General features: G+C 39.8%; 93 protein-coding genes (2 of these 93 running past the window's edge). 65 read left to right on the top strand and 28 right to left on the bottom strand.

Features of this window, described 5'->3' with window-relative positions; all coding sequences use genetic code 11:
* Positions 1–541, top strand: partial view of a glutathione-disulfide reductase gene (gene gor / locus IGI86_RS17010; protein WP_313263676.1) — the 3' portion only. The gene continues 806 nt to the left of window position 1, outside the view; 541 of the gene's 1,347 nt are visible here — the last part of the coding sequence; its start codon lies off the left edge, out of view; it ends in the stop codon at positions 539–541.
* Positions 542–705: 164 nt separating this feature from the next.
* Here gor and IGI86_RS17005 read toward each other — a convergent pair whose 3' ends face one another.
* The 4 genes from IGI86_RS17005 to IGI86_RS16990 all read right to left on the bottom strand — a co-directional run bounded on the left by IGI86_RS17005 (position 706) and on the right by IGI86_RS16990 (position 4,829).
* The gene (locus IGI86_RS17005; RefSeq protein WP_081119194.1) at positions 706–1,692 is read right to left on the bottom strand and encodes a polyprenyl synthetase family protein; all 987 of its coding nucleotides are present in this window, start codon (positions 1,690–1,692) and stop codon (positions 706–708) included.
* A gap of 11 nt (positions 1,693–1,703) precedes the next feature.
* Positions 1,704–2,264: a Gx transporter family protein gene (locus IGI86_RS17000; RefSeq protein ID WP_005232987.1), complete on the bottom strand. Its 561-nt coding sequence runs from the start codon at positions 2,262–2,264 to the stop codon at positions 1,704–1,706.
* 10 nt (positions 2,265–2,274) lie between these two features.
* Positions 2,275–2,682 (bottom strand): NusG domain II-containing protein, encoded by a 408-nt coding sequence (locus IGI86_RS16995; RefSeq protein ID WP_422708985.1) that lies wholly within the window; start codon positions 2,680–2,682, stop codon positions 2,275–2,277.
* A gap of 206 nt (positions 2,683–2,888) precedes the next feature.
* Positions 2,889–4,829 (bottom strand): NAD(P)/FAD-dependent oxidoreductase, encoded by a 1,941-nt coding sequence (locus IGI86_RS16990; RefSeq protein WP_005230327.1) that lies wholly within the window; start codon positions 4,827–4,829, stop codon positions 2,889–2,891.
* Between the two features lie 270 nt (positions 4,830–5,099).
* On the opposite strand from IGI86_RS16990, the gene pplA reads away from it, so the two are divergent.
* From pplA to menA, 3 genes are all read left to right on the top strand, one after another.
* On the top strand, positions 5,100–6,038 hold the full coding sequence (pplA, locus tag IGI86_RS16985) for an extracellular electron transfer flavoprotein PplA (RefSeq protein WP_430617617.1): 939 nt from the start codon (positions 5,100–5,102) through the stop codon (positions 6,036–6,038).
* A gap of 260 nt (positions 6,039–6,298) precedes the next feature.
* Entirely contained in the window at positions 6,299–7,375 is a 1,077-nt protein-coding gene (locus IGI86_RS16980; RefSeq protein ID WP_005232994.1) for an FAD:protein FMN transferase, read from the top strand.
* A gap of 12 nt (positions 7,376–7,387) precedes the next feature.
* Positions 7,388–8,341, top strand: a complete 954-nt coding sequence (gene menA / locus IGI86_RS16975) for a 1,4-dihydroxy-2-naphthoate polyprenyltransferase (protein WP_016612070.1) — start codon at positions 7,388–7,390, stop codon at positions 8,339–8,341.
* 278 nt (positions 8,342–8,619) lie between these two features.
* Here menA and IGI86_RS16970 read toward each other — a convergent pair whose 3' ends face one another.
* On the bottom strand, positions 8,620–9,582 hold the full coding sequence (locus tag IGI86_RS16970; protein ID WP_430617616.1) for a biotin--[acetyl-CoA-carboxylase] ligase: 963 nt from the start codon (positions 9,580–9,582) through the stop codon (positions 8,620–8,622).
* Between the two features lie 433 nt (positions 9,583–10,015).
* On the opposite strand from IGI86_RS16970, the gene rpoB reads away from it, so the two are divergent.
* From rpoB to IGI86_RS16930, 8 genes are all read left to right on the top strand, one after another.
* Positions 10,016–13,633, top strand: coding sequence for a DNA-directed RNA polymerase subunit beta (gene rpoB, locus IGI86_RS16965; protein WP_008381746.1), 3,618 nt, complete (start codon positions 10,016–10,018; stop codon positions 13,631–13,633).
* Positions 13,634–13,720: 87 nt separating this feature from the next.
* Entirely contained in the window at positions 13,721–17,371 is a 3,651-nt protein-coding gene (rpoC, locus tag IGI86_RS16960) for a DNA-directed RNA polymerase subunit beta' (RefSeq protein ID WP_034871965.1), read from the top strand.
* A 244-nt stretch (positions 17,372–17,615) separates the two neighbouring features.
* Positions 17,616–19,082 carry a BglG family transcription antiterminator gene (locus tag IGI86_RS16955; RefSeq protein WP_430617615.1) on the top strand — a complete coding sequence of 489 codons (1,467 nt, stop codon included), beginning with the start codon at positions 17,616–17,618 and terminating at the stop codon, positions 19,080–19,082.
* A 2-nt stretch (positions 19,083–19,084) separates the two neighbouring features.
* Positions 19,085–19,582, top strand: coding sequence for a PTS sugar transporter subunit IIA (locus IGI86_RS16950; protein WP_008381751.1), 498 nt, complete (start codon positions 19,085–19,087; stop codon positions 19,580–19,582).
* A gap of 16 nt (positions 19,583–19,598) precedes the next feature.
* The gene (locus tag IGI86_RS16945; RefSeq protein WP_005230357.1) at positions 19,599–19,913 is read left to right on the top strand and encodes a PTS fructose transporter subunit IIB; all 315 of its coding nucleotides are present in this window, start codon (positions 19,599–19,601) and stop codon (positions 19,911–19,913) included.
* A gap of 46 nt (positions 19,914–19,959) precedes the next feature.
* Positions 19,960–21,039: a PTS fructose transporter subunit IIC gene (locus tag IGI86_RS16940; protein WP_086332800.1), complete on the top strand. Its 1,080-nt coding sequence runs from the start codon at positions 19,960–19,962 to the stop codon at positions 21,037–21,039.
* A gap of 17 nt (positions 21,040–21,056) precedes the next feature.
* Positions 21,057–21,911 (top strand): class II fructose-bisphosphate aldolase, encoded by an 855-nt coding sequence (locus IGI86_RS16935; RefSeq protein WP_413127642.1) that lies wholly within the window; start codon positions 21,057–21,059, stop codon positions 21,909–21,911.
* Positions 21,912–21,932: 21 nt separating this feature from the next.
* Positions 21,933–22,832: a ketose-bisphosphate aldolase gene (locus tag IGI86_RS16930; protein ID WP_034878218.1), complete on the top strand. Its 900-nt coding sequence runs from the start codon at positions 21,933–21,935 to the stop codon at positions 22,830–22,832.
* A gap of 65 nt (positions 22,833–22,897) precedes the next feature.
* On the opposite strand, the gene IGI86_RS16925 is transcribed toward IGI86_RS16930, so the two are convergent.
* Entirely contained in the window at positions 22,898–24,313 is a 1,416-nt protein-coding gene (locus IGI86_RS16925; RefSeq protein ID WP_430617614.1) for a helix-turn-helix domain-containing protein, read from the bottom strand.
* Between the two features lie 292 nt (positions 24,314–24,605).
* Between IGI86_RS16925 and IGI86_RS16920 the strand changes: the two genes are divergently transcribed.
* Positions 24,606–30,797 (top strand): Spy0128 family protein, encoded by a 6,192-nt coding sequence (locus IGI86_RS16920; RefSeq protein WP_430617613.1) that lies wholly within the window; start codon positions 24,606–24,608, stop codon positions 30,795–30,797.
* A gap of 80 nt (positions 30,798–30,877) precedes the next feature.
* On the opposite strand, the gene IGI86_RS16915 is transcribed toward IGI86_RS16920, so the two are convergent.
* The gene (locus tag IGI86_RS16915; protein WP_430617612.1) at positions 30,878–31,549 is read right to left on the bottom strand and encodes a prepilin peptidase; all 672 of its coding nucleotides are present in this window, start codon (positions 31,547–31,549) and stop codon (positions 30,878–30,880) included.
* A 125-nt stretch (positions 31,550–31,674) separates the two neighbouring features.
* On the opposite strand from IGI86_RS16915, the gene IGI86_RS16910 reads away from it, so the two are divergent.
* On the top strand, positions 31,675–32,163 hold the full coding sequence (locus IGI86_RS16910; protein ID WP_005230382.1) for a Dps family protein: 489 nt from the start codon (positions 31,675–31,677) through the stop codon (positions 32,161–32,163).
* Between the two features lie 41 nt (positions 32,164–32,204).
* Here IGI86_RS16910 and argH read toward each other — a convergent pair whose 3' ends face one another.
* Together argH and IGI86_RS16900 are read right to left on the bottom strand one after the other, a co-directional pair.
* A complete protein-coding gene (gene argH / locus IGI86_RS16905; protein WP_430617611.1) occupies positions 32,205–33,584 on the bottom strand; it encodes an argininosuccinate lyase in 1,380 nt (459 codons plus the stop codon).
* 54 nt (positions 33,585–33,638) lie between these two features.
* The gene (locus IGI86_RS16900) at positions 33,639–34,853 is read right to left on the bottom strand and encodes an argininosuccinate synthase (protein WP_005230386.1); all 1,215 of its coding nucleotides are present in this window, start codon (positions 34,851–34,853) and stop codon (positions 33,639–33,641) included.
* A 406-nt stretch (positions 34,854–35,259) separates the two neighbouring features.
* On the opposite strand from IGI86_RS16900, the gene rplM reads away from it, so the two are divergent.
* Positions 35,260–35,706, top strand: a complete 447-nt coding sequence (rplM, locus tag IGI86_RS16895; protein WP_301280258.1) for a 50S ribosomal protein L13 — start codon at positions 35,260–35,262, stop codon at positions 35,704–35,706.
* Between the two features lie 15 nt (positions 35,707–35,721).
* Complete coding sequence (rpsI, locus tag IGI86_RS16890) at positions 35,722–36,114, top strand: 30S ribosomal protein S9 (RefSeq protein ID WP_003128901.1); 393 nt, start codon at positions 35,722–35,724, stop codon at positions 36,112–36,114.
* 298 nt (positions 36,115–36,412) lie between these two features.
* Here rpsI and IGI86_RS16885 read toward each other — a convergent pair whose 3' ends face one another.
* A complete protein-coding gene (locus IGI86_RS16885; RefSeq protein ID WP_430617610.1) occupies positions 36,413–37,060 on the bottom strand; it encodes a helix-turn-helix domain-containing protein in 648 nt (215 codons plus the stop codon).
* A 736-nt stretch (positions 37,061–37,796) separates the two neighbouring features.
* Here IGI86_RS16885 and IGI86_RS16880 point away from each other — a divergent pair.
* Together IGI86_RS16880 and IGI86_RS16875 are read left to right on the top strand one after the other, a co-directional pair.
* A complete protein-coding gene (locus IGI86_RS16880; protein ID WP_430617609.1) occupies positions 37,797–38,453 on the top strand; it encodes a hypothetical protein in 657 nt (218 codons plus the stop codon).
* 85 nt (positions 38,454–38,538) lie between these two features.
* Positions 38,539–39,582 carry a hypothetical protein gene (locus tag IGI86_RS16875; RefSeq protein ID WP_430617608.1) on the top strand — a complete coding sequence of 348 codons (1,044 nt, stop codon included), beginning with the start codon at positions 38,539–38,541 and terminating at the stop codon, positions 39,580–39,582.
* Between the two features lie 250 nt (positions 39,583–39,832).
* Here the strand turns inward: IGI86_RS16875 and IGI86_RS16870 are convergent, their stop codons facing one another.
* On the bottom strand, positions 39,833–40,708 hold the full coding sequence (locus IGI86_RS16870; RefSeq protein ID WP_430617607.1) for a DNA adenine methylase: 876 nt from the start codon (positions 40,706–40,708) through the stop codon (positions 39,833–39,835).
* 87 nt (positions 40,709–40,795) lie between these two features.
* Here IGI86_RS16870 and IGI86_RS16865 point away from each other — a divergent pair, with 87 nt between their 5' ends.
* The 7 genes from IGI86_RS16865 (at position 40,796) to IGI86_RS16835 (ending at position 51,604) form a co-directional block, all read left to right on the top strand.
* Positions 40,796–43,042 (top strand): DGQHR domain-containing protein, encoded by a 2,247-nt coding sequence (locus IGI86_RS16865; RefSeq protein WP_430617606.1) that lies wholly within the window; start codon positions 40,796–40,798, stop codon positions 43,040–43,042.
* 897 nt (positions 43,043–43,939) lie between these two features.
* Entirely contained in the window at positions 43,940–45,898 is a 1,959-nt protein-coding gene (locus IGI86_RS16860; RefSeq protein ID WP_422708969.1) for an alpha-glucuronidase, read from the top strand.
* A 140-nt stretch (positions 45,899–46,038) separates the two neighbouring features.
* Positions 46,039–47,364 (top strand): ABC transporter substrate-binding protein, encoded by a 1,326-nt coding sequence (locus IGI86_RS16855; RefSeq protein ID WP_422708968.1) that lies wholly within the window; start codon positions 46,039–46,041, stop codon positions 47,362–47,364.
* 91 nt (positions 47,365–47,455) lie between these two features.
* On the top strand, positions 47,456–48,340 hold the full coding sequence (locus tag IGI86_RS16850) for a carbohydrate ABC transporter permease (RefSeq protein WP_413127627.1): 885 nt from the start codon (positions 47,456–47,458) through the stop codon (positions 48,338–48,340).
* Positions 48,341–49,216, top strand: a complete 876-nt coding sequence (locus IGI86_RS16845; RefSeq protein ID WP_101699545.1) for a carbohydrate ABC transporter permease — start codon at positions 48,341–48,343, stop codon at positions 49,214–49,216.
* Between the two features lie 9 nt (positions 49,217–49,225).
* Positions 49,226–49,942 (top strand): hypothetical protein, encoded by a 717-nt coding sequence (locus IGI86_RS16840; RefSeq protein ID WP_422708967.1) that lies wholly within the window; start codon positions 49,226–49,228, stop codon positions 49,940–49,942.
* A gap of 27 nt (positions 49,943–49,969) precedes the next feature.
* Positions 49,970–51,604: a glycoside hydrolase family 43 protein gene (locus IGI86_RS16835; RefSeq protein WP_422708966.1), complete on the top strand. Its 1,635-nt coding sequence runs from the start codon at positions 49,970–49,972 to the stop codon at positions 51,602–51,604.
* Positions 51,605–51,774: 170 nt separating this feature from the next.
* Here the strand turns inward: IGI86_RS16835 and IGI86_RS16830 are convergent, their stop codons facing one another.
* Positions 51,775–52,629 (bottom strand): helix-turn-helix domain-containing protein, encoded by an 855-nt coding sequence (locus IGI86_RS16830; RefSeq protein WP_430617605.1) that lies wholly within the window; start codon positions 52,627–52,629, stop codon positions 51,775–51,777.
* Positions 52,630–52,889: 260 nt separating this feature from the next.
* On the opposite strand from IGI86_RS16830, the gene IGI86_RS16825 reads away from it, so the two are divergent.
* The 18 genes from IGI86_RS16825 to IGI86_RS16740 all read left to right on the top strand — a co-directional run bounded on the left by IGI86_RS16825 (position 52,890) and on the right by IGI86_RS16740 (position 80,318).
* Positions 52,890–53,036 (top strand): hypothetical protein, encoded by a 147-nt coding sequence (locus IGI86_RS16825; RefSeq protein WP_159161216.1) that lies wholly within the window; start codon positions 52,890–52,892, stop codon positions 53,034–53,036.
* A 66-nt stretch (positions 53,037–53,102) separates the two neighbouring features.
* Entirely contained in the window at positions 53,103–54,389 is a 1,287-nt protein-coding gene (locus IGI86_RS16820; protein ID WP_430617604.1) for a radical SAM/SPASM domain-containing protein, read from the top strand.
* Positions 54,373–55,191 (top strand): hypothetical protein, encoded by an 819-nt coding sequence (locus tag IGI86_RS16815; RefSeq protein WP_430617603.1) that lies wholly within the window; start codon positions 54,373–54,375, stop codon positions 55,189–55,191. The genes IGI86_RS16820 and IGI86_RS16815 overlap by 17 nt, the downstream gene beginning before the upstream one ends.
* A complete protein-coding gene (locus IGI86_RS16810) occupies positions 55,184–56,122 on the top strand; it encodes a radical SAM protein (protein WP_430617602.1) in 939 nt (312 codons plus the stop codon). Before IGI86_RS16815 ends, IGI86_RS16810 begins: the two co-directional genes overlap by 8 nt.
* Positions 56,115–57,689, top strand: a complete 1,575-nt coding sequence (locus IGI86_RS16805; protein WP_430617601.1) for an ATP-binding cassette domain-containing protein — start codon at positions 56,115–56,117, stop codon at positions 57,687–57,689. The genes IGI86_RS16810 and IGI86_RS16805 overlap by 8 nt, the downstream gene beginning before the upstream one ends.
* Positions 57,686–58,615, top strand: a complete 930-nt coding sequence (locus tag IGI86_RS16800) for a ThiF family adenylyltransferase (protein WP_430617600.1) — start codon at positions 57,686–57,688, stop codon at positions 58,613–58,615. The genes IGI86_RS16805 and IGI86_RS16800 overlap by 4 nt, the downstream gene beginning before the upstream one ends.
* 307 nt (positions 58,616–58,922) lie before the next feature.
* Positions 58,923–62,423, top strand: a complete 3,501-nt coding sequence (locus tag IGI86_RS16795; protein ID WP_430617599.1) for a hypothetical protein — start codon at positions 58,923–58,925, stop codon at positions 62,421–62,423.
* On the top strand, positions 62,416–64,566 hold the full coding sequence (locus IGI86_RS16790) for a hypothetical protein (RefSeq protein WP_430617598.1): 2,151 nt from the start codon (positions 62,416–62,418) through the stop codon (positions 64,564–64,566). The genes IGI86_RS16795 and IGI86_RS16790 overlap by 8 nt, the downstream gene beginning before the upstream one ends.
* A gap of 719 nt (positions 64,567–65,285) precedes the next feature.
* Entirely contained in the window at positions 65,286–66,155 is an 870-nt protein-coding gene (locus IGI86_RS16785) for an AraC family transcriptional regulator (protein ID WP_195266377.1), read from the top strand.
* Between the two features lie 2 nt (positions 66,156–66,157).
* Entirely contained in the window at positions 66,158–67,261 is a 1,104-nt protein-coding gene (locus IGI86_RS16780; protein ID WP_430617597.1) for a glycoside hydrolase family 88/105 protein, read from the top strand.
* Positions 67,258–68,112, top strand: coding sequence for a GRP family sugar transporter (locus IGI86_RS16775; protein WP_430617595.1), 855 nt, complete (start codon positions 67,258–67,260; stop codon positions 68,110–68,112). The genes IGI86_RS16780 and IGI86_RS16775 overlap by 4 nt, the downstream gene beginning before the upstream one ends.
* Positions 68,113–68,132: 20 nt before the next feature.
* Positions 68,133–69,386 (top strand): ABC transporter substrate-binding protein, encoded by a 1,254-nt coding sequence (locus IGI86_RS16770; RefSeq protein ID WP_429968195.1) that lies wholly within the window; start codon positions 68,133–68,135, stop codon positions 69,384–69,386.
* Between the two features lie 76 nt (positions 69,387–69,462).
* Complete coding sequence (locus tag IGI86_RS16765) at positions 69,463–71,904, top strand: hypothetical protein (RefSeq protein WP_430617593.1); 2,442 nt, start codon at positions 69,463–69,465, stop codon at positions 71,902–71,904.
* Positions 71,891–72,760 carry a carbohydrate ABC transporter permease gene (locus IGI86_RS16760; RefSeq protein WP_087664482.1) on the top strand — a complete coding sequence of 290 codons (870 nt, stop codon included), beginning with the start codon at positions 71,891–71,893 and terminating at the stop codon, positions 72,758–72,760. Before IGI86_RS16765 ends, IGI86_RS16760 begins: the two co-directional genes overlap by 14 nt.
* A gap of 166 nt (positions 72,761–72,926) precedes the next feature.
* Complete coding sequence (locus IGI86_RS16755) at positions 72,927–73,592, top strand: carbohydrate ABC transporter permease (RefSeq protein WP_244350710.1); 666 nt, start codon at positions 72,927–72,929, stop codon at positions 73,590–73,592.
* A gap of 25 nt (positions 73,593–73,617) precedes the next feature.
* Positions 73,618–76,599 carry a glycoside hydrolase family 2 TIM barrel-domain containing protein gene (locus IGI86_RS16750; RefSeq protein WP_430617592.1) on the top strand — a complete coding sequence of 994 codons (2,982 nt, stop codon included), beginning with the start codon at positions 73,618–73,620 and terminating at the stop codon, positions 76,597–76,599.
* Positions 76,600–76,603: 4 nt separating this feature from the next.
* Positions 76,604–78,103, top strand: coding sequence for an alpha-N-arabinofuranosidase (locus IGI86_RS16745; RefSeq protein WP_430617591.1), 1,500 nt, complete (start codon positions 76,604–76,606; stop codon positions 78,101–78,103).
* A gap of 94 nt (positions 78,104–78,197) precedes the next feature.
* Positions 78,198–80,318: a glycoside hydrolase family 95 protein gene (locus tag IGI86_RS16740; protein ID WP_430617589.1), complete on the top strand. Its 2,121-nt coding sequence runs from the start codon at positions 78,198–78,200 to the stop codon at positions 80,316–80,318.
* A gap of 670 nt (positions 80,319–80,988) precedes the next feature.
* On the opposite strand, the gene IGI86_RS16735 is transcribed toward IGI86_RS16740, so the two are convergent.
* Complete coding sequence (locus tag IGI86_RS16735) at positions 80,989–81,372, bottom strand: hypothetical protein (RefSeq protein ID WP_430617587.1); 384 nt, start codon at positions 81,370–81,372, stop codon at positions 80,989–80,991.
* Between the two features lie 143 nt (positions 81,373–81,515).
* On the opposite strand from IGI86_RS16735, the gene IGI86_RS16730 reads away from it, so the two are divergent.
* From IGI86_RS16730 to IGI86_RS16705, 6 genes are all read left to right on the top strand, one after another.
* Entirely contained in the window at positions 81,516–82,019 is a 504-nt protein-coding gene (locus IGI86_RS16730; protein ID WP_430617585.1) for a VanZ family protein, read from the top strand.
* Between the two features lie 580 nt (positions 82,020–82,599).
* Positions 82,600–83,073 carry a hypothetical protein gene (locus tag IGI86_RS16725; RefSeq protein ID WP_229045664.1) on the top strand — a complete coding sequence of 158 codons (474 nt, stop codon included), beginning with the start codon at positions 82,600–82,602 and terminating at the stop codon, positions 83,071–83,073.
* Between the two features lie 21 nt (positions 83,074–83,094).
* Entirely contained in the window at positions 83,095–83,544 is a 450-nt protein-coding gene (locus IGI86_RS16720) for a hypothetical protein (RefSeq protein WP_430617583.1), read from the top strand.
* A gap of 50 nt (positions 83,545–83,594) precedes the next feature.
* Positions 83,595–83,771 (top strand): hypothetical protein, encoded by a 177-nt coding sequence (locus IGI86_RS16715; RefSeq protein ID WP_195266351.1) that lies wholly within the window; start codon positions 83,595–83,597, stop codon positions 83,769–83,771.
* A 455-nt stretch (positions 83,772–84,226) separates the two neighbouring features.
* A complete protein-coding gene (locus IGI86_RS16710) occupies positions 84,227–84,448 on the top strand; it encodes a hypothetical protein (protein ID WP_430617581.1) in 222 nt (73 codons plus the stop codon).
* Entirely contained in the window at positions 84,445–84,618 is a 174-nt protein-coding gene (locus IGI86_RS16705) for a hypothetical protein (protein ID WP_429968189.1), read from the top strand. The genes IGI86_RS16710 and IGI86_RS16705 overlap by 4 nt, the downstream gene beginning before the upstream one ends.
* A 270-nt stretch (positions 84,619–84,888) precedes the next feature.
* Here the strand turns inward: IGI86_RS16705 and IGI86_RS16700 are convergent, their stop codons facing one another.
* From IGI86_RS16700 to IGI86_RS16690, 3 genes are read right to left on the bottom strand one after another with little or no spacing between them, the layout of a single operon-like run.
* Positions 84,889–85,818 (bottom strand): NAD-dependent epimerase/dehydratase family protein, encoded by a 930-nt coding sequence (locus IGI86_RS16700; protein WP_430617579.1) that lies wholly within the window; start codon positions 85,816–85,818, stop codon positions 84,889–84,891.
* Positions 85,803–86,495, bottom strand: a complete 693-nt coding sequence (locus tag IGI86_RS16695) for a type 1 glutamine amidotransferase domain-containing protein (RefSeq protein ID WP_016621151.1) — start codon at positions 86,493–86,495, stop codon at positions 85,803–85,805. Before IGI86_RS16695 ends, IGI86_RS16700 begins: the two co-directional genes overlap by 16 nt.
* Positions 86,492–86,827, bottom strand: coding sequence for an ArsR/SmtB family transcription factor (locus IGI86_RS16690; protein WP_142437256.1), 336 nt, complete (start codon positions 86,825–86,827; stop codon positions 86,492–86,494). The genes IGI86_RS16695 and IGI86_RS16690 overlap by 4 nt, the downstream gene beginning before the upstream one ends.
* Positions 86,828–87,123: 296 nt before the next feature.
* On the opposite strand from IGI86_RS16690, the gene IGI86_RS16685 reads away from it, so the two are divergent.
* The 12 genes from IGI86_RS16685 (at position 87,124) to IGI86_RS16630 (ending at position 100,917) form a co-directional block, all read left to right on the top strand.
* Entirely contained in the window at positions 87,124–88,599 is a 1,476-nt protein-coding gene (locus IGI86_RS16685; RefSeq protein WP_061053447.1) for a helix-turn-helix domain-containing protein, read from the top strand.
* Between the two features lie 773 nt (positions 88,600–89,372).
* Positions 89,373–92,489: a BspA family leucine-rich repeat surface protein gene (locus IGI86_RS16680; RefSeq protein ID WP_430617577.1), complete on the top strand. Its 3,117-nt coding sequence runs from the start codon at positions 89,373–89,375 to the stop codon at positions 92,487–92,489.
* Positions 92,490–92,528: 39 nt separating this feature from the next.
* Positions 92,529–93,047 (top strand): hypothetical protein, encoded by a 519-nt coding sequence (locus IGI86_RS16675; RefSeq protein WP_034871937.1) that lies wholly within the window; start codon positions 92,529–92,531, stop codon positions 93,045–93,047.
* 25 nt (positions 93,048–93,072) lie between these two features.
* Positions 93,073–93,636 (top strand): hypothetical protein, encoded by a 564-nt coding sequence (locus tag IGI86_RS16670; protein WP_086316682.1) that lies wholly within the window; start codon positions 93,073–93,075, stop codon positions 93,634–93,636.
* A 34-nt stretch (positions 93,637–93,670) separates the two neighbouring features.
* Positions 93,671–94,009, top strand: a complete 339-nt coding sequence (locus IGI86_RS16665) for an LPXTG cell wall anchor domain-containing protein (protein ID WP_185953779.1) — start codon at positions 93,671–93,673, stop codon at positions 94,007–94,009.
* 176 nt (positions 94,010–94,185) lie between these two features.
* Positions 94,186–94,533, top strand: a complete 348-nt coding sequence (locus tag IGI86_RS16660; RefSeq protein WP_016613710.1) for a DUF7006 family protein — start codon at positions 94,186–94,188, stop codon at positions 94,531–94,533.
* A 348-nt stretch (positions 94,534–94,881) separates the two neighbouring features.
* Positions 94,882–96,279: a polysaccharide deacetylase family protein gene (locus IGI86_RS16655; protein ID WP_016613712.1), complete on the top strand. Its 1,398-nt coding sequence runs from the start codon at positions 94,882–94,884 to the stop codon at positions 96,277–96,279.
* A 36-nt stretch (positions 96,280–96,315) separates the two neighbouring features.
* Positions 96,316–96,834 (top strand): RNA polymerase sigma factor, encoded by a 519-nt coding sequence (locus IGI86_RS16650; RefSeq protein WP_005233050.1) that lies wholly within the window; start codon positions 96,316–96,318, stop codon positions 96,832–96,834.
* Positions 96,835–96,867: 33 nt separating this feature from the next.
* Positions 96,868–97,707: an RsiV family protein gene (locus IGI86_RS16645; protein WP_229045661.1), complete on the top strand. Its 840-nt coding sequence runs from the start codon at positions 96,868–96,870 to the stop codon at positions 97,705–97,707.
* Between the two features lie 399 nt (positions 97,708–98,106).
* The gene (locus IGI86_RS16640) at positions 98,107–98,487 is read left to right on the top strand and encodes a MarR family winged helix-turn-helix transcriptional regulator (RefSeq protein ID WP_050790977.1); all 381 of its coding nucleotides are present in this window, start codon (positions 98,107–98,109) and stop codon (positions 98,485–98,487) included.
* An 80-nt stretch (positions 98,488–98,567) separates the two neighbouring features.
* Complete coding sequence (locus IGI86_RS16635; protein WP_034872420.1) at positions 98,568–99,950, top strand: MATE family efflux transporter; 1,383 nt, start codon at positions 98,568–98,570, stop codon at positions 99,948–99,950.
* 280 nt (positions 99,951–100,230) lie between these two features.
* A complete protein-coding gene (locus IGI86_RS16630; RefSeq protein ID WP_430617574.1) occupies positions 100,231–100,917 on the top strand; it encodes a YoaK family protein in 687 nt (228 codons plus the stop codon).
* A gap of 77 nt (positions 100,918–100,994) precedes the next feature.
* Here IGI86_RS16630 and IGI86_RS16625 read toward each other — a convergent pair whose 3' ends face one another.
* The 11 genes from IGI86_RS16625 to IGI86_RS16575 form a co-directional block, all read right to left on the bottom strand.
* Positions 100,995–101,534 carry a DUF1697 domain-containing protein gene (locus IGI86_RS16625; RefSeq protein ID WP_430617572.1) on the bottom strand — a complete coding sequence of 180 codons (540 nt, stop codon included), beginning with the start codon at positions 101,532–101,534 and terminating at the stop codon, positions 100,995–100,997.
* Positions 101,535–101,808: 274 nt separating this feature from the next.
* Positions 101,809–103,200, bottom strand: coding sequence for an oxaloacetate decarboxylase subunit alpha (locus IGI86_RS16620; RefSeq protein ID WP_087664498.1), 1,392 nt, complete (start codon positions 103,198–103,200; stop codon positions 101,809–101,811).
* Entirely contained in the window at positions 103,197–103,739 is a 543-nt protein-coding gene (citX, locus tag IGI86_RS16615) for a citrate lyase holo-[acyl-carrier protein] synthase (protein WP_237714968.1), read from the bottom strand. Before citX ends, IGI86_RS16620 begins: the two co-directional genes overlap by 4 nt.
* The gene (gene citF / locus IGI86_RS16610) at positions 103,732–105,264 is read right to left on the bottom strand and encodes a citrate lyase subunit alpha (protein WP_005233060.1); all 1,533 of its coding nucleotides are present in this window, start codon (positions 105,262–105,264) and stop codon (positions 103,732–103,734) included. The genes citX and citF overlap by 8 nt, the downstream gene beginning before the upstream one ends.
* A gap of 2 nt (positions 105,265–105,266) precedes the next feature.
* Positions 105,267–106,154 carry a citrate (pro-3S)-lyase subunit beta gene (gene citE, locus IGI86_RS16605; RefSeq protein ID WP_005233062.1) on the bottom strand — a complete coding sequence of 296 codons (888 nt, stop codon included), beginning with the start codon at positions 106,152–106,154 and terminating at the stop codon, positions 105,267–105,269.
* On the bottom strand, positions 106,142–106,450 hold the full coding sequence (gene citD, locus IGI86_RS16600; protein WP_194188583.1) for a citrate lyase acyl carrier protein: 309 nt from the start codon (positions 106,448–106,450) through the stop codon (positions 106,142–106,144). Before citD ends, citE begins: the two co-directional genes overlap by 13 nt.
* A 12-nt stretch (positions 106,451–106,462) precedes the next feature.
* Positions 106,463–107,458 (bottom strand): [citrate (pro-3S)-lyase] ligase, encoded by a 996-nt coding sequence (gene citC, locus IGI86_RS16595; RefSeq protein ID WP_430617570.1) that lies wholly within the window; start codon positions 107,456–107,458, stop codon positions 106,463–106,465.
* A gap of 12 nt (positions 107,459–107,470) precedes the next feature.
* The gene (locus tag IGI86_RS16590; protein WP_008381833.1) at positions 107,471–107,596 is read right to left on the bottom strand and encodes an OadG-related small transporter subunit; all 126 of its coding nucleotides are present in this window, start codon (positions 107,594–107,596) and stop codon (positions 107,471–107,473) included.
* A gap of 24 nt (positions 107,597–107,620) precedes the next feature.
* Complete coding sequence (locus IGI86_RS16585) at positions 107,621–108,736, bottom strand: sodium ion-translocating decarboxylase subunit beta (protein WP_081119350.1); 1,116 nt, start codon at positions 108,734–108,736, stop codon at positions 107,621–107,623.
* 23 nt (positions 108,737–108,759) lie between these two features.
* On the bottom strand, positions 108,760–109,173 hold the full coding sequence (locus IGI86_RS16580) for an acetyl-CoA carboxylase biotin carboxyl carrier protein subunit (protein WP_005233074.1): 414 nt from the start codon (positions 109,171–109,173) through the stop codon (positions 108,760–108,762).
* 9 nt (positions 109,174–109,182) lie between these two features.
* Complete coding sequence (locus IGI86_RS16575) at positions 109,183–109,530, bottom strand: hypothetical protein (RefSeq protein ID WP_430617569.1); 348 nt, start codon at positions 109,528–109,530, stop codon at positions 109,183–109,185.
* A 431-nt stretch (positions 109,531–109,961) separates the two neighbouring features.
* Between IGI86_RS16575 and IGI86_RS16570 the strand changes: the two genes are divergently transcribed.
* From IGI86_RS16570 to citG, 3 genes are all read left to right on the top strand, one after another.
* On the top strand, positions 109,962–111,308 hold the full coding sequence (locus IGI86_RS16570; RefSeq protein ID WP_008381841.1) for a CitMHS family transporter: 1,347 nt from the start codon (positions 109,962–109,964) through the stop codon (positions 111,306–111,308).
* Positions 111,309–111,424: 116 nt separating this feature from the next.
* Positions 111,425–112,120: a GntR family transcriptional regulator gene (locus tag IGI86_RS16565; protein WP_005233081.1), complete on the top strand. Its 696-nt coding sequence runs from the start codon at positions 111,425–111,427 to the stop codon at positions 112,118–112,120.
* Positions 112,113–112,976 carry a triphosphoribosyl-dephospho-CoA synthase CitG gene (citG, locus tag IGI86_RS16560; protein WP_430617567.1) on the top strand — a complete coding sequence of 288 codons (864 nt, stop codon included), beginning with the start codon at positions 112,113–112,115 and terminating at the stop codon, positions 112,974–112,976. The genes IGI86_RS16565 and citG overlap by 8 nt, the downstream gene beginning before the upstream one ends.
* Here citG and IGI86_RS16555 read toward each other — a convergent pair.
* Entirely contained in the window at positions 112,953–113,669 is a 717-nt protein-coding gene (locus tag IGI86_RS16555; protein WP_008381846.1) for a response regulator transcription factor, read from the bottom strand. The two genes, citG and IGI86_RS16555, sit on opposite strands and share 24 nt — an antisense overlap.
* Before the next feature lie 53 nt (positions 113,670–113,722).
* On the opposite strand from IGI86_RS16555, the gene IGI86_RS16550 reads away from it, so the two are divergent.
* Positions 113,723–115,343 carry the 5' portion of a sensor histidine kinase gene (locus IGI86_RS16550; protein ID WP_016613728.1) on the top strand. It continues 185 nt past the right edge of the window, so 1,621 of the gene's 1,806 nt are visible here — the first part of the coding sequence; the start codon lies at positions 113,723–113,725; its stop codon lies beyond the right edge, outside the window.

Here is a 115,343-nt window from a genome sequence, read left to right as displayed (position 1 = left end):
CCTAGAAAACACCGATGTCCAATTGGATGAAAAAGGGTTTATCATTGTGGACAAATATCAAAATACCACAGCTGACTCGATTTTTGCGGTGGGCGATGTCATTGGAAAATTGGATTTGACCCCCGTTGCGATTGCCGCTGGTCGTCGCTTGTCTGAACGCTTGTTCAACGGTCAAAGCGATGCGTACTTGGATTATAATTTAGTACCGACGGTCATCTTTACGCATCCACCGATTGCCACGATTGGTTTATCCGAAGAAGCAGCCTTGGAAAAATACGGCCAAGAGCAGATAAAGGTGTATCGTTCGCGCTTTACACCGATGTACTTTGCTTTAAATGAGTATCGCCAAAAGTGTGAGATGAAATTGGTGTGCTTAGGAGAAGAAGAAAAAATCATCGGTCTGCACGGCATCGGGATCGGTGTCGATGAAATGCTGCAAGGCTTCGCTGTAGCCATCAAAATGGGTGCTACAAAAGCAGACTTTGATCAAACCGTTGCCATTCATCCGACGGGGTCAGAAGAATTTGTGACGATGCGTTAAAAGAAAAAAAAGCCTCAACGGACAGATGAGTTGTCCGTTGAGGCTTTTTTTGCGTATAAAATTCTAGCTATCAACTAAAAAGTCCCCAAAAGTAGATCAGAAATCGAACCTTGGGGGCTTATTTCAGGATGATCCCAGCTGCTGGGTTTATCCTAGATCCTTGATCAGTTCTGACGCCCAAGGATCTGAGCAGTGATCTGATAAAGATATGTTTTGGTTTCATCTTTGGTCTCAGGCAATTTCTGGATCGCTTGCAAAGCTTTTTTCGTGTAGTCGGCAGCGAGTTTCTTGGCTTCGTCAATACCGGCGCTTTCTTGGACGATCCGATAGACTTCATGGGTATCCGCCTCAGTCATGGCAGCTTGTTTTTCCAGCAGTGGCAACAGTTGTTGGCGGTCATTTTTCAATGCCATCAACAGCGGCAAAGAATAGACGCCTTGCCGAACATCTTCCAATACTGGTTTTCCTAAGGCAGTCGCATCTTGACTGTAATCCAAGACGTCATCCATGATTTGAAAGGCAAGGCCAATGGCTTCGCCGATCTCACGGGCTTGATTGGCAAAGCGCAAGGAGGTGCCGCTTTCGTAAGCCCCGATAAAGCAGCTTAAGGCAAACAATTCAGCGGTTTTGCCGCGAATGTTTTCTAAGTAATCCTCGACGGTGACGGACAAATCGTATCGTTTGCTCATTTGCCCTAATTCGCCGGCGAGGATTTTTTCCATACTACGGGAATTCATTTGCAAGCTTTTCATGGAGCTAGCATAATCCGCCATCAATTTGAAGCAGCAGACGAAGAGGTAATCACCAGCATAGACAGCGACATCGTTGCCAAATTCGGAACGAATGGTCGGCAGCTTGCGTCGGGTGTCCGCATGATCGACGATATCGTCGTGGATCAGCGAAGCAGTGTGGAGCATCTCGATCGAAGCCGCCAATGCGACGGCTTTTTCGCGATCTTTGTCGCTGCCATAAGCAGAAAAGAGCAGCTGATAAGCAGGACGCAGCAGTTTTCCACCTGAATGGATCATGGACAGGATCGCTTGTTCGACCTCTTTGTTTTTTAGTTTTAATGATTTTTCCATCAATTGCAAGGAGGCAGATAAGTCAGCTTGCAGTGCTGGATACTCTTGCCACATGGAATGAAGTTTCATAATTAACTCCTTTATTCTGAATCCGAGCGCCATTTGACTTTGGTCTGGCGTTCATAATCAATTTGAAAACGGCGCAGTGTTTCAACACGACGCAGCAAGTAGTTGGCGGCGATCCCGATAGCGATCCCGGACAAGATCCCAAAGAAAGACAGGACCGGCAAGTAGAGCATCACGCTCCAGGATTGAGCGATCCATGAGGCGGTGATCAACTGTCCGACGTTGTGCAAGAAACCGCCAGCCGCACTAATGCCGATGATACTGACACGCTTAGGCCCCAACTGTTTCACCAAAGACATCCCAAAGTAGCTCAGTAAGGAACCACTCATACTATATAAGAAGGTCGAAACCGTTCCTCCTAGTAACGTCGTTAAAATCAGTCTTAGCCAAATCAAGAGAAAACTGTCTTTTTTCGGCATGGTGAACAAAGCAATAATGGTAATTAAATTTGCCAAACCTAGTTTCGCACCAGGCGCAAAGGCAAATGGATAAGGGATCATATTTTCAACTAAACCAATCACGACCCCTTGGGCGACCAGCAGTGAGATGAAAATTATTCGTTGTAATCGACTCATAAGCAAACGATCAATAGATTAGATCGTCGGTCTCACTCCCATCTGCGGCTTGGATTTCGATCACCAATTTATGAGGTAGACAGACAATGGTTTCCCCATTTTTACTGGCCCAGCCACGGCGCACACAAATCTGGTCGCCGCAATCAGCTTCCTTGATTCGGATCCGATCGCCTTCGATCTCCAGTAAATTGGTATCCCCGTCTTCATCTTCATAAAGATAGGTGTACGTTTTTTGACCTTCAATTAAGTCAAAACGTTTGATTTCTGTCCCATCGACCCGCAAGACGGCTTCTTTCTCAGCCGTTTGCGTCTGGCCAAAAATAAAAATCGGTAAAAAAGAGCTGAGGATCAAAACAAGTATGATGACGCCATCCCATGGTTTTAAATGGGCATCGCGGATAAATTCTTTTAGTTTCATCAAAAAAGACTCCTGTTCTTTCATGTGATGTGTCTCATTCTAGCATAAGAAGACAAGATTCTACTAGCTGAATCCTCAATAATCCACCGATTTCTGTGCAAGGACGATCAAGAAAAAGTTCTGTACTTGGAAAGAGACCAAGACACTGATTGAAAATCAGAATGTCTTAGTCTCATGAAGTCGTACAGGTATTCTATTTTGCTGGCTTATTTATTGCCATATAAGGAGCGAGGGGTACCGTACCACCATTTTCCAAGGGTACGTTGCAACCATGGGATTACCCAACGATCTAAACCGACTGCGCGTCCTGAACCGTTCATCAAGGCAAACGCAACTGGAATGAACCAGATGTTTACCCAGTAGAACATACCAGACATACAGAAAGTCAACACTAAAACGATGGTCGTTGCGTTCACTAACCAAGTGAAGAGACCAGCCATCAATGCAAGAGCTAAAGCAATTTCAAAGAAGACCATGAATTTTTGGAAGAACATTGCAACGTCGTTGTTTGGCATAATAAATTGCATAACTTTTGTGAACCAGTCAGGTGATTTTTCGATCACGATCATTGGTTGTTCACCGTAAGCATAGCTCAAACCAAAGTGTGCGGCTTGTGTCGCTGCATCGGCTGCTTCACCGGCGCCACTAGCGGCACTTGCTGCATCGGCTGCTTCACTAGCACCACTTGCTGCATCAGCGACTGTTTGATATTCCCAAGTCCAAGGGAATACGCTGTTGCCTTGGAACCAAGAACCTTCACCGAACCAAGTACCAGGTTTGAAGACTTCCCCATTCGTACCTAAAATTTTCTTGAAGGCTTCAACGAACCAGACAAGACCATAGAAAATACGAAGCGGAACACTCCACAAGACGTTACCGTAACGAGACGTGTGACCACGAGCGACTGTCCGGTCATCTTTGATGTGGAAGATTTCATGCATCAAGTATTGGAACATGTAGTAACCAGAACGAATATCAAAGAAGTATTTCAAGTTAACGATGTGTTTCATAATGATCGCTAAGAAACCGCTCAGGTGAATCTTATTGAATAAGTTCGCCACGCCCCATTTGGCACCGATCGAAACCATAAATCCTTGGTAGTTTCCTTTGAATTTATGTTTTTCGCCGCCTTTGATGGCTGAAACGATGTTCGTTGCTGCAGTGTGACCTGTTTGTTCAGCTGCTTGCACGATTTGTGGTGTTGGTGTATTCGGGAATTCTTCGAAGTAAACCAAGTCACCAATAATATAGATGTTTTTGTCTTCGTAGCCTTTTGCTTCCATGTACTCATTGGCAACTAGACGGAAACCACGGGCTGTTTCTAAACCGAAATCAGCAGCATCGCTAGTTCCTTTGACACCGGCAGTCCAGATCAATGTGTGGGTTGGGATCGTTGAACCATCTTTTAGTTTGATGTGGTCAGGTGCCACTTCAACGATTGGTGCATTCAAGACAAGATCAACATTGTTTTTCTTCAAGTAGCGTTCTGCTTTGGCTGCATCGTTACGATCAAGCATGTTCAAGATCGTTGGCATTGCTTCAACGACTTTCAAGCTGATTTCACTTGGGTCCAATTTATAATCGGAAGCTAAACGATCTTTCCAATCGATCAGTTCACCGATCATTTCGATCCCGGTAAATCCAGAACCACAAACGACAAAGGTCAACATTGCTTTGCGTAATGCTGCATCTGGTTCGATCGCTGCTTTTGCGACAGTTTTTTCAATGTGTTCGCGAATACGGACAGCATCGTCAAATGACCATAAAGTAAAGCCGTTTTCTTTAACACCAGGTGTACCAAAGTCATTCGGTTCGCCACCCATCCCTAAAATCAAGTAGTCAAATGAATAGCTACCTAATTTTGTTTGGACGGTTTTATTTTCTTTATCGATCCCAGTTACTGTATCGGTTACTAAACGAACATTTTTCTTGCGTGAGAACAAGCGCTGCAAGTCATATTGAATTGCGGTAGGTTCTACACGTCCTCCAGCGACTTCATGCAGTTCAGTCATCATCGTATGATAAGAGTGACGGTCGATCAATGTTATCTCAACATCATTGTCTTTTTTCAATTTCTTTGCCATGTACTTCGTAGCAGAAACGCCTGCATAACCGGCACCGACAACGACAATGTTTTTCTTTGCCATTGCAAATCTCTCCTTAATAAAAATAATCTATGATAATAATTACACAATCGTTCCTATTATATAGACAAATGGTTCATTTGTCTAACGATTCTGATGAAAAAAACGCATATTTCCTGAAATTCGTGAAAACTTGCGAAAATCAAAAATTAAGTCCTTTTTCCGTAAAAAAGCGGAAAGGAAGCGGTTGACATATCGTAAATTTACTTTACAATGTTAGATGTATCACAAACTTTTTTGTGGGGAAAATAAACAAGTAAAAGGTGGATAATTATGAAAGCAAAGAAATTGATTGTAGGTATGGCGGTATTTTCATTCTCAGCAATGTTGTTAGGGGGTTGCGGAGCAGATGACAATAACACAACTTCTTCGTCAACTAGTGAAAGTACATCACAAACTTCTGCAAGCGATTCAGCATCAACAGAAAGCACGGAAGCAACCATTGTTGCGGGCGAGCCAATGCAAGATGGGACGTATCGTTTAGAAGAAAAGAACTATAAAAACGACTACCGTGTCACATTTGAGATCACAGTCAAAGACGGCAAAATCGTTGAATCAAAATATGACAACGTGAATGCTGATGGCGAATCAAAAACAGAAAACACTGAATACAATGAAACGATGAAAGAAAAAGCAGGCATCAGCCCAGAAGAATTTATTCCTAAATTCAATGAAGAATTAGTTGCCGCACAAAGCCCTTCTTCAATCGAAGTAGTTTCTGGCGCGACTCATTCCTTTGATTCCTTCCAAAACTATGCACAACAATTGATCCAAGCGGCGCAAGCAGGCAACACGGATACCATTGAAATCGACAACGGTGCAGACTTGCAAGACGGAACCTATACATTAGAAGAAAAGAACTACTCAAACGGTTACCGCGTGGTCTTCTCAATGACTGTGGCTGACGGCAAAATCGCTGAATCAAACTACGACTACCTAAACGAAGCCGGCGAGTCGAAAAAAGATGATGCATCATACAACGAAAACATGGAAGCTAAATCTGGTACAAGTCCAGAAGAATTCATTCCAAACTTCAATGAAGCTTTTGTTTCTGCAGTCAATGCCGAAGATGGTTCTGTTGCTGATATGGACGTTGTTTCTGGTGCAACCCACAGCTTCCACAGCTTTGTTATCTATGCACAACAATTGTTGAATGCAGCTGAAAAAGGTGACCAAACAACCATTGAAGTCGATAACTTCGTTACTGAATAATCACAACTTTTTTGAATGAAGAGGACAGCATTCGTTTTGAATGCTGTTTTTTTTCGTGGGCAGCCATGAGAGGGGAAAAGTTCGTGCAAAAAAAAGCAATCTGGTGAGTACTTTTTTTAAAAAGAAATGGGTTCTTTAATGATGGAAAGCATCGATTAAGGATTCCTAAAATACCTTGAGAAATCACGGAATGCCCCTTTTCATTCTGCCAAAAAAAGGCTATTATATGAAGGTTGAAGACAATAGAAAAGAGGAAAATCATGAAAAAGAAAGTAACGTTTTTTCTGATGTTTGTTTTTTTAGGCACAATGTTGGCAGCTTGTGGCAGTAATCAGGAAGCAACGACGCTGCGGGAAGAACCATATTTTCAAGAAGAATTTTTATTAGGCACTTATACTCGAATCCGCATTTATGATGAAGGCAAAGAGGACGCTATGAAGCCAGCCTTTGACCGCATCAGAGAATTAGGCGATAAAATCACCATCAACCAAGCAGGATCAGAGATCGATGAAATCAATGCGCAAGCTGGCATCAAACCAGTGAAGGTTTCGGATGATATTTATTATTTGCTAAAAGAAGCTTACGATTACAGTGTGAGATCAGAAGGCGGCTTTAATATGGCCATCGGTGCCATCACCCAATTATGGCGAATCGGCTTTGATGATGCCCGCAAGCCAGAGCAATCTGAGATCGATGAAGCATTGAAACATATCAATTATGAACAAGTCGAGTTTAACGATGAAGATCAAACCGTTTATTTAAAAGACAAGGACATGATCCTTGACCTTGGGGCGATCGCTAAAGGCTATATCACGGACGAAGTCGTCAAAGTGTTGAAGGACAATGGCGTGACTTCCGCGATCGTCGATTTGGGCGGGAATGTCTATGTATTAGGTCATAGTAACCGCGGCACAGATGAGCCATGGAATGTCGGAATCCAAGACCCGAACAAATCTCGCGGCTCGATTATCGGTAGTATCAAAGAAACCAATAAAACAGTGGTTACTTCAGGGATCTACGAACGCTACTTAGAAGTAGACGGCAAAACGTATCACCATATTTTTGATTCTGAGACTGGCTATCCTTACGATAGCGATGTAGCAAGTGTGACTGTGATCACCGACAAATCCATCGATGGTGACGGGTTGACTACGGTGGCGTTTGATAAAGGGGTCAAAGAAGGCTTGGCTTATATCGAACAGCATACCGAAAAGGGGACCGATGCGATCTTTATCACAAAAGAAGATAAAGTGTACGTTACAGACGGCATCAAAGATACCTTTGAGCTTTCAGAGGAATCAGGCTACACGATGGGTGATCGTGCTGATTTAGAATAGGAGGAGTGAAAGATGTCTCTTTCAGTGTTTTTAGAAGTAGTGGAGATCCGTACCAAAGTGGCCAGTGTCTTCCCCTTCATTATGGGTGTGTTGTTCTCGTTGGTGTATTTTCATGAATTTCATCCGTTGAATACCGCAATCTTTTTTCTGGGGATGCTGCTGTTTGATTTGACGACGACGTCCATCAACAATTATATGGATTTCAAAAAAGCCAAATCAGAAACCTACAAATACCAGCACAATGTGATCGGGCGAGAAAACATCTCAGAAGCTACTGTTCGCAATCTGATTTTTGCGATGTTGGCAGGAACCTTGTTAATTGGTCTTTACTTGTCGTTTGTCACTGGCTGGTTGCTGCTAGTGATGGGGTTGGTCGTTTGCTTTATCGGAGTCTTTTATACCTTTGGCCCCATTCCGTTATCGCGGATGCCTTTAGGCGAGGTGTTCAGCGGCGTAACGATGGGATTAGGAATTTTTGCCATCACGATCTATATCAATACCATTGATCAAAAAGTTTTTTATCTGGCACTGGATTTTGCGAACGGAACCTTTGGCTTAGTGGGGAACCTCTGGGCCGTTTGTGCCATCGTGTTGGCATCCTTGCCATTGATTTTCACGATTGCTGACATCATGTTAGCCAATAACTTGCGGGATCTGGAAGCCGATATCGAAAATCACCGCTACACACTGGTGTACTACATCGGTCGTGAAGCAGGTATCCGTCTGTTTCAAGGAATGATGCTAGCTTCCTACGCCGCTATTTTATTGGGCCTCTTGTTTGGACTCTTTCAATGGCCGATATTGCTCGTGTTTCTGACACTGCCAAAAATCCGCCAAAACTTGAAAGAACATCAAGCCAGCCTGCCGCACCCACGTAGCTTCGGCTATTCGATTAAAAACATGATTTTATTCAACAGCAGCTATGCCTTGGGCTTACTTTTGTGCCTGCTGTGGCAATTGCTGTAAAAGAAAAGATCGACCTGCTCTTGAAAGAGCAGGTCGATCTTTTTTATGTGGGGAATGAAAGAGCGCATAAAAACTGTAGAAAAGACATGATAAAAGAACAAGCATCCTACTTATTATGAAAAGATGAGGCTCGCTTTCTCTGCGGAATTGATCATAGCAGTAAAGTTTGTTTGGGAGCTGCCTAGGTTGCTTTTTATTTAACCCCTCGGAATAAGCAGGTCTGTTTATGGAGTGTTTGTGTTTACGCTTGCTGTGACTGGTTACCTACGAAAGCAGCCTCAATACCGTTCCAAACTGATTTCTCCAGAAGAAAGCACCTTGCGCTCCGTCGCTGTTTCCACCACTAATTCACCGGTGTTGGTAATGTCTTTGGCGATCCCTTCATAGGTCACACCTTGTTGCGTAAATTGAACGGTGCGGCCCAAAACGAAGGATTTCTGCCGATAGCGGGCCATATAATCCATGTCAGGCAGTTGCGCTAACAATTGGAAGAACCGACGCCAAATTTCTTGGATCAACGCGGCCCGAGAAAAGGTTGGATACTCTTCACCAGGAAAGAGTGATGTCGCTTTTTCCCGAATCTCTGCTGGAAACTGCTGTTGCGGAATTGAAAAACTGATGCCGATACCGATCACAACCGAAGTAATACGGCCTGTCTCAAAGTCACTGGTTGCTTCAGACAAAATACCGCAGATTTTTTTTCCATCTAAGTACAGATCGTTGACCCACTTAATGGCCGTTTCCTTCATTAGAAGGGCATCGATGGCTTCGGCAACTGCTACCGCCGCCAGAACGGTATATTGCGGCAATTCTTGAAACGCTTGGTTTGGTTTTAAAAGCAAGCTCATATAGATCCCTTGTTTTTTCGGTGAGAAAAACGGTCGTTCGAAGCGGCCATGACCGCCTGTTTGCGTTTCGGTCAAAAAAAGGGCGGGGGTTGCCAGTCCACTATCCAAAGCGGCAATCTTGGCTTCTTTCATGGTGGATTCAACAGCTTCCTTGATTTGAATCGTGGGAATCATCGGCAAGGCTGCCGCAAGTGCTGCTTGATCGTATCGATCATCCGAGACAAAGCGATAGCCGTTGGCCAAGTGTTCGAAATGATAGCCTTCTTTCTCGAGTTCTTTAATGGCTTTCCAGACTGCTGTACGGGAGATCGACAAAGCTTGGGCCAGTTTCTCTCCAGATAGCACAGTATCTTCTTTTTGTAATAAGGTCAGTATTTTTTCTTTTGTCGTCATAAGGATATCCTTCCTAATGTTTCACGTGTAACGTTTTCGTTAGCATAGCAAGAAATCGGCAAAAAGCAAAGTAGTTTCTTACGAAAAACCGTCCACACCATCCTTGTTTTTTTCTTTAGAAAATCTTAGGAAATGGGTGCGCCAGAAAAGCATTGGAACTTCCAATGAAAGCTTGACAGAGAAGTGCTTCATCTGTATAATAAGGAGTTGCAAAAACTATCTGAACGAAAAAAGCAGAAACGAAATATTGTCCGTTTCGGCTTAGGAATAAGGAAACAAAAGTAGAAAATGCCCAATGCATCCGTTCTATTTTTGGTTTTTTTTTGCCTAAAAGCCGCAAAAAATGCTTTCTGTAACCTATATTTAATATTTGTTACAGTTTTGTAAATAATCGGATAGCCTTTTTGAAAGACTTTATGAAGAGGTGAAGAGCTTGGCTGGACACGTAGTAAAATACGGAAAGCATCGCGAACGTAGAAGTTTCGCACGGATCAGTGAAGTATTAGAATTACCGAATTTGATTGAAATTCAAACCGACTCTTACCAATGGTTCCTAGATGAGGGCCTAAGAGAAATGTTTGAAGATATTTTGCCAATCGAAGGATTCAACGGTAACTTGTCCCTAGAATTTGTGGATTATGAATTGAAAGAACCAAAGTATACAGTAGAAGAAGCCCGTGCCCATGATGCAAACTATTCGGCACCATTACATGTTACTTTGCGTTTGACGAACCGTGAAACCGGGGAAATCAAATCCCAAGAAGTATTCTTTGGTGATTTCCCATTAATGACTGAACAAGGAACCTTTATCATCAACGGGGCAGAACGGGTTATCGTTTCTCAGTTGGTCCGCTCTCCGGGTGTATATTTCCATGGCAAAGTCGATAAAAACGGAAAAGAAGGCTTTGGTTCAACTGTTATCCCTAACCGCGGTGCGTGGTTAGAAATGGAAACTGATGCCAAAGATATCTCTTACGTACGGATTGACCGTACCCGTAAAATTCCTTTGACGGTCTTAGTCCGTGCCCTAGGGTTTGGTTCTGATGATACGATCTTTGAAATTTTCGGCGACAGTGAATCATTGCGTAACACGATCGAAAAAGACTTGCATAAAAACGCAAGCGATTCTCGTACCGAAGAAGGATTGAAAGATGTTTACGAACGTCTTCGTCCAGGCGAGCCAAAAACAGCAGACAGCTCACGCAGCTTGCTGAACGCACGTTTCTTCGATCCAAAACGTTACGACTTAGCAAATGTTGGTCGCTACAAAGTAAACAAAAAATTAGACTTGAAAACACGTCTATTGAACTTGACCTTAGCAGAAACCTTGGTTGACCCTGAAACAGGCGAGATCATTGTTGAAAAAGGCACTGTTTTGACTCACCAAGTCATGGAAACACTAGGCGCATTTATCGATAATGGCCTAAACAGTGTAACGTACTATCCATCAGAAGATGGGGTCGTTACCGAACCAATGACGGTCCAAGTCATCAAAGTCTTTTCACCAAAAGATCCAGAACAAGAAGTCAACGTGATCGGTAATGGCTATCCAGATACTGCCACACGTACCGTTCGTCCAGCAGACATCATTGCTTCAATGAGCTACTTCTTCAACTTGATGGAAGGCATCGGCAATGTCGATGACATCGACCACTTAGGAAACCGTCGGATTCGTTCTGTTGGTGAATTATTGCAAAACCAATTCCGGATCGGGCTTGCTCGGATGGAACGTGTCGTTCGTGAACGGATGTCGATCCAAGACACCGAAACCTTGACACCACAACAATTGATCAATATTCGTCCGGTTGTCGCAAGTATCAAAGAATTCTTTGGTTCTTCTCAGTTGTCACAGTTCATGGACCAAACAAACCCACTGGGTGAGTTGACCCATAAACGTCGTCTATCTGCCTTAGGACCTGGTGGTTTGACCCGTGATCGTGCTGGCTATGAAGTCCGAGACGTTCACTATTCCCACTATGGCCGTATGTGTCCGATCGAAACGCCTGAGGGACCAAACATCGGGTTGATCAACAGCTTGGCCTCTTATGCCAAAGTCAACAAGTATGGCTTCATTGAAACACCATACCGTCGAGTTGACCGCGAAACAGGCCGTGTTACAGACAAAATCGATTACTTGACTGCCGATACCGAAGACCACTACGTTGTGGCCCAAGCAAACAGCTTGTTAAATGAAGACGGCTCTTTCGTAAACGACGTTGTTATGGCGCGTGCTACTTCTGAAAACTTGGAAGTATCGATCGATAAAGTCGACTACATGGACGTATCACCAAAACAAGTAGTCGCAGTCGCAACCGCATGTATTCCTTTCTTGGAAAACGATGACTCCAACCGTGCCTTGATGGGTGCCAACATGCAGCGGCAAGCTGTACCATTGATCAATCCGAAAGCACCTTGGGTTGGTACTGGTATGGAATACAAATCAGCACATGACTCAGGAGCTGCTTTGTTATGTAAACATGATGGGATCGTAGAATACGTGGATGCAGCCGAAGTGCGCGTTCGTCGTGACAATGGCGCATTAGACGTTTATTCTGTTACCAAATTCCGTCGTTCAAACTCAGGAACCAGCTACAACCAACGTCCATTAGTAGCACTTGGTGAAAAAGTGGAAAAAGGCGACATCTTAGCAGATGGCCCATCTATGGAACAAGGTGAAATGGCATTAGGACAAAACGTCTTAGTCGCATTCATGACTTGGGAAGGATACAACTATGAAGATGCCATCATCATGAGCCGTCGTTTGGTAAAAGATGATGTTTACACTTCTGTCCATATTGAAGAATATGAATCAGAAGCCCGCGACACAAAATTAGGACCTGAAGAAATCACTCGCGAAATCCCGAACGTTGGGGAAGACGCGTTGAAAGACCTAGACGAAATGGGCATTATCCGCATTGGTGCGGAAGTCAAAGATGGCGATCTGCTTGTTGGGAAAGTCACTCCAAAAGGGGTAACGGAACTTTCAGCAGAAGAGCGTTTGTTGCACGCAATCTTTGGTGAAAAAGCCCGCGAAGTGCGTGACACTTCTCTACGCGTGCCTCACGGCGGCGGCGGAATCGTCCACGATGTCAAAATCTTTACCCGCGAAGCTGGCGATGAATTGTCACCAGGTGTGAACATGCTGGTTCGCGTTTATATCGTTCAAAAACGGAAAATCCATGAAGGGGATAAAATGGCCGGACGTCACGGAAACAAAGGGGTCGTTTCTCGCATTATGCCAGAAGAAGACATGCCTTTCTTACCAGATGGCACACCAGTCGATATCATGCTGAACCCATTAGGGGTACCTTCTCGGATGAACATTGGACAAGTATTAGAGTTACACTTAGGAATGGCTGCGCGTCAATTAGGCATTCACGTGGCAACACCAGTCTTTGATGGTGCCAGCGATGAAGATGTTTGGGCAACGGTTGCTGAAGCAGGGATGGCCAGCGATGCTAAAACAGTGCTTTACGACGGACGTACCGGCGAACCATTTGATGGCCGCATCTCCGTTGGTGTCATGTACATGATCAAATTGGCCCACATGGTCGATGATAAATTGCATGCCCGTTCCATTGGACCTTACTCATTGGTTACGCAACAACCATTGGGAGGAAAAGCCCAATTTGGTGGACAACGTTTCGGAGAGATGGAAGTTTGGGCACTGGAAGCATACGGTGCTGCTTACACCTTACAAGAAATCTTGACCTACAAATCAGATGACGTGGTTGGTCGTGTGAAAACATACGAAGCGATCGTCAAAGGGGAACCAATTCCAAAACCAGGTGTACCAGAATCATTCCGCGTATTAGTAAAAGAATTGCAATCACTGGGTCTAGACATGCGTGTCCTAGATATCGATGATGCAGAGATCGAACTGCGTGATATGGATGATGACGATGATGATTTGATCACCGTTGATGCCTTAACAAAATTTGCGGAGCAACAAACAGCCCGTGAATTAGAACAAAAAGCACAAACAGAAGCTAAAAATGCCGCCGACGCGTTGAACCAACAAATCGAGACAGCAGAAGATCGCTTGCAATAATAGACGGCCCTCGCTATTTCCGCCACCAGCGGGAATAGCCCCCGTTCTATCGGATATGTCCATGAAATGAAATGGAGGGAACCTTTTTTGATCGATGTAAATAAATTCGAAAGTATGCAAATCGGTTTGGCTTCTCCTGAAAAAATCAGAAGCTGGTCTTATGGTGAAGTAAAAAAACCAGAAACCATTAACTACCGTACGTTAAAACCTGAACGCGAAGGGTTGTTTGACGAGCGTATTTTCGGTCCAACCAAAGACTGGGAATGTGCTTGCGGCAAATACAAACGGATCCGCTATAAAGGCATCGTTTGTGACCGTTGCGGCGTGGAAGTAACACGTTCAAAAGTGCGTCGTGAACGCATGGGACACATTGAACTAGCAGCACCAGTATCACACATTTGGTACTTCAAAGGCATTCCTTCACGGATGGGTCTTGTCTTAGACATGAGCCCACGTGCATTGGAAGAAATCATCTACTTTGCTTCATACGTAGTGATTGAACCAGGAAACACCAGCCTTGAGAAAAAACAACTATTGACTGAACGGGAATACCGTGAAAAACGTGACCAATACGGTCAAGAATTTTCAGCAGCGATGGGTGCCGAAGCCATCAAACAATTATTAGATGGCGTTGATCTTGAAGGCGAAGTTGCTGAATTAAAAGAAGAATTGAAAAACGCGACTGGTCAAAAACGGACCCGTGCGATCCGCCGTTTGGACATCTTAGAAGCATTCCGTGCTTCAGGAAACAAACCAAGCTGGATGGTCATGGACGTTATCCCAGTTATCCCGCCTGATTTGCGTCCAATGGTGCAATTAGAAGGTGGACGTTTTGCCACAAGTGACTTGAACGACTTGTATCGTCGTGTAATCAACCGTAACAACCGTTTGAAACGCTTGTTAGACTTGAATGCACCAAACATCATCGTTCAAAATGAAAAACGGATGCTGCAAGAAGCAGTCGATGCCTTGATCGATAACGGTCGTCGTGGCCGTCCAGTTGCAGGGCCAGGGAACCGCCCATTGAAATCTCTTTCTCACATGTTGAAAGGGAAACAAGGTCGTTTCCGTCAAAACTTGCTAGGAAAACGGGTCGACTACTCAGGTCGTTCAGTTATCGTCGTTGGTCCATTCCTTAAAATGTACCAATGTGGTCTGCCAAAAGAAATGGCGATCGAATTATTCAAACCATTCGTGATGCGGGAGCTTGTTTCTCGTGAAATCGCGTCAAACATCAAAAATGCCAAACGCAAAATCGAACGTCAAGAAGACGAAGTTTGGGATGTCTTAGAAGATGTTATCAGAGAACATCCAGTGCTATTGAACCGGGCACCTACGCTTCACAGATTAGGTATCCAAGCATTTGAACCAGTCTTAGTTGAAGGCCGTGCCATTCGTTTGCACCCACTTGTTTGTGAAGCCTACAATGCCGATTTCGATGGAGACCAAATGGCCGTTCACGTACCATTGAACGAAGAAGCGCAAGCAGAAGCACGTATGCTGATGTTAGCAGCCCAAAACATTTTGAATCCAAAAGACGGAAAACCAGTTGTAACACCATCTCAGGATATGGTCCTAGGGAACTACTACTTGACGATGGAAGAAGAAGGCCGTGAAGGGGAAGGCATGATCTTCCGTGACATGGACGAAGCAGTTACGGCATGGCGCAATGGCTACGTGCATTTACACACACGGATCGCCATCAATCCAAACACTTTAGGGGACAAACCATTCACGTCTGAACAAAAACAACGCTTGATGGTAACAACGGTGGGTAAAGTGATCTTTAACTCGATCATGCCACCAGAATTCCCATTCTTGAACGAACCGACAGACTACAACTTGACGGTTCAAACACCAGACAAGTACTTTATTGAAGCTGGTACAGATGTGCCTGCCTTCATCAAAGAACAAGAGCTTGTTGGCCCATTCAAGAAGAAAAACTTAGGAAACATCATTTCAGAAGTCTTCAAACGTTTCCGCATCACTGAAACGTCACGCATGCTTGACCGCATGAAAGACTTAGGATACAGCCATTCAACAATGGCGGGTATCACCGTTGGTATCGCTGATATCATGAACTTGCACGAAAAACATGAAATCATCGACAATGCCCACAAACAAGTTGAAACGATCACGAAACAATTCCGTCGTGGATTGATTACCGATGACGAGCGTTATGAACGAGTTATTGGTGTTTGGAATGCAGCCAAAGATGAAATTCAGTTAAAACTGATGGAATCATTGGAAGCGAAAAACCCAATCTTCATGATGTCTGATTCCGGTGCCCGTGGTAACATCTCCAACTTTACTCAGCTTGCTGGGATGCGTGGATTGATGGCCGCGCCTAACGGACGAATCATGGAGTTGCCGATCATCTCAAACTTCCGTGAAGGTCTGTCTGTCTTGGAAATGTTTATCTCGACCCATGGTGCCCGTAAAGGGATGACCGATACCGCCTTGAAAACAGCCGATTCCGGTTACTTGACACGTCGTCTCGTTGACGTTGCCCAAGATGTCATCATCCGTGAAGACGATTGTGGTACTGACCGTGGTTTAGACATTCAAGCAATTCGCGAAGGAAACGAAATCATCGAATCCTTAGAAGAACGTTTGATTGGACGTTACACACGTAAATCAGTGATCCATCCTGAAACTGGCGAAGTCCTTCTAGGGGTCAATGAATTGATCACTGAAGATTTAGCTAAAGCCATCGTGGACGCTGGTATCGAAACAGTATCCATTCGCTCTGTCTTTACATGTAACACCAAACATGGTGTATGTAAACATTGTTATGGCCGCAACTTAGCTACTGGTTCTGAAGTTGAAGTTGGGGAAGCAGTCGGTACCATCGCTGCCCAATCAATCGGTGAACCTGGTACTCAGTTGACCATGCGTACCTTCCATACCGGCGGGGTTGCCGGAGACGATATCACGCAAGGTCTCCCTCGTGTCCAAGAAATCTTTGAAGCCCGTAATCCGAAAGGACAAGCGGTCATTACCGAAGTTACCGGAGAAGTCATCGATATCTCAGAAGACCCTTCAACTCGGACCAAAGAAGTGACCATCAAAGGGGAAACCGATACGCGTACGTATACCGTTCCTTATACTGCCCGGATGAAAGTAGCAGAAGGCGACTTTATCCATCGTGGTGCGCCATTGACGGAAGGATCGATCGATCCAAAACAACTGTTACAAGTTCGCGATGTCTTGTCTGTTGAAAACTACCTATTACGAGAAGTTCAACGCGTTTACCGGATGCAAGGGGTAGAAATCGGCGACAAACATATCGAAGTAATGGTTCGTCAAATGCTGCGTAAAGTCCGCGTCATGGATCCAGGTGATTCAGGCATCTTGCCAGGAACATTGTTGGATATCGCCGACTTTAAAGACCGCAACTACGACACATTGGTAGCCGGCGGCGTTCCTGCAACTAGCCGTCCAGTCCTACTAGGGATCACGAAAGCATCCTTGGAAACCAACAGCTTCTTGTCTGCTGCGTCCTTCCAAGAAACCACTCGTGTGTTGACCGATGCAGCGATCCGCGGCAAGAAAGATCCTCTTCTTGGATTGAAAGAAAATGTTATCATCGGTAAGATCATCCCAGCTGGTACTGGTATGCCTCGTTACCGTGAAATGGAACCAAAAGAAGTAACAGTTGCCAGCGAAAATGTCTACAGCATCTCAGACATCGAAGCACAAATGGCTGCTGAAGACGCATTGAACAGCCAAAACTAATCAATGCCCAGCACCTGATTGACTCAGTGTGACGGAAAAGCTTGTCATTCTTCGGAATGGCAAGCTTTTTTTGTTTAGCAAAAGGAAATATCACGAAAATGAATGCGCCCTTCTTTCATCCTAGAAAAGGGGCATTTGGGACGATTGATGAAAGCGTTATTTTTAAAATGTCCAAATCAGTGGACATCGATTAAGAATTACTAGAGCCAAAGAAGGCTATAGTAATGATACGGAGGGAGACAGTATGAAGCTGAGCAAGAGAGAAACACGTTTGATTGAGCAGTTTATGACACAAGGAATGAATTTGACCGCTAATGAACTAGCCACAGCTGCTAAGGTTTCAACAAAAACCATTTATCGGACGATCAAGCGGATCAATGAGGCTGCTGGTTCAGAAATCATTCGGTCTGAAATCGGCAAAGGATTTTGTTTGGATTATGAAGCGTATCTCAAAGGCACGATTGAAAATCAAGAAACGGATCAAAATGATGCGCCGCTTGAGCGGCGTCATGCGATTGCACTGCATGTATTGTTTAAATCACCAAAGCGATTAATGATCAAAGAGCTGTTCGCCCCTTACTATTTGAGTGAAGCAGTGATAAGTAGTGATATCAATCGTCTTGCGGAATATTTTCAGTACTTTGAACTCCAGTTGATCCGATCCGATAAGAGAATTGCAGTGATTGGTACCGAAAAAAATATCCGTCGCTGTGTCAATGATCTCTTTACGAAAACCCATGTGTGGAATGAAGAAATGGTCGCGCAAAAATATCCCATCAATGCCTTTGATATCAACTTTATTACCTCCATTCTTGAATTCATTGAGCGAAAACTCGCGAACAGTATTGCGTATCCTTACAATATGAATATTTTCTCGCATCTGTATATTCTGATTTTACGAATGAGAGAAGGAGAAATTGACCGCGAAGAGATAATTGAGGGTTTAGATGAGGAAGAACAGCATTTGATTGAACAGCACCAAGAGTTTTATCAAATTGCCCAACAAGTGATTGAAAAAATCAATGCCTATCTCGTGACGGAGCTACCAGAAAGTGAGGTATTTTATCTCTACCAGTATCTAGTGTCTTCCAGAGTGGAAAACAAACCCTTGGCAATGACCAATCTGACAAAAGAAGCCAGCGAAATCACGGAGTTTTTTACTAAGCGGATGGAAAAAGCACTGGGTATCAAATTGAACCAGCAAACAGACAAGACCAATCTACTTTGCCATATCCAGCCGATGCTCTATCGGCTAAAAAATAAAATCATCGTGAAAAATGGGCTGCTAAATGACATTCAACTAGAGTACCCAAGGATTTTTGAGCAAGTGGCACAAGTCAGCAAGGAAGTGGAGCAAACCTATGGAACGAATCCCATATCGGAAGACGAGATTGGTTTCTTGGTGCTGTATTTTGTGAAATTTAAAGTCATTCGTCGGCGCAGACAGCGAGTCTTAATTATGTGCAGCAGCGGCGTAGGGACCTCTGAACTGCTGAAAGTCAAAGTTCAACGGGCATTTCCAGAGTTGGATATCGTGGATGTGCTTTCCGCTCGTATGTACCGAAAGCATGCGCAAGACTACCAGGATATCGATCTGATCTTAACCACCATTAATTTGCCAGTAGAAACGAAGGTGCCGACGATTTTAGTCAATTCGGTATTTACCAAACAGGATGAAAAGCGAGTCAAACAACTATTAGGAGAGATGTAAAGATGAAAAACGAAAGCCAAACGATCCAAGCGTTCAGTATCGCAGATGTAATCAATCCCAATCTTATCAAGATGGAAATGGAAGCGAATTCAAAAGAAGAAGCGATCACTGAACTGTCTGAACTTTTATACGAAAACCAAATAATTACCGATCTAGCAGGGTTCACCCAAGATGTCTTTGCCCGAGAAGCAGAAGGAATGACCGGTATCGGACATGGCTTAGCAATCCCACATGGAAAGTCAGACAGTGTGAAAAAAACCTCTTTAGTGATCGGAAAAACCAAGCGTCCGCTTGAATGGGAGTCCATCGATGAAGCGCCCGTTCAAGTAATTATCTTGTTTGCAGTCAAAAATACCGATGCCAATACGATGCATATCAAGCTGCTGCAAAAGGTAGCGATGCTACTAGCGGATGAATCGTTTATTGATCGTCTCGTTGCGTCAGGGACCAAGGATCAAATGATGGCCTTGCTTGCAAAAGATCCAATGGCAGAAAACTAAGAAAGGGGGAGAAGAGATGAAAATCGTTGGTGTAGCTGCTTGTACTTCAGGAATCGCTCATACGTATATCGCTAAGCAAAAAATCGAAACAGCTGCGAAAGAACTTGGTCATGAAGTCCATATCGAAACCCAAGGAACCATCGGGACGGAAAGTGAATTGACGGAAGCCGCTATTCAAGCAGCCGATGTTGTCATTATTGCGGCAGATATCAAAATCGGCGGCAGAGACCGCTTTGAAGGCAAGCGAATAGTAGAAATTCCAACTAGTATGGTGATCAAAGCGCCTAAGCGTTTGCTTGAAACAATTGAAGAAAAATTAAATCAGGGATGAATCAATAAATGTTCTGACAATTCAAATTTAAAGGGGGATGAAACAAATGATGAAACAGCTGCAGTTGAAAAAACATGCCTTAACCGCCATCTCGTATATGCTGCCGGTCGTTGTAACAGCCGGACTTTTGATTGCTATCGGAAATCTTGCCAACGGCACGGTCATTGAAAATTACGATGCTGCCTATACGATCCCGGATGCACTGGTCTCGCTGGGTGTTTTAGGGATGGGGCTACTGGCGCCAGTGATCGCTGCCGCGATCGCCTATTCCATTGCCGATCGTCCAGGAATCGCTCCGGGTCTGTTTATGGGACTGATTGCCAATGCGATTGGCGCAGGCTTTTTAGGGGGAATGTTAGGAGGCTATCTCGCAGGTTATCTGGTCTTATTCTTAGTAAAAAACCTTAAAGTACCACGTTGGGCACAAGGTCTGATGCCAATGATGATCGTACCGGTCTTGTCGACACTGATCGTCGGTGCTTTGATGTTCTTCGTCATCGGTGTACCGATCGTGTGGGCTACGGAGGCGTTGACTACCTTCTTAACGAATCTGCAAGGCTCGGGAAATTTCTTATTTGGCGCGATTGTCGGTGGCATGGCTGCCTTTGATTTTGGCGGACCCGTCAACAAAGTCGCCTCGCTATTTGCTGATGGGCTATTACTGGAAGGCATTCAAGAACCCGAAGCCGTGAAAATTTTAGCCTCAATGGTGCCGCCCTTTGGTGTTACAATCTCTTGGGTCCTCTCTCGTCTCTTACGCCGGCCCAAATATTCTACGGAAGAAGAAGACAACATCAAGATCGCTTTTCCAATGGGCCTTTGTATGATTACAGAAGGAGTGATCCCGATCGCTGCCGTCGACCCGTTTCGCGTCATTTTTTCTTGTACGGTCGGAGCAGCCGTCGGCGGTGGTCTAAGCATGGTTTGGGGCGTCGGTTCACCAGTGCCATCTGGTGGGGTCTTCATCATTCCTGCCATGACGGATCCACTGAAATTTACCATCGCACTCCTGATTGGTTCTGCCATCACCGGTGTTTTGCTGTTTGCATTGAAAAAGGCACCCGTGGAAACGCCGATCATGGAAGAGGAAGAAGACATTGACTTTTCGTCGATTGAAATTTCCTAAAAAAAGGAGCGAAGAAGATGTATGTATCAATGAAAGAGATGCTGCAAAAAGCCAATCGAGAAAACTATGCCGTTATGGCGATCAATTGTTTTAACCTGGAAACCGCTAAAGCAGTGATCGATGCCGCCGCAGAATCACATGCACCCATCATCGTGGATTTGCTGCAAGACCATTTAAAGACCCATCTAGATCATCGTTACTTAACCCAGCCGATCATTCGAATGGCGGAAAATGTCAATGTGGAGGTTGCCATCAATCTGGATCATGGACAGGATATCGCCTTCGTCAAACAATGTCTCCACGAAGGGTTCTCAAGCGTTATGATGGATGCCTCTATGCATCCTTTAGAAAAAAACATCGCCATCACCAAAGAGATCGTGCAATTTGCGCAAGCCTATAATGCCAGTGTCGAAGCAGAAGTTGGGGACATGGGAGCAGTGGCTGGGGATCAGTTTACCAGCGATGGGATGTATACCAATCCAGAGGAAGCCATCCATTTTATTCGAGCAACCGGGGTCGACTGCCTCGCCCTTTCTTACGGCTCCAGTCATGGGGATTATCCAGCAGGGTATCGCCCGGCATTTCGCTTTGACATCGTTCAAACAATCAAAGAAGCCACTGACCTACCGCTGGTTTTGCATGGCGGCTCGGGAGCCGGCAGAGAAAATATCTTGCGTTCCGTGGCATTAGGGATCAATAAGATCAATGTAGGGGCTGATTTTATGAAAGCCCAGAGAAATGCCCTGCACCAACAGCTGAATGCTTTTCCGGAAAGCGATTATCCGACCTTGATCCACCAAACCATCGAAGCAGGAAAAGCAGTCGTCAAAGAGTATATCGAATTATCTGGATCAAAAAACAAATCACTTTAAAAAAGAATGGAGCACACTTATATGTTGATCAATATGAAACAATTACTGACCGTTGCCAAAGAAAATCAATTTGCCGTTGGTGCCTTTAACGTCGCAGACAGTAACTTCTTACGCGTCGTTATCGAAGCAGCGGAAGAAAACGATGCACCAGCCATCATTGCGATCCACCCAACAGAATTGGCCTTTACAAAGGATGAATTTTTCCACTATGCAGTTTCCAGAGCGAAAAACAGTTCTGTGCCGATCGTGATCCATATGGATCATGGCGACAGTTTGGCAAGTATCATGCGGGCGATCCATTGCGGATTCAGCTCGGTGATGATCGATGGGTCATTGCTGCCTTTTGAAGAAAATATTGCTCTAACAAAACAGATTACCGAGATTTGCCATCCGATTGGGGTATCTGTCGAAGGCGAGCTAGGAACGATCGGCAATACCGGAACCTCCGTTGAAGGGGGCGTCTCCGAAGTGATTTATACTCGTCCTGAAGATGCACAAGAATTCATTGAGAAGACAGGCATTGACACACTAGCAGTTGCGATTGGAACTGCTCACGGTATTTATCCGAAAGATATCAAACCGGAATTAAAAATGGATGTCTTGCAAGAAATCAAAGATCGTGTCGATATCCCATTAGTGTTGCATGGCGGATCGGCCAATCCCGATGAAGAAATCGCTCAGGCAGTGGCAATCGGTATCCAAAAAGTAAATATCTCCTCTGATTATAAATACGCCTTTTACAAAAAATGCCGTCAAATTTTAGCTGAAACAGAATTATGGGATCCAAATGCTATTTACCCAGAATGCATTGAGGCAGCTAAAGCAGTGGTTACGCAAAAAATGACCCTCTTCAATGCAATTGGGAAAGCAGCTTTGTATCGCCAGCAAAATATCCAGCCATGGCGTAGTGAACAAAACTAAACAGCAAACAAATAATGGAAACACCCTCGAAAATCGCTAAATTGCGGCTTTTCAAGGGTGTTTTTTTATTGTGCATTCTTTTCTTGCAGCATATGAATCCCCTTTTCCTGAACCTGCCGAGCGATAAACGCCAAGTCATTCGAAGTCAGGTTGATGTCTGCATAATGAAACAAGTTTTTTCTGCAGGAGGGGGTCAGATTGCCGATGATCAAATCATACGTCTCGTCCAGTTTGGTCAGAGAAAACGAGTCCAGAGGATTTAAAATCGTGATTGTTAGCTGATAAGGAATAAACTGTTGGATTTTCGTTTGGATAAATTCCGTATGGTAACTATTCGTATCATAAAACAAAGCTAAGCGAAAGTCAGCATTGGCATCGATGATTTCTTTAGCGAAATTTGGGAAAGATATATGGAAAATATAAATCAGGTAATTGATCGTACTTGGTCGAATGATCGGTAAATTTGAATGGGTCAAAAGGTGAACGATGTCTTGATTGACTGCCTGTTGGACCAAATCACAGTTGTTGACAAAACGAGCAAAGCGATCATCCAAGATGCAGTAAGGAACGTGCAAGTTGATCCCAAGAAAATAAGAAAAGACCACAGCGTCGAGTTTCTCTTCAAAGTTGGCTTCATGATAGTTGTACTTTTTAAATATACGTTTGGTCATTTGATAAAACTCTTGTTTGGTCTTACGAAAGACGTTGGGGTCTTGACCAATGTGGGTCGTGACATAACCGACCATTTTCTCGACGTAGGCCCGACTGTATCCGGTAAATTCGCTCAAATCGATTTTCTCTAAGAAATATTCGACGTGGTTTCCATTGGGGTTGGAGGCGTATAGGCGATCGCGCTTCGTATTGATATAGATCACAAAAGCGATTTTTTTGATGTCGGAAAAATAAAGCTTTAAGGGTGTCGCTGCTGCCATGATACGAGCGATTTTCAAAAAATCCTGTTCTTGGTTGATGTTGGCATCCACAAATTCATACTGGTACTTTTCTAAGAAGAAAATCAGAAAAAACTGGCGAATGTTGTGTTCATTTCCTTTTAACTGGATGGGTTTGGTCGCGATGAAGAAATCATACGGTGCCAGAACCATGTTGATCCTCTTGATCAAACGAATGATCGATGATTTGCTTAAATTTAATTCCAGAGCCAACATATCATAACTAGTGAAACTCGATGAGAAGAGTAATTCCAATAATTGAAATGCAGAAGAGCGAGTCAAAAACTGGCTGTATACGTCTAGCCGAGTAGCAAAGGGATGCAAGTGGAGGCGAACAGCTGAATAATCGTCAAATTGTAAGTCCAGAAACGAAAATTCATTGTCGATTTCCGCGATATAGGTTTTCGCTGCAGACATTGAAATGGAAAATTTTACTGCCAAATCGTGAAGACTCGTTCCCTGATCGTCTAATAAATACTCAATCAGCTGTAGTTTCTTTTGTGTCGTAGATGATAACAATTTCCGTAACATGATTGCCCCTGAGCCCCCTTTTAAGTAAATAGTATCACGTTTTTACATGTATTCAAAAAAATTGCGTGTTGTATTTTTTTTGAATACATCCCACCCCAAAATTTTGGGAAAATAGGAGTGTGGAATAGTAGTAACAAGTTTGATAAAAGTAGCATAAACCAAAATGATTGAACCTTAGGAAGGAGGCAAAAAGCAGTTGTTTGTTGGATATTTTGCTCATTGTTGAACAATGTTATTCGTCGAGCGCTTCCGAGATCAATTGAAAAACTTTATAAAAAAGGAATGAACAATTATGAAAAAACAATTTTCTATCTATATATGTTTGCTAGTCTTGCTTGGTTCCATTCTTTGTGAACCAACGATCATACTAGCAGAAGCAATCAACGCAACCGAAAGTACCGAAAGAACGACTGAAACGCTGGAAAGTACCGAGCCTGAGACCGGAACGATCGATACGGAAAAAGCACCTACGGATTCATCGACAGCGGGAGCAGTTCAGTCAGAAACGAGTCAAGCAGAAGAAGAACAAGCAACCGTCCCTAGTGAAAGTCAAGCAACCCAAGCATCTTCGACACTGAATCAAAACAGCATTCAACCCCGAGCACCAGATACTGAGGCGGAAACGGAAGCTTCTACTACCGCTGAGAATCTTAGTGCCAACCTAAACGAGCGGGGAGTACAACTTTTTGACAATGTCCGAATTACTGACTTAAACGATCAACCCTTCACTGCCGAAAATCCACCGATGTATAACGGCAACATCAAAATTCATTTTGACTGGTCGTTAGCAGATACGGAAGAAATTCGTGCTGGCGATTATTATACGTATCAATTACCGGAATATTTTGCTATTCATAACACCGTTAGCGGCGAATTGACCCGTTCTGGCGGGCAATCGATCGGAACCTTTACCTTAGCACTCGATGGCACGTTAACTGTTACTTTTAACGAAGCGGCACAAACACTTTCCAACCGCTCAGGGACTATCGATCTAATTACGGAATTAAGTGTGAGCACTGTCACCGAAGAAGTGACGATTCATACTGGGATCTACGATGAAGATGGCCATGAGATTATCATTACATTGCCTATTTATGAAGTCGACATCATTAAGACTGGTAACGTGACTTCCGGCGGTTCAGTGGTTTGGGAAATTATTTTTAACCAAACCAGTCGAGAATTACATGATGTGGTGATCACCGATAAAATGCCTCAAGGTTTGTCTTATAGTACTTCGACAGGCTACTTGTACGATGAAGACACCGAGGAGTGGATTCGTACTGATGGCTTATATACCTATAACAGCGTCAACAATACCTTTACCTTCAATCAAACGGTTAATCAACCTGTTCGAATCGTCATCAATAGTGCAGTCACCGATCCAACGGCTTCTTCTTTCAAAAACACGGCAACAATCAACGGCAGCGATTTTACAGAAAAAACCGCAGAAGCAACGGTTACTTACGATGAACAATCGGAATACAAACGGTTCAAAGGCTATGATCAAGAGACGAAACGAGCATCATGGGAAGTTTCCGTCTCATTGGACAAAGACCAAGCCCAATTTTTTGATCAGACCTATGCAGGATCGGATCCTGAAAAAGCCCTGCACTTCTTTGTGCCAGAGAGTTTGGTGATCACCGATAAAGACGGCAACCCGATTTCTTCAGAGGATTGGTCTTTTGATGAAACGTACGAGCGGAAAAAAGAGGGGGAAATCGTACGCTTTAGCATCACGTTTGCTAAAGCTGGCTATTACAAGATCCAATACGATACTCAGTTGTATGAATCGGTTTTAGCCGATACCCGTATTTACAACTACGCTTCGGTCCGCGACAATCAAAATAGCTCGTTGACGGGTAGTGGGACAGTGACACCAACCAAAATGATCGGTGTCGTCAAAACAGGCGGTACCAAAGATTATGAGACAAAAACCGTCCCATGGAAAATTGAAGCCAACACCAATCAACAAAAAGTCAGTGACCTGATCATCGAAGATCGCTATCAATTGATCTCTGGCGCAAACAGCAGCGCATTAACTTTGTTGGCAGATACGTTAGTAGTGACGGCCAGCGGCGTGACCGAGCCTTTAGAGCTCAATAACGACTATACGCTGGAGCTGATCACAGAAACGAAAACATTGACGGACGGATCAACAAAGGAACTTGAGACTGGTTTTCGCATCAAGCTGCAAGGAGCGTACCAAACGACTTCAGCCACGATCACTGCCAACTTCAAAACCAGCTTCGATATCTCACAGCATCTCGCACTAGGAAGTTCTAGCACCCGTTTTAGCAACGCAGCGTTTGTCTATTACACAGACGAAGCCGGCAATGAATTCACGGAAGCTTCTGAAACCAACACATGGCTGGACGCCAACTGGGTAAAAAATGCCTTGAAATACGGACTATTTATTGGTGAAGGCGAAGATGTCGCCAAAGCGATTACCGCCGTATTTGGTCGGAACTTAGGAACTATTTTTGATGAGCAGACCGCTTCCAGCGATCAAGTCTATTGGATGGGGCTATTCAATACGTACAAAGAAAAAATCAACAAAGATGCAGTCATCACTGACCAGCTGCAAGAAGGCCAAACCTTGAAAGACCTGGCGCTTTACGCGGTCACAGTAAGTGGATATACGACGCAAGTCAGAGCACTAAAAGAGCAATTGGTGCTAAACGAGGATTACAGTTACACCTATGACCCTGACACGAAGACAGTTACGATCACCTTGCTGAAAGAAACGTCAGAAACACTGGCGGTCTTCTTGGCAACGGAAGCAGCGGAAGATGTATTTACCTACAAAAATACCATCACGTTGACAGACAACGATACAACGTTGACCGCGGATGGCCAAGCCGATAAGTCGGCGAAAACGGACTGGTTGATGAAAAACGGTAGTCAGAATGCCGAAAACAATCGGTTGATCGATTGGGAAGTCATGATCAATGCTGACAGCCGCAAAATCCACAATGCGGTAGTGACCGATACCATCAACTACAATCAACACACCTTTTTACGAGATGCCGACGATGCCGTGATCGTAGATGTGTATGAAGCGGTCTTAAACAATGGTACGTGGGAAAAAGGAGAAAAAGTCACCTTCACCAACGAAGACAATCCGAAAATCACCTCGGATGTGGTAGCAGGGACGCAATCGTTAGTGATCGCTTTTGAAGAAATGATTGATAAACCATACTTTATCGTTTATCAAACACAACTTGACCCCGGGATTTTGAACAATGAACGGGTGACCAACAATGTCAATTTGACGGGTAGTGAGATCGAGATTCACACAGTAACCAAAGAAATCACCATCAAATCGACAGATGGCAGCGGAACGTCTTCTGGGACGAACGGTTCCTTGACGATCGTGAAATACGATGCCGATGGCACCAAAGAGCGAGGGATCGATGAAGAAGCGGTTTTCCAATTAAGCCGCAAAAATGCACAAAATACCTATGAAGTCATCTTGTCGAACCTGGTGGTGAAAAACAATCAGATCATGGAAAACGGCAACGCCATTGATCGGATCGACAATCTGCGTTACGGCGATTATATGATCCAAGAAATCACCGCACCGGACGGATACGAACGAGATGCGACTCAGTACACCTTCACTATTTCTGATAAGCAAGTCAATTATGTCTTTGAACTAGCTAATAAGCGAGATATCAAAGAGACAACCCTTGCCTTGAATGTTCAGAAGCTACTTGATGGGCGCGAGCTAAAAGACGGCGAATTTACGTTCCAGCTAGTGGATGAAGCTGGCTCTGTGATTCTAACCCAAACCAATGACGGCAACGGTCAAGTTGCCTTTGACGCCATCACTTACAACGAGCCTGGCGAATACCACTACACGATTCGGGAAAAAGCCGGCGATGATCCAACCATCACCTATAGCGACAAAGAACTAAAGGTAACCGTGACCGTCACTGAAGAAGATAGCCAGTTGATTGCGAAAGCAGTCTATGAAGGCAATCAAGTCTTCGAAAATGACTATACGCCAAAAGCCGGTAGTGTCGTTTTGAATGCTGAGAAAGTGCTGATCGGTCGTGATTTGAAAGCAGAAGAATTTGACTTCGAATTAGTCAATGAAGAAGGAACTGTTCTTCAAACAAAAGCCAATGATGCCACTGGCAAGATCTACTTTGACGCGCTCCCTTACGAGGAAGCAGGTGAGTACCACTACACCATCCGTGAGAAAGCAGGAACTGACGGTACCATCACTTACGATGCAAAAGAACTAGCGGTAGTCGTGACCGTCACCGATGAAGACGGACAATTGACCGCAGTGGCGGAATATGAAGGCAACCAAGTCTTTGAAAATGACTATACGCCAAAAGCTGGCGGAGTGGTGCTGAATGCTGAGAAAGTATTGACCGGCCGCACGCTGGAAGCCAACGAATTTGCCTTTGAACTGGTAGATGAAGAAGGCAACGTACTTCAAACAAAAACCAATAACGCAACCGGACAAATCTACTTCGATGAATTAATGTATGACGAAGTCGGCGAATACCGCTACGCGATTCGAGAAAAAGCTGACGCAGATAGTACCATTACCTATGACATGAAAGAAATTGGCGTTGTCGTGAAAGTCACCGATGAAGACGGGCAACTGGTGGCAAAAGCAACGTATGATGGCAATGCGATCTTTGAAAACGACTATACGCCACAAGCTGGTAGTGTCGTACTGAGTGCCGAGAAAGTCTTGACCGGACGCACCTTACAAGCTGACGAATTTGCCTTTGAACTGGTAGATGAAGAAGGAACTGTTCTTCAAACAAAAGCCAACGACGCAACTGGCAAGATCTACTTTGACGCTCTCGCATATGATGAAGCAGGCGAATACCGCTACACCATCCGTGAGAAAGCAGGAACTGATGATACCATCACCTACGATGCAAAAGAACTTGCGGTAGTTGTGACCGTGACGGATGAAGATGGACAGTTGACCGCAGTTGCGGAATATGAAGGCAACCAAGTCTTTGAAAATGACTATACGCCAAAAGACGGCGGAGTGGTGCTGAATGCTGAGAAAGTATTGACCGGCCGCACGCTGGAAGCCAACGAATTTGCCTTTGAACTGGTAGATGAAGAAGGAACTGTTCTTCAAACAAAAGCCAACGACGCAACTGGCAAGATCTACTTTGACGCGCTCCCTTACGAGGAAGCCGGTGAGTATCACTACACCATTCGTGAGAAAGCAGGAACTGACGGTACCATCACTTACGATGCAAAAGAACTAGCGGTAGTTGTGACCGTCACTGATGAAGACGGACAGTTGACCGCAGTGGCCGAATACGAAGGCAATCAAGTCTTTGAAAACAGCTACCAACCAAAAGCTGGCAGTGTCGTACTAAGTGCCGAGAAAGTCTTAACTGGTCGTACACTACAAACAAATGAATTCGATTTTGAACTAGTCGATGAAGAAGGAACTGTTCTTCAAACAAAAGCCAATGATGCCACTGGCAAGATCTACTTTGACGCGCTCCCTTACGAAGAAACAGGTGAGTACCACTACACCATTCGTGAGAAAATAGACAGCGATGGCACTATCACGTACGATACAAAAGAACTAGCGGTAGTCGTTACCGTCACCGATGAAGACGGACAGTTGACCGCAGTTGCCGAATACGAAGGCAATCAAGTCTTTGAAAACGACTATACGCCACAAGCCGGCAGTGTCGTACTAAGTGCCGAGAAAGTCTTAACCGGCCGTACCTTACAAGCAAACGAATTCGATTTTGAACTAGTCGATGAAGATGGAACTGTACTTCAAACAAAAGCCAACGATGCAAATGGCAAGATCTACTTTGACGCTCTTTCTTACGAGGAGACAGGTGAGTACCACTACACCATTCGCGAGAAAGCAGGAACTGACGGTACCATCACCTACGATACGAAAGAACTGGCAGTAGTCGTAACGGTCACCGATGAAGCTGGACAGTTGACGGCAGTTGCCGAATACGAAGGCGATCAAGTCTTTGAAAACAGCTACCAACCACAAGCAGGCAGTGTCGTACTAAGTGCGAAGAAAGTCTTGACGGGTAGAGATTTGCAAGCCAACGAATTCGCATTTGAATTAGTGGATGAAGCTGGAAAGGTTCTGCAAACCCAACGCAATGATGCAAATGGAACGATTACCTTTGATGCATTGACGTATGACGATGCTGGGGAACATCGTTACACGATTCGTGAAAAAGCTGGCAACGATGCAACGATCATCTATGATGAAACCACCTATCAAGTAACGGTCACCGTCAAAGATCAAGCAGGGAAATTAATGGCTGAAGCGGAACAAACGACAGACATGGTATTCAACAACCGTGTCAAAGAAGGCAAAACACCGAAGCCGGGCACTGACAACTTACCGAAAACCAATGACACCACGACCGCTGGTTGGGTCGTCTTGGGACTGTTGTTAGTAGTGATCGCAGTAGGCATCTACCTTGATCGCAAAAAACGGGCGCCGTTATCATAGGCAGGAGAAGCAACAGAGCAGAAAGAGAAAGCGGGATGAGACCAACTTGTCCCGCTTTTTCCTGTCCTGTTTTTTTCACTTCAAAGAAAAAGACCGTCAAAAGTATGAAACGCTAGGAAGCGAACAATCAGCAAACCAAGACTCAAGAAGGGAACGAAGGGCAACTGCGCCAATCGTTTCTTCCAGATACCTTGATAGCTAAAAAAAGCGAGGAGACCAAGACTGCTGGCTACCAGTAAGAGGGCCAAAAGGGTCGTCGGCGTTAGCCAAATACTCCAACCTGCCAGCACTAAGAGATCGCCACCGCCCATTCTTTCCTGCCAGACAAAAAAGACCAGTGGAACCAGCAAGCCTAAAGACAGCCATTGAAAAGAAGCGCCGCTCCTAAGCTGTGCCAGCGCTAGCAGTAGGTGGGCGGGGTACAGCAGTTGCGGGTAGACGCTATAGTCTATCAAGTCGGTCAAGCTGAGTAAAAAAGCACTGGTCAGCCATACAAAAGCCAGGAAGCTTTCTGAATCATGAAAGGCAAGCCCGCAAAGTCCGCCATAGCACAAGCAGGCGAAAACCCAATAAAACGGGGGTGAAAGCCATCTTGTAGGAAGGAGAAGAAACCAATGGTTATCCGAAACTTTGTTCACTTTCTGGTAGTGAGAACGAGAATCACTTTTTGGTAGATTCCAAAACAGGGTTTGTAAGATCAAAAGCCAAAAGAAGCCGAGTAAAGCGCCTAAAAAAAACACGAAAATCGTCATTTTTCGTCCCCCCTTATAAAGAAATACGTAAGAGAGTGAGAAATTTTCTCAAATAGATGATTTTGTTGTACTTTTTATTTGTTTCGTATTATCCTTAAAATAGATAATTTAGAGGAGGAATCGTTATGAAATTTGAACAAACAAAAGAAGTATTAAACCAACTTGTTGCTGATTTAAGCCAAATGGCTATGGTCGTTCACCAAACACACTGGTACATGCGTGGACCTGGCTTTTTGACATTGCATCCAATGATGGACGAATTCATGGATGATCTAAATGAGCAATTGGATGAAGTTTCTGAACGCTTGATTACATTAGACGGTTCACCATATTCAACTTTGCGTGAAATGGCTGAACACACTCAAATCCCTGATGAAGTGGGTAACTGGGACCGCACGATTCCAGAACGCTTAGCTACATTGGTAGAAGGTTACCGTTACTTAGCGGACTTATACCAAAAAGGGATCGAAGTATCTGGTGAAGAAGGCGACGATCCAACCCAAGATATCTTCATCGGCTTCAAAACAGCCATCGAAAAACGTATTTGGATGATCCAAGCGCACTTAGGCGAAGCGCCATTGATCGATCCAGCGAAATCTCGCGTACGTCATTAATCCACAAAAAAACCAGCGAAGAGCATTCTTCGCTGGTTTTTTTACTTGCTTGCTAATAACCCTTTGGCGGCTTCAATTTGCTGTGCCACTTGATCAAAACCGGTGCCGCCATAAGAATGGCGATTTTTGACGGCGGTATAGGAATCAAGTTTTTCAAAAATATCGCTGTCGATGGCAGGATGGATCGCTTGGTATTCTTCCAAGGAAACATCTTGCAGATAGATACCTTTGCTTAAACACTCGCTGACGAGTTTGCCGACGATCTCATGGGCTTGTCTGAAAGGCACGCCTTTGCCAGCTAAGTAATCCGCTAATTCTGTTGCGTTAGAAAAATCCTTTTCAGTGGATTCTTGCATCCGTGCTTGATTGACTTTCATCGTTGCGATCATGCCTGTCATGATCTGCAAGCTTTTCGTGATGGTTTCGGCACTGTCAAACATGCCTTCTTTGTCTTCTTGGAAATCTTTGTTGTACGCCAGCGGCAAGCCCTTCATGACCGTCAAAAGACCAAAGAGGTTCCCATAGACACGTCCTGTTTTTCCGCGGATCAGCTCCGCCATGTCAGGGTTTTTCTTTTGAGGCATGATGGAGCTGCCGGTGGAGAAGGTATCTGTCAGTTCTACAAATTGGTACTCGTGGCTGCACCAAAGAATCAGCTCTTCACAAAAACGAGACAGATGCATCATCAATAAAGAGGCGTTGCTTAAAAATTCCAAGATAAAATCACGATCGCTGACCGCATCTAGGCTGTTGCTGTAAATATTGCTAAATCCTAACTCTTGAGCGGTGAAATCACGATCGATAGGGAAGGTGGTTCCTGCCAAAGCGGCACTGCCTAAAGGCATCACATCGATGCGGCTCAAACTCTCACTGAAACGCTCTTGGTCACGTGTCAGCATACTGTAATAGGCTAAGAGGTGATGGGCAAAAGAAATCGGCTGTGCATGCTGCAGATGGGTATAACCAGGCATGATGGTGTAGATGTTGGCTTCGGCTTGTAAAACCAGCGCTTCTCGCAATTCAGCGATCAAAGTGATCACCTCTTGCACGACTTCTTTCAAATACAAATGCATATCGGTCGCCACTTGGTCATTACGACTACGGGCAGTATGCAATTTGCCTGCCACTGGTCCAATCAATTCATGCAAGAATGTCTCGATGTTTAAATGGATGTCCTCATTTTCAATCGTGAAGGTCAATTCGCCAGCGGCTAATTGCTGCTGAATCGTGGTCAAGCCGCCAATGATCGCTTCGCCATCGGGTTGACTGATGATGCCCGTATGGACCAGCATTTTGACATGTGCCAAACTGCCAAGAATGTCTTGCTTTGCTAACTTTTGATCAAACGTGATGGAAGCCCCAAAAGCATCGATCCATGCTTCGTTTTTCCCATCGAAACGTCCGCCCCATAATTTTGCCATATTCTCACCTCAAAAAAAGATTACGGCTGAAGCGGCAGCTTCAGCCGTGCATACTTAAATCAATGTTTCTGTTAGTTGCTGTTGTGCTTGGATCTCAGCGTGCACTTTGCTTGGCAGTCCCCATAATTTGATGAAGCCGATAGCCGCATGCTGATCAAAGGTATCTGCAGAAGTATACGTTGCTAAGTTTTCATCGTACAGGCTGTTTTCAGATTTCCGTCCTTCACAAATGACGTTGCCTTTGAATAATTTCAAACGCACGATTCCGTTGACGTAGACTTGTGTGCTTTTCAGGAAGGTAATCAAGGCTTCCGTCAATGGATTGAACCAAAGACCGTCATAGATGACTTGGGCTAATTGCTGCTCGATGATTGGTTTGAAATGCGCCAATTCCCGAACAAAGACCAAATCTTCCAATTCTTTATGAGCCGTCATCAAAGCGATCGCTCCTGGACATTCATAAACTTCCCGTGATTTGATTCCCACCAGACGATTTTCGATATGGTCGATCCGACCAACGCCATGCTCGCCAGCTACCCGGTTCAGTTTCATGATCAATTCTGCTAGATTCATCGTTTCGCCATCAATGGCCGTCGGTACCCCTTGATCAAAGGTGATCTCAACGATCGTTGGTACGTCAGGAGTATCTTCTAATTCTTGCGTGATAGCGTAGGCCCCTTTTGGCGGCGTTGCCCAAGGATCTTCTAAGACGCCACACTCACAGGCACGTCCCCACAAGTTTTGATCGATGGAATACGGATTGTCCAAATCAGCGGGAATCGGCACTCCTTTTTCAGCCGCATAGGCAATCTCTTCTTCCCGGGACCATTTCCATTCCCGAACCGGTGCGATGACTTTCAAGTGAGGCGCTAAAGCGGCGATCGCTACTTCAAACCGAACTTGGTCGTTGCCTTTACCAGTACAGCCGTGGGCGACGGTTGTTGCGCCAGTCGCTAATGCCAATTCCACCAATTTCTTGGCAATCAATGGACGAGACAAAGCGGAAACAAGAGGATAAGAATTTTCATAAAAAGTATTGCCTTGTAAAGCGATCAAAGCAAAATCTTGGGCGAATTCTTCGCGGGCATCGATGGCATAAGATTCAATCGCGCCAACTGCCAAAGCTTTGTCTTTAATGGATTGGGTGTCGCGACCTTCACCGATGTCTAGGCAGCAAGCCACCACATCATATCCTTGGTCCGTTAACCATTTAATTGAAACGGAGGTATCTAATCCTCCAGAATAGGCCAATATTACTTTTTCTTTCATACTTATTAACTCCTTTTTCGCGTGTTTTCAAGTGATTGAAGCTATCTTATCAGAATAAAAATAATAAATCAAGGGTAAAATTAAATATTTATACATAAAAATGGTGATTATCAGGTTTTTATACTATTATTAGTGATTGAGGAAAAGAAGTGAACACTCATTCTGTTAATGAAAGTTTATACATAATATTCATAAAGATATTCAGTTTTAGAAGCCTGCAACAACAAGTTTCGTTTTTCAGAGAAAATGGCAGAAAATGAATGGAGAAAATTTTCAAAAAGAGGCGGAATTACGTTGACATTAGGCTTTATAGAAGGTATTATGTTATATGGTATTGTTTGCCCCACAAGAGCCCCGGAAACTCAAGTGTATGTCAAACATTCGTGAAATTGAATTGGAGGAAAAAATTGTGCGTACAACATATATGGCCAAACCAGGCGAAGTAGAACGTAAATGGTACGTAGTAGATGCAACAGATGTTCCTATGGGTCGTCTTTCAGCAGTAGTAGCATCTGTCTTACGTGGTAAAAATAAACCAACATTCACACCTCATGTGGATACAGGCGATTTCGTAATCGTCATTAATGCAGAAAAAATCAAATTAACAGGTAACAAAGCAAGCGATAAAATTTATTACCGTCACTCAAACTTCCCAGGAGGATTGAAATCAGTCTCTGCTGGAGAATTACGTGCTAAAAATTCTCGTCGTTTGATCGAAACTTCTGTAAAAGGCATGCTTCCTAAAAACACTTTAGGCCGTAAACAAGGAATGAAACTTCATGTTTATGCTGGCGCTGAACACCCACATGCTGCACAACAACCAGAAGTATTGGACATCACAAACTTAATCTAATAGGAGGGAATTTCATTGGCACAAGCTCAATATATCGGCACTGGCCGTCGTAAAAATGCAGTAGCCCGCGTACGTTTAGTACCAGGTACTGGTAAAATTACTGTTAACAAAAAAGATGTTGAAGAATACATCCCACACGCAGACTTGCGTGAAGTAATCAACCAACCATTCGGCGTTACAGAAACTAAAGGTTCATACGATGTTTTTGTAAACGTAAATGGTGGTGGATACGCTGGACAATCAGGTGCAATCCGTCACGGTATCGCACGCGCATTGTTACAAGTTGATCCTGATTTCCGTTTAGCTCTTAAACGTGCTGGCTTACTTACTCGTGACGCACGTATGGTTGAACGTAAAAAACCAGGTCTTAAGAAAGCTCGTAAAGCTTCACAGTTTTCAAAACGTTAATCTTTTTATATCGATATTTTCAGACGCTTCGCAATTTAGATTGTGGAGCGTTTTTTTGTTGGTGTGAAGAATATCCAAATAATGCAATGGATGGATACTATCTAGTTGGGATAAACAGTATGAATATATGATATTCATAGCTAAGTAGATTAAAATTATTAATACTAAATTCTATCAGAATGTATGTAAACTTATTACGCAGGATCATTAAAAAAATCATACAATGATCTTCCTGAAATCAATAACTCTATGACATTATGATCATCTATGACTTCAATACCATGTCTTTTTAAAAACATCACAAATTGTGGTAAAAAATTTTTAACTGAAGCATCGAAATCAAGATTATATTGGCCATCTTCAGATGATATTTGCAGATAGAACATATCGAAACCAAAATCAAAGGGTGATAGCCGTACTTTTTTTCGTAAATAATTTCTGCTGATAAGAGACCATCATAGTTGATTTTTTTGCTAATTTTGTGGTTTGTTAACATTTCTATTAGCTTACGTAAATCATTATTTGAGTATTTCTTGATATAGATACCATCATTTTCGATAACCCAGTAATCATTAAAAATTGTAGGCAAAACTACAAATATTCCTATAGAAAAAATAATAAGAAATATCCAGAATGGCTGATATCCAAAGCCTGTGAATAGCAAACTAATAAATAACCAAACAGTCAAAAAGAGTAACCCTTTTTTTCCATTATATTTGTTACCAACAAGATAAGGCTTTTTAAAATATGGACGGCCTTGAACCAATTCATCTAGTGAAACATCATACAAATCAGATAATGCTAATAAATTATCTATCGATGGAACAGAAGATCCATTTTCCCACTTAGAAACAGCTTGTGTTGAAATAAAAAGTTTGTTTGCAATTTGTTCTTGAGTATATCCATTTGTATTTCTTAAGGTTTTCAAAATATCTTGTAGTAACATTTCAATCCCCTCCTTTCTCTGTTCACTGTTAGAATATATTTTTTTCTGATTTTTATCAATCAACTAGTGGTTGATGTCTGGTAAAATAAGCTTATACTTATTAGTAATGTGGTAATTTGCCTTAGGAAATAAATTAAGGAAAATGTATTAGCGTATGATCCCATTTTTAATATGAGCAATAATGAATTATTGATTTAAGGTAATTAGCTTATTTAGAAATAAATTAATTTTTATAGTTATGTTTTAGGTAACTATAATTCAATTTGAATAAGTGTACTCCACAGTATCTTTATTGATTCAAGGGTTATCACTAAACGTCTAATTTCATCTAGGAAAATTCATGTTATAGTCTCTTGAATGAATGAGACTTAATGGATTTTCATGGATTAAGATTCTTAAATGATAGTGAGTTATTTTTTTACTTTAGTAAATAATTAAAAATTAGAGACTCTTTTCTTTTAGATTTATATTTATGAAATGACTAATTTGGCAAGATTCTAAATTTGTGATTTTTTCACAAAAAAACAAATTATTTGTTAGGTGATGAATAAAATGATTAGTTCATTTTAATGAAATATAAACGCGTGCATTGAGAAATAGCCAAATTTTATAAATGATTATTTGAAATGACATAATCAATATTACTCTTTGAATGTGAGGTTGATTGATGATTCAGTCTTTATTAATAAGCATGTAAATAATAATGAAATGATTGTTTGTAGGGGGGATATATATCGTGAAAGAACATTTTAATCTATCAAAGAGTGTGAAAGTTCTCTATTCAGAAAAGCCTATTTCTGAAAGAGTAATTAAAAATTTTTTTAAAGTTGTGTGCAACAAAGATGGCAACTTTTTATCGCATTTGGATACTAAAGTCTTTTATGGTGATTTAGTTTATTCATACAGATTTTTTAGAACAAAAAGTGAACCTAGTTTTTTGAAAGGAAGCAAATTTGAGGAAATAAAGTTTGGCTTTTGTTTTGTTGTTGAATATAGGAATTACATTTTTATTAATTCGAAATATTGTCAATTAAATAAAGAAAATTTAGAGATGATTGGAAAAACAATTTCCTTTAGTAAATTTTCAGAGTTTTTGTCAGATGAGAACACTGAATTCCAAAAATTAAGCTTAAAGAATACATCAGTTTTATCTAGTGCAATTATCAATAGAGATATAGAAGGAAACGATTTAGAAAGGACGTTTTCTCCCATATATGCGAGCAAAAACATTGTGAAATCATGTAAGATAAGAAATGAAATGGGTGCATTTTCGCAGAATTTAGTAAGTTCAAGATTGACTAATTATTCATCTAAAAGTGGAATAAATGATTATTTGAACTGGTGCAAAAAAATAATAGATTTTGTATTAAATAATAGATTTTGTATTAATTGAAAAAAAACCTTCCAGTTATTTGAAGAACTTTTCTTCTCCCGTAAAATATGAAGATAAAAGAGATGAACTGGTTCTAGAATCAATAATGTTTGATTTGAGAGCTATACAAGATTTGAATTTAGTTTTTCTCAATGAGTGTAATCAAGAAATTAGTGCTTCAGAGATTTCAAGAAAATATAATAGAACTTTCGAATTACTTCCACAAGATGATCATCCTGAAAGTTATGTTGCCAAAATAGATGGAAGTACTTTTTTAAAAGTTAAGAAATTAAAGAAAAAAATAAAAATAACCATTTCAAATGATCTTATAGTTAAAGTGGATACAGAAGATAGCGAATCGATTATTGATTTTACAAATATACTAGTTAACAATTCTATTATTACTTTTGAGGACATAAAATATTCTTATTATGCTGAAACCTTGTTTACTGATACTTACTTAGTTAACAATAAGTCTAATTTTTTAGATAATTTCATTACTTTAAAGGAATTAAATGAAACTAAATCTGAAAAGGGTGAATTATTTGAGGATCAGGTATCTTTTGACGAATCTTCAGTTTTCGGAGTATTGGAAAAACAATTGGATGAAGAATACAATTATATATTTTGTGATGATTTAGGAACAGAATATGCGGATTTTATTGCTTGTAAGAAAAATAAGATTGGATTTTATCATGCAAAATCAAGTAATACTATTTTCTCAGCGAGTGCTTTTCATGACGTCGTCGGGCAAGCACTAAAGAATCTATCTTATGTAAGTGACTTGAAAAATATAAGATTAGATGAAGAAGATGGCGCAAAAAATTTTATTACCAAAAAAGATGTATGGAAAAGAAAATATGTTAACAATAAAGTTAAGACTAACATAGATAGGCTAAGAAAGCCGAGAAATGCTAATACAGATGAAGAAGTTGAAAGAGGGATAGATTTTCTGAAGAAAGTCAATTCCAATGGACAAACAATTAGAGTTGTAGCCATAGTAGTAGATTTTATATCTAAAGAAAAAATGGCCAAAGAAATTATGAAAAATACTAATAAGGAACTAAAGCAGATTTTATGGATACTCTCCTCCTTCATAAGTGCTTGTCAAGAATTGAACTTGATACCTCAAATAATTTGTAAAGAATAAGTATGCAGTACAAAATCATTATTTATCAATGAGAACATTGGGTTGAAGAATGTTCTCATTAATATCTAAAAATGTAAGCACATAAAAATAGAAGTTGCTTTTTAAACTAAAAAAAACAAATAGAGTAAAATCTACGGACATTAACTTTTATAGATCATAGTGCAACTTGATAGTTTGGTTATAATGTAAAGGCATAGTTTAAAGTATCACTATACACCTATATTGGGGTATCTCATTCATCAGAAGAAATCTATTCAAGTATACTATAATTAGTGTAAATTACTTCAGAGGAAGACATCAATGCTCTAGGATTAACTACTCTTACAATATCCACAACTTTATTTTTTTGCAGTGAAAGTTTATCATAAATCTCTTTAGAATAACTAGAATCTGACATTGATAGCATCAATTTTAGATTCGAGTTATCTCCAATAACACTTATGAAATCAGTAAATCTATCATGTTCAAAAAAGTTACTAGTATAGATTTTCTGTTTCTGGGTTTGGATTGTCTCAGGTATGTAGGGAGGATCCAAATATAAAAATGAATTATTTAAAATACTTTCACGTTCAACTTGTCTAAGAAAATCCAAGTAATCAAGGTTAGAGAAAGATACATTTTGTATGCAGGAGGATAAGTGAATAAGATCTTCTTCTTCGAAATTAATGGTTTCTTTTTTACCAAATGGAACATTATATTTTCCTTTATTGTTTATTCGATAAACGCCGTTGAAACAGGTTTTAGTTAGAAACCAAAAGAAAGAAGCTCTTGTGACGTTATTTATAGAGAAGTTATTATAGTAACTTCTCATCTCGTAATAGTAATCTTGTTTTTTTTCAATTGTTAATAATGATTGATATGTGTTACGTATCTCACCCATCTGCTCAACTAACTCATTTGGAGAGTATTTTAATTGAATAAAGAAATTAATTAAATCTGTATTTATATCATTAACATAGTATTCTTTGTATATTTTTTTTGGTAAAATGTTTATGAGCATTGTTGCGGAACCTAAAAAAGGTTCAATATAGACATCTGGTCGGCTGTTAATTGATGGTAATATATGTTTGATAATTTTTCTTTTAGAACCGGACCATCGAATCGGTGATGTTATTAATTTTGTCATTAGGTAGTCTCTCCAAAGATTTGATTAATCTTAAGTATAGAGTTTTCTTTGAGCAAAATCAATGAAACATTTAGTAGGAGGAAGGAAATGATAGAAGGACTTGTTTCTGAAAAAGATCTTATGAAAGCCAAAAGAGATAGAATGAAATCATTTATAACAAAAAAAATTCCCAAAGGAGCCGAGAACCCTTATTTATCTACAGGATGGGAAATTGATAAAGAGCTGAAAAATGATATTAGAATAAAAAAAGAAAAGGAGCAACATGTCCAATTTGAAAATGAGGTTTGGTTAACCTGTTATCGTTTAGGATTTACTCATATGAATAGTGATAATAACTTCAAGCTTTCGTTTGGTAAAGGATTAAGCCAACAAATAGATGTTCTTGCGGCTGACGACGAAACTGTCCTAATCATAGAGTGTAAGTACACCTCTCAAAAGAATAAGTTATCTAGTTTTAAAAAAGAAATTGAGGCAATTGCAGGTCAAAGAAGTCAAATCATTGGGGAAATAAACTCGCATGGTGCTAAAAAAAAAGTAAAATTTATTTTTGCAACTAAGAATTATATATTGAGTGAGTCTGATAGGGAACGTTTAGATAGTTATCAAATTGAGTACTTTGACAGTGACACACTTGAATACCTTAATGAACTCGCTAAGCACTTGGGAAATGCTTCACGATTTCAATTGTTAGGTCAACTATTTAAAAACCAAAAAATAGTAGGTATGAAAAATAAAATACCAGCTATAAGAGGTAAGATGGGTGGTAAAACCTATTATGAATTTTCAATTGAACCAGAAAAATTGTTAAAAATGGGATATGTTTTACATCGAAGCAATTCAAATAGATCAGAATTGCCTACATATCAGCGTATTATAAAAAAAGAACGACTAAACAGTGTGAAAGAATTTGTGAATAAAGGTGGGTTTTTTCCTAACTCAGTTGTTGTGAATATAAATACGAAAGGTAATTTACAATTTGATTCAGTTAATGCAAGTTACGATTCAGAAATAAGTGAGATTGGAGTGTTGCATCTTCCTCCCCTGTATAGATCTATATACATTATTGATGGTCAACATAGACTATATGGGTATTCAGATTCTGATTATTCTAGGAAAAATACAATACCTGTAGTGGCATTTGTTAATTTATCAAAGCCAGAACAAGTAAAATTGTTTATGGAAATAAACGAAAATCAAAAAAGTGTATCTAAAAATTTAAGAAATACACTTAATGCAGACTTGCTATGGGGTTCAGAGAACAAAAATGATCAAGCTAAAGCTTTAGGACTTAGATTGGCTCAGCAGCTAGGAGATCTCAAAGAATCGCCACTTTTTGGTAAATTTGTTTTTGGAGAAGACAAGGCAAATGACAATGCGTATTTAAAGATTGAGAGTGTGACAGAAGCAATCCAAAGAACAAGATATATTAATAAATATTCAAAGAAAGGGGAATTAGTTGATAATGGTATTTTTGATAAGAATGACAATGAGAAAACATTAGATTTTCTTTTCAAATATCTTTCTGCTATGTTTCATGTACTAAAGGAAGAGATGCCACTAGAGTGGGATCTAGGTAAAGACGGTGTTCTACTAACGAATGTTGGGGTAAGTGGATTTATTCGTATCTTTTACGAAATACTCTTGTATATAGAAGAGAAGGAAGAAATAAAGTCTATATCTGTAAATTATCCGTATTTAGTTGAACTATCAAAGCCAATTATTATGATAGTTTGTAATTATATTAACAATTTAAATGATGAAGATAAGTTGAAAATAAAGAAACTATATGGATCTGGCTCTAAAACAGCATATCAAAAAAGAATGCAAGTTGTAATACACAACAGTATGCCTGATTTCAAACCCAAAGGCATTGAGAAGGATATCATTGAATTTAATAAAACTTATAATGATTTTGGAAAAGAGATTATACCTCAGCTAAAAACCAAAATAAAAATTCTTTTTGAAGAGACTATGGAATCTAGCTTTGGAGAAAACTGGTTTAAAAAGTTACCGAAAAACGTATACAAAGTTGCTGTAGATAAGCAAAGCGAAAAAAACTATCATCTTGACCATAATGAACAAGAGTATAGTATTGCTGATGTTTTAACTTTAGATGATTATTCTTCTGTAGCTGTATATCAGAGTAATTGGAGAGATTATTTTGAAGAGCAATTTACTCAACCTTCGCATAGAAAAAAAAGAATGGTGAAAGAGAAGAAGATTGAATGGCTAAAGCAACTTCATAAATTAGATACTAAAAACTTGGATGAGTATAGCATAACCTTTGAAGAAAATGAGCTATTAGAGTATTTGAAAAAGTGGTTATTAACATGAAGTCAAAAAAATATAGATATTTTCTATGCTTTTAAATATTTAGTGTAAGTATAAAATAACTGAAAAATTAGTAAGAGCCAGTTAGGTATATCGCTTAACTGGTTTTATATTTATCAGAAAAAAACACTAGAATAAAGATAATAATTAGATAAAGTTGGGAGAGTATCAACAGCATAGAAGTAACTGTTTTTTCTATAACATATACATCAAGAAATATCCGAGAGTACATATTCTGTATATTAGAGTAGGTATTTTTTGACATATTCAAAATAGTGCTTATTACGACAATTATCACAAACTATTTTGACTAAACGTCCTAATACAAAAATTCAAAAAGAAAGGCCGTCTATTATCTACCCCAATACGAAAAATTCAAACTCCATAAATCAATTCTGTTATTAAATCATTTCCCACAGATTTGGTCTTGCTTTCCAAAACGGGTTTCTATACAATAGAGGGGAATAGAAACCGAATAAAAAAAGGCACCCCGTATCAGAGTTGGCGCTCCAATACGAGGCCTTGAAAAGTCAATTCGCCTGACTAATCAAGTTGCCATAGTCAATACCCTAAGGTATCGACCTGTTTATTGTACCTAATATTCTGTTCTTTTTCTAGTAGGAAAAGCAGATTTTCTGGGATTTTATGCAGGAGGCCTTATGCTTATTTCGCTATGTCAAAAGGATTGGACAGTCGTCCAATCCTTTTTTTGTATTTCAGATGGGGAAGTTAAAATAACAGGTATTGACACATTTCATTTATAAAATAAAGTGTCGGCAAGCCTCGGTTTCTATTCGTCTATCAAATAATCAAAAAGTTCTGAGGAGGGATTCACATAGAAAGTGAAGTTGCTTGGAAACTGCCGGAAGGGATTTTTTAGATAAAAGAGGGGATGAAGCAATGAGAAAGAAAGACGAGTGTTGGCTAAAAAAGCGTGTAGCAACTGATGTAGTTTCGACATATAGTTTCGAGCAGTCGGACCAATTGACGGATACGATCAAACGAGAGATGCAGACATTATTTCCAATGTGCCGCTGTGTGGAAGAGGCAAATGCAGAGTTATATTTCAAAAAGGCAACGGATGCGCTGCTTGGGGATGAAGGATTTGAGATCAGTTATGAGCACAATCAGACAGTCGTTTATGCGAATGCTAGTAAAGGCTGGTTATATGGCTTCTTTGAACTTTACAAGCATGTGATTCGAACCACTGAGTTGCCAGAAAATCTGAGGTCGATTCCCAATCAAGCCATTCGTATGGTCAATCATTGGGATAATTTTGATGGGACGATCGAACGTGGGTACGCTGGAGAATCGATTTTCTTTTCAAACAATCAGTTTCGGCAAGACCATGAAACGGTACGCGACTATGCGCGTTTCTTAGCTTCCATCGGAATGAATGCGGTTTCTATCAATAACGTGAATGTTCGTGGAGATGCCAAATGGTTCATTACGGAACCGTATTTGATCGAGATTAAAAAGATCGCAGATACATTCGCTGCCTATGGGATTCGGACGTTTTTAAGTATCAACTTTGCGGCACCTATATCCGTTCGAGGACTAACGACCGCCGACCCGTTAGCTGAGGAAGTTATTGCGTTTTGGCAAAAAACAGCAGATACAATCTATCAGGTGATGCCAGATTTTGGTGGGTTTGTAGTCAAAGCTGATTCTGAAGGGGAACCGGGACCGTTTGTTTATGGGCGTGACCATAACGATGGTGCCAATATGCTGGCACGGGCGTTGCAACCCTATGGAGGACTACTGATATGGCGCTGCTTTGTTTATGATTGTTTACAGGATTGGCGAGATCGCTCAATTGATCGTGCCAAAGCTGCCTACGACCACTTCATGAAATTAGACGGTACGTTTGAGGAAAATGTTATTTTACAGATTAAAAATGGACCGATTGATTTTCAAGTACGGGAACCCGTGACGCCGCTTTTTGGCGCGTTAAAACACACCAATCAAATGTTGGAATTCCAAGTGACGCAAGAGTATACCGGACAACAAAAGCACATTTGCTGCTTACTACCGATGTGGAAAGATGTGCTAGATTTTGATACGAAGCATTCACTTGAACACGCCACAGTAAAGAAGATTCTACTAGAGCAAAGTCCAAATCCTAAATACTCTGGCGTGGCAGCAGTCGTCAATGTCGGCATGGATGATAATTGGACCGGACACAAGCTAGCGCAAGCGAACCTTTTTGGCTATGGCAGATTGATTTGGAACAATGAATTAAGCACAGAAGCTATTCTTTGCGAATGGATCGATTTGTCCTTTGAGTTAGATGATTCTGCAAAAAAACGACTACTTGCAATCCTCTCTACGTCCTATCAGGCCTATGAAAATTATACTGCCCCACTAGGTATCGGTTTTATGGTCCGTCCCAATCATCACTATGGGCCTGATGTCGATGGCTACGAATATGATAGATGGGGGACGTATCACTTTGCGGATAGAAAGGGCATTGGCGTCAATCGAACGTTAAAAGACGGCACCGGCTATGTAAGGCAGTATGCGGATGCTTGGTGTGAAACATACGAAAATGTAGAAACTTGCCCAGATGAACTTGTCTTATTTTTCCACCATCTGCCATACGACCATGTCTTACAAAGCGGCAAAACGATCATTCAACACATCTATGACACGCATTTCGAAGGCTATGAAAAAGTAGAGGAATATGTTACCGAGTGGGCTTCCTTAGAGGGACAAATCGATGAAGAAAGTTATCAAAACGTCGCCGAACGATTGCAAGAACAAGTTCGTTCTGCTAGAGATTGGCGGGATCAAGTCAACACGTATTTTTATCGTAAAAGCGGCATTCCAGATGCACATGGACGTCAAATTTATGCGTAAAAAGAGAAACAAGTGCTAGGTTTCAAAGAAGAGATAGACCGTTTAGATCACTAAGAAAAAAGATTTCAACCAGAGGTAAAATTTTTTGTCATATAAGTTAGTTTATCCAACTTACTAAAAAAGAATCAGGAGGAAGAGTGATGAAAAAATGGAAAAAACAATTGATAGTGGTAGGTTCTTTGCTTTCTGTATCACTGGTGTTGGCTGGATGCAATGCTGGGAGAAAAAAGACTGAGACAACGGGGAGTGGTGATCGAGTAGAAATCAGCTTTAGTTGGTGGGGAAATGACGATCGCCATCAGGCAACCCAAGAGATGATTGCTCATTTTGAAAAGGAGCATCCTGAAATTGCAGTAAAAGGAGAGCCGAGCGGCTTTGGCGATTTGGATCAAGCCTTCACGACGAGGTATGCTGGCAATACTTTGGCGGATATCACGACTTTACTCTACAATTGGGTGCCGCAATTCGGGCAAAATGACGGGTTTTATGATCTTAATACAATCGATAGTTTGGATCTGTCCACCTATGATCCTGATTTTTTGGCATTCGGACAAGTTGATGGAAAGCAGGTTGCCGTTCCTTATGGGGAAAATACTTTAGTTATGTATTTAAACAAATCCGAATATGAAAGACATGGTATTGATGTCACTACGTTGAAGACGTGGGACGATTATGTGGAAGCCGCTAAGAAGTTACCAGAAGGGACCTTTTGTGTCGTATCCCCAACTTGGCGTTTTCCAGTAACCATTTGGTTGCAACAAAAGACTGGAACGTCTGAGTTTGATGAACAAGGAAATATGAATTGGACAGAACAAGACTATTTAGAAGCGATGACTTGGTATAAGGAAATGGCAGATGCTGGGGTCTTCGTTTCAAGACAAGATTATTTAGAAAATGTCGGCTCAGAACCGGTATCCTTAGCCACCAACAAAAAGTGGATTGAAGGACAATATGCGGGCGGCATCGATTGGAATGCCAGTATGTCTTCTAATTATGAAGCATTGAAAGAAGTAGGGGATGAAATGGTTGTCGTTGACTACCCAATCGCAGAAGGCGGCACCGAGGTGAATTTAATGTCAAAACCTTCACTGCTTTTTGCCGTTCGGAAAAATGTCGAACATCCAGAAGAAGTAGGAACATTTTTAAATGAACTTTTAAATGGCGAGGAAGCAAATAAAATTTTGGGTCTTTCCAGAGGGATTCCTGCTTCAAGCAAAGCGATCGAAGTATTGACGGAAGATGGACAATTATCAGGCGTGATGAAAGAAGGCTTTGAGTACGCCCAAAGTGTCGCAAAAATCAACCAGACGCCGTTCTATGAAGATGGTACCTTAACGACTATTTACACTGCAGAAATGGAAGCTGTCGAATTAGGACGAACGGATTTAGAAACAGCTGCTCGCAACGTCTACACGAAAACAAAAGAACAAGCCGAAAAGCTTGCGAAAGACTATAAATTGCAATAGGCAACTATCTGCATGCTTTATGGGAGTGAATGGCTTTTGTTTGCTTCCATGAAGTGTCGTGAATCGTTGTCAAAAAGTTTGGAGGGATTTTATGAAAAAGGAAAAAGTGGGCTTGATCTATGTAACCCCTTGGATGATTGGCTTTTTACTGTTGACCGCTTGGCCGATCTTGTCCTCATTTTATTACTCACTGACCGATTATTCTTTGGCTCGTGTCGGACAGACACCTGCATTTTTAGGCATTCAAAATTATGTGAATCTCTTTAAGGATCAAACGTTTCTTGATTCGATGCGGGCGACACTGATTTATACAGTGTTTACTGTGCCTTTTCAACTAGGGTTTGCGTTGTTCGTTGCGTTTATCCTGAATTTCAAATTAAAAGCCATCAATTTCTATCGGACGGCGTATTATATTCCCTCGATTCTAGGAGGAAACGTGGCCGTTGGTGTGCTTTGGCGATCAATGTTTCAACCAGAAGGTTTGGTGAATATTTTTCTAGGAACCGTTGGCATCGAGCCAATTAACTGGTTATCGACACCTACAGGCGCAATGGTCGTCTTGATTCTCTTGAAAGTGTGGCAATTTGGTTCTTCAATGTTGATTTTCTTAGCTGCATTGAAGGAAATCCCCCAGGATTTATATGAGTCCTCGAGTTTGGACGGCGCATCAAGGGTGACCCAGTTCTTCAAAATTACGATTCCTTTGATCACACCAACCATTTTTTTCAACTTAGTGATGCAGCTAAACAATGCCTTTCAAGAATTTAACGGTCCTTTTATTGTCACCGGTCGTGGTCCCCTCAATGCCACGTATCTGTCCTCGATGTTTATTTATGATAAAGCATTTAAAGAATTTGATATGGGCTACGCAAGTGCGGCAAGTTGGGTGTTGTTTGCGTTGATTGTTTGTTCAACGGTTCTTCTTTTCACGAGCCAAAAACGATGGGTCTATTATTCTGATGGAGGTGGGAAATAAATGGAGGCAACCCCTGTAGCATCTGCAAAAAAGAAGCACTCGAATAAGCATGGTCAAGCACTGATTCGCTATGTTTTGTTGACGGTCGTTGCACTGATTATGCTGTATCCAATTATTTGGATGGTTGGAGCGTCCTTCAAAACGAACACAGAGATTTTCACATCAATCGGCTTCATTCCTTCAACGATCGATTTCCAAGCATATATTGATGGTTGGAACACCAAGGGCGATTATACGTTCACCTTGTATTTTATCAATACCTTTAAATACGTCATTCCAAAGATTCTTTTTACCGTTGTCTCGGCGACTCTTACAGCCTATGGATTTGCTCGGTTTGACTTTCCATTCAAGAAAATCATGTTCTCGTTGTTAATGGCAACGATGTTTTTACCTCAAGTCGTAACCAGAATCCCCTTGTATCTCTTCTGGAATCGCTTGGATCTATTAGATACGTATGTTCCGTTACTGGCCAATTCATTTTTAGGACAAGAACCCTTCTTCGTGTTCATGATGATCCAGTTTATGCGTTCAATTCCACGGGATCTCGATGAAGCAGCGATCGTTGACGGTTGTTCTTCTTTCGGTGTTCTCTGGCGTGTCCTGATTCCGGCATTAAAACCTGCCCTGATTTCTTGTGTGATTTTTCAATTCGTTTGGAGTTTCAGTGATTTCTTAGGTCCATTGATTTATATCACTTCACAAGACAAATTCCCAGTATCTCTTGCGTTGCGGCTCAACGTTGACCCATCTACTAATACCCCATGGAATCAAGTGTTTGCAATGTCGGTGATCTCATTATTGCCAGCAATCATCTTATTCTTCAGCGCGCAAAAGTATTTTGTCGAAGGTGTCACAAGTTCGGGTATCAAAGGATAGGAGGTAAGTATGAATCCTTTCTTTCACGCTATTTCTGAGTGGACCGTTACCATCGTCCACTCAGCCTATCGGCTTTTGGTTTATCAGCTGTATTTCATCCTGTCGAATAGTTTACTCCTGATGCACTTGTTTTTTCTTCGATTGACTCTGAATAATATTGTCTTCTTTTGGGTACCCCTAGTATTTTTAATTGCAAGTCTGTCCGCTCAATTCGGCTTATTTAACAACCCAGAGCATTTATCGAATACAAAGAACTATTTTCAGTACTATCGAGAATGCTTGAAGAAAAACTGGGGATTATATTTCTTGTATTCTCTGATCATTCTCTTGATCCTCTTTGGACTGAAAATACTGATATTATATCAACGCTCTGTTATGTTTTTGCCATTTGTCCTTACGAGCTGTTTTTTATTAAGCAGTATGCTCTTTGTCTTACTGATCTCAAGCGATTCTCGCGTCGCTCAAATCCCATTTAAGAAGAAAATAGAATGGTCATTGCTGATAAGCTACCGATTGCCTTCAGTCACTGTTTATAATAGTGCATTTATTGGACTGTCAATTTTCTTAATGCAGTATTTCTCTTTGGCGTATCTTTGTTTTCTTAGTGGTGTAATCAATTACGGCGTGTATCGTAATTTGATTCGACGATTTTCACTTGATTTGTTTTTTGAGGAGTGGGGCAACAAGGGCGAACGGCTTGAAATGAATACTAATCAAAAACTGTAGCTTAAATTTAAAAAAAGAGGTGTTCCTATGAAAATAAAAAATCCTGTCTTATCCGGCTTTCATCCTGATCCGTCCATCATCCGAGTAGGAGATACGTACTATATAGCTAATTCAACGTTCGAATGGTTCCCTGGGATTCGTTTGCACGAATCAAAAGATTTGGTCCATTGGAAACTGCTGGATGCTCCTCTCGATTCAGTAGAGATGCTAGACATGAAGGGAAATCCGTCGTCTGGTGGAATATGGGCACCAGACTTATCCTATGCAGACAATAAATTTTGGTTGGTGTTTACCGACGTCAAAGTTGTGGATGGGGTATTTAAAGACATGACCAACTATTTGACTACCGCAACGAATATCCATGGACCGTGGACTACACCGATTCGATTGAATGGTGTTGGCTTTGATCCCTCTCTGTTTCATGATGAGGATGGCAAAAAATACCTCGTGCAACAGACGTGGGATCATCGAGAGTATAAAAATCCTTTCAATGGCATTACACTGACCGAATTTGATGTAGAAACCATGCAGTTGAAACCAGAAACTGCTCGAATGATTTATGAAGGAACGAATGTAGGATTAGTTGAAGGGCCGCATCTATACAAAATAAAAGGGCGTTACTATTTATTTGTGGCAGAAGGTGGAACTGTCTTTACCCATCAAGAAGTCGTAGCTAGATCCTCTTCACTGGAAGCTGATTCGTTCGAAACCGATCCTCATGGTCCGTTTCTAACCAATTACGATACGCCTCATTCATACTTGCAAAAGCAAGGACATGGGGCACTTGTGTCTACTCCGTCAGGCGAATGGTACTATGCATCGCTATGTGCAAGACCCTTACATCGAGAAAACGAGTCGGTGACAAATCCTCGGGGATGGTCAACTTTAGGACGTGAGACCGCCATTCAAAAAGTTGAATGGGATTCTGAAGACTGGCCAAGAATCGTTGGTGGACATGGGGGACAAACAAGCGTGGAGGCACCTAAAGATGCAGCATCTACCGAAGTTTTGAGTAGCCGCTCTCATTATGATGACTTTAGTGAGAAGCAGCTAAATAAAAACTGGCAGACCCTTCGTGTACCATTTTCAGCAGAAATGGGCAGTGTAGGCGATGGGAAACTAGAACTAATTGGAAAAGGAAGCTTAACAAATCGTCATGATCTTTCAATGATCGCACGCCGTTGGCAGACCTTTTATTTTGATGCAACAACAAAAGTAAAATTTGATCCATTTTCTTACCAACAAATGGCAGGACTAACCAATTACTATAATGACCAACACTGGTCCTTCGTTTTTGTCACTTGGAATGAAGAAAATGGAAAAGTAATTGAAGTAGCCGAAAATAATCAAGGAACCTATACGTCCTACTTAAGAGAAAATGCGATTACCATTCCAGATGCTGTGGATTTTGTCTGGTTCAAAACAAAAGTCCGCAAGCAGACCTATAGATATGCCTATTCCTTTGATGGAGAAACATGGCAAGATTTACCAATCGAATTTGATTCTGCTATTCTCTCGGATGATTATGTATTACAAACTTGCGGCGGCTTCTTCACCGGAGCATTTGTCGGACTAGCAGCGGTTGACTATGCAGGCTATGACACAAAAGCTGTGTTTTATGAATTTGATTATCGAGAGATGGATGAGGAAGGGCGCAGTTAATTATTATATTGATCTAGAGTAAACTCATTTTTTGTGAGTTTACTCTTTTTTCGCTAATTTCTTTCAGTTGGCGGAAAAAAGTGAATACCAACGTTGTTATAGCTTTTTGGTTTCTGCTTAGTTCAGTCTTTTGTCCATCGGTACAAAAAAGCAAATAGGTAAGCATTAAATTAATAAGAAGAGAAAATCGCCCATTCTTTTTTCAAATGCTCTAAAATGTCGTTTTCTTCGGTCATTTCCAACAAGAGAAAACCTTCACAAGCTATTTTATAATCATCTATGCAGATAGCATAACGTACTTTGGCAATCGACAAATAGTCATATCGTTTCGCTTCTTTTCCTAGATCGATTGCTTCTTTGAGTAGAGGAATTGCAGCTTCTTTATGGTTGTTCTGAATCAAAAGTAATCCTACATTTAATAGAATAGATAGTCTAATTGTAATCATAGGGGTAAATTTTTCATATTTTTCAACCGTTTCAAGTAGTTTTGGAAGAAACGAAAGGACGGTTTCTATCGGAAAGTAATACATAAAGCTATTAATTAGACGAAGTTCGCTATAGTACCATTCATCCATTTTTGACAATTTAGACCAGACATCACTTATGATGATTTTTGGTAAACAATCGATTTGCTCAATCTGGTCATTAGTCAGTAAAGTGAGACTTTGAATGATTTTCATCAAGTTTCTTATAAAAATATCGTCTGCTGTTTTCAAATATCTATTTCCTTTTTCAAGTAACCTGGAAAGTTGAGGAGTTTCTAAGTTCGACGTTTGTCTAAAGAAGAGAGTAATTATTTCATCCCTTAAATCATAGCTGAAGTCATTACATACAAATTGGAACTCTTCTTCACTCATATCAATTTGCAACAACAGATAGACCATCGTGTCATAGGAAGGTGAAAGCTTATTATTTTCGAATTTTGACAAGGTTGTTCTAGAAATGCTTGTACCACAAACCTCGTTTTGACTTAACCCTTTACTCTTTCGGATCTTTTTGTAAATACTTCCTGCGTCCCATCTCATAAATAACCTCCTTAAAAAGTGAGTACTCTGTACAAAATTAATTTCTCTAAAGAAAGTGTAATATGCTTTTTCAAAAAAAGAAAGGGTGAATTTTATGCATATTATACTATCTTTGTGTATATCTAGTCTTACATTATGGTTAATTGGCGGGTAAAAGAGTGATTAATCTTTACAGAAAGTAGTTGGAAAATAAAATCTTGTTAATCTGAAGGTAGTTGGTGTACATCTATCGCCAACAAAAATTTAAGGAGGTGTGTATTATGACAACTAAAGTAAAAAAAGAAACAAAAGTACAGTTTACTTTCAAAAAAGTAAACCCAGCATTCGTATCTGATACACAGAAACCCAAAGCTTCAATCATAACTTGTGGCACTTGTCATTGTAGTGGAGCCCCAACCAGAAGTTAATGAAGCTTAAGGAGCTCACTATACGAAAGATAGTGGGCTTTTCTTTAAATTGTGAGGAGGAGTTCAATGTTTTGGTTTAATACAAACTTTTTATTGGTAAAGGAATATGGCAATAAAAATTTTTTCTTGTTCAATAAAATAAGTGAAGAAAAAGAGAAAATGAATGAAGATATGTTTAATTTACTTATAGAGTTAAGTTATGAACATATTATGACAGAGGAAATTATAGAGTATCTTCGTAAAATAGACGTACTAGATGAATTAATTCAAAAGGAAGTTCTAGTTTCATATTGTACAACAAAAATGGATATAGTCTTTATCCAAGAAAATTATAGTGTGAACCGTATTTTTTTGGAAGTTAGTCAAAAATGTAACTTAAGATGTAATCATTGTTATAATGAATCTTCAGTATTGATGGAGGATGCTTTATCTTATAGTGATATAAAAGGTTTAATTGACAACGCTAAAGGACAAGGGTGCTATATTTTTCAAATTACAGGTGGTGAGCCCTTGATTAGGAAAGATATAGAGGAAATTATTGACTATATAGGAAGAAACGGATTCAAAATTACTATCTTTACTAATCTGACGTTCTTACCCAAAAGGATAGTGGCTCTTTTAAGTAAGTACAGTATAAAAATTGTAACTAGTATCGATTTCATTGATCCCCAAAAACACGATGCTTTTAGAGGGAAAACGGGCGCTTTAAATACTACTATAAAAAACATAAAAAAATTAAAAAATGAGTCAATCGAAGTAAGAGTAAATATGATGATTGATAACAAAGATGATAATGAACTCGAGAGTATTATCAACTTTTTAAAATTAGATTTAAAAGTTCCCTATATAGCAGATGTGATTATACCTACAGGAAGAGGGCGAAATAGAAACAATTTAACGGAATTGTGGGAAAATTCATTTAAGTATAAACAAATTGCAGTAGATGCTGTTCTGAATGACCATAAGTTAGATTTAAGTAAAAAAATAGAGTGTAACATAGCTTGCATATATGCCAACGATTGTGGTGTTGGTAAAAGTTTTTTGTTTGTGGATAGTCATGGCAATGTAACTATTTGTCCATCTATGCGAAAAACTCACAATGAACAATTTTGGTTTGGGAATTTAAAAGAAGATTCTTTTGAAACGATTATGCATAACTTTAAAAACAAACATATAAATGTCTCTTGTAAATTTGAACAAGAATGTGTTTACTCAAAGCAATGCTTAGGAGGTTGTCGTTCTCGAGCATACCATTTTTTAGGGGATGTTCAAGAAGTTGATCCTATCATGTGTAGTATTTATCAAAATGAAAAGTCTGAGATGATGGAGTGGAAAAATGAGATTTACCGATGAAGAATATGCTATTTTAACTATTGAAGCTGAACTTCTTGAAAGAGATGAGGACAAAGAAAAACTTTGCAATTTGGTTGAGTTTAATTTTGCCAGTATTAATATAAAAAACTCTCGGAATGTGAACCTAAACTTTGCTGAGTTAAAAAATATATTTACCTCAAACAATATTAATATTGAATGTAACCTGAAAAATCTTCAAAATATGCCAATTTTGAGTAGAAACCAAAGTTATAGCTTAACGCTCGATTATGAAATGATCCAACCAAATTTATGTTTTCGAGATAATAAAGATTTATCTTTCATAAACCTTCCATTAAATTTATCTCGGGATTACGATAAAGATAAAATCGAGAAATTTATAATTTGTAATCAACACGTCATTATCTTTGATCCTTTTTTTTATAAAAATGAAATAGCCATTGATAAGTATGCCAATTTTCTTGAATGGATATTTAAAATGCCATACGAGAATATACGATTATCTAATAATCATATACATGTGAATTCCCTTAGACAACACCCTTGTCATATAGGTGCCTGTAGTGCGAAGGAATGCCATATGAAGAAAACTGGATTACCTAAAAATATATACCTTAAATTTGATTATGGAATTTATATTTTCTCGGACTGTAATATTGGTAATTTGAAGTATGACAATTTAAAGGATTTACTGCATGATAGTCAAGAAAATTATTTGAATATAAATGGAAAAATCTTTACAGAGGAAATACTGAACTATCCGTATGAGTTTTTTCCTTGGAAAGAATATTTTATCAAATATTGGAGGGCTGAGTATGCCTAACATAGTAGAAACTGCTATTTTTCCAATTACCAACAGGTGTAATCTTCGTTGTAATTTCTGCTTTGCATCTGCTCAATATTCGAATAAAGATAAAATGGATCTTAGTTACTTTGAAAACAAAATTAATGAATTAAAAGGCTATGGTTTGAAGAAAGTAATTCTTACAGGGGGAGAACCTACAATCCATCCAGATTTTTATAAATTCTTGAAAGTAACAACCAATTTTTCTTTGCCGGTTCAAGTATTAACAAATGGCACAACTACATTAGATAAAGAAATATATCAAAACGAATATATAAGTCATTTTGTCGTGAGTATTGATGGAGAAAGTGAAACACACGATTTTTTGCGTGGAAAGAAAGGTGCTTATGAAAGGACTGTTAAATTTCTTGAACATCTCCCTAAAAAAATCCCATTTTCTACGACAATGACTGTTTCTGAAAAAAATATTTCAGAAATAGAAGCTGTTTATCTGCTTTCAATCAGTTTAGGAGCACAGTCAATCACAATTAATCCTGTTATTCCAGATGGTAAGGCAGCTCATATCGAACAAGGTATAGAAGTACATGAGAAGATATTTGAAGAAATAAAAAGAGTATATCAAAAATATTTTTTTAAAATTCCCATTTATACATCCCTATGTACAAGAGAAAAACTGAAGCACTATTTGAATCCGATAGTTACTAATTTATTTAGAACTTTATGGATTGGAAACAATGATATCTATTCACATTTTCCTTTACCTAGTGAAGAAAATGATATTTATTCGCTTGGATTGCTAGATAGTAAAATAAAAGAATCTACTTTCTATCGTTTTCTATTGATGAATAATGAGATGAATAATATTGATAATCCAAATGGAGTAATAGATCAGCACCAAATGTTGAAAGATCAGTATAAAAGATACATATTGGGGGTAAATAATGTTTAGACTTTTATTGAAAAAAAATAAATATTTGGGTTTCTTATCGATATTCTTTTTAGTATGTTACTCAGCGTATAGTCCTATTTTATCAAAATTAATTCAATACAATATGTCTGTCGCAGAAGGTAAGTACGCTTTAGATCTGGTTAGATTGACAACAATAAATCTGAGTGTATTGATTCTTTTGTGTCTAGTTAATTGGTTTTCACAATATTTTTCAATTAAATTTTATTCTCGTTCACAAAACGAGTTAAATCAATTGTTTTACAGCAAAGCTGCTAAACATGTGACAGAAGAATTAAAGGTTTCAAAACTAATCAAGGTATTTAGTAATGACATCCCTTTAATCGTGGATAATTATATTCCTTCATTGATTAGTTTAATATATTTTGGTTTGTCATTTAGCTTTGGTGCGATTCTTATTTTCTCTTTAAACAAAATTATTCTGTGCTATCTGATTCTTATTGCTGTTTGTTCGTTACTCGTCTCGAAAAAAATGTCAAACAAGATATCCCCTTCTCAAAAGAAATACAATGATAGTTTGGGAAATAACTCAGACGTTTTGCTAGACATTTTTGATCACTCCATAATTAGAAAAGTATTTTTTCTAGATAATTTTTTGGAAAAACGGTTTGCTTCTTCGAGTGAACAGAGTGCAAAAAAAATGTTTGTATTAAAAAAAGAAAAGTCAATCGTAACTGTCTCAAATGATTCGTTTGCTTGGCTATTACAAATTGGTATGTATGTCATTGGTGCTATTCTCATTACACAAAAGAGCTTATCTTTTGCGGAATTGATTGCTATCACACAAGCTGCTGGTACAATTACAACACCTATTTTCTGGTTTTCCAATACGCTAGCAGATATTTACTCTTCAAAGGAAATTCGACAAGAAATGATGGAGTTTTTGCAATCAGAAGATTCACAAAAGCGGGAGGATTTCCATTCTGTTATAGATAAAGTAGAAATGAAAAATGTAACTTTTCTTATGGAAAACAAACGAGAAGTTGGTCCAAATAGTTTTATTTTGGAGAAAGGAAATTCTTATGCAATGATAGGGAAAAATGGTAGCGGAAAGTCAACGATATATGCTGCTTTGATGCTGGCTAATAATAAATATCGTGGAGAAATTTTGATTAATGGTAAAAACATCCAACATTTGAAAAAAGAAGGCTATTTTTCTCAAATCAGTGCCGTGACACAAAACATAAAACTATACAACGGTAGTGTAATCGACAACATTACAGGCTTTTCTAGCGATGTGAATGAAGAGAAACTACGTAAGATAAAAAAATTGTTTATTAATGAGCAGGATGAATTTTTCTCGAAAGAGGTTAGCGCCCTTAGTGGTGGTCAAAAGCAAATGGTATCAATTGCCAGAGCTTTGTATAAAGACGCGTCATTTTTAGTTATGGATGAGCCTTTTTCTGCTTTGGACAAAGTAATGGAGGAAGTTGTGCTGGACTATTTGCTTAAGATTGACGATAAAATAGTTTTACTAACCTTGCATCATTTTGACCAGTTAGTATTAGATAAATTTAGTGATGTAGTGATTATTGGAGAAAGTATATGAAAATTGGATTGAAAAACCATATCACAGTCGAGAGAGACAAAAACTTTTTTTATTTTATTAATAGAGAAACTTTGAAAATTGCGCATTTTGAAGGAATAGAACAAATGGTTGAATCTCTTATAGAAGGAGTAGACACCGTAGTTCTGGAAAGAATGGATCCAGACTATTGTTTGTTGATAGATAAATTAAACGAGATGAGGATGTTAACTTATCTTTTTGAGGATGAGGAAACCATAACAAATAGACAACTTTACTATTTAAGTGATTTTACTGTTAATCCTAAAGCAGTGCAAGAGTATTTGAGCACTCTTCACATTGCAATCATAGGATTAGGCGGAATTGGATCAATGGTGTTGCATCAGTTATTATGTTCGGGTATAAAAAACTACACTTTAGTTGATTATGATCATGTTGAATTAACTAATTTGAATAGACAAATGGTTTACTATCCAAGTGATATTGGCAAAAAGAAAACGGATAAGTGCGAAGAATTGGTCAAAGAATATTATTGTGATTCAGAAATTTTAAAAATTGATAAAAAGATCAACACCATTCATGATTTCAAGAAATGTGTAGACATTCAACACCCAGATATAGTTGTCGTAGCTATTGATCAACCTAATGGGCTACCTCAAAAAATAACTGAATATTGTTCAGAGCAACATATTCCATGTATAGAAGGTGGAGTAGGAATCAATTTTGGGGTTATTCATTTTAATGCTATGCGTAAGCCGAAATATAGCGTACAAAGAAGTCAAATAAGATCTGAAATACCGAAAGCATCTTTTTGTCCAACTAATTTGATTACGGCTGCTTTTATTGCTTATGATATTATTCATTATTTTATTGGGGAAGATACGTTTTCCTATCAAAATAATTTTGTCATTGATTTTTATAAGAAAAATTTATTTGTAGGTGGTACTTAAGAAGGCTAAAAAATGAATGTTAGGAGACTATTTATTTTTTTTTCAAATTAAGGAATGGATTTGCATATTTTTATGAGAGTGTGTCGATATAACAGACTAAGATACTTACACAGACCAAAAAGTTTATTTTTTCAAAAATATTGTTAAAAACAATAAGTTTCTTATTTTTATTGAATAAAAAATCACGTTTGGTAAAATAGTAGAAATAAGCTTAATAAGAAGCATTGTGGGGAGAGTTAAATATACAAATTTCAAGAAGCACATCTTGCTGAAAATTTTAGAATAATTATTGAATAGGGGGAGTCATATGAAATATAGAGATCTAAAAGGGGTAATGGAATATAGTAGAGGACTGTTCTTATACGATCCACCTACGGGAAAGGGAAAGAGCTACGCGGCAAGAAATTTGCTTTATCGTAACAGTAAAGCAGGAAATAAAAAGCAAATTTTCATAACAAATAATATTAAAAATTTATCATCCGAAGAAATGAAAGCGTTATACAAATCTGATGGTCGAGAGTGCTGTTTTAAGAAAGAAGTGCTTCATGTAAAATCGAACGTTGATTTTGTGTTAGAGAATTTAAATGAGATGTTGGCATATCCTGATAAGTATAAAACAGACATCTATCATAAAATAGTAAATGCGATTAATGAGTATAAGAATGAATCAGGCGAAAGAAAACGACAGTTGCATACTTTTATTAGAGAAGATTTGGAACCCGAATTTAGAAGAGAACTAAAGAAATTAGTACTGCACGATCTTCCCTCAAAATTGGAAGAACGCCAAAAAATTGTAAGCAGGAGTGATGAGTGGGCGTGGTTAAGAACTTTATATCCAACTGCCGATATTTGGAACTATAGTATTTTCTTTATGACTGTTAAAAAGTTTATTCAAGTTGTTGATCCAATTGTTGATGCGAGCTTTATTTTTATGAATTCTGATTTTACAGAAGATGCCACAATCGTTATCGATGAGTTTGATGAAACGAAGCAAGTTTTACTAAATGAGATTGTAGAATCTGCTATGAAGTCTAAAAGCAACTTGCTTGATTCCTTCAGAAGAATACATTCAACTTTAACAAATCCTAGGAACGTAAAAATTATAAAAAAGTATGATAAAGAATTGAATAGAGGTTTTCTCGTTGGTAAAGGCGATGGATTTCCTGGGTTAATTGAAGAAGTAGAAGGAATTTATGAGGATAATCGCTTAGATCTTTCATATAAAACCATAGATACTGGTACCAATTCGGTCAAAGTCGTTTTCTTTGATGGCGATAATCATTATTCTTATGATGCGGAAAATAATTTGACTTCTGGCATTATTAACGAACAGAAAGAGCAAGTGGAATTATCTTTTGTTTCAAAAGTAGAATACAGTGAGTCGGTAAAAAGCGGGGTGCAGATGAAACCTTTAAATACAATAAAGATATTGTACAACTTTGTTGAAAAATTTCATTACGCTGTTACACAATGGGCACAGATTTTAAGAACCAATACTAATGCGAATCGCAACATAAACGATAGTCGCATGACCAGAAATCAATCTATCGAGTCTTTGTATCGACTATTCCACTTTCCGGAGGATGAAATAAAGCGCTTGTTGAATCGAAAAGTAGCGAACCAACTGAATCATAACAGTTATTATTTTGACGAAACAAAAATAACTATGCGTTGGTATGAATATGTTGATTCAGATAGCAGATATTTTGAAACGATGATCCAAATTTTAAGTATTGATGATATTCCAGAATCAGCAATTGTTTCATTGGCAAGTCGCGCACGAGTGATTGGCCTTTCGGCAACAGCAATGGTTCCTACTATACTTGGTAACTACGATCTAAGAAGAATACAGAAACAGTTAGGTACAGATTTTCATATTGCAACGCAACAGAAAAATTTGATATCACAAGAAACGATGCAAGAATATAGTCAGCAGTATTCATTGTACGAAAAAAACAGAATCTTATTTGATACATATAGTTTCGATAAATATTTTGATGAACCATTTTCAAAAAGAAAAATAAAAAATATAATTTCTGAATTTAAGGAAGTCGATGACGAAACATTATTAGAAAAACTTGCCGTTGAGATATCAACAGATATCGAAAATGCAGTAAGCCAAATCAAGGAGAAAGAGACTTCTTACTTTGCTGATCGATACATGGAGGTCGTTGAATCGTTTTGTATTTTTATTAATTCTTCCCAATACCAGTCAATACTAGCATTACAAACAGCATTACCAAAACGAAATCATCCTGAATTTGATGAAACTATCTTATTAAAAATTTTCAACGCACTTGTAGCTTATTATGAAATAACCGTAGGCATTTTTATTTTGAAGGGCGATCACTTTGAGAAGAAAAAAGAAGAAATGTTAACTAGACTTTCAGGCGGGGAAAAATTGTATATATTGACATCATATGCGACTACTGGAGCTGGTCAAAATCTCCAATACAAAGCTTGTGAGCCCGAAGCTATTGTTAGGATGGAAACATCACTTACTAAAGATGATTTGCAAACAATAATGAAAGATATTGATGGTGTTTACTTAGGAAATATCACTTACCTACTTTCCTATCTGAATGTAGATGTCCCATGGGAAATGTTGAATAAGCAGGTTCTTTATTTGCTTTTGGAAATTGAGTATTTGTATACAGGAGGTGAGATCGATCTAGGCTATAAAAATGAACTTATTGATAGTATTTTAAAAGTTTATGCGACAAGACAATCGCGCAAGCTCAATACTAGAGAACTTTCTAAAACAATAAGTGTCCGTTTGAAAGCTACCAAACTAGTTATTCAAGCTGTTGGTCGAATCACACGAACAACCAATAAATCCAATCGTATCTTATTTTTGATCTCTCCGAAATTACTCGGAAACATTACTGAATCAGGTCTAAATACCAAGCTCATAACTCCTGAGATGGCAGCAGTTCTAGCACATAAAAAAGAAAAATGGTTAGAACCAGTTGTGGATGCCGAAGTACAAAGAAATAGAAGAAACAATTTAGTTATGAAAAATGCAGCTAACTATCTAAATAAGCTTCTTAAAAGTATCCACCACAGTGAGCAAGCACGAGAAGAGTGGCGATTAATACGAAGAAGACTCTTGACTAACCCAACCTTGGACTACTTACCTAATGACGAGTTAGCAAGTGCCTATATTGAGAGCCCTGGAGGAATGGCAGACTCTTACTATTATGCAAAAGATGATTATGGGAATTATTACTTAGGAAAGACAAAGTTAGAAGTGGAAAAGCTTGGAGGAAAGAAAGAACAGTCGATTTTTCGAGTATCAAAAGAAAATGCTAATTTACCTATACTTTTGAAGTATCCAAGAATGAAGGAGTTGTTTAAAGAAGAAGGTTATTCTAAAACATTTTCCGAAGCACCATTTATGGTAAATCCTATTTTCTTTCAAGCCATACTTAAGGGAGCTTACGGGGAGATAGCTGGGAAGTTTATTGTTGAAACCGAATTGGAAACGACATTGCACGAAATAAGAACGGATGCAGCTTTTGAGTTATTTGATTATCGTGATGATTCAGGAAATTATTATGACTTTAAAAATTGGAATTTAACGTTTGAAGTTTCGCTGGAAGAGTCAAGAGAAAAGGTACGTAGTAAATTTTGCGATATAGGTGGGAAACATGCGTGGATAATTAATTTAATTGATACTAGCGGAAATTTTCATTTTGATATGACAAATGACAAAAAAATTATTGAAATTGCTGGTTTAATTGATCTAAACGGTCAAAGTATATTAAAAAAACAGGCACGAATGATATGGGGGGAACTAAGTGAATAAAGAAGCGCAGTTATATCATAATCAATGGAATATACAGTTTCATTTTGAACGATTGGACCAAAATTTTTATTTCTATACGATTATCAATAAAGAAGGACATAAAGAATTCAACTCTGTTTGCACAAAAATTCCATTGTACTGGTCGCAAGTACTCAATCTTAAAATAATATCAGGTCAAGCATTCTTTCTACTGAAGAAAAGCGATCAGAACCCAGATTTTTTAGATGAAATTTCAGTTTTTTTCGGGAAAATACCAATTGATATTTTACTAACAAAAAGTTATAACGTTTTCTATCAAGGGAGATATCCTGACGCTGAAAAAAATTTTTTTCCCTTAAAATGCTTAATTCTTGGAATACTTCCAAGGTTAAGTGACAGAAACGGTTGGGGCCAGATTGATGGACATACTTGTTTTTTTCTTCCCAAAAAAGAGGGCAGTTGGCATCGTAAAAATTCAATAATGGGTGTAATGATCGAACCGTTATTTGAAAATAACCGCTTCAAATTACGAGCGAGAAATTTTGCAAAATTAACTGAGTTTAATCGAGAAAAAACTACTAAATTTTATATTTGGGAAGACAAGAAAGGCATATTGAAGCAAATAAAGAATGCTTCTATAGATATGAATGAGAAAGTTTTTTCAAATCGTGCAGTTCCTAGTATGAGAGCATCTGTGAACCATTTAGATTTAAAATCGCATACAGATTTTCTTAAATCAAAAACGGGGATTTTATACTCATTCATGGAAGAAATGAAAACTCATATGTCTGATTATATGACAGTAACCATTTCAACAATGGATGATGTTGCGTATAGTTCAGCAAAACGTGCGAGTAATAAAAACAAAAAATTATATACAGATTATTTTTCAGGAAAAACAATTTATCTGATTGATTTAGTAAAAACTTCTGAATCAAAAGATATTTTGAGTAAAACGTTAGAATTATTAACTACAATGAAAGGATGTGAAGAGATTCATTTCCAGTATTCTGATGATGTCCGAGAAGGCTATAACATAGCTTTGCTTCATAATCTGGAGTATTACCAATTCCAAGAGGAATCAAATGTAGAAGATCCTTACTTAGTGATGCAACCTGGAAAAATTATCCAACACATTACAATCGAGGACTTTGATTTTTTGAGTACAAATGAGAAGCAAAAAGAAACTCTGTTATTTAAATTATTCCACGAACTTATATTAAAGGAAGTAAATGATCAAAAGCAGTTAAACGAATTAACATTGTTAGACTTTTTCAACACAGATGATATCTGGACTTTTGGCTGTTATGTTCGAGAGCAAGACAGTGAGTATGGACTATGTGTACTGAAGATAGCGAAGGGAGGAGTGCTGGAATATATTTATTACTCCTCAGACAACGTGAAAAACAGGGTTTCTCCACTGCTGGTCAAGCTAGAAAATCTACGATGCAAACGAAAAAAACCTTATGATAAGTATGAAAATTACAGCAAGGTTGCAGGTTTTGTTATGAAAAATGAGCATTCTTTAGCTATGATCTATGAAACAGACATGACAACGATTGCAGATTATCAATACATCCATGATATTCTTTTGGATACTAAGACTGTAGACAAGGATGTTAGCACTGCTAAACTAAAGGAAGTTGTTTATGACTTCTTAGAGGAAAACCCGCATCATCCAAACATCCAAAAGGGCAAGCTATTTTATGAGCATCTATTGAAGTTAGGATATATTGAAAAAGTTGGACTAATTAAGGAAGGGTATGATTTAAGGGGAAACCCATCCATTTTCAAAGCAATAAATGAAGAGATTCATAATAAGCTAGGTTATTATATTTGGCCACCTATCCGAACCGTAGAATATCAAGAAGTCTATAGAAATCTCTTAAATATCAACTTATTTCGAGATTCAAATTCATCTGGGCTAAATTTTTACTTCGCGGGATTTGCTAATAATATATCGAATAGCCCTGTAGCGAGAACAACAAGAATGAGAGAATTTTTAGTAAGCGGTACCCCAAAATTACAATTTAAAGAGATTGTAAAGTTATTTGATATTGATATGGTGAGGAATGGTTCAATGACAGTCTATCCATTTCCATTTAAACTAATTAGGGAACACACTGATAACCTGAAAAGAATAAATACAGAAAAAAAGTCCTAATTTGTTTAAAAGACCTAAATACCTTTTCAAATCTAAAATAGTGGAATGTTATACTCGTAAGATCCCGATTTTTATTTTGTAGTAATTTACTCAACCTAGAGAACGATACTTTTTTATAGCTATAGTAAATAGCCACCCGTAAAAACAAGGGGAACGTTACAACTCCACCTTACATGCCCTAAAGGTTTATCATTGTTAGACATTAAAAACTTCCTTTCGATCTGATATGTGGTTGGTAGCCACTGTTCGTGTATTGAAAGGTTTTTTTATCGTTCATGTTATCTTGGCCACGCGTAGAAACGCGCGGCTTTTTTATTTCTTACGATGCGCAAAAATGGTACAACGACAATTATGATTCATCAGCCCGATAAATGATAGAGTCCTCTATTTCTCTATTTAGTAGCCAATGCTTTCTGACAGTTTGATTTGAATGGCGATCATCATTTAAGCCAGATACGCTTAACCAACGGACGTTCTTCTCGTTATGTGCCGTTTAAAACTGCTTATCGAAAAATTTTGGCTTGGAGAGATATCAAGAGGTTTCGAGCCACTCAACTAGATTAAGTAATGCATACTTTTTTTTCGGTTAATTATTTAGTAACAATTAAAATCGTGCCAAATTCTATCTTTTCTGACAATATTGCCCGATTTATTGAATGGAAACGTATACAATTTCATAGAGAAATCGGTTACAATCATCTTGTCAGTGAGGTGAAAACATGAGATTAGATACTGAAAACGTTGATAAGGTACTGATTGAAAATGATTTAGTAGTAATGCACAAAATAGACAGGATTCATTTTATGGATAAGCCGCATTTTCATGACGGGTTTGAAATTCACTTTACATTAACAAACAGCACGACTTATCAGATTGATGAGCGAAAATTTGATGCGGATGCTGGTACAGTTGCTCTATTTAGTTCAGAAGAACTCCATCGAGTATCTATTGACCGCAGCAAATTGTATGAACGCTATTTTGTTTTGTTCAAGCCCAGCTTTATTGAAGAATTCACAACCAGTTTTCCTTTTCTTTTAGAAATATTTTCTAAGAAACAAAAAGTCGACTGTCTCGAGTTGACTTCAGATCAAAGTCTTAAAGTCACTAACCTTTATGAGGAAATGATTCGATGTGACCAAGAGCGAGAAAAACCGTTTGAACTTTTGCATCTAAAATTGAAGTTAACTGAGTTACTTATTCTATTGAATAAAATCGTTTATTCTAATGAGAAACTACATAAACCAATATCGTATGAGCATTACCAAACAATTTCTGAGATTGTTTCTTTTCTTAAAGAAGAATACATGAATGAAATGACTCTGGACGAATTGAGTGAACGGTTTTTTATCAGTAAATCAACGATTATTCGCGCATTTAAAAATGCACTTGGGATGACCCCAAATCAATATTTAATCTATATGCGAATTATGAAATCACGAGAATTATTGGAACAAGGATACTCTGTGAAACAAGTTTCGGAAAAAATTGGTTATCGTGATGAATCTAGCTATATTAAAAAGTTTAAAGAGATACAAGCTGAGTCACCAAAACAATACCAATTAAAAAACTTAAGAGCCAAGAGGAGTTAGGAATGGTAGTAGCGAATAATAAAATCTCACTCGTAAGAGAACGGCTTAAGTATTTTGATAGCTTACCGTTAAATCAAGATGATTTTAGAGACAATAACAATCAATTATCCGAACGTAAAGGATTTTTTGCTAGAGACTTTGGCATGGAACAATGGGACTGGCCTCAAGGCGTCGCAATCTATGGTTTACATTTGGAAGGACCGCTAAATGATGAGTACATCAAACAATGGGCAACTGAAGAGATCAATAAAGGACTTCCAACTAAAAATGTGAATACGATTTGTCCTTTACTAACACTTGTGGACTATCCGGAGTATGAAAACATGGCTCTAGAATGGATGAAGTGGATTGAAAGAGAGTTTCCTAGAACAGATGAAAATGGACTACAGCATATTACGTCTGGGATAGACAAATTCACAGTAAAAGAGAATCGACAGCAAATTTGGGTAGATACTCTTTTCATGACCGTGCTTTTTATGGGGAAAATGGGGGTGAAATACGATAATCAAGCATGGCGTGAGGATGCAATAGAACAAATGCTGCTACATTGTAAGTATCTCTTGAATCGTAAGAGTGGGTTGTTTTATCATGGGTGGAATTTTGAAGAACAATCAAACTATGGAGGCAATTTTTGGTGTCGAGGAAATAGCTGGATCACGATTGGTATACCGCTGTTTTTGGAAATAATGAAAGGATATTTAGCTAAGTCGTCAGAAGTGTACCTATTGAATCTCTACAACAATCAAGTCAAAACGTTGTTAGACCTCCGTAGCAAGGATGGATTATGGCATACCATTTTAACGGACGCCACTTCCTATACGGAAACGTCCGGCTCAGCCGGAATCATTGCCGGCATTCTTTTAGGAATAAAGAATGACTTCCTTACCATTCAGCTTTCTGACGAGACGATCAACGATTTAATCTCATCATTAACTGCCAAAATAGCAGAAGATGGTACGGTACTTGGGGTGTCTGCAGGTACTCCGATTTCTTGCAACGCGGAGGACTATAAAGGAATTGTACAAATGCCAATGGTGTATGGACAAGCGATGACACTGCTTGCTTTGAGTATCGCAAAATCTTTGAAAGAAAAGGAAATCAAATGAACTATCTCATCTATTGTTTGCCAGCTTTGGGATGGGGGTTGATGCCTATTATTTCTAAAAAAGCTGGGGGATCACCCGTGGAACAATTATTGGGAACAACTGTTACGGCGTTTGGCATTTCTATCATTCTCAGTTTTTTAACGGGTGTTGAGTACACTTTGACTGGGACAATTGCGGCGTTGATCTCTGGATCATTTTGGGCAGGTGGCCAATATCTCCAATTCAAAGCCCTTACGACTGGGTCAGTTTCGGTCGTGATGCCATTATCAAATGGAACACAATTGGTGTTTACGTCATTGGCTGCGGGCATCCTTCTCCGTGAATGGCAGAGTATGAGGCAGTCACTTGTTACCCTGCTATTGCTGCTGGTTATCCTAGCTGCCATCTATCTTATTACAATGAATCAAAAAAAGGATACTGAACAAAAAACGGTGTCGTTACAAACCATGATCATGATTTGTACCTCATCACTTTGTCTGATGGGCTATATGATAACGACATCACTTTTTCATGTAGAAGGGCTACAAATCTTTCTACCCCAAGCATTTGCAATGTTTCTCTCCTCTTGTGTGATTGCGAAATTTGATCCAGGGAAGCAAGAACTATCGAGAATTTCTCGTAATGTGCTGACAGGTATATTTTGGACAATAGCAAATATTTCCTTATTTTATATCGTGACACAGTTAGGCGTAGGATTAAGTTATACGATTTCTCAGTTGTGCATTTTTGTATCTATTATTGGGGGGATTTTATTATTAAAGGAAAAAAAGTCCAAGGTAGAAGTGATGCATACGATCATCGGAATGGTCATGTTTTTTTCAGCAATTTTGGGTTTAAGTCAATTTAAATAGACGACTAGGAGGAAATACTAATGAAAAACAAGATTTTAAAGGCAGGCTTATGTGTAGGGTTATTAATGGGCCTGACGGCATGTGGCAATTCTGATTCTGCTTCTTCCGAAACGGTAAGATTGTTTGTATCGGGAGATGCATCAGAAGGCGGTGCTTATAGTGAGATGGCAAAACGCTATGAAGAAGAGACTGGCGTCAAAGTGGAAGTGACAGATGTACCTTATGCAGATATGGAAACGAAAATTACAAAAGCTGTACAATCAGATGATGCGCCCGATGTTGCCCGCGTTTCAGGAATCTTACCAGATTGGGGAGACTACTTAGTTGATTTGACAGATATTGCTAATAAAGGGAAAACGCTAGAGTCGATGACAATCAAAGATGACGACGGCAAGGTTCGAGCGCTACCAACAGATATCACTGCGGTAGGGATGTTTATTAATACAGATCTATTTGATCAAGCAGGTGTTTCTTATCCCCAGGATGAAGGAGACATTTGGACATGGGATGAATTTTTAGAAGCAGTGGACACAATTCAAGAAAAAACAGATGCGAAATATGGGTTTGTAATGGATCCTTCTGACCATCGTTTGAGAGCGTTTACGTACCAATTTGGTGGACAGGATTTTGTTTTAAATGAAGCAACTGGAACGTACGAAACGGATGACGCGACAAAAGACGCGCTACAAAAGTTCATTGATCTAAATAATGACGGAACAATTCCAAAAACGGTCTGGACTTCTGGGGAAGATGCTTCTTCTATGTTTAAGAGTGGAATGATTCCTGCATACATGTCGGGCAGCTGGCAAATTAAGGATTTTACTACGAATATTAAAGATTTCAATTGGCAAGCCATCTACATGCCGTACGAAACAACTCGCGCTACCAATATGGGTGGTAATTTTATGGTTGGCTTTGAGAACAGTAAGAACAGTGAGGGCGGACAGAAATTTATGGAGTGGTTGTACACACCAGAAAATTATACTGAGTTATGTGAATTAGCTGGTTATCTTCCAGCAGAAGAAGGAATAAATGTGGACTACGGGGATGCACAAGCGGCTTATGATATCTACAATCAAGAAATTGAAGCTGCAGCCCAACCCATTTCTTCTAAACAAACTGCAGATCAAGTAGCGATGACAATGGCTGGATACGTTGGACTAACTGGTGCATACAAGGACTCAATGGTTCAAGCGTTGAATGACGAAATCACGTTTGATCAAATGATTGAAAATATCGAAAAAGACTACAATGATGGGTACACGATGAAGTAAGTAAAGCGAGAAATGATGTGAACTGGACTGATATTCATCCGGTTCACATCCATTCTATTTTGAAAGTGGGAGAAGAATGAGCAATTATATTTATTCAGTAAAGCAAGGCACTTCTATCAATCGCTGGCAACGTAGCACGCTCCAAAAGCAAAAAGTTGCAAGCAAAGCTAGTTGTATTGATGCTCCTGTAAATATGACGGAAGGATATCAAGAAGTCGAATACCCCATTCGAACAAACTTTTTGAGAGAACTTTCGGAGGTGCCTTACCCTAGAAAGCAAGTGTTTTCAGAAGTGTATGATGGCTTTGAAAACCCGAGGGTAGATTTTTCTACTTTTCAAGCAACACCGCAGAAAGTAAGTACATACTTGCGAGCACAACTACGTTGCCAAGAGAACCAAACGGTGGAATGCGCGTTGGTTACTTGTGGAAGAGCTATTCTTTGGATAAACGGAAAATTGCTCACCGATTTTCATCCCTATACGCGAAACCACGGCACGAAAACCACGGTAAATCTTCCTCTTGAACAGGGGGATAACGAGCTGATCGTGTACATGGATGATCTAGCCGAGCGGGACGTAAACTTTTTTGTTGAATTAAAAATTTTGTCGAATCATCACTTTCAAGTCGTGTTACCTTTATCGTATGATGATACGATTCTTCAACAGGCAGAGGATTTCTTGAATGGTCTTTATTTTGAAAAAGACTTTTATTCTAAAGGGGAAGTAAGTATCTGTTCAGACTATGATTATTTTGAAAAAGTCTTTGTTACTTATGAAGAAGTTACCTTTACAGAAGAAGTCGGGGGAAATATCACAGATTTCCGACGAGAAAGTCAGTTTCTGCCGTTAAATAATCAACGTATTTCCTTAGGTGATGTAGAAGACATCCCTACCTCAGGACTAACGCATCTATTTGTGGGGGTTTTACTTCCGGATCAAACATATCTGTTCAAGAAATTTGTTTTTACAGTTTATAACGAAGAAAAACTCGCGCGTCAATTAGGTGGAAATTTAGAAGAAAGAAAAGCGACAGCGCTGACGATTTTTTCAAAACTGGCTATTCAGGATATGAACAGTGCGTTAGCCGAAATTCACTTAACGGGTTTCTTGTCAGAAGAGTGCTGGGAAAAACTCCAGCCTGCTTTTCGTATGATCGAAGAGCGGGGAGATTGTGCAGATTTTATGTTCGCACCGTTGTTAGGCTTTTGGCTAGGGAAAAAAGAGCAATTGCCAGAAAAGCTAAGGACAAAATTAAAAGATTTGGCGATACATTTTCGGTATTGGATCGATGAACCTGGCAATGATGTTATGTGGTACTTCAGTGAAAACCATTCCTTGTTGTTTCATACCTGCCAATATTTTGCTGGGTGCTTGCTTCCGGAGGAGACGTTTGTAACGAGTGGGAGACAGGGAAGTCAACAATACGATTTAGGAAAACACCGTTTGTTACAGTGGTTTGAGCAATTTGAACACTATGGGTTTTCTGAATGGAATTCTACTACGTATCTCCCTATCGATTTAATCGGATTTTTCAGCCTTTATACGAATGCACCAGATGAAGAGATAAGAGATGCAGCGAAAAAAGCATTGGATTTCACCTTCACAATCATGGCTGTAAATTCTCATGGAGGAACGCTTTCCTCCACATTCGGTAGAACCTATGAGCACGATTTGAAAGCTATGCGTTTAGGAGAACTCAGTAATATATTAGCGATTGCTTGGGACCGAGGAAATTTTAATTACGCCTTACGAGCATCGACACTGTTTTGCCTATCTGATTATGTTCCACCAAAGGAGTGCTTGTCTTTGATTGATTTAAAGCCAAATGAGGAATTGACCGTAACTTATCTTCAGGGGATCAATCAAGTGCAGACGTATCTTTATAAATGTCGAGAATATTCACTTGCTAGTGGGATCGACTATCATTGCTTTGAAAAAGGCCACCAGCAACATATGATGAACGTTTCCTTAGGCAGTGATGGGACACAGCTTTGGATTAATAACCCAGGTGAGTTTATGCATAGTGGCGAAAATCGACCTAGTTATTGGGCCGGAAATGGCAGAATGCCTTGTATTAAACAATTTAAAAATGTTCTGTGTATGAAATACAATTTATCGAAGGCATATGTACCGTTTATCCACATGTATGTGCCTTATTGGAATTTAGATCAGATAGATATGGATGATTCTAATTGGCTGTTTATCAAAAAAGATCAAAGCTACCTTGGTGTTTACTTCTCGCAAGGGTATAAAATGCAGCAAAGCGGGGATACTCGTGGGAGAGACATCATTTCTGAAGGAATAGATCATACGGTACTTGTAAAGTGCGGGAGCAGGAATGAGTTTTCAACTTTTGAGTCTTTTATAGCAGCGGTCAAAAAAGCGAAAATGACCGATGAGTCGTTTGATGATTCTCAATTTGGCTTGTTCGTTTGGAATGAGATTGACCATCTTGCGTCGTACCAAGTAATGCCAGTTGTAAAAATGAAAGAGGGAGCAGAGCATGAAGAAACTTAAAAAAAATATATGGCCTTTAGTTTTTACGGGAGTCAATATTGTCCTGTTCATTACTTTTTTTCTCATACCAGCAATTCTGGGTTTCTATTACTCTTTAACGGATTATAAAGGATTTGGGACTGCTAACTTTCTTGGTTTCGATAACTATATTGCTTTATTTCAAGATGCGAGTTTTTATCGTTCCTTATTCCGAACCTTTACCTATGCAATTTTCTTGGTGCCACTGATTTATGCTGTGTCTTTAGGAATTGCCATCTTGTTGAATAACAAGCACACAAAAGGAAAACTCTTAGGGAAAATAGTTTTCTTTTTACCTTGGACAATTTCAGGAATTGTCGCTGGGGTTATTTGGAAATGGCTGTTTGGAGAAAATTTTGGTTTTGTAAACTACATCATTGGGAATTTAGGCGGAGAATCCGTTCCGTGGTTTTCCAATGCAAGCGCGGCATTTGCTGTCATTCTGTTAGCAGCGCTTTGGGGCGGGACCGCATTTAATATGTTGCAATTTATGTCTGCGCTCAAGAACATACCTAAATCATACTACGAGGCAGCAGATATTGATGGTGCCTCATCCTTTCAAAAGTTTTTGTACATTACGATTCCTTCATTAAAACCAACTAGTTTTATGGTGATCCTATTAGCTAGTATTGGGGCCATGAAAGAATTTGCTTTAGTTCAATCCTTAACGAATGGTGGACCAGGCACAGCAAATATGTTCATTGTGCAATACATTTATACAACTGGATTTGACAAGATGAGAGTTGGGTATGCCAGTGCAGCCTCTATGGTATTATTTGCAATCTTGTTAGTTCTCGGACTCGTTCAAATGAAAATTGGAGGTGGTAAAAATGAATGACACTTCAAAGCTTCACGATAAAACGAGTACAATCATTCTCACAACTGCCCTGATTCTTGTGGCTATGTTGTACTTGTTCCCACTAGTATGGTTTGTACTTAGCTCTTTTAAACCCGGGTCAGAATTATTTTCCTACCCGTTAAGTATCTTGCCAGAGAACGCAACTGTGCAGAATTATCTTGATGCATGGACAAGTCTGGATTTCGTAAAATACTTTACGAACACCATGAAGTCGTCAGTTATTACCACGATATTAACGGTTATTGCCAGTGCAACATGTGGCTTTGCGTTTGCAAAATATGACATGAAGTGGTTGAAATTCTTCTTTGTCTGTATTATTGCAACTACGATGTTACCTACCGAAGTAATCATGAATCCAGTATTTACGGTGATTCGTAAATTAGGTTTGTATGATAGTTTGGCTGGGATCATTATTCCTTCAATCAATACTGCTACAGGAATTTTCATGTTCAGAACCTTCTTTGTCTCTATTCCGGATGACTTAATCGAGTCTGCGCGAATCGATGGAGCTTCAGATGGCACAATATTTATGAAAATCATGTTACCCATTGCCAAACCAATCATTATGACGCTGAGCATCTTTTCTTTCCAATGGCGGTGGAATGATTACATTTGGCCGTTGATAGTTTTGAACGACCCCAAGAAATACACTTTCCAGGTAGCCATCAGGAGCTTGGTGGGGGCAGAAAATGTGAACTGGACCGTGTTAATTGCTGCCTCAGTGATTTCAATTATTCCATTAGTATTAGTGTTTATCGTGTTCCAACGTTATATCTTAGATTCTGGTGCGACAACTGGGATGAAAGACTAATTATGAATGAAAGCGAGGAAAGCGAATGTTTACGACAAACTATTTGTCAGATCCCAAGCGCATTCATGAAAATAGAGAAAGCTCGCGAAGTTATTATCTTCCCTATGCTCCAACGGATGATCATGACAATTCTTCGCGAGTTTTGTCATTGAATGGTTTTTGGCGATTTCGATATTTTCCATCTCATCTAGATATTGAAAAGGAGCAATTTTTTTCTGATGAATTTTGGCAAAATAGTAACCTGATTCCTGTACCTAGCAATTGGCAAATGGAAGGGTATGGGAAACCGCACTATACAAATATCCAATACCCATTCCCAATCAATCCACCCTATACATTTTCTGAGATTCCGGTAGGGGTTTATCGCTGTGATTTTAGCTATGACCCTCGAAAAATGCAGCAGTTTCTTAGGTTTGAAGGTGTAGATAATTGCTTTGCTTTGTATCTGAATGGGAAGTATATAGGATTTAGTAAGGGCAGCCGTAATCCAGCTGAATTTGATGTAACCGCTTATATCCAAGAGGGTGAGAATCAACTCGTCATCGAGGTTTTCCAATGGTCCGATAGTTCTTATATTGAAGATCAAGATATGTGGTGGTTAAGTGGTATCTTTCGTGAGGTAGCGTTACTTAGTCGCCCCAAAGAATGTATTTGGGATTTCCAAATTCAAACATCTTTTGATAGCAATTATGAGAACGGCATTTTGGCGATTGATTTTCCAAAAATTCATGGGAATCAGCTCGCTTGCGAAATCTTTTTAGAAAAAGAAGCCATTGTCTTTCAAAAAAAGATCGTGATAGATAAAGATAATCATTGTTTTGCTTTTCCAGTCGTTTCACCAAAAAAATGGACTGCTGAAACGCCAGAACTGTATCGGTTGCGCTTGGTCACTTCAGAAGAGGAAATTTGTCAGGAAATTGGCTTCAGAGAAGTTGCTCTTTTGGAAAATAAAATTTGTATTAATGGCAAACCAATTCTCTTTAAAGGAGTCAATCATCATGAGTTTCATGAGACGAAGGGGCGAGCTTTGCCAAAAGGTTTTTTAGAAGAAGAAATCCATTTGATAAAACAAGCGCATTTCAATGCCATTCGAGCTGCTCATTATCCTCATAGCCCTGAATTTTATCAGTTGTGTGATCGCTATGGATTATACGTGATGGATGAAGCGGATTTAGAATGTCATGGCATAGGAAGTACCGGTGATCAAAATTTTTTGAGTAGCAGTCAAGAATGGAAAGAAGCGTATCTTGATCGCATGAAACAAATGGTCGAACGCGACAAGAACTATACTTCAATCATTATCTGGTCGGTAGGAAATGAGTCTGGAAATGGGACTAATCATGAAGCCATGATTCGTTGGTGCCGTGAAAAAGATCCTACTCGTTTGATTCACCATGAAGGAGAGTCCCGCGATTGTCTCTCAGAAACGGATGGACGCTACGTTAAAGATGTTCAACAAGCCGATTTTAATTCTAGAATGTATGCGACGATTCGGGAATTACAAGAGGTCGTCGATAATCCGAAAGTTATCAAACCCTACATCCTCTGTGAATATGGACATGCGATGGGGAATGGTCCCGGTTCGTTAAAAGAGTACTGGGAAATGTTTTATAAGGAACCGCAATTACAAGGGGGCTTTTTATGGGAATGGAAAGATCAAGGAATCAAAGCAAAGCGAGAGGGACAACCAACCTATTTATACGGCGGCGACTTCGGTGATATTCCTAATGACTACAATTTTGTTCTGGATGGGTTAATGACGCCTGATTTGCAACCATCACCTAGTTATTTCGATATTCAGCGACAACAAGAACCAATCACCATTGATTTTTCCTCATATGAAGTTGGAAAAATAATCCTACGCAATCGCAATCATTTCAAAGACCTGCTAGGTATGAAGTGTTGTTTTGAAATGAAAAGAGAGCAAGAAGTGTTAGCAAGAAAGATAGTGACCGTCAATTTGCCTCACGAAAAAGACGTCGAAATTACGTTGCCTAGGGATTTGTTGAATACAGAAAAGGGTAACCTTTTAAAAGTGTTGATTTTCGATGATCAAAAAGCACTTCATGGCAAACTAGCTAATATTGTCGCATCTATGCCAGTTGAAGGATTCTCTCTACCTGAGCCAGAACCTGATTTGCTCATTTTTAATGAAATTCAGGATGATGCAAAAATTTTGCTGCTCCAACATGGAACAAACTATTTGAGAGTGGATAAAGTCACTGGCAAATGGCAGTTTATGAACGAACAACAAGACATTTATCTAGCTTCGCCAGAAAGTATTTTTTGGCGACCGACAACAAACAATGATTTTATTTCTAGTGAAACGTGGCGGGAGTATGGTGTTGATCGCATGCTAACAAATGTAATAAGCTGCAGTATTGTCGCCAATGATTCTGAGAAATTGAAGCTATCTTTAAGGGAAGCAATCGGGCCAGCAGGGAAGTTTTGGCATATTGAGCAAACATCGACGATTACTTTCTTCAAGGATGGTCGAGTTATCTATGAAATTTCTGGGGAGCCTAAAGATAACTATCCGCTGACAGTTCCCCGTATCGGACTTGTTTGGCAGCTGCATAAACAGTTTGATAAAACTTGCTGGTCTGGGAAGGGGCCCATAGAAACCTATGCAGATACCGAAAATGGGAGTTACTTTGATGTATTTTCCCAGGCCACAGATGAGCTGAGTTTCCGATATTTGTATCCACAAGAAAGTGGTAATCACTGCCAGACGAAGTGGGCAACATTCAAGGCAGACAGCCAATTAGCACTCAAGTTTCAAGGAAACCATTCCTTTAATTTTAGTGTACATCCTTATTCTGTTGCGGCTATTGATTCTGCACAACATCTTCATGAATTAAAAAAAGCAGACCGCTACTATTTGTACATCGATTATCAACAGCACGGGATTGGTTCTAGAAGCTGTGGTCCTGATGTATTAGACAAATACCAACTACATTTACAAAAGTATCATTATCAATTTGAGGTAAGAATAAAAGGAGTGTGATTAAGTGAAAGCTAGTACACGAATTTCACAGACGCAACAAATTTCGAGAATCGATTGTCGAATTTATGGTTCATTTATTGAGCACATGGGGCGAGCCGTTTATGAAGGAATTTATCAACCAAATCATGAAATGAGTGACGAAAATGGGTTTCGCCAAGATGTTCTAAAGCTTGTACAAGAGTTGTCTGTTCCAATTGTTCGCTATCCTGGAGGGAATTTTTTGTCTGGTTATCGTTGGGAGGATGGCATAGGACCGAAAGAAAATCGTCCTCAGCGATTGGACTTAGCATGGCAAAGTGTTGAAACAAATGAAGTGGGATTGCATGAGTATATGCATTGGGCGCAGAAGTGCGGGACTGAAGTGAATATGGCAGTTAATTTGGGGACACGGGGCATTGATGCAGCACGTAATCTTGTTGAATATTGCAATTTTGAGGGAGGTACCTATTGGTCTGATCTTCGAAAGCAAAATGGAGATGAAAAACCCTTTGCAATTAAGACTTGGTGTTTAGGGAATGAGATGGACGGAGATTGGCAAATTGGACATAAGACTGCAGAAGAATACGGTCGCTTAGCAGAAGAAACGGCGAAAGCAATGAAATGGGTTGATGATTCAATTGAACTAGTTGTATGTGGCAGTTCCAGCAGTACTCGACCGACATTCGTGGATTGGGAATTAACGGTACTGGATCACACCTATGAATATGTCGATTACTTATCACTGCATCAATATTACGACAATAAAACAGATAATCTTGCTGAATTTTTGGCCAAGTCAGAAGATATGGATCGTTTTATCAAATCTGTAATAGCAATTTGCGACACGATGAAAGCAAAAAAAAGAAGTGATAGGACTATGATGTTGTCCTTTGATGAATGGAACGTCTGGTACCACTCCAATGAAGAGACGGCGGCGCAAAAGCCATGGACGGTAGCACCGCACATTTTGGAAGATATCTACAATTTTGAAGATGCTTTGCTTGTTGGCAGCATGCTCATTACATTGTTAAAGAATTCTGACCGAGTGAAGATTGCTTGTTTAGCGCAATTGGTAAACGTGATCGCACCGATTATGACCGAAAAAAATGGAACCGCTTGGAAGCAGACCATCTTCTATCCGTACCAACAAGCTTCATTGTATGGACATGGCCAAGCCTTAACGACAAAAGTTGATGTAGCAACTTATGATACAAACCAGTTCAAGAATGTGCCCTATCTTGACAGTATTGCTATTTTGAACGATGAAAAAAATGAGTTAGTCATTTTCTCTGTTAATAAGCATCGCTGTGAAGAAATTGCATTCACAGTTGATTCTGATTTGAGATTGGCTAGTGTCATTGAGGCTACTGAAATGGCTGATTATGATCCAAAAGCGGTTAATGGGCCAAATCAAGAGTTAGTTGTCCCTCGTGATTCGTTGGAGCAGATAGTGATTGACGGAGGAAGAGTTACAATTAACACAAAGCCGCTCTCGTGGAATATGACTAGAATCAGCTTGAATTAAAGAGGGCATATGACCATGCCTGATTGTTTAATCAGGGATACAATACTCTTTTCAAGAACAGCCATATGTCTTTTTTATGATGGAGGTACTCAAAATGAATTTTTTCTTTACAAGTCCAGCGCAGGAATGGGAGGAAACGTTACCTATTGGAAATGGTAGTCTAGGGGGAATGATCTTTGGAAGTTTTCCTGAAAAAATTGGCTTGAATGATGAATTACTCTGGTCGGGATACGAATATGATAAAAATAGGCCAGAAGCTGCAAAGTATTTATCAGAAATACAACAAGCTATTTTAGAAGGCCGTTATCTAAAAGCGGGTCAACAAGTGGAAGAGACTTTTTTAGGAAATTATACCGAAAGCTATTTGCCCTTGGGAAACCTGATCATTACGCAACCAGATCAAAAAGGAGCGATTGAACAGTATTGTCGTTGTCTTGATTTAAGTAGAAGTAAAGTAGAAATAACCTACCAAGGAAGGAAAGGAGTCTATCAGCGCGAGTATTTTGCTAGTTATCCTGACCAAGCCTTGTGGGGAAGATTCGTTGCTCCCGAAGCAGAATCCGTTATTATTGCGTATGAGTCACAGTTACACTCAAGGGTTATCTACCATGCGAATGAAAGCTGTGTTGAAATACAGGTTCAATGTCCGGAACACGTAAACCCCAAATATATAAGTAATGAACGGGACTTTGTACAAGGGACACGCGGAGAAACACATATCTATGAATTAATTATTGAGAAAACGGATGGTAATCTGATTTTTGACAACGATCGACTTGTCATCGAAAACGCCCAAAATGTATCATTTCTTTTTAGAAGAAAAGAGTCACGAAAAGTTTCAAGCTTTGTAGAAGCGGAAAAGTGCCACAGGAAAGACTATCAAGAACTATTCAATCGCGTGGAGATGTCTTTAGGAGACCAAGTCCATTTGCCGCTGAATGAACGTATTGCAAGGGTAAAGGAAGGGCAATCAGATCCTGGACTAATCGCTTTATATTTTCAATATGGACGCTACTTATTGATCAGTTCTTCTCGCCCAGGGAGTCTGCCGAGTAATTTACAAGGAATCTGGAGTTGGCAGCTGCGAGCGCCTTGGTCCTGCAATTTCACAACAAATATCAATTTAGAAATGAATTATTGGTTAGCGGATACTTGTAATTTACACGAATGCTTTACGCCTTATAGTAACTTCATTGAACAACTCTCTAGTGTAGGGGAAAAGACAGCCTATGTTCATTATGGTGTAGCAGGATCTGTGTGTCATCATAATACAGATCGTTGGTTTACAACCAATCCAGTGGGGGCTCCTTATCAATCCCAGACTGGTAGAGGCGATGCTTCTTGGGCAATGTGGCAAATGGGCGGTGCTTGGCTAGCCAGTGATTTGTACCGGCACTATGAGTACACGGGAGAGAGGACTTACTTGAAAGAGGTGGTTTATCCAGTATTGCGAAAGTCTGTGATGTTCTTAGTCAATACATTAATAGAAAGTGATGGAACATATCATAGCTGTCCATCTTCGTCACCAGAGAACCTGTTTTTCGATGCTGCTGGAAATAAATGCTCGTTGCATCTGTCAACTACAATGGATATCTGCTTAATCAATGAAAACTTCGATTTCTTCCAGCGAACTTGTGAATCACTAAGTATCCAAGATGATTTGTTGGATAGAATTAAGCGAATCCAACCATATTTAGCAACTGTAAAAATTGGATCGAAAGGTCAAATTTTGGAATGGCAAGAAGAATTTGAAGAAGTAGAACCCGGGCATCGCCACGTTTCTCACCTTTATGGGGCATATCCTGGTGAACTTTATAAGACAGATGAACTGTTAAATGCAACGAAAAAGTCAATTGCTCTGCGCTTAGAAAATGGTGGGGGACATACCGGATGGAGTAACGCTTGGTTAATCAATTTATTCGCTATTTTAGGAGATTCGCAACAAGCCTATCAACATATTCAGCATGCTATTTTGGAAGCTTCCTATAGTAATCTTTGGAGCAAACATCCACCATTTCAGATTGACGGTAACTTTGGTGTGGCCGCTGGGATTGCCAATCTGTTTGTTCAAGATCGCAATGGACGCGTTAAATGGTTGCCTGCATTACCAAATGAACTGAAAGATGGTTTTGTCAAAGGACTAAAAATCAAAGGGAATAAAACAGTTGAAATGCAGTGGAAAAACGGTGAGCTGATTAAAAAAAATATTTATTAGAAGTCGTCAAATAAGTGTTTGTAAAAAATACAGACGGCGACGTGACGAGTCTAATATTGGCTCTTTGTCATCCGGTCTATCGGTTAATGAAGTTCCCTCGCTGTCATTAGTAACCGAGGTTTCCGGCAAAATGAGCCATTGATTATTATCTATTAGGAAGCAAACATCTTGATACTGTGGGGGTTCCCAGAATCTGACTGGATGGCCACGTTTCACCTAATAGAATATGGAATAAAAGAGCGAGCAGCTGTCTTCTGATTTCTATTTGAGAGTCGAGCACCTGAGCGAAACAGCTAGTAAGTGGAACAGAGTGCTCTGGTTAACAGACTTATGAAGGGACAAACTACAGGGTTGCTTAGCAACTCCTCGTTGGTTTTTTTCCTAAATCCATTGTACTCTGCGAAATCATACAACAACGAAATCATTTCCGGGAGGAATGGGTTGTTCAAAAATTTTGTGTCTTATAGACCCTTTAAAAGAAACGTATTAGGTAAAAATTAGTTCCCGAGGACTGATGAATTGTACAAAATCAAATCTGGGACTGAAAAATCACGTCTAATTCATCCGTTACCTAAACTATAACGCCAAAATTTTACGAATAAATTGAATGATTGCGTTCTCTTTTAGAGCAATCTCAAAAAAACGAGCAGAACTTTGCTCGTTTTTTTGTTTAGTGAGTTACGCTACCACTAATATCAAATTTTAATGCTTTGGGAGCTTCAAATCTTAAATAGTATGTTCCTTTGCCTAGATTAGCTGAAAAAGAACCGTTTGTTGAGCCTTTAAAACTAGACGAAGCTGCAGTGCTAGAACCCACGAATTCTTTTTTCTTAATATATACTGTCATTGATGTACTCGAGGTTGCAGTTGTTCTTGTTTGTTTATGTGTTACTTTGTATTTTTTTGTTGAGCTTACTGACCAATCACTTACAGATGACCAAGACCAAATACCATATCCTTTGTAAGTGATATCGGTGGCTGCGTGTGCAACAACGGGAATTAGAAAGCTTAACACAAGCAATGAGTATGCTACTTTTTTCATATATTTCTTCATGACTTATCCTCCAATATGTTATAATAATGTTGTGATTACATTTATATAATAATATATTGGAAGGCTTATGAAAAACTTAAAATTAATTTTAGTTCATTTTTTTATACTTATAGTTTCTTTTTTTTGTATCGAGATGGTTTTTTATGGAATTTTTGTATCCTTTTTCGATGAGTTTTTTCCCTACTAGTGGATCTGTTGATTTTGTTATTCCATTGATACAGATATTGCTTATTACTTTTTATTTGTATTTATTTGTTCAAAGTTTTATTTCTGGTTTTTTTCCAAAATGGGCAATATATATATTTTATATTATTTATTATTTGTTATTAATTTATTTACTTTTTTTCAAAAATATTGGAATACAAGGAATTGAATGGAATCCTCTTATGTTCATTCAAGATTTACTGAGTGCTGTGGTATTGCTTAATATTGTTATGTTTATACCTAGTGGTTTTTTATTTAAATTTAATAAGAAAAATTTACTCCTATTTATTTTGGTTATTTTGCTTGTAGAAATTAGCCAATATGTTTTTGCTTTAGGGATTTTTGATTTTGGTGATATTTTCACTAATACTTGTGGGTTCATTATTGGTTCTGCTTTAAGTGAGACTCCATTATTTTCTAATTTTAAAGAGAAGATAAGGTAAAAAGGCTATTGTATCGAGTATGACTTTTGAATTGGTCTGTGCAAAAATGAGTGTGCGAAACGAAATTAGTTTAAAATTGCAGTTGCACCAAAAATCCCTCCTACTGCGAATAGGAGGGATTTTTTTGCGCTGTTGCGACTCCGCGGTGAGGCTAGAAGGCAATTGCTTTGATTATCGGCTAATCGTCTAACCAACGATCAACTAGCAAAAGTCCTAGACCTACCAGAAGTAGGCCGATAATCCACGAAATTAGTTCTTTAATCACAGCAACAACCCATTGCGGGCCAGTTACCGGTATTTAGTCTATCATACTAGCAGTTATGACATTTAAAGAGTAGAAAAGGCGACATGGTGCTGCCAACGGTTGTTCACAGGTTATTTGTGACTCACTCGTGATCCAGCGATTGACGGTCGTTCTTTGTCCTTAACTCGAACAAGCAAATGGACGGATTTTTAGTCCACTTGCTTGTTGGATAAATTTATTTGATATAAATATATTGATTCGGTATAATTTCAATAATATTTAAACTTTTCAAAATATTAAATGTTCGGGTGAGAAATTCGAAAGAAAGGAGTATATATGAAAAATATGAAGCGATCAAAAAAAATGGTTGTTGTGGTTATTTTGTTTTTTGTGGTATTGATTGGGGGGGCTACAGGATTTGCTACAGTTCAAAAGAATAAACTCTCTGATTTGTATTCCCAAGTTTCTACATGGGAAAAAACTGGGAGAACGTATACTACCAATGAAAATGGTATTGGGTATTCTGTTGTTGAACTTAGTACCGAAAATATATTCGAAGTGCCAGCCAGTCTTCCTATTACAGCTACAGATTATGAAAATGGCGTATTAGTTGATTACGATGGAAATGACAATGATTTTCAAGTGACATGGACAACAAGCGGAAACATCAGCGAAACGGTACACATGGATTCGAATTTTAACGTTATAGACGAAACAACAGGAAAAATAGTTTCTAGCGAAGATATGAAAGTTGTAAAAAATGTTTTTACTAGTGCGAAAGATAAGTGGAATCAAATCAATCAAAATTAGCAATAGTTAGGAGTGTTGTGCATGAAGAAATATTTGTTTTTATTGGGAGTAATTGTGTCTTTGGGCGTAATGTTTTCTAAAAATGTTGAAGCTTCAGAAACGAAGGTCGCTACTATTGACAACGAAACGGTAGTTTTAGAAAAAGTTGAAGACTTAGAAACAATTAGCTCGATTTTAGAAGAATATGGTTACTCGACAGAAGAAGTTGGATCTGTATATAAATATACTGTTGAAGATCCTGTACCAGTTTTTAATCGCACACGTGCTTACAGAGTGGATGTTCTATCTGCAGCTTATAGAAAGCATAAAATTGCTACAGGGGCAGCAGTTGGGGACTATTATAATAAGCGCTATAAGACTTTAAATGTTCGAAATGGCTATGAATGGGTAAGTGGGTATGCAGTTTATGTCAAGCAAGTAAGTACGACAGAGGAAGTTCTGGATCATATTCGAGTTTATAAGACATGGTAATATGCCATCTAAAAATGTGATTTTTGAAAGGAAATAAGAGGTATTTAGAAGTGAAAGTATTATTAGGCTCACAAGTAGACATTCTATTTTTAAACGATAAATTAGAAAATATTAGAGGTACAGTAATAAATATTTTTGAAGATTCTATGAGAGTAGAAGTTGAAACAACAAAAAAGCATTTAATCATATTGAAAACAGCAATCGCAACAATAACTCTTTTGGATTAACTCAGCTTTTTTACCCATTAATCAACATAATCTTAACTATCAAAATATTAATAAGGGAAAATACCAAATGAGAACAATCGTATCGATAGTATAGAATAGGTTCTAGATATTTTTATCTGTCGATGTCGAATAGCCTTAATTTTCCTTAGTTACGACAGATGACGAAAAGTACTTAGAATATAAGATTATCTTGATATATAATGTTATTTAAGGAGATCAAACAATTCTAATTTTGGACATCGACAGAAAGAGGCCTATGAAGCCTATTATTTCAATGTCTAGTAGATACGGGGTTCAAATCTAAAAGAGTGGAATGTAAATTATACTGCATCAACGAGAGCTTTTTAGACGTCACTGATCAGAATCTCAAAGAGCGCGACCCAACTTCTCAAAGTTTACCCTGTCAGCATTACTGACTAGTATCACGACGTACAAATAGACTATAGAAAAATATAATGAAAGAAGACGCACATTATTTGATGAAAAATGATTATATCGTAAAACAGCTAAAAGTGATCGGAGAAGGAGCCGGCGCTGCTATTGCATCTGTTTTTCGATTGGATAAAAGCCAAGTGGATCTTGGTGAGGTTGAAGATGAGCAAGGAAATATCGTCTCAGGAAATGATTTGTTAGAAACCTATTTAAATAGCGGGATGATTCATAAAGTTTTTTATTGATTCAAGCGAAACAAGTAAAGCTTTCTTATTTTGAATTCTCTGTATTGAAAAGCTATTTTATTCGGTATTTAAAGGAGTTAAGTGAGAAAGACAAAGCAAAATTAGCGATCGATGTGAAGATAATTGCTTATTATCAACGAAAAATCGATGATTTTGTTCTAGCGTTCTAAGCGGTTTGGGAAACAGATGGACAATGAGGAAGGTAAAGAATCAATGAATTGAAAAAAGCGAAGAAAGCACAATTTGTTTCTTCGCTTCTATTTGGCTTTTTTTAGATAAGAACTAAATAATGTTCTTTGTGGTCTTCTTGTGCGTGTTTTTCAAGGACTTTCTTTATTTTAATTCGCCTTCTTTTCGTTGATGGACACTCGCAGATTGCTTAAGTTCCGTTGGGCTCGGAGGGGTTATTTGTTGAGTACACAGCGAAAGAACATTCCCAGTCATCCTGCCCTATTCTCAACAAGTACCTGCCTAATGCCTTCTTCAAACGTTGTGATCTTAAAATGAGGAAATGCCTTTTTGAATTTATCAGAGACAAAAAGATTATCCATCGTGTATCTAGGTAATAACTCACTTAGTTCGCGCGCGTTTTTACTGAATAGCCTAGCAAGTTTAAATTGCCACAAAGGAATGACGTGGTATTTCAATGGTTTGCCTTCAATTTTTTCGGCGAGATCGATCATGTCTTGGAAACTATGAGGTGTATCACAGGGCAAATGCCAAGTCTGGCCATAGGCACTAGGTGTATTTCCGATAAGGGCCATGGCTCGGCTAGCATCAGGTGTCCATATAAGTGTGCGTAAAGTGTCCTTATTGACAGGTATTTTGACGGGAGCATTGTGGACTATATTGTTTAAGACGAGTGTATTAGTAATGCTCTGGGTCTTGCCTGGGCCGTAAAATTCTGGGGCTCGACAAATCACCGCATCTAAACGGCCACTTTCAATCTCGGATAAAACCAATTGAGCCATTTTAGAGCGTACGAGGGACTTCCTGCCTGCTGGAGAAAATGGCGTGTCTTCCTTTTGGGGTGTACGATCCTTTGGATACATATAAGTATTATCAAAAAAAACCAGTTTGCTCTGTGCTTCTTGGCAAGCGCGGATGACATTTTCTGCGATTTTCATAAAATTGGTTTCCCACAGCTCAGCATCCATCGGTAACCCAACAGTGAAGTAAACAATCTCACTATGTTCAATCGCTTTTTTCGTTTGCGAAAAGTCCATCAAATCTGCGGAAACGATCTGATCTGTAGGATTGATTTTTTGCGGCTTCCGGCTAACTAGCCGAAGCTCATTTGTGTAATTTTTGTATAGTTCTTTTGCTAGTTCATAGCCGATTTGTCCATTGCTTCCTAAAATTGTTTGCATGACTGTACCTCCTCAAGATATAGTTTTGCTACAGCACGTACAGAAAAAGGATTTTGGCCAGTGATGATCCGCCCATCTTTTAAGGCAAATGCTTTATAAAAGCGTCTTTTTTTGAATTGAGCGTTTCTTTCTTCTGCGGCGGTTTGATTAAAGAAAGGAACTTTGTTCATTTTCCCGGCGAGAAATTCTTCGGTTTTCGTAAATCCTGTGATTTTTTTTCCAGAAATCAAAAAGCTTCCTTCTCTATCTTTTATATTTAGTAAACCAGCGATTCCGTGGCAAACAGATAAAATATACCCATTGTTTTCATAAATGGCTAAAGCGAGTTCTTGCAGCTCTTTATTATCAGGAAAATCCCACATGACACCATGCCCTCCGGTAAAATAAATCGCATGGTAGTCATTTGGATTTACTTCTGCGGGTTTTTTCGTTTGAATCAAGCCGTTTTGAATGAAATTTTCTTCCAGATAAATGTTCATAATAGCTTGATCTATATATTTCATGCTTCTTGGATCTAGAGGAACAAAGCCTCCTAATGGACTTACGAAATCAACATCAATCCCTTGTTGATAGACTTCATCTAGAAACTCGGCACTTTCTCCTAACCAAAGTCCGGTAGCCTCGTTCGTGCCAGCATATTTTTGAATGTTTGTTTCAACAACTAATACTTTCTTCATGAATGGTCCCTCTCGTTCATAATGTGAATGACTTTCGTTAAAAAGGATTGGAGTTTTTTTATTTCTGTTTGTTCATGATCGAGATAGTAATAATTTTTTGTTCCTTCTTGCCTGAAATTCACGATTTTGGCTTCTTTCAAGATTTTCAAATGATGTGAAATGGCGGGTCTAGATAAATTGGTAGCCTCTAATAAGGAAGTGACCTGTAAGCCAGCACAATTTTCCGCTTCTAGCAACCGAATGATGATAGCTTGTCTTTTTTTGTCACCTAGCGCGATTAAAAAATCACTTAACTCAGAAAAATCTTGTTGCAGATTGGCATAATCTATCATAATTGTCTCTCCCAAATCGTTTAAAAGTTTAAACCATTAAACCATTTAAAGGAGATTTTTGCAATGAAAGAAGCTCGAGAGCATTCCTCTTCTCCACCATCGCTAAGGAGATTAGAATGTTTTGTAAGCAAATAGATAATAATGGAAAAGCATAAGAGCATTTGATCCTTTTTTGTGTATAGAAGCAACTTATTTTTTTATGAAGTGATTAAGAGCCGTGTGTTGCTCATTTTTTGTTGTTGTGTTATGTATGTAACATCTAGACAAAAGACGTAGTGAGATATGAGGCGGAGAATATGAGAGACTTACAGTTAGCATTTATCAGTAATCGCACAACTAAGCGCTTATTTCGAGTTTTGAGTGTGATGGAACGAGATCGTTTATTTACAATTGGTGAAATGGCAGAAAAGATGCAAGTCACACAACGCACAATTGCAAATGATCTCAAGTATGTGAAAGACTATTTTGGTGATTGTATCACCCTAATTTCGGGGAATAGTGGCTTTCTTTTTGAAGAGAAAAAACCTTCCGTGTACCAAGAAAAGAAACAAGATTTGCTAGAAAATGAGTGTTTATTTGAAATCATCGGTCATATTTTTCAAGGGGAATTGATGGATATTGACGAGTTAGCCCATCATTATCATTTTTCTGAGAGCACGTTTCGACGGTTGTTGGGTCAATCGAACAAAATATTGAGCAGTTATCGGTTAAAATGGGTGTCGAATCCATTGACAATTGAAGGGAGCGAAGCGGATTTACGGAAATTCTTCAAAGACTTTTATTACGAAGGGATTGATACTGCCCATACCCTTGTTCCCGACCCCGCATTGCATGAGTTGGTCTTAACCCAGTTAAACAACAAACTAGGACAATATGATATTGGCTCTGGAACAACACCAGCTGCTTTTTACTATACTTTTTTTATTGCAATCAAACGGGCGAGCCTTGGTTTTCCGATAACAGTCCCGAAATACTTGATTGAATTAGCCTACAAAGGAAATAGCTTCTCCCTCCTGTATTCTTTAAAAGACGGAATCAACAAGCTTTACGGCGTAGAACTAGCGAAGGAAGAATTTGCATGGATTTATTTAGTTACTATTTGTAAACGTACCTTAGATAGAGAAGCATCGGAGGAAAAGTTCTACCAGCAGTTTCATCAAGGATCAGAAATTGACAAACTTACGGAGGCTTACTTACAAGAGTTTGAGCTCACAAATGAGAGCTATGCCAAGATAAAAATTTTCTTGCAATCCTTCTTTTTGTCTAGAAAAGTGAACTATGCGTTAGCTCCTGCATTGAACAAAGAGGCACAGGACATCAAAGAATCTCTCATGCGTTCTGACAATGAAAACTATCAACGGAATTTACGATTTTTAAAGAAGCATCAAAGAAAAGACTTTTTGGCTGCACCATATCTTGAAGATATTTGTGTGAGTTTAACGATCTACAGTGATTTGATTTTTGATTTTTATTCACCGACAAAAAGAATTTATTTTCTTCTAGAAGGTGATCACTTCATCTGCCAACAGATTCGAACTCGTGCAATGCAACAGTTTGGTACAAAGCACACGTTGACCTTTTTGCCATTGCAACATCTGACACAAGAAATATTAAATGCCGATCATATTGATTTGATTGTCACAAACTATAATCGGTACCTCTTAGACTATATTATTGAAACAGATTACTTGTTATTGAAAGCTGTCCCAGATGAGCATGACTGGCGGAATCTGGAAAGAAAAATTGATCCGTATCGAAAACCATTTCTCTAATCTCCGTACACTCGTTAAAAGTATTAACGAGTGTTTTTTTTCATTTATTTCATCCGAATATGAAAATGTTGATTCCCATTTTATCTAAAAATCATGTAACCTTTATCATGTAAGAGATAGGTATGCATACAAACTTACAGACAAATGTATCAAAAACCTTCGTTTTTTAGAATAGACATTTGTTGTTTATTCTCTAAAATAGAAAACCTAATCCAATAACTTTTCCATGACATTCGATCGGATCGAATGTCTATTTTTGTTCTAATCTAAAAATCGAAGAAATTTGAGACTAATTAAGAAGTAGATATCTCTTTATTGGTTTAGGAAGGTTGTTTTTGGTGTTTTTTATCCATAAAGTATTCCACTTATTAAGTGTACAGACCTTTCTCGTTAAATGTTCTGAAATTTTTAAATATTGAATCACATTAGTACGAAAAACGAGGTGAAAGTGATTTGAATATATAGATCACTTGGTTAAATGACCTTATATTTATATGTTAGGAGGTGGTCAGGTGAAGAAAAGATTATTGACTGTATTATGTTTTTTGGTTGTTCAAGTTTTTCATCCTATTATTGTTTTTGCCGAGGTTCATGTTCGTCAAGAAGACGAAATTGCTCAATCCAAATCATCAAGAGAAGAAATAAATGAATCAGATAGTGACGAATATTCAGATGATACACTATTTGAGAGTGAGACATCAAAAGTAGTAGATAGCAATATATCAGAAAATTCACATGACAATGAACTAAAACAAGAAATAGAGTCTGTGGCAGTGGCACAAGAAAAAAGAGATAGTAAAGTTACAGACTCGATTTTAGTCAGAGGGATACCTACAGATCAAGGGTTATGGGGGACTGTACCTTGGTCTTATTACGAAGGAGAAGGAACAATCATAGTAGGTGGCGGAACAGCAGGGGCGGCAAGAGAGTCGCCATGGTGGCAGTATCGTCACATTCGCAAAATAATTTTTGAAGATCAAGTGATTTTACCTAGTAACTCGTCGGGGATGTTTAGGGAATTACAACTTTTAGAAGTCATAGAGAATGCAGACAAACTAGATGTTTCTAACGTCACTAATATGGAGAGTATGTTTCAAGTTACATGGCGGTTAAGGGAAATAGATGTTAGTAATTGGGACACGTCAAATGTGACTAATATGAGACTTATGTTTGGGAATCTGGCGGCCACACCCGCAGCTTTTACTAGGTTAGACCTTGCATCGTGGGATACATCAAGTGTCACGGATATGAGTCAAATGTTTATGAATGCTCAAAGTCTTACCACCTTAGATTTAAGAGCATGGGACACATCAAATGTCACGGATATGAGTGACATGTTTCTTCAAGCCAATAGTCTTACTACTTTAGATTTAGGAACATGGAACACATCAAAAGTTACGAATATGAGCCGAATGTTTAATTTAACCCGATCTCTCACACGATTGAATCTTAGTTCATGGGACACTTCCAGTGTTACAAATATGAGTCAGATATTTAATAATACTAATTTAAAATCATTGACACTCGGAGAAAACAGCTTGTTTTCAGCTGACACTCAGCTTCCAGCGATTCAACAAACAGACGGTTATACCGGTGGGTGGAAGTTGGAACCAGGTACAGAAAATCTTGGGATCAGGTATGCCAGTTCAAGTGAATTCATGACAAGTTATGATGGCCGTTTTCCAGGTACGTATACATGGGAAATATTTGAAATGTGGGGATCCGTTCCATGGCTATATGATGGTATCTCAGAAACGATCATCTTGTATGGTGGAGAAGCTGGAGCAGTTGCAACTGCTCCTTGGAAAACTTATCCATCGGTCAAGAAAATCTTAGTCAATGATTCTGTTACTTTACCAAGAAATTCTTCCTTCTTATTTGATGGACTAGCAGAATTGGAATCTATCGAAAATGCTGATAAGTTTGATGTTTCTCAAGTAACAGACATGAGATTCATGTTTAGTCAGGTCCGTGCACTGAATATACTAGATGTTAGTAGTTGGGATACTTCTCAGGTAACTAATATGCGAGCGATGTTTCAAAATGCGAATGCTTTAAAGAAGATAGATGTTAGCAATTGGGACACTTCACAAGTAACAGACATGGCATTCATGTTTACCCAGGCGAGTGACTTAGAAGAAATTGACGTCAGCAACTGGAACACCTCTAGTTTACTGTCTACACAAACTATGTTTAACAATGTAAATTTAGAGGAAATAGATGTAAGCAACTGGGATACTTCTCAGGTAACTAATATGCGAACGATGTTTCAAAATGCGAATGCTTTAAAGAAGATAGATGTTAGCAATTGGGACACGTCACAAGTAACAGACATGGCATTCATGTTTGCCCAGGCGAGTGACTTAGAAGAAATTGACGTCAGCAACTGGGATACTTCTCAGGTAACTAATATGCGAACGATGTTTCAAAATGCGAATGCTTTAAAGAAGATAGATGTTAGCAATTGGGACACTTCACAAGTAATAGACATGGCATTCATGTTTACCAATGCAAGTGACTTAGAAGAAATTGACGTCAGCAACTGGGATACTTCTCAGGTAACTAATATGCAGAGTATGTTTGGTAATACTAACACATTAAATAGAATAACATTAGGAGGACAATCTATTTTTTCTGCTGCTACAAACTTACCAGCAATCCCAAGTACTGAACAATATACTGGACGCTGGACGCTAGAAGAAAATTTGTCGGGTGATGGTTCGGTTATAACTTTTGAAAACTCAACTGAGTTTATGGCTAACTATGATGGTAGTTCCCCAGGAACCTATATCTGGGAGCGAGTAGCTCCAGAACAGCTTGTCGCAAGCATTGATCGAGTAAGCGATCAGTCCCAAACTATTACTGGATATGCAACAGAGTCCGTAGATGAGTTGACTATTAGTTACCAAACGACGTCTGGAGATAAGGTAGTTCTTGAAAAAGATGATCCTCGAATTGTTTGGGGCGATTATCAAGAGTCAAATCAACAAGTCCGACAGTTCCAAATTGATTTGATAGGGAATGAACGTCTTGAGACCGAGACAAAGGTAACGATTACAGTTTCGAAACCTTCTGTTGAAACGACCGGTGATAGAACGGAAGAACAAACAGTCATAAAAGGAATTAATTATCGAGCGAATAACTTCACTTTAGACCGTTTCAAAATTAATGAATTAAGCACGCAAGAAGAATTAGATGCTTTGATCCTTCAAGAAAGTCGCGCGCAAGCCGCAAATGTATTGACGGAAGCGGATATGACGGATGACTTTCGCATCGTAGAAACGGATCTTACACGAGAAGTGGACGAAGACGGCAGCTACTTCGCTGTTCTTGAGGTGGGGAATAAAGCCTACCAGATGACTATCGGTATCGATGTGACATCGAAACTGGAGCATATGCGAGTGACGATCCCGACCAAAATGGTCTTTGAATCCTTGTACAATACGGCGGCATCGAATCGTAATTTTGAAAGCCAAGCGTATGAGATCCGCAATCAATCGCCACTTGCTATGGATACCTATATCAATCAATTGGCGATCGATGATCATGCCGGAATCGTCTTGTTAGAAGAGGGAGAAGATCCCCTCGATTACGCTGAAAGTGAAAGCGAAGAGGAAGACCCAACCCTTACTTATGACGATATCTCAACCCCGCTGTTGCGATTGAACCTAAAAACGGAAGAAACCCAGATTCAACTCTATGAAGCGATGGAAGAACAACACTTGGTTCGCTTAGAAGAAAGAAGTCGCGTGCCGATTTCCTTAACAGGGGATTTCTATGGGGATTACCCGCAATGGGTCGTTGATTCAGAAGCCGATCAAGGCGGATATTATGAAGACTTGCTCGTACCGAATTATCGCATCGTCTTACGCTTTGTTCCACGAGACTAAGAAAAAAAGATCGTACCAAATGGGAAGGAGGTGAATCCATTGGAGCAAACGAATCAAACCGAAAACAAAAAACGACGGAAATGGCTCTGGTGGTTGTTGCTATTGGCCGTACTTGCCGGTGGACTCGGGTACTATTTCTATCAATCAAAAGAAGCAGTTCCGTTGATCAGTGCAGACCTTTTGCCTGAATCTGGCGATGCCACCGATCAGCGATTATCTGAACGGGCGCAGGAAATTGCAGATGCGAATTATTTCACCCTGCAAATCAATCCAGAAGCCATTTTTGAAGATGGTCAAAGCACGGGATCCATCGAAATCGTTAATCCAGGCACCAATGTGTACCCAATCGCCGTGGATATCTCTTTACTGTCGAGCGGGGAAGTCATCTATTCTTCCGGTGCGATCTATCCAAATCAATTTGTTGAAAATGTCGCCTTGGCGACACCATTGGCAAAAGGCGAGTATCCTGCCAAAGCCACCATCAATATTTACGACCCTGAAAGCAAAGAAAAACAAGGGGTCACTGAAGCTGAATTAACGATTATCGTTAAGAATTAAAAAAAGGAAAAGTGAGGAAATAAAAATGAAAAAATTTGTAGCAGCTATTCTAAGTACAGCAACGATCGCAGGAGTAATCGCAAGCGGCACCACCGCTTTTGCGACACAAACTATTGACGGACGTGAAGGCGATACGTCAGGAGATGTCCAAGTAAACGGGATCATCGGTGAATTCGATAATACAACACCTGGACCAAATCCCGATGATTTGAACCAATGGATCAATGTAACGATTCCAACGACTGCTTTGTTCTATACGACTGAAGCGTCAAGCCATACAGAGATCGTTTCGCCTACGTACACGGTGACAAATAACTCAGCAGTTGGTGTGATCGCTTCTGTTGCAGGTGTTGATACACCATTGAATATGTCTGAAGTAGACTTGTTAAACGTAAACGGGATTGAGTTGTTTGAAAACGGCACACCAACTGTAACAGAAACAGAATTGTTTACCCTTGAAGGCAACCAAGGAACGAATGAAGGGACGTTTGCGTTCACTGGTGAAGCAACACCTGCCAATGCATCAGAAGAATCAAACCCAAGTTTCAAATTGGTCTTGAGTTTTGCGCCGGATGTAGAGGAAGACTAAAAACTGAAATCCCAGTAAAGAAGGGATCTATCGTATGAAAAAACGAAAAAGAATCATTTTTTTCATCGCTGCATTACTGGCTCTAACTGTCTGGGAGCTATCAGAAACCATTGTCGCAGAGGCGACAACAGGGCAGGTCACTGTGACTGGTCGAATTGGTGAAACAGCGAAGAAAGAGGAAGAAGCAGACGATGACAATAAGAAAACGATCGTCGCAGATGCTTCTCAAATCGGACAAGGGAAATTACCGCAAACAGGTTCTTCAAACACAAGCAGTTTGATCATCCTGGGGTATGCACTCATAGTATTTTCTATCTTATTACTATTGAGTAAAAGCAGACACATTTATGGAACGACTGATTACTATAATTAGTGAACAAATAAATGAGTAGGCAGAGTATTTTATAATTACTTATGCCCTATCAGAACACCTCGATGGAGCTGATAGGGCAGTTTTATTTAATTGTTATAAAAAGGAAGGCAAGATAATAGCGTTTAGCTGATACAAATAAAATTTTAGGAGAAATACATAGAAAGAGGGGCAAATGAATGGACGGTGGAAACAACCACGAAACCTTTTCTTACTACTTCAATTTTGAGAAAATAAAAAAAGGTATTGAACGTGAAAAATTGGAAGCATATTGCGAAAAACACCTAACTGAATTCGGTCAGCTGATTGAATCGATTTCAAAAGATAATTTCTGGGAAGTGCTCCCAAAAATTCTAGGACTTGATGCAAAGATGAATCTAGTTTTAGAATTATCTCGATTCGACGATTTCTCAGCAGATGAGATTATTAGAATTACTGAGAATGATTACAAGACATATTTCAAAGAAATCTGTGGTTATGATCTAAGTGTAGAAAAGAAGAATTCTATCGTATTCAATGTGTCATAGAGTTTGTATAAATAAAAATTATCTTAAAAAAGGCTTCAAAAAAATTTTTTGAAGCCTTTTTTTGTTTTCCGCAAGTATTAAGATTAAGAACTAACGCTACTGTCTAATGACATAGTTAAGGGAAAACGTAAAGGTCTGTGTTAAAGCTAAACCTTAAAGGAAAAGATAGGAAAAAACGAATAATTTGGAAGTTACTATTTTTCGCTAATGAATTTAGACAGCAATATTATGGAGATAAAGGAATCACGATTAAGAAAGTTCACGATTGATAAAAACTTGCTAATAAATGAAACTAATTGACCTGTTCTTTCGTCATAACCTATAGAACAACGAAAGAGAGGAAATACTATGAGAAAAAAATTATTGTTAATAGCTATATTCTGTGCATTGATTCTTACGTTAGTAGTGGGTGTCACGTATAAGTACCTAATGAGTCAAGTGTATGGAGAAGAACAAACAAATTTTGAAACGCAAGTCGAAAAAACAATTAAAACTGCATTTTTTGATCGTGATATCACTCAGATTGAAGAATCAAAGAGTGGCGATAATCAATACAATAAATATTACCTGTACTATTCTGCGACTGAAAATAAAAATATTATAAAACAATTGGAAGCTCAAACTCAGGTTGCTTCGAAACAATTGAAGGATTCTCGGTCAATGGTGCTTTCCTATGTCAATGAGGAAAAGGTGAATGATGCCCTTATTAATCGACAATTAGTAACAAAGGAATATATTTGGGATGATAAAACAAAGTCTTTGAAATATTTAGGTGAAATAAAAGAACTATCTGAAATACTCTTATCCAAAAATCGAAATGAGCCTCGATTAAAAGATATTGTCAACGATGAATCAGACTTGCTTGCGATAAACAGAGTTGTACAAGAACAACTACTTAGTACTCGAACTAAATTAAAATCAACAATTGATGAGGAAGAATTAGATCAAGTGTTAACATATGACTTTTTAAGCAAGGATAGTAAGATAACCATTCTCCCTCACTCAATACAAATCGCTTTTGATAAAGAGGTCTTAGGGTTGACAAAGATGAATGTCGACATTGAAAAAATTCTGCCTTTTATTGATCCAGCAATCGTTTCTGATAATAATCTGCCAAAAAAATCCTTAGACCAAAAAAGAAACTATGTCGCGCTCACCTTTGATGATGGACCTAACGATACGTCTACGAAAAAATTACTAGGAGAGTTAAAAAAAGAAAAGATAAAAGCGACTTTTTTTGTTTTAGGTCAGATGGTTGATAAGAACCCAGAGGTCGCGAAAAAAATAGTGGGAGAGGGGCATGAAATTGGCAGTCATTCATACACTCACCCAGACTTAACTCAAGTAACTCTGGATAAAGTCAAAGAAGAAGTACTGAAGACTGATAAGGCAATATTTCATGCTACAGGGGTATTGCCAAAACTCTTTCGACCACCTTACGGAGCAGTAAACGGCGCCGTTGCCAAAACCATCGGATTGCCTATTATTCAATGGAATGTAGACTCTGAAGATTGGCAAGTCAAAAATAAAGATTTGATTGTAAATAAGGTAATTGATACTGTAGAAAATGGATCAATCATTTTGATTCATGATATCCATGAACGTTCCGTAGAATCCATTCCAGAAATGGTAAGTCAACTAAGAAAAAGAGGCTATGAGTTTGTGACTATAAGCGAATTGCTCTCTTATGGACAAAAACCACTAAATCAGTATTTTGGTTTAGCTGACCAAAGAGAAATTAAATAGCAGTCTTTTCTAGTCCCTTGGAGAGTTGTTGAAGGAGTGATCTTTATTTTTAAGAATAGAAGTCAAACAAAAAAAGTGCGCTATTATGAGCATCTACTAGAAGAACTGATAGAAGGTAAATATGATCAAATGTATCGAATTGCCTACAGTTATGTTTATGATCATGAAGATGCTTTAGATGTCCTGCAGGATAGCTTTCAAAAGGCGTTAAAAAGCTTTAGAAACACAGTAGAAATTGATAATTTTCAAGCATGGTTCTATAAAATTTTAGTAAGAACCGCGATTGATCAATGGCGAGTGAAGAGACTAAGACCATTTGGGTTAGCCTTTGAAGAAACTATAGAACTAAGTCATTTTCGTTTCGATCAAAGTGAATTTCTTGAACTAAAGGAAATTCTAGAGAGAACGCCTAGTCCGGAAAGAGATATCATCATTTTAAAATATTTTGATGGATTTACCTTGCAGGAAATTGCTCAAATACTTAATTTAAATGAGAATACGGTGAAAACGAAGATGTACCGTTCTCTTGTTCAATTTAAGCATCTTTTAAATTAGAAAAAACAAGATATGAAAAGGAGAATGAGCGAAATGAAACAGCACACGTTTGATGGAGAAAACCAGGAACAATTAAAGCGTGAAATAGTTGCGCGTTTTCAAATAGAAAAGGCAAAGGTATACGAAGAAAAGAAGCGAAAAGTACTTAGAAGAGGAGTCGAAAGCGTGATCTTGGTGGTTTTTAGTTTTTTGATTATGCTTCAAAATACTACCTTTAGAGGTTTTGCATCAGAAATACCTATTTTGGGGGATTTGGTATCAATTATAACTGGGGAAACGCTTCTGTTCAGTAAAGAGGAAGCAGAAATCACTATTGATGTGCCTAAGATAACAGAAGAAAATCAAGTGTATTCGCAATTAAATGAAAAATATCTCCGTGAAGGACAACGAGCATATCAAAGTTATATAGACGTAATAAATAAGGTGGACGAAAAACAAATGTATGTCAGTGGTACCTATGATGTGAAAGTCAATGATAATCGATTTTTAGTAATCGACCGTACGTTTGAAGAGACAGTGGGGAGCACCAATGTCGAACATCGATTTGATACATTCGATAAAAAGAACGAGGTCTTATTATCATTAAAGATGTTATTTAAAACGGAAAACTATTTAGAGGTGCTGGCTCAGGAAATTGAGCACCAAATGAAAGAGCGGATGAGAGTAAATAGCGATATCAAATATTGGGTTTTAGACTATAATGATACAAATTGGTTGGAGAATGATCCGAATTTTTATATTAATGAAAATCATGAACTAGTTATTTCATTTGACAAATATGAAGTTTCGGCTGGATACATGGGGACACAAGAGTTCATAATACCTACTACAGTATTGAAGCCAATCTTAGTTGACGAAAATTTTTTTAATTAGATCGATAAATCAGTTTAAGCTTATTCGGAAAATGATTTCTGGATAAGCTTTCTTTTTTCGCTAGCAAGAGTGGAAAATAAAGCCTACTTTTCTAATTGGCTGTGGATACCATGAGGGAAAAAATCGATGAACCCAGAGTCTCTTTTATACATGTTTACTAAAAAGTCCCTTGTTGTCTGCTTTTGTCAGTAACTTTTCCACAGTGTGGAACTCCCTGAGCCTTACTACCATTATTGGATTTGAAAATAATTAGAGATCTAATTATTAGGTAGCGAATCTTTTTATTGACTTTCCTTTTTAACCGGTGTATATTCTTTTCGAATAGTTAGATATCTAACATTTGGCAAAGGGGGAGTCGTTTTGGAGGAACTGATCGTATCGAATTTGATGCGTTCCATTATGAATAAGTCACGGGAATCGATGGAAATGCGTATAAAAGACCTGGATATCAGTCAACAGCAAGGAAGAATGATTGCGTATATCGCACAAAATGAAGACAAGGGATTGATTCAGAAGGATTTGGCCCAAGTGTTTCAACGTCGTGATGCCAGTATCACAAGTATGCTTCAAGGGTTAGAAAAAAAAGGGTATATCGAACGCCGCATCCCAAAAAATAATGAGCGGCAAAAAAATATATACGTTTTGCCCAAAGGAAAAGCGTTGATTGATCAAACCAATGAAGCTTTTTATGCGGCAGAAAAAGAACTGGTCCAAGCACTGAATGCAGAAGAAGTCGAAGAACTGACTCGTTTGTTAAGAAAAATCGATCAAAGTCTATGAGCAATAAGCAGTCAATCACTGCTTATTGCCTTAAAGTTAGAATTCTAACATTTAACTATCTAATTAAAGGAGGAATCATCATGGAAGAAGTCACAATGAATGAATCCAATATTTACTACTTAAGCGAAAGTCCGGTGCGAAAGGCAATTGCCCATTTATCGATCCCGATGATGGTTGGTATTTCAACCACGACGATCTATAATTTGATTAATGCTTATTTTATTGGATTGATCCATGATACCAATATGATGTCGGCGATTACCTTGGCGATGCCCATTACGATTTTGTTGATGGCCGTTGGGAACATGCTAGGTGTTGGTGGAGGAAGCTATATCACACGACTACTAGGAAATGGAGACACTCAAAAGGGCAAGAAAGTTGCCGGCTATGCGTTTTACTCGAGCATCCTGCTCGGTGTGATCATAGGGATTGTCGCAGTAATTTTCATGGATCCGTTTATTCATTTACTAGGAGCAGGTGGTCAGACATTTTTGTATACAAAACAATATTCACTGATTTTGTTTGTTGGTGGAGCATCGTTCATTTTAAATTTTGCTTTGGAACAGTTGGTGCGTTCAGAAGGGGCATCAAAAGAATCAATGTATGGCATGTTTGTCAGTGTTGCAGTGAGTATCCTACTTGATGCATTATTGATTCTCGTCTTTAACCTACATGTGATCGGTGCAGGGCTATCACTGGTAATTGCGAATATCGCTTCAACAACGTATTATGTCTGGTTCCTAGAAACGAAAAGTGAGACATTGAAGGGCTTTTTAAAGAGCATGAAACTTTCAATCAAAGATCAGCTAGAAGTTTACAAAATAGGAATATCCGAGCTGTTTAAATCAGCTTTCATGATCGTCACCACATTATTATTGAACAATTTTTCTGCTGAATATGGGGACAATGTTGTGGCTAGCTTTGGTATCGCTGTTCGAATCACGCAACTACCGGAATTTTTAACAATGGGTCTATTTTTGGGCGTCATACCGTTATTTGCCTACAGTTTCTCTGCCCATAACACGAAACGAGTGAAAGAAGCACTGAAAGAAGTATCTTTGTGGATAGGTGGGATCTCCATCCTTTTTGCATTGATTGTGTATTGGTTGCGAGTGCCTGTGCTGGGGTTATTTACAAGTGATCCTCGTGTGATCCAAGTTGGCTTAACGATTTTAGGGGCACAGTTGGTTTCTTCGATCTTTAATGGTTTCTCTGGTTTATTCACGGGCATCTTTCAGGCATCTGGACTAGGTGCTCAGACCGGAGTGATGTCCACGATTCAAGGAACATTCTTTATTCCAATCGTTTTAGTGCTTCATCATTTCTATGGATTGGATGGATTGATTTGGTCAATGACGATTACAGAAGGTATCGCGTTTGTTGCGGGTGTCTTAATGATGATTCCTTATCTAAATAAACTTAATAAGGATGACCTGCCCGCCATGCAAAACAGTAGCATATAAGAATCAGGTACGTTTGAACTATTGGTTTCTGGATGAAAAGATAGCGAAAGGTTTCTTTTCGAATCTCGGGTATGGAAAGCTCAACGAAGTTTGCTTTGTTGGGCTTCTTTACTTGCTATTTATTTTCTTTGCATTAAAGTAAGAGGAGATGTTCATTCTGTTATACTTACAATTGAAAAAACTTCATTCAAAGATCAATGATTTTTGAATGTGTTGATAGAAGAAAAGTGTCTAAAATGAACGATATTATCAAAATTATCAAGCGATTGAGGAACCTACTATGCAAAAAAAATTTTATAAAGTTGTCTCTGTCTCGAATAACAGTCGTCTGTTTGCGATTTTAATGGCTTTTTCAGGTGGGGCATTAGATGTCTATTCTCATAATTACTTTCATGGATTAGTTGCTACTCAAACTGGGAACATTATTTTGATGGCTTCGAATTTATCCCAATATAATTGGCAGCAAATGCTGCCTAAAATCGTATCGATCATTTTGTTTACGGTAGGATTTTTATTAGGTATTCTTCTAAAGCGCAGCAATTTCAGTCATTATTGGCGCAGTTATACCATGTTGCCTGTTATTTTATCGAGTTTGATCATTCCATTATTGTCTCAAAATCTACACCTTTTTAAAATTGGTCTGCTTGCTTTTGGCAGTGGCTTGCTGATGCTGACGTTCACTGGAACGCAAATCGAAGGAAATCCTTATACGATCATGATGACCTCAGGCAATTATCGGAAAATGCTAAATGAATGGTATCTGTATCTGACCTCACGGAATAAAACGTCGCTTCAAAGACGCAATGCCCATAACTATACGATCGTCGTGCTCTCATTTGTCATTGGTGCTTGTTTACTAGCCTTTGTCAGTCTTGTTTTAAAAAAATATTCAATTTGGATCGTAACCTTCACGTTTCTGCTTGCTCTTTTTATTGAAATCCATCAAGCGAAAAAGACGATTCGATAGTCAAAGAAAAACCGTCAGAGGGACTCCTTCTGACGGTTTTTCTTATAAGTTGAGAGGGGAATATTTTTAGAATGTCGTCACAGCTCCACAATCTTCCGTACGGTATTGATGGTTCGAATCGTAATCTGTTTGCCGACGCTGGTGCTGGCTGTTTTTTTCCACCAATTGGTTTTTTGATAGTCTTTGCGGAGGTAAGACCAGAAGACGACGTCTTTGTAAGGGAAAACCTGTTCAAGCTCGGCATTCGGAGCCCCGAGTTTTTCAGATAACTCCTCGTAGGTCAGCGAAGGCATCAAAAAGATCAGGTTGTCATAGATGGTTTTATCTTCCGTTCCTGACCAGTCGGGCATATGGGTCAAGCGTTCCTGCAGCTCTGATTGGCGAATGATATAAATAGCGATATCAAAGGAAAAGTACCGTTTGATCATTGCTTGAATCATTTCGACAAGGGCTTGTGGATCATCCTCTTCGCTAGAAAAAATCACATTGCCACTATTCAAATAAGTGACCACATTGCTAAACCCCAGTTCTTCAAAACCGGCTTTCAATTCTTTCATAGAAATTTTGTTCTTTCCACCGACATTGATGCCTCTTAATAAAGCGATGTATCGTTGCATGGATAACCCCTCCTTTAAACCCCTTCTTTTAGCTGATTATAGAATGGATGGAGCGGAAGTACAATCCTGGCTTCTCAGATGCCCAAAATACGTGAGCGAGAAACGACGAATGCAAGCTTATTGGTGGAGTGGCTATGGCGCATGTATTTTTGCGCTGCTAATTAGTAAAAACGAAGAAACAGCCTGTAAATGATAACAACCCTCACAAATCTGCTCAAGCAAGCGAATTTGTGAGGGGCACTTTCAGTCGTTTTCTCTGTTTCTGGCTTCGTTGTTAATCCACCGCAATCCTCACAGACACGTTCTGTACGGGGACATCATAAAAGGGATCTTCTCGTCGGCCTAAAAAGTCTTGGGCTTGCTGAGGGAAGAGGGCGTACATCAGCACGTCTTCTTCACTTTGGGCATACTCAGCGATTTCTTCCCGAAAGGCTGGCAGTTGTGGTGCCAGTAGATCAGCTGGTCTGACGGTGATCACTTCAGCATCTCCGATGATTGTTTCTTTGATTTCGTCGGTGATGGGTGCTGGCGATTGACCGTAAAGTCCTTTGACGTAATCTTTGATCTCACTTGGGACAAGTTTGTAACGTTCTCCTGAAATCACATTCATCAAGGCTTGGGTACCGACCATTTGCGACAATGGGGTCACTAGTGGCGGATAGCCCAAGTCTGCTCTGACTTTTGGTACTTCTGCTAGGACTTCTTCATACTTGTCTTGCAATCCTTGTTCCGTCAATTGGCTGAGTAGGTTTGACAACATGCCACCAGGTACTTGATAGATCAAGGTTTTAGGTTCGATATCTTTGACTTTCGGGTTCAGTAGTCCTTCTTCGCGGAAACGATCACGAACGGGATTGAAATGTTCAGCAATCTCAGCGACTTTCTGCAAATCAAGTCCCGTAGCAAAGCCGCAATCTTCTAAGGCGATTGCCACAGATTCGGTTGCTGGCTGACTGGTGCCGCCAGCAAAGGAGGAGATGGCGGTATCAATGATGTCTGCACCGGCTTCCGCAACTTTTAAGTAAGTCATCTCAGCGATGCCGCTGGTGGCATGGGTATGGACTTCTAGCGGTAGATCGACGGTATCTTTGATTCGGCTGACCAGCTCGTAGCCAGTTTGCGGTGTCAAAACGCCTGCCATATCTTTGATACAGATGGAATCGGCGCCGAGGTTTGCCATTTTGTTGGCAAGGTCAACGAAGTAATCCACCGTATGGATTTGGCTAGTAGTATAAGAGATTGCTGTTTGACAGTGTCCGCCGGCTGCTTTTGTGGCGCGGATGGCGGTTTCTAAATTGCGGACATCATTTAAGGCATCAAACAAACGAAGAATGTCGATGCCGTTTTCAACCGATTTGGTCACAAAGTCAGCAACGACGTCATCGGCATAGTTTTTGTAGCCTAAGAGATTTTGCCCCCGTAAGAGCATTTGTAGTTTGGTCTTTTTCACTTCTTTGCGGATTGCGCGCAATCTTTCCCATGGGTCTTCATTTAAAAAACGCAGACAAGCATCGAAGGTTGCGCCGCCCCACATTTCCAAGGCATGATAGCCCGCTTGATCCATGGTTTTTAAAATCGGTAGCATATCGCTGGTAGGCATTCGTGTAGCGATCAGACTTTGTTGGCCGTCCCGCAAGACGGTTTCGGTAAATTGGATTTTTTTCATTCTTTCACTCTTTCCTGAATGATTTTACGGATCTGCTGCTGTATATCTGCTACGCTATGAGTTCTAGAACGGCCACAAACTTTGGCATCTTGTTCACAGACGTAGCAGCTTCTTGTCGGCAGTCCGATTTCGGTGCGGCTGATAGGTAAAAGCTGGTCTTGGTTTTTGGCTAAGACATCCAGATCCACCAATCGACCATAAGGATGATGGGTCTCAATCTGAACCATCATTCGTTTTAGTTCATAAGGATCTGTGGGCAGTACGAGATAATATTCCGGTCCGGTTTCCAAACTACGGTAGAGGTTTGCCAGTGGAATCAGTTCCTTGACGGCCTCTTCGATTTCCGTAATGAGTTCTTCAAAAACGGCGGTCAATGGGACAGAATTTTTCACGGGACCGGGAATATTCATGGTGGCAACAAGCAATGCCGCTTTTTCATCCGCAGCGAGAAGCTCCCGTTGAAGGGAGCTTCTATTTTCTCGCGCCTGCAGCATATCGGTTAGCGTCACAGGGGTTCCTGAAAATAGGGCATCAGACATTTTTGACCACATCAATGATCGTGCCATCGCGGTATTCGATCAAAGCGACGGTTTTTTCCCCGTACTTGATTGGTTCGGGTTGACCGACAATGCTGTAGGCTTTTTCTTTTAATTCTTCAATGGTGTACTGGGGAATATCCAATGCTTCAAAATGGCTGATCAAGTCTTTGCGAGCAGGATTGATGGCGATCCCGATTTCCGTAACGACGACATCAATACTGGCGCCTGGCGTGACGATCGTGTTGACGGTATCGACGATTGTTGGGATCCGTCCCCGCACAAGAGGAGCGATCACTAAGCTCATTTTGCACGCCATACTAGTATCTGAGTGGCCGCCAGAGGCACCGCGGATCACACCGTCAGAACCGGTGATGACATTGATGTTGAAATCCGTGTCGACTTCCAGTGCGGAAAGAATGGCGGTATCCAATTGATTGATAAACGCCCCTTTGCTTAACGGTGAGGCATACATATTGGCATCGATCTCGTAATGATTGGCGTTTTTCCCTAGCGATTGCGCGGAAGGATGATCAAAGTCTTGGACATCGATCAGTTTTTCCACTAATCCTTCTTCTAACAGTTCCACCATGGCATTGGTAATGCCGCCGAGGGCAAAGCTGGCTTTGATCTCATCTTTGATCATCGCTTCGCGTAAAAAACGAGAAACGGCTAATGCGGCACCGCCTGTTCCGGTTTGGAAGGAGAAGCCTTGTTGGTAGTAAGGCGAGCTGGTGATGACCTTGGCTGCATACTCAGCAATCAGTAATTCCTTTGGATTTTTGGTAAAGCGGGTCGCCCCTTTTGCGATCCCTGCAGGATCACCGATGGCGTCGACTTCCACGACATAATCGACATCCGTTTGGGGAATGCTGATTGGGGTATTTGGAAACGGTACCAGGGTGTCGGTGATGATCACGACTTGGTCGGCGTATTTTGCATCGACCATCGCATAGCCCAATGAGCCGCAGGTTGCTTTTCCGACGGTGCCATTGGCATTGCCATAAGCATCTGAGCTAGGGGCCCCTAAGAAGGCGACATCGATGTGGATATCGCCGGCGGCAATGGCACGAGCCCGACCGCCATGAGAACGGATAATGACTGGAGCATCCATAATGCCTTCGGAGATTGCGGCACCGACTTTGTCCCGCAGACCGCTGGAGGTGATATTGGTTACGACGCCAGATTTGATATGTCCGATCAATGGTTCATGGACATTGGCGATGGAACTAGGGGCAATCGCAAGATTCTTGATGCCCATTTTTGCGATCTCGTCTAAAACGAGATTCATGATAAAATCCCCTTCGCGAAAATGATGGTGGAAGGAGATCGTCATGCCGTCCGTTAACCCTGTTTTTTCAATGGCTTCACGAATACTGCCCAAGACCTTGCTTTTGCCCGGCAGGACTGGCTCGATCTTGCGACTCGCTTCTTTGTAGGCATGGATATTGGCCGTTTCATTTTCAAAGACCCCGTATTGGTTGGCATAGCATTCAGGGATGTCTTTTCCTGCTTTGTTTAACACCATAATTACACTTCCTCCTCGGTAATCAATTTCGCTGCTTTGGCAAGGGCAATCACGCGTTCCGCTCGCTCAACGATTGGTTTATCGACCATTTTGCCATTCAAGGAGATCACACCAGAACCTTTGCTTTCGGCTTCACGAATGGCCCAGATCACTTCTTTGGCCTGTTGGATCTCGGCTTTTGAAGGCGCATAGATCCCATTAACTAGGGGAATCTGCCGGGGATTGATCACTGATTTTCCGTCAAAACCAAGCTGCTTGATGCGGGTCGTTTCAGCGAGAAAGCCATCTGTGTCATTGATATCAGAAAAGACGGTATCGATGGCGGCGATCCCCGCAGCTCTAGCTGCATGCAAAATCATACTGCGGGCAAACAACAACTCTTGCCCATCTGGGTAGCGACGGGTTTTCATATTGGTGACATAATCTTCTGCCCCTAAAGCGATCCCGATCAAACGATCGGAAGCTGTAGCGATGTCTCGGGCATTTAAAACGCCTTCGGCCGACTCGATGGCAGCCATCATTTTGGTGGTTCCTACAGGCAGATCGTTTTCTTCTTCTACTTGTGTGATCACAGCGGCAACGTCAATGATATCTTGGGCGGTTTCGGTTTTCGGTAGTCGAATGACGTTGACCCCCGCTAGGACCATCGCTTCGATATCAAGGGCACCCACCGTGTCGAGGCCGTTGATGCGCACGACGGTTTCGATGGCAGAATAGTCAAAGGTTTTTAAGGCAAAATGCACCAGTGTCCGAGCAGAGTCTTTTTCATTCAAGGAGACTGCATCTTCTAAATCAAACATAACGGAATCGGCGCCATACAATGGCGCATCCCGTAGCATGGCAGCATTGGCTCCTGGTACAAACATCATCGTTCTTCTTAAACGTTCCATGTGTCGATCTCCTTCCAAGCATACTGTTCTTGTTCGGCTGCCCGATGAACGGCTGTCAGAGTTCGGGCTTTGATGGTACAGTCCAATGCGCCTTTATCGGTGGCGGTGATTTTGGCCTGTGTCACGCCTAGATGGTTCAGCGTCTCAAGGATGACGGTGCGAATTTGTTTGCCGAATTGTTTTTCGACACTGCTATCGAGGGTCAGCTCGATGGTTTGGGTTGTGGTGGGCTCGATCGCGATCAAGATATCACTGGATTCAACAGAGCCAGCAACCGCACTTTTTTTGATTTCCACTTATTATCACCTCTAAATATAGTTATGCTGCATTAAAAATGAGAATGTTGTTTCTGGCAAAAATTGCTGCAAGGAAGGTATATCTTTTTCTGCAATCGCTTTCCGAACGTTTGTAGCCGAAACGGTTGATTGGTTGATCTTCAGACGGTCAATCACGATCAGTTCAAGCTCGGGAGAAAAAACGGCAGCCATTGCCTCATTGTAGAGTTGGGTCACGGGTGAGTAAGGCTCTGAGCCTACAAAACGCGTGGTGATCGCCAACAGCGGGGCAATTTTTTCTTTGAAGAGTGTTGCATCAAAGGCGGCTTGTTTTTTGGCAATCGCCTCAGGTGCTTGCTCTTTTAAGAAATAACTGGGAAAGACCGCTGAAGAGACGAGATAGTTGTTGGTCGGCAGCACCGTTACATTTGACAGGTGAGCCACGCCATCCGTCACCATCTGCAGCCGTTCACTGGCAGAAAATTGCGAGCGGTCTTCTGATAAAACGAACACATAAACCTGCTCTTTTTGACTCGCAGCTGTTTCAACTAAGTACAAATGTCCCTTGGTAAAAGGATTGGCGTTCATCACGATCGCGCCGTTGTTTTGTCCGATTCGCTGCCGTTGCAGTTGTTGGGCATAGCTTTCATAAGAAGGAACGCCTTGTTCCATGAACAAGATGTCTTGTGCTGCCAGCACTTCACGAAACCCGAGAGATTCAAAAAACAGACGATTTTTCGGTGCTGTATAGACGAAGGACTTGGTATAGCCCTCGTCTTTGATATGATCGCTCAGGTGCGAAATCAATTGCGTCAACAGCTGTTCGGAGCGTTTTTTTTCACAGACCACCACATACTTGATGATATTGGCATAGCAAGAAGCAGTAGCAATCAAGGTTTGCTGGTCAAAAATGCCGACGGTATAGGCAACTTCTTCACCGACGGCTAAGCCAGCACGGGTGATCAATTTTTGCCATTGCAAAAAGACTTCCGGATCTTTTTGCAGCCAGATTCTTTTTAGGGTATACATACAATGCCTTCTTTATTTTTTTACTGGGAAGAGCTTCGACAAAAGCAAGGATGCGAAGTAGATGATCAGGATCACGACAAAGACGCCGCCCCAACCGAATAACAACAATTCAAATGAAGTCAGTAAATCTTGACTCATAATTTTCCTCTCCTTTCTAGTGACCTAAGCAATCAGTGCCAGCAGTAAGCCACCGGCGATGACTGAAGCAATCTGTCCTGAAACGTTGGCACCGGCTGCATGCATCAAGATAAAGTTTTGCGGATCTTCATCTGTCGCCATTTTTTGGATGACACGACTAGACATTGGAAACGCAGAGATACCAGCTGCACCGATCATTGGGTTGATTTTTTCTTTACGGAACAAGTTCAGCACTTTCGCAAACAACACGCCGCCGACCGAGTCCATAATGAAGGCAACCAGCCCTAAACCAATAACCATCAATGTATCGACTTGTAAAAATTCTTCATATTGCATTTTCACAGAAATTGATAAACCTAGGAGGATACTGATGATATTCACCAGTTCGTTTTGAGCGGTGATGGACAAACGATCTAAGACACCACATTCCCGCAAGAGATTTCCGAACATCAAAAATCCGACCAATGGCAATGAAACAGGAGCAATCAACCCTGCTACGATCGAGATCACGATCGGGAACAAAATTTTTGCCGTTTGCGAAACTTCACCGGCACGATACGTCATGCGGATTTTTCGTTCGTGCTTGGTCGTCACAGCTTTGATGGCTACCGGTTGAATGATCGGTACTAGCGCCATGTAAGAGTAAGCTGCTACCATGATCGCACCCATATATTTCGAGTTCAGCGTATTTGCGACAAAAATCGACGTTGGTCCGTCAGCGGCACCGATGATCCCGATGGAAGCTGCGTCGTTTAAATCAAAACCAAGCAGCACGGCAACGATGATCGTAAAGAAGATCCCGAATTGCGCAGCGGCACCAAACAACAAAAGAAATGGATTTTGCAGCAATGGACCGAAGTCGATCATCGCACCAATCCCGATAAACAAAAGCAAAGGGAACAATTCAGTTGAGATCCCCATATCAAACAATACTTGGAACGGGCCAGCTTCTCCACCAGCACTTAACACACCTGAGTTCGGGAAGTTCACTAACAACGTGCCCAATCCCATAGGGACTAACAAGGTTGGTTCATATTCTTTCTTGATCCCCAAATACATCAATAGACCACCGATGAACATCATAACGATCCGTCCCGGCTCTGATCCTAACCCGACTACACCTTCAATTAACGTTTCCACTACGTCACTTCCTTTTCAATAAATTAGCCGATCGTAATCAGCAGTTCTCCTGGGTTGACCATATCGCCCGCATTAACTGCAATGGCAACCACGGTTCCGGCTTTTGGTGCCACGATCTCATTTTCCATCTTCATGGCTTCTAAAATCATCAACGACTGGTTTTCTTGTACAGTATCACCTACATTGACCAAGAGACGTAAAATCGTTCCCGGCATTGGAGAATGAATCGGCTCGCCGTCAGCAGGAAGCGTACCTGGTGCTGGCTGTGGTGCTACTTCTGGTTCTGGTGTGCTGACTGGTTCTGGTTGAGCGGGTGCCGCTGCTGGAGCCGGTGTTGGCACTGCTGGGGCAGGAGCGGTAGGTTGCGGGGCACCGATTTCTTCCATTTCGACAAGGTATTCTTGCCCATCGATCGCTATTTTAAATTTACGTAACATGTTTTTCCCTCACTTGTTTTCATTTTTTTTGGCTATTTTTTTGATTGTGAACTGAGAATTTGATAGCTCTCCGGCGGCGATACTGGCGGCAATCAGGGTGACTCGTTTAAATTCAGGATTGCGTTTCTCAATTCTTCGAATGACAAACTGACTTTCAGGGGAACACTCGGCACCTAGTGCGGCGGCTATCAGACTGACTAACGGATAATCTTCTGCAGGCGCCGGCTGATAGCCCGACACTTCTTGCCAATCAGACGCGGGTGGGTCCGCTATCATTTCCCTTGGCTTCAGAGGAGGACTGACAGGCGCATCTGGTTCATCATGCGTTTTTTTGAACAATCTTTTAATAAGATTCATGGGTTTCTCCTTTCTCAATGATTCGTTCCCTTTCATTATAGAAACTCCCGTTCAATCAGCGAGATTTATTTCGGCTGAAAATTGTTTTTTCAGTGTTCCTTTTTTGAGAAAAGAGTGGAAAACCGATGTAAACGTTGATTTATCAAGGTTTTTCTTGCGTTAATATTCTGTTAAGAACTTTTTAAACGAAAAATAAGATTTGAAAAGAGAAATTGTTTTTTTGCTGTTCTTTTTTTAAACGGGTCTTTTTTTCTATTTCTTGATTGTTTATTCTTAGACGTGTAAAGCATTCAATAACATTATTTCCTTTAAGAAAAGAAAAATATTCACAAACTAGTGACGCTTGTCGCTAACAAATTACGGGCCTGTAATTTTTTTAAAATGTTTTTTGATAACGCTTACACATCTCGATGCATGAAAGGAAGAAGAAAATGTTCTTAACAATTTTGTCCTATGCCATGATTATTGTCTTCATGTTTGTCATCATGAAGAAAAAAATGTCACCCTTTACATCCTTAGTAATTATCCCATTACTATTTACCCTCGTTGCGATGGTTGCTGGTGTTTCCGAAAAAGGCAACATCGGTGATTTTGTCCTTGAGGGCATCTCGACAACAGCCAACACAGGAATCATGTTGCTGTTTGCGATTTTGTACTTTTCCATTATGTTGGATGCCGGTTTGTTTGATCCAATCACGAAAAAAATGATTTATTTTGCTAAAGGCGATCCGATGAAAGTCTTGATGGCAACGGCAGTCGTTGCCGCTGCGGTCTCTTTGAACGGTGATGGAACGACCACTACCTTGATTTGTTGTTCTGCGTTTATTCCCATCTACAAGAAGCTGAATATGAAAATGATGAACCTTGGTGTCTTGATCATTTTGCAAAACACCATCATGAACTTATTGCCATGGGGCGGACCGACTGCCCGAGCAATGGCCGTGCTGGAAGTTGATGCGGATATCCTTTCTTATTTGTTGCCAGGAATGATTTTGTCTCTGTTATATGTGATTTTCTTCGTGGCTCGCAGAATGGGGATCCAAGAACGGAAACGTTTAGGGGTTACGGAACTGACGAACGATGAGATATTAGAAATGACGACTGTGACTGATCCTGATACATTAGCGATCCGCCGTCCGAAAAACTTTGTCTTCAACGGTATCTTAACGATCGTCTTGATTGGCTGGTTAGTAGCAAGCTCCTTTATTTCTAGTATCGCTTTACCACCAATCTTGTTATTCCTTGTAGGTACTTGTATCGCATTGATGGTCAACTACCCAATTTTGAAAGATCAATCGTCACGGATCGGTGCCAACGGCGGCGACGCTGTGCAAGTAGTAATTTTAGTTTTTGCAGCGGGCGTCTTCATGGGCTTGTTCCAAGGCTCTGGGATGGCTACTGCCTTAGCGAATAGTTTCACGCAAATCATTCCTAAACAATTGGCTGGTTTCTGGGGCATAGTTATCGCCCTGATCTCTGCACCTGGGACCTTCTTTATTTCCAATGATGGGTTTTACTTTGGGGTTCTACCGGTCTTAGCAGAAGCGGGTCGTTCGTATGGCTTCACCAATATGCAGATGGCCTTGGCGTCCTTAATGGGCCAAGCGTTCCATTTGTTAAGTCCATTGGTTGCCTTCATCTACTTGCTATTGCGCTTGACTGGCTTAGATATGGGGCAATGGCAAAAAGAAGCGGCGAAATACGCACTGGGGATTTTCGTGATCTTTGTCGTTACGATCGTACTATTAGGTCATATGCCGTTTTATATTCCACAGTAACTTCATAAAGAAACTATCGAGCAGGCTGCCATTTTGCTCGATAGTTTTCCTTGTTTATCGATATATCTATTTTTTCTCAAAAATCTCATTTGTTTTTAGTATGATAGGAGTAAATCATGAATCCAATTATTGATGCAGTAAATAAAAATCTGGATCTGACCAAAAATAAACCATTAAAAGATTTGATCTATGAAGCGTTCAAAAAAACCATCATTTTAGGAGACATTCCCGCAGGCTCTCGCATCAATGAGAAAGAATTTTCCGATACGTTAAACATCAGCCGGACCCCAATTCGTTACGCCATGACGCAGCTGGTGGCTGAAAAACTGGTGGAACACGTACCAAAAATCGGCATCGTCGTAAAAGGGATCAGTATCAAAGATGCTTATGAGATTTACGATATCCGCAAATCATTGGATACATTGGCGACTATCAAAGCAATGGCCTTGATGAGTGAGGAGGATTTCCGGGAGATGCGCTGCTTGTTAGAACATGGCGAGCAGCTGAATCGTGAGGATGATGTGGATGGGGTCTTGAAAAACTTTTCTGACTTCAATGCGTTTATTTACGAAAAAAGCCAGATGCTGCGGTTAAAAAGTATCGTGCTGGATCTGCAAGCGTACCTCGTGTATTTTCGTGACATTGCGATTCGCTCTTCTAGAAGAAGGGATGCGGCATTGGCGGAACATTGGCTGATTTATCGCGGCATGAGAACCAATGACACGGAACAGATCACGTTGTTGACCCATGAACATTTGGATCACTCCCTGCAATTTATTCTTGCTGAAATGGAGCGAAGAAAAATTGACTGATTCCCGTCTTTTTATCGCCAGCAGCTATGCAGTCAATGCGCTGCATTATGAGGTAGCGTTAGCACCCAAGCCTGGTTTAGTAGATCCTTGCTCCTCTGGTGCGCATCAGGACATGAATGTGTTTACCTTTATCAATAGTATCACTTGTTTGGCGCCTTTTTTTCAGCGCTATAGCCAAGCTGGCTTTGCCCATACAGGCGCCCTGATCCAGCTGTTTGACCAGTTACGTGGGATCGGTCAAGAAGCAGAAGAAGCGATGCTTCAGGCAACCAAAGGCATCAATACCCACAAAGGGGCGAACTTTTCCTTTGCAGTTTTGTTGGGGGCGACAGGAGTCTATTATCAACAGCATGACAAGGCTGTGCTGACGGCTGAAGATACTAATCAGATCCTGCAGCTTGCCGCCGACATCTGCCAGCATTTGGTCAAGCAAGACCTGCAGCAAATCCCCCACAAAGACCAGTTGTCTTACGGAGAAAAAAATTATTTAACCTACGGCACGATGGGGATTCGTGGAGAAGCCGCAGCTGGTTATCCAACGGTTAAAAAACTGCTGGAGTACTTACGGCAGCAACCACAAAAAACCTCCGTTTCCTTGTTACGAGGGTTGGTCTATCTAATGAGTGAAACCGAAGACAGCAACCTCGTCCACCGAGGCGGCTACGAGGCGATGAAGACAGTGCAGCAGGAGATGCAAAAAATTCACGAAGCCAATCTGTCGGATACAGACTTGCTTCGTGAATTAACGACCTATGATCAAGTATTGATTGCACGCCATTTGAGTCCCGGCGGCTCGGCGGATCTTTTAGCCTTGGCCCTTTATTTCTTGCAGCTAGAAGGCGTCTCCTTCTGGTAAAAAGGTATAGCCGATCCCCCAAACGGTTTTCAAAAAACGGGCTTGCTTCGGCTCATCTTCAATTTTGTTTCGCAGATGATTGATAAAAACCATCACGGTATTGGCATCGAATTGGCCATCTTGCCAAACATTGCTGTAAATCTGTTCTTTCGAGAACACTTGATCCGGATTTTCCATGAAAAAGCGCATCAGCATGATTTCTTTTGAAGACAACTTGATGGGCTGATCATTTTTGAAAAACTGATAGCGTTTTTGGTCAAAACGAAACATGCCGCTGCACAGATCCCCTTCCGGTTTGGCGATCCCTTTTTCTCGCAGCACGTTGCGGCGATCAAGAATCGAAACGATTTGTGCTTTTAAGAGTGCCGGTGAAAAAGGCTTCGTAATGTAGTGATCGGCACCGATCTCATAGCCGTTGATCATATCTTTTTCGTCACTTTTACCGCTCAAAAAGACGATCGGCACCGTGGGGTTTTCTTCTCGAATCAGTTGTGCCAAATGATAGCCGTCATTTTCATGCTCCAAACTGATATCCAGTAAAAAAAGATCAAAGCTGACACGAGAATTGATCGCAATCGTTTTTTCAACGGAATCAGTCTGGTAGATCAAAATGCCCGTCGATTGTAAAGATTTCCAAATCAGCCGCCGAATAGCAGGGTCATCATCAACGATTAAAATTTTTTCATCTCGCAAAATATCCGCCTCCTGTATCAATAGTATTATAGTAAATATGAAAGGGGTTTACAATGAAACCGCCATCAAAGTTTTGGCTGTATTTAAGCGTGGTCGCTACCTTATTCATTACATTGATTGGACTTATTTTTACCTTTACAAGTTATAAAAGCGCACAAAGACAAGCTGAAACCGTCGGGCTGCGGCAGTTAGAAACGGTCAACCAAGCGGCGATCAAGCTGATCAGCCGTAGTATCGAATCGTACCACATGGCTCTTGCCAATTATGCCGATGACCACCTCGAAGGTGCCGCCTTGGCTGATTTGCAGCGCCCCTTAACGTTACCAGTAATCAATTCCGCGAACAATGCCATGGTCGGATTGTTTTTGATCGACCAACAAGGTCAGGTCATCGCCCAAAATACCGCAACGTCTATAAATAAACCACAAGATCCAACGATGCAGGAACTGTTATTTAAAGATCCATCCTTAGACAAAGTATTGGCGGGTCGGCAGGTACAAAATGGGCAAGTCTATTTCGATGGTAAAGAGGCCTATTTAAATGTGTATCAGTCCCTAACCCTTGACGACAAAGAAGCGGTTCTTGTGATGCCTTTGAATCTGCAGCGCATGTATCATCATGAATTTACCACCGATCGCAATGTTTCCGGCTATACGATGGTCAAAAACGCCGATATGCGGATCGTTATGCACCCATCGGACGAACAAATTGGTTTTTCCATCGTTGAGAGCCGCAAAAAAGAATTTCCAGAGCTGGATTTCACCGATCTTGAGCGCTTGGAGCAAGAACAAATCGACAATGAAGAAGGCACCTCCGTCTATTATTCTTATTGGTGGAACGAAGAAACACTGCAAAAAGTGCTGAAATTGGCTGCTTATCAATGGATCACCATCGGCGACAGTCGGCTGATCGTCGCCAGCAATGCCGATTTTTTGGAGCAAAGCGGTCTCTTTTTACAAGATAACTTGATTTTGATTGGCCTACTGGGTTTGTTGTTTGTCATTATGATTTTATTGACCGTCCTGATCAAAAACTACATGAAACGCAATCAAGCCTATGTCGAAAACCAAGCATTGAAAGAACGACAACGGCTGTTAAAAGAAAAGCACGAAATCGAAAAAAACATTTTGCAAGAATCAAAACTGGAAACCATTGGCTTGCTAACGACCTCAATCGTCCATGACCTAAACAACTTTTTGACGCCTATGATTGGTCATCTGCAATTGCTGATCGAGGAAAACCAACACGATGAAGTCTTAGTGGAGGACTTGCAAGAAGTCTGCAAAGCGGCGGAAAAAGGCAAAGAGTTATCCAGCAATGTGCTACGTTTTTCGAAACTCGAAAGTGCCGATAAAACTGTGCAGTCGATCGCTACTACCTTGACAGAAGCCATCGATACTATGCGCGCACTGTTGCCAAAAGCCTTTTCCCTTACGTATGATATCCAAGAAGTAGGATATGCCGTCTACGAGAAGATCGATCTGCAAGTCATCATTTACAATTTGTTGATGAATGTGTACCAAGCAAATGCCGATTGCAGCATTCGATTGAGTCGCACTTCGACAGAAAGCGCCACCTTTCCATTTCGTAAGCAAGCTTTCTCCGCACAACAGGAGTTTGCTTTGATCGAAATCGTCGACAACGGTCCCGGCATACCAGAAGCGATCCAAGAAA

Origin of the sequence: Enterococcus sp. AZ188, assembly GCF_050544075.1 — a bacterium.
GTDB lineage: Bacteria > Bacillota > Bacilli > Lactobacillales > Enterococcaceae > Enterococcus_D > Enterococcus_D entomosocium.
Note: the sequence above shows the minus strand (reverse complement) of the source record. Positions and strands in the feature narration are given on the sequence as shown.

Bases quoted from the DNA above. Each gene is read 5' to 3' on its own strand.
- IGI86_RS16980 (WP_005232994.1), top strand. From the start codon at position 6,299: ATGAAAAAGAAAGTAACGTTTTTTCTGATGTTTGTTTTTTTAGGCACA.
- IGI86_RS16785 (WP_195266377.1), top strand. From the start codon at position 65,286: ATGAGATTAGATACTGAAAACGTTGATAAGGTACTGATTGAAAATGAT.
- IGI86_RS16835 (WP_422708966.1), top strand. From the start codon at position 49,970: ATGAAAATAAAAAATCCTGTCTTATCCGGCTTTCATCCTGATCCGTCC.
- IGI86_RS16765 (WP_430617593.1), top strand. From the start codon at position 69,463: ATGAGCAATTATATTTATTCAGTAAAGCAAGGCACTTCTATCAATCGC.
- IGI86_RS16620 (WP_087664498.1), bottom strand. From the start codon at position 103,200: ATGAAAAAAATCCAATTTACCGAAACCGTCTTGCGGGACGGCCAACAA.
- IGI86_RS16860 (WP_422708969.1), top strand. From the start codon at position 43,940: ATGAGAAAGAAAGACGAGTGTTGGCTAAAAAAGCGTGTAGCAACTGAT.
- citF (WP_005233060.1), bottom strand. From the start codon at position 105,264: ATGGTGTTAAACAAAGCAGGAAAAGACATCCCTGAATGCTATGCCAAC.
- IGI86_RS16820 (WP_430617604.1), top strand. From the start codon at position 53,103: ATGTTTTGGTTTAATACAAACTTTTTATTGGTAAAGGAATATGGCAAT.
- IGI86_RS16940 (WP_086332800.1), top strand. From the start codon at position 19,960: ATGATGAAACAGCTGCAGTTGAAAAAACATGCCTTAACCGCCATCTCG.
- IGI86_RS16670 (WP_086316682.1), top strand. From the start codon at position 93,073: ATGAAAAAATTTGTAGCAGCTATTCTAAGTACAGCAACGATCGCAGGA.
- IGI86_RS16955 (WP_430617615.1), top strand. From the start codon at position 17,616: ATGAAGCTGAGCAAGAGAGAAACACGTTTGATTGAGCAGTTTATGACA.
- IGI86_RS16725 (WP_229045664.1), top strand. From the start codon at position 82,600: ATGAAAAATATGAAGCGATCAAAAAAAATGGTTGTTGTGGTTATTTTG.
- IGI86_RS17005 (WP_081119194.1), bottom strand. From the start codon at position 1,692: ATGAAACTTCATTCCATGTGGCAAGAGTATCCAGCACTGCAAGCTGAC.
- IGI86_RS16805 (WP_430617601.1), top strand. From the start codon at position 56,115: ATGTTTAGACTTTTATTGAAAAAAAATAAATATTTGGGTTTCTTATCG.
- IGI86_RS16760 (WP_087664482.1), top strand. From the start codon at position 71,891: ATGAAGAAACTTAAAAAAAATATATGGCCTTTAGTTTTTACGGGAGTC.
- IGI86_RS16625 (WP_430617572.1), bottom strand. From the start codon at position 101,534: ATGCAACGATACATCGCTTTATTAAGAGGCATCAATGTCGGTGGAAAG.
- IGI86_RS16635 (WP_034872420.1), top strand. From the start codon at position 98,568: ATGGAAGAAGTCACAATGAATGAATCCAATATTTACTACTTAAGCGAA.
- IGI86_RS16875 (WP_430617608.1), top strand. From the start codon at position 38,539: ATGTTTGATTTGAGAGCTATACAAGATTTGAATTTAGTTTTTCTCAAT.
- citC (WP_430617570.1), bottom strand. From the start codon at position 107,458: ATGTATACCCTAAAAAGAATCTGGCTGCAAAAAGATCCGGAAGTCTTT.
- IGI86_RS16770 (WP_429968195.1), top strand. From the start codon at position 68,133: ATGAAAAACAAGATTTTAAAGGCAGGCTTATGTGTAGGGTTATTAATG.
- IGI86_RS16950 (WP_008381751.1), top strand. From the start codon at position 19,085: ATGAAAAACGAAAGCCAAACGATCCAAGCGTTCAGTATCGCAGATGTA.
- IGI86_RS16580 (WP_005233074.1), bottom strand. From the start codon at position 109,173: ATGTTACGTAAATTTAAAATAGCGATCGATGGGCAAGAATACCTTGTC.
- IGI86_RS16885 (WP_430617610.1), bottom strand. From the start codon at position 37,060: ATGTTACTACAAGATATTTTGAAAACCTTAAGAAATACAAATGGATAT.
- IGI86_RS16735 (WP_430617587.1), bottom strand. From the start codon at position 81,372: ATGAAGAAATATATGAAAAAAGTAGCATACTCATTGCTTGTGTTAAGC.
- IGI86_RS16665 (WP_185953779.1), top strand. From the start codon at position 93,671: ATGAAAAAACGAAAAAGAATCATTTTTTTCATCGCTGCATTACTGGCT.
- IGI86_RS16925 (WP_430617614.1), bottom strand. From the start codon at position 24,313: ATGTTACGGAAATTGTTATCATCTACGACACAAAAGAAACTACAGCTG.
- IGI86_RS16865 (WP_430617606.1), top strand. From the start codon at position 40,796: ATGATAGAAGGACTTGTTTCTGAAAAAGATCTTATGAAAGCCAAAAGA.
- IGI86_RS16660 (WP_016613710.1), top strand. From the start codon at position 94,186: ATGGACGGTGGAAACAACCACGAAACCTTTTCTTACTACTTCAATTTT.
- IGI86_RS16710 (WP_430617581.1), top strand. From the start codon at position 84,227: ATGAAAGAAGACGCACATTATTTGATGAAAAATGATTATATCGTAAAA.
- IGI86_RS16830 (WP_430617605.1), bottom strand. From the start codon at position 52,629: ATGAGATGGGACGCAGGAAGTATTTACAAAAAGATCCGAAAGAGTAAA.
- IGI86_RS16995 (WP_422708985.1), bottom strand. From the start codon at position 2,682: ATGAAACTAAAAGAATTTATCCGCGATGCCCATTTAAAACCATGGGAT.
- IGI86_RS16655 (WP_016613712.1), top strand. From the start codon at position 94,882: ATGAGAAAAAAATTATTGTTAATAGCTATATTCTGTGCATTGATTCTT.
- IGI86_RS16800 (WP_430617600.1), top strand. From the start codon at position 57,686: ATGAAAATTGGATTGAAAAACCATATCACAGTCGAGAGAGACAAAAAC.
- IGI86_RS16845 (WP_101699545.1), top strand. From the start codon at position 48,341: ATGGAGGCAACCCCTGTAGCATCTGCAAAAAAGAAGCACTCGAATAAG.
- IGI86_RS16850 (WP_413127627.1), top strand. From the start codon at position 47,456: ATGAAAAAGGAAAAAGTGGGCTTGATCTATGTAACCCCTTGGATGATT.
- IGI86_RS16870 (WP_430617607.1), bottom strand. From the start codon at position 40,708: ATGACAAAATTAATAACATCACCGATTCGATGGTCCGGTTCTAAAAGA.
- IGI86_RS16930 (WP_034878218.1), top strand. From the start codon at position 21,933: ATGTTGATCAATATGAAACAATTACTGACCGTTGCCAAAGAAAATCAA.
- IGI86_RS16740 (WP_430617589.1), top strand. From the start codon at position 78,198: ATGAATTTTTTCTTTACAAGTCCAGCGCAGGAATGGGAGGAAACGTTA.
- IGI86_RS16695 (WP_016621151.1), bottom strand. From the start codon at position 86,495: ATGAAGAAAGTATTAGTTGTTGAAACAAACATTCAAAAATATGCTGGC.
- citX (WP_237714968.1), bottom strand. From the start codon at position 103,739: ATGTCTGATGCCCTATTTTCAGGAACCCCTGTGACGCTAACCGATATG.
- IGI86_RS16640 (WP_050790977.1), top strand. From the start codon at position 98,107: ATGAATAAGTCACGGGAATCGATGGAAATGCGTATAAAAGACCTGGAT.
- IGI86_RS16990 (WP_005230327.1), bottom strand. From the start codon at position 4,829: ATGGCAAAGAAAAACATTGTCGTTGTCGGTGCCGGTTATGCAGGCGTT.
- argH (WP_430617611.1), bottom strand. From the start codon at position 33,584: ATGGCAAAATTATGGGGCGGACGTTTCGATGGGAAAAACGAAGCATGG.
- IGI86_RS16970 (WP_430617616.1), bottom strand. From the start codon at position 9,582: ATGACGACAAAAGAAAAAATACTGACCTTATTACAAAAAGAAGATACT.
- IGI86_RS16910 (WP_005230382.1), top strand. From the start codon at position 31,675: ATGAAATTTGAACAAACAAAAGAAGTATTAAACCAACTTGTTGCTGAT.
- IGI86_RS16690 (WP_142437256.1), bottom strand. From the start codon at position 86,827: ATGATAGATTATGCCAATCTGCAACAAGATTTTTCTGAGTTAAGTGAT.
- IGI86_RS16645 (WP_229045661.1), top strand. From the start codon at position 96,868: ATGAAACAGCACACGTTTGATGGAGAAAACCAGGAACAATTAAAGCGT.
- IGI86_RS16825 (WP_159161216.1), top strand. From the start codon at position 52,890: ATGACAACTAAAGTAAAAAAAGAAACAAAAGTACAGTTTACTTTCAAA.
- IGI86_RS16780 (WP_430617597.1), top strand. From the start codon at position 66,158: ATGGTAGTAGCGAATAATAAAATCTCACTCGTAAGAGAACGGCTTAAG.
- IGI86_RS16900 (WP_005230386.1), bottom strand. From the start codon at position 34,853: ATGAAAGAAAAAGTAATATTGGCCTATTCTGGAGGATTAGATACCTCC.
- IGI86_RS17000 (WP_005232987.1), bottom strand. From the start codon at position 2,264: ATGAGTCGATTACAACGAATAATTTTCATCTCACTGCTGGTCGCCCAA.
- IGI86_RS16570 (WP_008381841.1), top strand. From the start codon at position 109,962: ATGTTCTTAACAATTTTGTCCTATGCCATGATTATTGTCTTCATGTTT.
- IGI86_RS16840 (WP_422708967.1), top strand. From the start codon at position 49,226: ATGAATCCTTTCTTTCACGCTATTTCTGAGTGGACCGTTACCATCGTC.
- IGI86_RS16730 (WP_430617585.1), top strand. From the start codon at position 81,516: ATGGAATTTTTGTATCCTTTTTCGATGAGTTTTTTCCCTACTAGTGGA.
- IGI86_RS16630 (WP_430617574.1), top strand. From the start codon at position 100,231: ATGCAAAAAAAATTTTATAAAGTTGTCTCTGTCTCGAATAACAGTCGT.
- IGI86_RS16700 (WP_430617579.1), bottom strand. From the start codon at position 85,818: ATGCAAACAATTTTAGGAAGCAATGGACAAATCGGCTATGAACTAGCA.
- IGI86_RS16775 (WP_430617595.1), top strand. From the start codon at position 67,258: ATGAACTATCTCATCTATTGTTTGCCAGCTTTGGGATGGGGGTTGATG.
- menA (WP_016612070.1), top strand. From the start codon at position 7,388: ATGTCTCTTTCAGTGTTTTTAGAAGTAGTGGAGATCCGTACCAAAGTG.
- IGI86_RS16795 (WP_430617599.1), top strand. From the start codon at position 58,923: ATGAAATATAGAGATCTAAAAGGGGTAATGGAATATAGTAGAGGACTG.
- citE (WP_005233062.1), bottom strand. From the start codon at position 106,154: ATGGAACGTTTAAGAAGAACGATGATGTTTGTACCAGGAGCCAATGCT.
- IGI86_RS16590 (WP_008381833.1), bottom strand. From the start codon at position 107,596: ATGAGTCAAGATTTACTGACTTCATTTGAATTGTTGTTATTCGGTTGG.
- IGI86_RS16685 (WP_061053447.1), top strand. From the start codon at position 87,124: ATGAGAGACTTACAGTTAGCATTTATCAGTAATCGCACAACTAAGCGC.
- IGI86_RS16575 (WP_430617569.1), bottom strand. From the start codon at position 109,530: ATGAATCTTATTAAAAGATTGTTCAAAAAAACGCATGATGAACCAGAT.
- IGI86_RS16815 (WP_430617603.1), top strand. From the start codon at position 54,373: ATGAGATTTACCGATGAAGAATATGCTATTTTAACTATTGAAGCTGAA.
- pplA (WP_430617617.1), top strand. From the start codon at position 5,100: ATGAAAGCAAAGAAATTGATTGTAGGTATGGCGGTATTTTCATTCTCA.
- IGI86_RS16855 (WP_422708968.1), top strand. From the start codon at position 46,039: ATGAAAAAATGGAAAAAACAATTGATAGTGGTAGGTTCTTTGCTTTCT.
- IGI86_RS16920 (WP_430617613.1), top strand. From the start codon at position 24,606: ATGAAAAAACAATTTTCTATCTATATATGTTTGCTAGTCTTGCTTGGT.
- IGI86_RS16915 (WP_430617612.1), bottom strand. From the start codon at position 31,549: ATGACGATTTTCGTGTTTTTTTTAGGCGCTTTACTCGGCTTCTTTTGG.
- IGI86_RS16720 (WP_430617583.1), top strand. From the start codon at position 83,095: ATGAAGAAATATTTGTTTTTATTGGGAGTAATTGTGTCTTTGGGCGTA.
- IGI86_RS16945 (WP_005230357.1), top strand. From the start codon at position 19,599: ATGAAAATCGTTGGTGTAGCTGCTTGTACTTCAGGAATCGCTCATACG.
- IGI86_RS16750 (WP_430617592.1), top strand. From the start codon at position 73,618: ATGTTTACGACAAACTATTTGTCAGATCCCAAGCGCATTCATGAAAAT.
- IGI86_RS16565 (WP_005233081.1), top strand. From the start codon at position 111,425: ATGAATCCAATTATTGATGCAGTAAATAAAAATCTGGATCTGACCAAA.
- IGI86_RS16935 (WP_413127642.1), top strand. From the start codon at position 21,057: ATGTATGTATCAATGAAAGAGATGCTGCAAAAAGCCAATCGAGAAAAC.
- IGI86_RS16810 (WP_430617602.1), top strand. From the start codon at position 55,184: ATGCCTAACATAGTAGAAACTGCTATTTTTCCAATTACCAACAGGTGT.